Consider the following 115,343-nt stretch of genomic DNA (forward strand, 5'->3'; position numbering starts at 1 on the left):
TCGTTGTGGTGGTAGCGGCGGTGGACCGGCTCGTGCTGGATGTAGTCCAGGGAGTCGTGCATCCAGCCCATGTTCCACTTCAGGCCGAAGCCCAGACCGCCGTGCTCGGTGGCACGGGTCACCCCCGGCCAGGCGGTGGACTCCTCGGCCACCGTCACCACCCCCGGACAGCGCCGGTAGACCGTCGCGTTCATCTCCTGCAGGAACCGCACCGCATCCCAGTTCTCCCGCCCGCCCTGCGCATTGGGACTCCATGCCCCGTGCTCACGCGAGTAGTCCAGGTACAGCATCGAGGCCACCGCATCCACCCGCAGCCCGTCCACATGGAACTCCTGGCACCAGAACACCGCATTGGCCACCAGGAAGTTGCGCACCTCGGTACGCCCGTAGTCGAACTCCAGGGTGCCCCAGTCCGGATGCTCGGCCCGCAACGGATCCCCCGGCTCGTACAACGGCCCCCCGTCGAAGCCGGCCAACGCGAACCCGTCCTTGGGGAAATGCGCCGGCACCCAGTCCACGATCACCCCGATCCCCGCCTGGTGCAGCGCATCGACCAGGAACCGGAAATCATCCGGCGACCCCAACCGGGCCGTGGGTGCATAGAACCCGGACACCTGGTAGCCCCACGAGCCCCCGAACGGATGCTCCATCACCGGCATCAGCTCCACATGCGTGAACCCCAGATCCCGCACATACCCCGGCAACTGTTCGGCCAACTGCCGGTAGCTGAGCCCCGGCCGCCACGAACCCAGGTGCACCTCGTACACCGACACCGCCCGCTCGTGATGACCGCCCGCACCCCGCGCCGCCATCCACTGCTGGTCTTGCCACACGTGGCTGGAGGTGTGCACCACCGACGCGGTGGCCGGCGGCGCCTCGGTCGCCCGCGCCAGCGGATCGGCCTTCTGCAGCATCCGCCCGTCCCGGGTGGCGATCTCGAACTTGTACCGCGCCCCCGGCCCCACCCCGGGCACAAACAACTCCCACACCCCACTGCCACCCAACGACCGCATCGGATGCGCGGTCCCGTTCCACGCATTGAAATCCCCGATCAACCGCACCCCCGACGCATTGGGCGCCCACACCGCGAACCCCGTCCCCGCCACGCCGTCCACCGTGCGCACCTGCGCACCCAGCGCCGTCCACAACTCCTCGTGCCGCCCCTCCGCGATCAGATGCAGATCCACCTCACCCACCGTCGGCAGCATCCGGTAGCCGTCGTCCTGCACCACCTCAACACCCTGGTAGACCACCCGCAGCCGGTACGCAGGCAGCACAGCGTCGCCGTCGCCGGGAATCAAGGCGGTGAACAAGCCGTCCTGCTGGTGCGTCAACTCGAACCGGGCACTACCGGTGTCCACCACCACCCGCTCGGCCAGCGGGCGCAGCACCCGCACCGCGGTACCCCGCGGCACCGGGTGCGCACCCAGCACACCGTGCGGGTCGTGATGCCAACCGCCGACCAGCCGGGCCACCTCCCCCGGGGGCAACGGAGCATCTCCCACCTTCAGGGCGGTGGCGGGCGCGGCGCCGGAAGCAGTGGCCCCGGTGGGCCGGGGCTCGCTGCGGCGCGTGGCCACACGGGGCCGGTCTGCCAGGGAGGTGTTCGGCACGCGGGTGCTTCCGGTGCTGCCGGTGCCTTCGATGCCGCCGGTGTCCTCTGTGGCGACGATGGGGCGGGGCGGGTCGAACTGGTTCACGGCCGGTGCCTCCCTGGCGTTGGTACGGCGAGTAGGGGTCGGGGTGGACGGGTACGGCGGGTCAGTCCGGATGGGGGCTCATGGGGCGGCCTGGGCAAGGCGGGCGATGGCGGAAAGGGGGATGGGCAGCCATTCCGGGCGGTTGCGCGCTTCGTAGACCACCTCGTAGATCGCCTTGTCGGTCTCCATCGCGTGCAGGAGCACCGGGTCTGCCGTGGGGTCCTCCGCACCCGCCGCCGCGTAGCCGGCGCAGAACGCCGCGCGGTTGCGCAGTGCCCAGGTCGCGGCGAGCGCGCCCAGGCGCGGGCGGTCGGGATCGGTCGGAGCCAGCTCGGTGAGGAGGTGGGCGGCTGCGTAGTCGAAGGAGCGGAGCATAGCCGCGACGTCGCGGACGGCCGGCTGCGGGCGCCGGCGTTCCTCCAGGGACTTCGCTGGTTCGCCTTCGAAGTCGAGCAGGGCCCAGCCGCGCCTGGTCCGCATGGCCTGGCCGAGGTGCAGGTCGCCGTGGATCCGCTGGGCACGCAGCAGCCGTCCGTCGCGAGCGGACTCGGCCAGGTCACGGAAGATCCGGCGCAGCGGGGTGCGGTACGGGACCAGCGCCGGGACGGCGACGGCTGCGGCGTCCAGACGCAGCGCCATGGCGTTGGCCAGGGACTCGATCTCCTGCCGGTCGAGGACGGTGACGGGCAGCGCACGGGCCAGGGCGAGGTGTACCTCGGCGGTGGCGCGTCCGAGCAGAAACGACTCTGCGGAGAAGTTGCCTGAGATGTGGTCGCTGGGCACGCCGTCCCGGATGCTCTGCCACTCGGGGTCGGTGCGCAGCCGGCCGACGTGGGTGAGGGCGAACTCCCAGCCGTCCTTCGCGGAGTCGAGGTACCGCTGGAGCAGCCCGAGCGTGGCCGGTTGCCCGGTGGGGTCGGGGAGGTCGCCCTCGTACCAGGCCAGCGGCTCGGGGACGCGGGTGGAGCCCGCGCGCCCCAGGGCGAGGGAGAGCTCGAGGTCCGGGTTGAGCCCGGCGCCGATGCGTCGGAACAGCTTGAGGATGGCGGCGTCGCCGAAGATGATCGAGGTGTTGCTCTGCTCCGCGGTGCCGACTCGCGCGGGGCTGTCCGGTTCGCAGAGCTCACCGAGGTCGAGGCCGGCACCGGAGTCCGGGAGTGAGAAGAACCGGATCGGTCCGATCCGGTTGCCCTGGCGGCCGCCGCCGGCGAGATGGCGCAGCAGTCGGTGTGTCAGTACCGGGTCGTAGGCTCCGTCGTAGGTCAGCAGGCCGTCATGGGGGCCGCCTTTGATCCGCCCGATGACTCCTGCCCTGAGCCGGTCCGCGTCCGGCCAGGAGAGGTGCTGCGGCCGGACGCCGAGCAGGAGTTGGTACAGGTCGCTGCTGCTCGTGCCGTCGGGTGAGCGCTGCTCGACCTTCAGCAGCAGGTGGAGCAGCAGCGGCCCCCCGGCAAGCGGCTCGGGGAGAAGGGTGACGGTGACCGGGGCGAGGGCGGTGATCGGACGTCCCTTGCCGGAGAACCAGCGCTGGCGCGGCAACCAGTCGCGAAGCAGCGGCAGCGTGTCCTGGACGAGCGAGCCGGGATCCGTCCCGCGCTTGAGGGTCGCGGGCGCGGCGGCTGCGGCAGCCGTGGCGGATGTGGTGAGGGTGGCGGGTCTGGCTGCGACGGTGCGAGGTCGGGAGGTGTCGGACATTTCTCCCTTTCCCCGGGGACGCGGCAGCCCCGGCAGCGGGTGGAACATGCGGGTGGTGACCCGAGGGCGGGCTGCCGGGTGTGCCAGTCTTCCGGATTCTGGTGACGTGAGGGTTTCGGCACGCGGTCATTGACCGCGTGTCACGCCAAGGGGGTACCCCCGGCCTGGGCCGGGGGAGGGTCTGTGGTCTGCGCTGCTCCTGGGTGACGGACGGTCGGGTGGGGTGGTCAGGGGAGCATCGGCCGAGCGGCTGCCTGCTCCGAGCGGCGGAGCCGGAACCAGTAGAAGCCGTGGCCCGCCAGCGTGAGCAGGTACGGCAGTTCGCCGATCGCGGGGAAGCGGACCCCACCGATCAGCTCGACCGGGTGCCGCCCCTGGTACTCGCGCAGGTCCAGTTCGGTGGGCTGAGCGAAGCGCGAGAAGTTGTTGACGCACATGACCAGGTCGTCCCCGCCGTCGGGCAGGGACAGCGTGCGGACGAAGGCCAGCACGGCGGGGTTGCTGGACGGCAGCTCCGCGTACGAGCCGAGCCCGAACGCCGGATTGAGTTTGCGGATCTCGATCATGCGGCGGGTCCAGTGGAGCAGCGAGCTGGTACTGCTCATCTGCGCCTCGACGTTGGTCACCTGGTAGCCGTAGACCGGGTCCATGATGGTCGGCAGGTTGAGCCTGCCCGGGTCTGCGGAGGAGAAACCGGCATTGCGGTCCGGGGTCCACTGCATCGGGGTACGAACCCCGTCGCGGTCGCCCAGCCAGATGTTGTCTCCCATCCCGATCTCGTCGCCGTAGTAGAGCACGGGCGACCCCGGAAGGGAGAGCAGCAGCGCCGTGAACAGCTCGATCTGGTTGCGGTCGTTGTCGAGGAGCGGGGCGAGCCGGCGGCGGATGCCCACGTTGGCCCGCATCCGCGGGTCCTTGGCGTACTCCGCGTACATGTAGTCGCGTTCCTCGTCGGTGACCATCTCCAGGGTCAGCTCGTCGTGGTTGCGCAGGAAGATGCCCCACTGGCAGCCGGAGGGGATCTTCGGGGTCTTCGCCAGGATCTCCGCGACCGGGTAGCGGGACTCGCGGCGCACCGCCATGAAGATGCGCGGCATGACCGGGAAGTGGAACGCCATGTGGCACTCGTCGCCGCCCTTGGCGAAGTCGCCGAAGTAGTCGACCACGTCCTCGGGCCATTGGTTGGCCTCGGCGAGCAGCACGGTGTCCGGATAGCTCGCGTCGATCTCGGCCCGGACCCGCTTCAGGAAGGTGTGCGTGGCCGGCAGGTTCTCGCAGTTGGTCCCCTCCTCCGCGTAGAGGTAGGGCACTGCGTCCAGCCGGAAGCCGTCGATGCCGAGGTCCAGCCAGAACCGCAGCGCGGCCAGGACCTCCTCCTGGACCGCCGGGTTCTCGAAGTTCAGGTCGGGCTGGTGCGAGAAGAAGCGGTGCCAGTAGTACTGCTTGCGGACCGGGTCGAAGGTCCAGTTGGAGGTCTCCGTGTCGACGAAGATGATCCGGGCGTCCTGGTATTGCTTGTCGTCGTCGGCCCACATGTAGTAGTCGCCGTACGGACCCTCAGGGTCGTTGCGGGAGGCCTGGAACCAGGGGTGCTGGTCGCTGGTGTGGTTCATCACGAAGTCGATGACCACGCGCATCCCGCGCTGGTGGGCGGAGTCCACGAACTCCACGAAGTCGGCCAGGTCGCCGAACTCGGGCAGCACCGCGGTGTAGTCGGCCACGTCGTATCCGCCGTCACGGAGCGGGGACGCGAAGAAGGGCGGCAGCCACAGGCAGTCCACGCCGAGCCACTGGAGGTAGTCCAGCTTGGAGGTGAGGCCGCGCAGGTCGCCGACCCCGTCCCCGTTGCTGTCCTGGAAGGAGCGGACGAGCACCTCGTAGAAGACGGCGCGCTTGAACCAGTCGGGGTCGCGGTCCTTCTGCGGCGTGTCGGTGAAGGTGTCGGGAACGGGTTCGTTGACGATCACTGGTCGGCCCTCCGGACCGTGAGGATGTGAGCCGGCTGCAGGGCGGGGTCGAGCCGGACGTAGTTGTGGCGGCCCCAGCGGTAGCGCACGCCGCTGAGCTCGTCGTGGACGTCGAGGCTGTCCTGCCAGTCGAGTCCGAGAGCGGGGAGGTCGAGGGAGACCGTGGTCTCGTGTGTGTGGTGCGGGTCCAGGTTGACGATCACCAGCACGGTGTCGTCGTCCTGCCGCTTGGAGTAGGCCAGGATCTGGTCGCTGTCCGTGTCGTGGAAGCTCAGGTTGCGCAGCAGTTGGAGCGAGCGGTGCTCGCGGCGCAGCAGGTTGAGGGTGGTGAGCAGCGGGGCGAGGGTGTCGGTGCGGCTCCAGTCGCGCGGCCGGAGCTGGTACTTCTCCGAGTCGAGGTACTCCTCGGAGCCGGGCCGGACGGCCGCGTTCTCGTACAGCTCGTAGCCGGCGTAGACGCCGATGCTCGGCGAGAGGGTGGCGGCCAGGATCGCGCGGACGGCGAAGGCGGGGCGGCCGCCGTGCTGCAGATAGGCGTGCAGGATGTCGGGGGTGTTGGGGAAGAAGTTGGGCCGCATGTAGGCGGCGGCCTTCCCGGTGAGCTCGGTCAGGTACTCGGTGAGCTCCTGCTTGCCGGTGCGCCAGGTGAAGTACGTGTAGGACTGGTGGAAGCCGATCTTCGCCAGGGTGTGCATCATCGCCGGGCGGGTGAACGCCTCGGCCAGGAACAGCACGTCGGGGTCGGTGCGGGCGATCTCGCCGAGGACCTTCTCCCAGAACATCACCGGCTTGGTGTGCGGGTTGTCCACCCGGAAGATGCGGACGCCGTGTGCCATCCAGTGGCGCAGCAGCCGGAGGGTCTCCTTGACCAGGCCGTCGAGGTCCTGGTCGAAGTTGACGGGGTAGATGTCCTGGTACTTCTTCGGCGGGTTCTCGGCGTAGGCGATGGAGCCGTCGGCGCGGTGGGTGAACCACTCGGGGTGCTTCTCCACCCAGGGGTGGTCCGGCGAGCACTGCAACGCGAAGTCCAGGGCCACTTCCAGGTCGAGCTCCCGGGCGCGGGCGACGAACGCGTCGAAGTCGTCCATGGTGCCCAGGTCGGGGTGGACCGCGTCGTGACCGCCCTCGGGGGAGCCGATCGCCCAGGGTGAGCCGACGTCGAAGCGGTCGGCCTCCAGGGTGTTGTTCGGGCCCTTGCGGTAGGCCCGCCCGATCGGGTGCACCGGCGGCAGGTAGACCACGTCGAAGCCCATGTCGGCGACGGCGGGCAGCCGCTCGGCGGCCGTGCGCAGGGTGCCGGAGACGGGGGCGTGGCGCCCGTCAGGTGCGACAATCGCACCCTCGGAACGGGGGAAGAACTCGTACCAGGAGCCGTACAGCGCGCGGGGGCGGTCCACCTGCAGCGTGGACGGGCGGGAGGCGGACACCAGTTCCCTCAGCGGGTGGCGGGTGAGGGCCCGGGTCACCTGCTCGCCGATCGCGGCCTCGAGCCGGACCTCGGGCGGCAGCTCGTCCTGACGGAGCGTCGCGGCGGCGGCCAGCACGGCCGGACGTCCCTCCCGCTTGGGCACTCCGGCCGCGGCACGCTCCAGCAGCAGCGCGCCCTCCTCCAGTACCAGCGCGGTGTCGATCCCGGCCGGGATCTTGATCTCCGCGTGGTGCCGCCAGGTGGCGTACGGATCGCTCCAGGCCTCCACGGTGTAGGTCCAGCGGCCCGCTGCGTTCGCCACGACCTCCGCGCCCCAACGGTCGGTGCCCGGCGCGAGTTCGCGCATCGGCGTCCACGGGCCGCTGCGGCCCCTGGGGTCGCGCAGCACTACATTGGCTCCGACGGCGTCGTGGCCTTCCCGGAAGAGGGTGGCGCTGACCTCGAAGGGCTCGCCGACGACGGACTTGGCCGGACGCCCGCCGCAGTCCACGCGGGGGCTCACGTCCAGGACGGGGATACGGCCGATCATGAACTGCTGCTCGCCCTCTGCTGTCTGCGCGGTCCGTGCTGTGCGGGTCTTCGCGGTGCTGCGCGGCTTGGGAGGCGCCGGAGACGCCAGAGAGGCCGCCGGCTCTGATGGCACCGGGGGCTCTGATGGCACCGCCGGCACCGGTGGCACCTGTGGTGCCGCCGCTTTCCTGGCCGCGGGCTTGCGGGTCGCGGGTTTGCGAGTGGCTTCCTGGGCCGGGGCGCCGTCCAATCGTTGCTCCTCGTGCATTTCCCGCTCCTGACCACGATCGGCGGCGACTCTCCGGGGGCGCGCCCGAACCTGCGTCGGCAGGGCGCGTCCGGACAGCGCCGGAGGACTCTTGAGCGTCGGAAGGACCGGATGCCGGCAGCGCCCGCGACCCAGCCCCGAACGAGTGACTCGGAGAGCCTTCCCCGGCCTTCCCGGTCGTCAACCCGTCCGTCGTCCACCCGGCCGCACAGCCGGTTCCCGCCGCACCACGCGCGCTGGAGCGCGCACCGGCGTGCGCGCGCTCTGTTCGAGGAGGTGGAGCGTTGGCCCGCTGCGTACAACGAGCACGCGGGGAGGGGAGACACGCGGGACAACAGATCGGATTGTGCGTCAGGCTGTGTTTATGGCTGGGCTGCTGAAAGCTGGGACCGGAATGCTCCGACATCACTTGAGTGACTCTGGGTGACAGGCATGACTGCACGACGCCGGGCTGCGTCGCCCCGTCGCACGGAAGTCCTCTCGACCTGCCTCGATCCTCGCACCGTCGTGGTGTCCTACGCACGGGTATCCGCACGTTTCGGCCACAAGGAACTACAGTTCGGCGCACGTGGCGGACAGCGCGGGCCCCTGGTGCAACGACCGCGCGACGGCTGGATTTCGTCCATGTGAACACACGCCCCCGTGCGCCGGTGTGCGCCGTGCCGCCGTCCGGGTGAACCAGATCGCCGCTGGTCGCGCCAATGCGCCGAACGTATGGCGCAGCACTCGGGAGCACCTTCGCACGCACCCTCAGTCACGCTATCTTCGCTTGGGTGAAGGCAATCCGACGTTTCACGGTTCGCACCGTCCTGCCCGAACCCCTCCAAGCCCTTGGCGAATTGGCGCTCAACCTGCGCTGGTCCTGGCATCCGGAGACCCGCGACCTGTTTCGTGAGGTCGATCCGGAGATCTGGGAGGCCGCAGGCCGCGACCCGGTCCGCCTGCTGGGCGAGGTCGCCCCACAGCGCCTCGCCGCCCTCGCCAATGACCGGCGCTTCCTGCGCCGCCTCGACAACACCGCCGACGACCTGCGCGACTATCTCAGCGGCCCCCGCTGGTACCAGGACCAGCAGGGGCTGCACGACGCCCCCGACCTTCCCGCCGCCATCGCCTACTTCTCACCCGAGTTCGGAATCACCGCCACCCTGCCGCAGTACTCGGGCGGCCTCGGCATCCTCGCCGGGGACCACCTCAAGGCCGCCAGCGACCTGGGCGTGCCCATCATCGGTGTCGGCCTGCTCTACCGTCACGGCTATTTCCGGCAGTCCCTCTCCCGGGATGGCTGGCAGCAGGAGCGCTACCCCCTGCTCGACCCCAACGAGCTCGCCGTCAGCCAACTGCGCGAGAGCGACGGCAGCCCCTGCACGGTCTCCCTCTCCCTGCCCGGCGGCAGGCAGCTCCACGCCCGCATCTGGAAGGCCCAGGTGGGGCGGGTGCCGCTGCTGATGCTCGACTCGGACATCGAGGACAACGCCGCCAACGAACGCGACGTCACCGACCGCCTCTACGGTGGCGGCAGCGAGCACCGGCTGCTGCAGGAGATGCTGCTCGGCATCGGCGGCGTCCGGGCCGTGCGTACCTTCTGCCGGTTGACCGGGCACGCCGAGCCCGAGGTCTTCCACACCAACGAGGGTCACGCCGGATTCCTCGGCGTCGAGCGCATCCGCGAGCTCGTCGCCGGGGACGGCGTGTCGGAGAAGTCGGAGCCGGTGGACTTCGACGTCGCGCTCGAGGCGGTCCGCTCCGGCACCGTCTTCACCACCCACACCCCGGTCCCCGCCGGTATCGACCGTTTCGATCGCCAGCTGGTCTTCCGTCACTTCACCGCCGACGCCCAGCTCGACGGCGTACCGGTGGACCGGGTGCTGGCGCTGGGCGCCGAGAGCTGGCCCGGCGGCGACCCGGCGCTGTTCAACATGGCCGCGATGGGCCTGCGCCTGGCCCAGCGCGCCAACGGTGTGAGCACCCTGCACGGCAAGGTCAGCCGGGGCATGTTCAACGGCCTGTGGCCCGGCTTCGACGCCGACGAGGTGCCGATCACCTCCATCACCAACGGCGTGCACGCGCCCACCTGGATCGATCCCGAGGTGGTCCGCCTCGGGGCGCGGGAGATCGGCGCCGAGCGCGCAGAGGAAGCCATGATGGTCGGCGAGTCCCGCCGCTGGCACGGTATCGAGTCCATCCCCGACCAGGAGATCTGGGAGCTGCGCCGCAGGCTGCGGGCCCAACTGGTGGAGGAGGCCAGGGAGCGGGTCCGCGCCTCCTGGCGCCAGCGCGGCGCCTCGGACGCCGAGCTCGGGTGGGTCGCCGAGGTCCTCGACCCGGACGTGCTGACCATCGGCTTCGCCCGCCGGGTGCCTTCGTACAAGCGGCTGACGCTGATGCTGCGTGACCCCCAGCGGCTGCGCGGCCTGCTGCTGCACCCGACCAGGCCGATCCAGATCGTCGTGGCGGGCAAGGCCCATCCGGCGGACGACGGCGGCAAGCGGCTGATCCAGGAGATGGTGAAGTTCGCGGACGATCCCGCGGTGCGGCACCGGATCGTCTTCCTGCCCGACTACGACATGGACATGGCCGCCGCACTGTATCCGGGTTGTGACGTCTGGCTGAACAACCCGCTGCGCCCGCTCGAGGCCTGCGGCACCTCGGGTATGAAGTCGGCGCTCAACGGTGGCTTGAACCTGTCGGTGCTCGACGGCTGGTGGGACGAGTGGTTCGACGGCAGCAATGGCTGGGCCATCCCCACCGCTGAGGGCGTCAGCGCCGGCGGCCCCGAGGGCTCCGGTCTGGAGGGCCCCGAGGCCGATCACCGGGACGACCTGGAGGCGGCCGCACTGTACGACCTGATCGAGCACCAGGTCGCGCAGCGCTTCTACGACCGGGGCGGTGACGGCCTGCCGCCGCGCTGGATCGAGATGGTCCGGCACACCCTGGTCACCCTCGGCCCCAAGGTCCTGGCCGGTCGCATGGTCCGCGAGTACGTCGACCGGCTCTACACCCCGGCGGCCGAGGCGCACCGCCTGCTCGCCCATGACGGCGGTTACGACGGCGCACGCGAGCTCGCCGCCTGGAAGGCGCGGGTCAGGGCCGCCTGGCCGGCCGTGCAGGTGGACCACGGCGAGACCGCCGACGGCACCGACAGCGCCGAACTGGGCAGCACGCTCGCGCTGCGGGTGCACGTCTCGCTGGACGGCCTCGACCCCGCCGACGTGGACGTGCAGGTCGTCTCCGGGCGGGTCGACGACGCCGACCGGATCACCGACGCCACGGCGGTGTCGCTCAAGGCCGCCGACCGTGCCGACCTGGACGGCCGCTGGCGCTACGAGGGACCGTTGGAGCTCGGTATGACCGGCCCCTTCGGCTACACCGTCCGCATCCTCCCCGCCCACCGGCTGCTGGCCTCCGGGGCGGAGCTCGGACTGATCGCCGTTCCTGCGGAGACCGCCGGAATGGACTCGGGTCTGCTGCGCTGACGCAGTGGCAGAAAAGCAGTGGAGGAAAGATCGTGGCGCGGACTCCGGTCCGCGCCACGATCTTCTTCTTTCCTGGCCTTTTCCTGGCCATAGACCGACCGGCAAATGGGGGCGGCGTCGCGGGCAGGGGGCACCTCCCGCCCGAAGGGTGGGGGAGGCTCTCGCCCGGCCGGGTTGTCGTCGGTCGCCAGTGCTCCGCAATGGCTCCTTCCTCCGCCCCGCCCAGACTCTCCCCCAAACTTCGTCCGGGGGTGCCCCCTCCCTCGCCCCGCTCCTTCACCCACCCCCCATTTGTCGGTCGGTCTTACCGACTCTTGTTACGGTTCTCGGGTAAGCACGCTCCGGATCCTGGGACCAGGTGTGACCTCCGACACAACCGCTGCCGCACGCCAGTCGGCAGGCAGGCACCGGCGGAAGCCGCGCCCCGATGCCGTACGAATACGCCGCAGGACGGCCGCCGCACTGGCGTTCGCCCTGCTCTCCCTGATCGGCTACCTGCTCGGCCGGAACGTCTTCGGCACCCACGGCATGATCGACGCCCTCGTGTACCAGGCCGAGGGCGCGGCCGTCGTCTCGGGTCACAGCCTCTACGACCTGACCGCGACCTCGCAGAACCTCGCCGCGACCTATCCCCCGTTCGCGGCTCTGGTCTTCGTGCCCAGCAGTCGGCTCAGCGCGTCGTTGCTCGCGATTGCCGTCACGGCGGGAAACGCCGCCCTGCTCGGCGTCGTCGCCTGGCTCTCCTGCAAGCTGGCCGACTGGCCCGCCCGGCGCTGGCGGCTCGCCGCGGCGGGCACCGTCGCGGGTCTCGCGCTGTGGACCGAACCCGTCAGCACCACCTTCCGCTACGGGCAGATCAACCTGCTCGTCGCCGCCCTGGTGCTGTGGGACCTCACCCGTGGCGACGACAGCCGGCTCACCGGCCTGGGCAGCGGCATCGCGGCCGGGATCAAGCTCACCCCCGGGATCTTCGCGCTCCACCTGCTCCTCACCGGCCGCGTCAGGGTCGGACTGGCCGCCGGCACCACCTTCCTCGGCACCGTCGCCCTCGGCTGGCTGCTGCTGCCGCGCGACTCGCTGCGCTACTGGACCCAGGCGTTGTTCGACACCACCCGCGTAGGCGCCACCCAGGACATCGCCAACCAGTCCCTCGACGGCCTCCTCGCCCGCTCGTTGCACACCGCCACGCCTGGGCTGATCGGCACCGGCCTCGGACTGGCGGTCGGCGCGGCCGGGCTCACCGTCGCCGGGTACGTCTGGCGCTCCTATCCCTCGCTCGCCCGCGCCCGCGCCTGGAGCGGCGTCTGCGTCGCGGTCACCGCGCTGCTGGTCTCGCCGATCAGCTGGTCGCACCACTGGGTCTGGTGCGTCCCCATGCTGGTGCTGCTCGCCGCCGAGACCATGGACCGGCTGCGCTACCAGCGCCCGGACCGGTGGACCTGGACGCTCGGCGGCGCGCTGCTGCTGGGCGCGGCGGTCTTCCTCAGCCATGCCTTCCGGCTGCTGCCGATCACCAATACCCAGGCGCTGCACCTGACCTGGTACCAGCAGCTCCTCGCCGGGGCCTACCCGCTGTACGGCCTGCTCTTCCTGGGGCTGGCGCCGGCCTGGGCCCGGAGCCGCCGCCGCCACTGGGCCCGCGAGCTCAGGCCCCAGACCGTGGCCCGCTCCCGGGAGCGGGAGTTGGCCACGGTCGGGAGCTGCTGAGCCGCTTGAGCCGCTGAGCCGTCCGGCCAGGACCGGCCGGCGGAGGGTTCGACGCGTCAGACCAGGCTGTCGCGCCACGCCTCGTGCAGCCGACTGAAGCGTCCCGTGCCGGCGATGAGGTCGGCGGGGGAGCCGTCCTCGACCACCCGGCCCTGCTCCATCACCAGCACCCGGTCGGCGATCTCCACCGTCGACAGCCGATGGGCGATGATCACCGCGGTACGCCCGGCCAGAACGGTGCGCATCGCCTCCTGGACGGCCTGCTCGCCGGGAACGTCCAGCGAGGAGGTTGCCTCGTCCAGGATCAGCACGGCGGGGTCTGCCAGCAGGGCGCGGGCGAACGCGACCAGCTGCCGCTGACCTGCCGAGATCCGACCGCCGCGCTTGCGCACGTCGGTGTCGTAGCCCTCCGGCAGCGCGTTGATGAAGGCATGTGCGCCGATGGCCTTGGCCGCCGCCTCGACCTCCTCGCGGCTCGCGCCGGGGCGGCCGACCGCGATGTTGTCGGCGACCGTCCCGGAGAACAGGAAGGACTCCTGAGTCACCATCACCACCCCCCGGCGGAGCTCGGCGGTGGCCAGTTCACGCAGGTCCACGCCGTCCAGCAGCACCCGGCCACCGGTCGGGTCGTAGAACCGGGCCAGCAGCTTGGCCAGCGTCGACTTGCCGGCGCCGGTGGCTCCGACGACGGCGACGCTCTCACCTGCGGGAATCCGCAGCGAGAAGGTCGGCAGCACCTGCTTGCCGGTGCGGTAGGCGAACCCGACCTCCTCGAACACGATCTCCCGACCGGCGGGCGAACCCTCGGGCCGGGCCGGCAGCACCGTCGCCTCGACCGGTTCCGGCACGGAGGGCTCGTGCGCGAGCAGGCCCGCGATCTTCTCCAGTGCGGCCGCGGCCGACTGGTAGCTGTTCAGGAACATCGCCAGCTGGTCGATCGGGTCGAACAGTCGCCGCAGGTACAGCACGAACGCCGCGAGCACGCCGAGCTGCAGCGAGTTGTCCGTCACCAGGTAGGCGCCCCAGAGCACCACCCCGGTGATCCACACATTGGCCGTGGCCCGGGAGACCGCGACGAAGCGCGCCATGGAGAGCAGGCTGTCCGCGTTGGACTTGGCGTAGTCGGCGTTGGCGACGCCGAACGCGACCTCGTTGGCGGCCTCACGGCGGAACGCCTGGACCGGCCGGATGCCGTTCATGGTCTCGGTGAAGCGCACGATGACCGTGGCCACTGCTGTCCGCGAACGCCGGTAGATCCGCTGCGACCGGCGCCGGTACGAGCGGGTCAGCAGGTACACCGGTACGAAGGAGGCCAGCGAGACCAGGCCCAGTCGCCAGTCCAGGAACAGCAGCAGTCCGGAGATGTACACCACCGAGAGACCGACGGACAGCAGCTCCTGCAACCCCTCAGACAGCAGTTCGCGGACCGCGTCCACGTCGCTGGTGGCGCGGGAGATGATCCGGCCGGACGTGTAGCGCTCGTGGAAGTCCAGGCTGAGCCGCTGGGCGTGACGGAAGATCCGCTGGCGCATATCCAGCAGGATGTCCTGGTTGATCACTCCGGAGAGCCGGATGAAGGCGCGCTGGAGCAGGGTCGCCAGCGTCGCGCAGGCGAGGTATCCGACGGTGACGGCGATCAGCGGCCCGGCGTCGTTCGCCCGCAGCGCCGGGATGCCCCGGTCGATGGCGAGCGACACCAGCAGCGGGCCGACCTGGAGGGCGGCCTGCTGCACCACGATCATCACCATGGCGAGGACGATCCGCCCCCGGTGCGGGCCCATCAGCGAACGCAGCAGCGCGCGGGGCGCGCCCGGAGGGACGGGGATGTCCTCCGCGTCCTCGGCCGCCGCGCCCACGAGCGGCCCGGGCCCGGGTGCGGATCCAGGTCCTGACTCGGTTCCGGGCTCCGGCTCGTGCGGCTGTGCGGGCTCGACCTGCCACTGCTCGGCGTCAGCGCCGGCCTCGGCGGTCGTGGTCAAACCCGGCGCTTCCGCTTCCACGTCAATCTCCGTATCGCTCGGGTGTCGGTCCGTCAGGGTGTCGGCGGTCAGACCGGTGCTGGTCATGCGCGGCTCCCCTCGGATGCGGAGCCCGCCGCCGCGAGCTCACCGGACATCAGCTCGCGGTACTCAGGGCAGCTCTCGAGCAGGTCGTGGTGCGTGCCCACGGCCGTGATCCGCCCGTCCGACAGCAGCGCGACCCGGTCGGCGAGCAGCACGGTGCTCGGCCGGTGGGCCACCACCAGCGCGGTCGTCTCGGCGAGCACGCGCCGCAGCGCCTTCTCGACCAGCGCCTCGGTGTGCACGTCCAGTGCGGACAGCGGGTCGTCCAGGACCAGGAACTCCGGGCCGCCGACGACCGCGCGGGCCAGCGCCAACCGCTGCCGCTGGCCGCCGGACAGGCTCAGCCCCTGCTCTCCGACCTGCGTGTCCGGCCCCTGCGGCAGGGCCCGGACGAACTGGGCCTGTGCCGTGTCCAGCGCCCGCTGGAGCGCGTTCTCATCGGCGCCGGGGGCGCCCATCAGCACGTTCTCCTTCACGGAGGCCGAGAACAGGGTCGGCTCCTCGAAGGCCACCGAGACCAGCCGGCGCAGCGTGGGCCTGGGCAGCTCGGTGATGTCGACGCCGTCCAGGGTGATCCGGCCCGAGGTGCTGTCGTACAGCCGCGGCAGCAGCGCGGTCAGCGTGGTCTTGCCGCTGCCGGTGGTGCCGACCAGGGCCAGCGTCTCGCCGGTACGGACGTGCAGGTCCACACCCTGCAGCAGGTCCGGGGTCTCGGCGGGGGCGTCCGGGTAGCGGAAGCGCACACCCTCGAAGCGGATGCCGTCACGCGGTCCGGCGGGCTGCGGCGCGTCCACGGTCGGCTGGTCGTCCTCCTCGGCGAGGGGCGTGTCGAGCACCTCGAAGAAGCGGTCGGTCGCCGTCGCAGCCTCGTTGCTGTACGCCAGCAGCCAGCCCAGCGACTCGACCGGCCAGCGCAGCGCGAGCGCCGTCGAGAGGAAGGCCACCAGCGTCCCCGCGGTGCTGGAACCGTGGGCGACCTGGACCACGCCGACCGCCAGCGAGCAGGCCAGGGCCAGCTCCGGCAGGCCGACGATGACCGCCCACAGGTTGGCCAGCAGCCGGGCCTTGTGCAGCTCGGTGCCGCGCAGCTCGCGGGCCTGCTCGCGGAAGCGCTGCGCCATCGTGCGGTGCCGCCCGAACGCCTTGAGGATGCGGATGCCGAGCACCGACTCCTCGATGATCGTGGCGAGGTCGCCGGTCTGGTCCTGAGCGAGCCGGGCCGCGGCCGAGTAGCGGCGCTCGAAGTACGAGCACAGCACGATCAGCGGTGCGGCCGGGAGCACCGCTATCAGGCCCAACTGCCAGTCCAGGCTGAACATGATCCCGATGCCGATCAGGAAGACCATCGAGTTGACGATCAGGAAGACCAGCGGGAAGGCCAGGAACAGCCGGATGGTGAACATGTCCGAGGTGGCGCGGGAGAGCAGCTGCCCGGACGCCCAGCGGTCGTGGAAGGACACCGGCAGGCGCTGCAGCCGCGCGTACAGGTCCGCGCGCATGGTCTGCTCCACCCGCGAGAGCGGGCGGGCCACCATCCAGCGCCGCACGCCGAACAGCAGGGCCTCGGCGACGCCGAGGACCAGCAGCAGCGCGGCGGGCCACCACAGCCCTGCGGTGTGCCGGTGCGCCACGGGGCCGTCCACGATCTGCTTCAGCACCAGCGGGATCAGCAGTCCGGCGAGGGAGGCGATCATCGCGGCGCTGGTCGAGCCGACCAGGAACCAGCGGATCGGGCGGGCGTAGGGCCAGATCCGGAGCAGCGAGCGTACGGTGGAGCGCTTCCGCGCCGGCACGGCGGCGGCGTCGGTCGGGTTGTCGACTGGTGAGTGGGCGGGCGTGGGCGGCTCGGTCATGGCAGGTACGTCCGGTCTGTCGGCTTCCGGGGTGTCCGGAGCTGTTGATTCCGGTAGGGACGGCGTTTGTGGCGCGTGGGCTGGCGTTTTGGGGGATGGGGTGGGATCAGACATCGTCTGTGAGCGTACGGCGGACCACTGACAATGCTCATCTGGTTTTCCGCCGAAACCCCTCCGGGGGCCCCGGCCGTCGTTCCAGTCGCCGTCAGTCTCCGTTCACACCACGGGAGTCGGAAGCCCCACGATGGGCGCAGCGCCGCTGACCCCGTGCGAGACCGCGATGAGTGACGAAACCGGCAATTCATTCTCAATCGATCGGAACGGCAACCCGACCCGGCAACCCGACCCGGCGCACCGCTCTGCGCCTGGTCGGAGTCGGCGATGCGCTGGGCGTCGTTGCCCCGCCCTCCTCGGCGACGCCCCGGCGCGCCGCCGCGCCCCCGCGCAGCCGGGCTCGCCGCTGCCGCTCACCAGCCCTGAGGCAAGCTGGGTGCGCCGGCCGTCCAGGGGCCGCACCCGCGCAGCGACACGCGCTGAGGGACGAGCGTTCAGTGAAACGGCCGGGCCCAGACCGGTCGGTCTCAGACCGACCGGCAAATGGAGGGCGGCGTCGCGGGCCGATGGCTCTCGCCTGACCGGGTTGTCGTCAGTCGCCAATGCTCCGCAGTGGCTCCTTCCTCCGCCCCGCCCAGACTCGGCCCTCGACCCGCTCCTCCTTCCACCCTCCATTTGCCGGTCGGTCTCAGTCACTTCGCCGGCAGTCTGACCAGCAACGTCCCCGAACCGTCCACGATGTCCAGCGTGCTGATCTGCGCTGGGCTGATCGAGGTGGAGGCGGGCACCGAGGCGCTCGACGCGTACCCCGAGCCCCAGGTTCCCGCCGTCTCGCTGTTCCCGTTCCGATCGTGCACCACCAGATGGCAGGTGATGCCGGACGGCAGCCCGCCCAGCTTCAGCTGGAACTGCGTCCCCCACGCCTCGGGCATGAGCGCGGCGATCGCCGAGACGTGGGTGGACGGATCGGTGGCGGTCCAGGTCGCAGCCGCTGCCGCTTGCGCCTGGGCGGGCGTCGGCGCCGCGCCGTTGCGGGACACCCCGGCGTAGACCACCACTCCGGCCACGGCAGCCGCCAGCCCCAGGCCGGCCGCGGTCAGCACCCGGCCTCGGTTCCGCCTGCGGTGCTGCGCCGCCGCTGCGGGCGGTGACTGCTCCCGCACCGGGCTCAGCGACTCGGCCGCCGGCGCGGACTCCTCCAACTCGTCGAACGGCGTGTGCCGCAGCAGCCCCGGCAACGGGGCCAGTTCCACCAGCTCCGCGCGGCAGAGCGGGCAGCCGGCGATGTGCGACTCCAGCGCCCTGCGCTCCTCGGGATCGAGGGCCCCGAGCAGATAGGCGCCGAGCGAGACGCTCTCCTGACACGGCGTCATCGGGATGTCACCCCTCTCTCCTCCAGTACGTTGCGCAGCGCCCGCAGGCCGTAGTAGCAGCGCGACTTCACGGTGCCCAGCGGCACCCCCAGGTGCTCCGCCGTCTCGGCGACGGTGCGGCGCAGGTAGTAGACCTCGATCAGCACCGCCCGGTGCTCCGGTCGCAGTCCGCGCATGGCCTCGAGCATCTGCCAGCGTTCCAGCATCCGGTCGAGCTCCTGGTCCCCGTCGCCGCGGGCCCAGTCGCCGGCCTCCTCGTCCGGTAAGGGCGACTCGGCGGGCCGAGCCTTCACCTTTCGGTACGCGGACACCACCAGGTTGTGGGAGACGGTGTGCAGCCACGGCCCGGCCCGGTCGAGGTCGAGCGAGTCCTGGTGCTGCCAGGCGCGCAGGAAGGTCTCCTGCACGATGTCCTCGGCCCGCTGGTAGTCCCCGTGGACAAGCCCCAGTACCCGGGTCAGGACGGATCGTCCGTACCGGGAGTAGAGGGAGCGCACGAACTCGGAGTCGCGCGCAGACGCATGGTCCACACCCCAAGTACGCACCAGCAGGGCGAAGGGTTCAAGCCGTTTCGGCGGTTCATCCCCATCCGTCACCCGTGTCCCTTGCCGCCACCGACATCCGCGTCCGTCATCCGCCCGCAGGCGCGGAGCAGCAGCAGGGAGCGGCCCGGGACGGTGATCGCCGCGCCCGCCTCGCAGCGGGTGGCCGGGGCATCGGCCTGGTCCTCCAGGGAAGTGTCGACGACGGTCTCGTACGCCTCGGCCCAGGGCGCGCCGGGGAGCAGGAAGCGGGTCGGGCGGTGGTGGGCGTGGAGGATCAGCAGGAAGCTGTCGTCAGTGAGCTCCCGCCCGAGCGGGTCGCGTTCCGACATCTCGTCCCCGGACAGGAACATGCCCAGGGTGGCGCCGGGGGCGTACCAGTCGGCCTCGGTCATCTCCCGTCCACGGGGGGTGAACCAGGCCAGGTCGCGCAGGCCGCCGGGATGGGCGGGGCGTCCGGAGAAGAAGGCGCGCTGGCGCAGCACCGGGTGGCTGCGGCGCAGCCGGATCAGCCGCGCGGTGAGGTCGAACAGGGCCTGCCAGCCGCCCCCGCCGCCTGCTCGGGCCGCCTCGTCATCCCCCTCACCCCCCTCACCCCTGTCATTCCCGTCATCCTGGTCATTCTGCAATAGCGACCAGTCGATCCACCCGGTGGGGTTGTCCTGGCAGTAGGCGTTGTTGTTGCCGCCCTGGGTGCGTCCCATCTCGTCGCCGGCCACCAGCATCGGCACGCCGGTGGAGAGCAGCAGGGTCGCCGTCAGGTTGCGCAGTTGCCGTCGCCGCAGCGCGTTCACGGAGACCGACTCGGTCTCGCCCTCCGCGCCGCAGTTCCACGAGTGGTTGTCATTGGTGCCGTCCCGGTTGTCCTCGCCATTGGCCTCGTTGTGCTTGCTGTTGTAGGAGACCAGGTCACGCAGGGTGAAACCGTCGTGCGCGGTGACGAAGTTGAGCGAGGCGTACGGCCGCCGTCCGCCCTGCTGGTACAGGTCGGACGATCCGGCCAGCCGGTAGCCGAGCTCCCGCACGTCCGGGCGCGCCCCGCGCCAGTAGTCGCGGACGGTGTCCCGGTAGCGGTCGTTCCACTCGGTCCACAGCGGCGGGAAACCGCCGACCTGGTACCCGCCAAGGCCGACGTCCCAGGGCTCGGCGATCAGCTTCACCCGGCTCAGCACCGGGTCCTGCGACACCGTGGACAGGAACGGCGCGAGCATGGACACCTCGAACGGCGACCGCGCCAGCGCCGCCGCGAGGTCGAACCGGAAGCCGTCCACGCCCATCTCGGTGACCCAGTACCGCAGCGAGTCGGTGACCAGCCGCAGCACCTGCGGTTGGTTGGTGTCCAGAGTGTTGCCGCAGCCGGTGAAGTCGGCGTAGGCGCGACGGTTGTGGGGCTGCAGCCGGTAGTACCCCGCGTTGTCGATGCCGCGCAGCGACAGGGTCGGGCCGCCCTCGCCGCCCTCGGCGGTGTGGTTGTAGACCACGTCGAGGATCACCTCGATCCCGGCGGCGTGCAGGGCCCGCACCATCTGCTTGAACTCGGTGACCTGCTGGCCGCGCGTCCCGGAGGCGGAGTAGGCGCCGTGCGGCGCGAAGTAGGCGATGGTGTTGTAGCCCCAGAAGTTGCCGAGCCCGCGCCGCTGCAGATGCTCCTCGTCGGCGAACTGGTGCACCGGAAGCAGTTCCACGGCGGTGACGCCCAGCCGTGTCAGGTGCTCGATCGCGGCCGGGTGCGCCAGGCCCGCGTAGGTACCGCGCAGCTCCTCGGGGATGCCGGGATGCCGCTGGGTGAAGCCCTTGACGTGCAGCTCGTAGAGGACGGTGTCGGCCCACGGGATCTTCGGCCGGCGATCGTCGGACCAGTCGTCGTCGTCGCTGACCACCACGGCCTTGGGCACGTGCCGGGCCGAGTCGCGGTTGTCCCTGACCGTGTCGGCGACGTCGCGCTCCGGCCAGCCGCGGACGTGACCGTACAGCGCGTCGTGCAGCCGGAACGAACCGTCCAGGGCTCGGGCGTACGGGTCGAGCAGCAGCTTCGCCGGGTTCCAGCGCGCCCCCGTCCACGGGTCCCAGCGGCCGTGCACCCGGAACCCGTAGCGTTGGCCCGCCACGATGCCGGGCAGATGGCCGTGCCAGATCTGGAAGGTCTGCTCCTGCAGCTGGTACCGGGTCTCCTGGTCCTCCTGGTCGAACAGGCACAGCTCGACCGCCTCCGCGCCGGCGGCCCACAGCGCGAAGTTGGTTCCGGGCCTGCCGTCGGGCCCGATGTGGACCCGGGCGCCGAGCGGCTGCCAGCTGCCGGGCCAGACCGGGGCGTGCACCGGGGCGGTCTCCGCGCCGGGCAGCGGCAGCTCCGTGGGTACCAGCTGGAGCCCGCCGCGATCGCGAGCGGTTCGCGGACGGTCGGCCCGACCGCCGTCCGCGTCGCCGTCCGTACGGTCGCCCGCCCCCTGCCATGCCGCCATGACGCGTACCTCCCCGCTGCGGGGAGTCCCGTTCCCCGGCTGGAATGTACGTTCCCTCCCAGCCTGCAGATGTCACGTGCCAGCGCTGATGTATCCGTCGGCGGCCGTGACCCGGCTCCTCGGATGATCGTTGATCCTTCCGGGCCAAAGAAGGAGCGGCGACGGTGAGTCAGCAGTGCGGGACAGGACGGCGTGCGGCGCGGAGCCGGACCGGACGGGCGCTGGCGCTCGGCACAGCCGCCGTGTTCAGCACGATCGTGCTGCTCGCGGGATGCGGAAGCAGCCAGCACGGTTCCGGTTCCTCGGCCGATGCCGCGGCAGCGGTGTCGTCGGCCGTCGTCATCGTCACTCCCGGCGACGGGGCGGCCGAGGTTCCGGCGGAGGGCGGCGTCGGAGTCAGCGTCAGTTCCGGGCGGCTCAGCCAGGTCCAGCTGAAGGACGACAAAGGCATGCCCGTCCCCGGCGCCGTGGCGGCCGACGGGACGTCCTGGAAGCCGACCACCACGCTGATGCCGGCGACCCGGTACACCCTGGACGCGATCGCCACCGACAGCGGAGGGCTGCAGGCGGCCAAGCACGTCACCTTCACCACCTTCGTGCCCAGGAACACCTTCATCGCCTTCTACACGCCCGAGGACGGGAGCACCGTAGGCGTCGGCATGGAGGTGTCGCTGCACTTCAACCGCGACATCGCGGACCGGGCCACCGTGCAGCGTGCCGTCCAGGTCACCGCGAAGCCGTCGGTCACGATCGCCGGGCACTGGTTCGGGGCGAAGCGGCTCGACTTCCGCCCCGAGCACTACTGGAAGCCGGGCACCAGGGTGCTCCTCTCGCTCAGGTTCAAGGGGGTCGAGGGCGCACCGGGCGTCTACGGAACCCAGGACAAGCAGGTCTCGTTCACCGTCGGCCGGGAGCAGACCAGCACCGCCGACGCAGCGGCGGACACCCTCACCGTCCGCCGCGGCGGGCAGGTGCTGCGTACCCTGCTGATCTCCGCGGGCGGCCCGGGGCACGACAGCTACAACGGGATCATGGTGATCTCCGAGATGTACCGGGTGACCCGGATGAACTCGCGCAGCGTCGGCCTGGGCAGCGAGTACGACATCCCCGCGGTCCCGCACGCGATGCGGCTCACCGACTCGGGAACCTTTGTCCACGGCGTGTTCTGGCGGCCTGCCTCGGCCTTCGGCTCCCAGAACACCTCGCACGGCTGCATCGGCCTGTACGACACCAAGGGCGGTGGCGACAGCACTCCGGCCGGCTGGTTCTTCGACCACTCCATGCCCGGCGACGTCGTCGTGGTGATCGGCTCGCACGGCGACGCGGTGGCTCCCGACAATGGCATGAGTGGCTGGAACCTGCCCTGGGCCCGGTGGTTGGCGGGCAGCGCCCACCACTAGGTCCTCGAGTCGTATCCGCCGGTCAGGCAGGGTACGTAAACACCCAAGCAACGATCCGGTACCGGAACCGCACGATCGGGCGTTTGGGACACCCTTGCGCAGAGATCTCCCAGCTACGCCGGTTAAGCTCACCCGCGACCGCTTGGTGACGTGAAAAAGCTCCACCCTCAGGTGCAACTGAGAAGAGCGGTAGCGCGTTCATAGAGGTTGAACATCCGGGAGGGGAGAGTCGGTTGAATTCGGCACGGGCGGTTGACGCCACCAAGGACAAGCGCGACGGCGGACGGCGCCGCAGGAACGCACGCCGCGGTCTGCTCGCGGTCGCCGTCGGCTCGGTGCTGCTGGTCGCCACGGCCTGCAGCAGCAACGGCGGCAATCTGCACGCTGCGCCGGTCGGCAACGGCGGCTCGGCAACGCCCGGCGCGGGGGCCAGCGCCACCACACCGCAGAACTCCGCTGCGGTGGTCACGATCCTGCCCAAGAACGGTTCCACGGACGTGGACACCACGGGCGCGCTGAAGATCACCGCGGCCTCCGGCAAGCTGACCCAGGTGCAGGTGGCGTCCTCGGACGGCACCGCCGTGGCCGGCGCCATCGCCGCCGACGGCAGCAGTTGGGCCCCGGCCGGGGCGCTGCGCACGGGTACCAAGTACAGCGTGGCGACGACCGCTGTCGACAGCGCCGGGCTGAAAGTGTCCGACCAGTCCTCGTTCACCACGCTGACGCCGAGTGGCACCAACATCGGCAACTTCAACGTGGACCCGGGCGCGACCTACGGCGTGGGCATGGAGGTCTCGATCACCTTCACCCACTCCGTGTCCAGCGCCTACCAGGCCGCGGTGAAGAAGGCGATCACCATCACTGCCTCGCCCGCCGTCGACGTCGAGGGCCACTGGTTCGGCAGCGACCGGATCGACTACCGCCCGCAGAGCTACTGGGCCCCCGGCACCAAGGTCACCCTGCACATGAACCTCGACGGGGTGCAGACCGCGTCCGGCGTGTACGGCAAGCAATACAAGGACGTCAGCTTCACCATCGGCCGCAGCCAGACCAGCGTCGCCGACAACAACGCGCACACGCTGAAGATCTACCACGACGGCGTGCTCTACAAGACGCTGCCGGCCAGCCTCGGCGACTCCACGCACACTACGTACGACGGCAAGATGGTGATCACCGAGAAGGACCCGGTGGTCAACATGAACTCGCAGACCGTCGGCCTCGGCAACGCGTACGAGATCAAGGACGTGCCGCACGCCATGCGGCTCACCACCTCGGGCACCTTCGTGCACGGCAACTACTGGCGGCCGATCTCGACCTTCGGCAGCCAGAACACCAGCCACGGCTGCGTGGGACTGCACGACGTCCAGGGCGGCGGCGACCCGTCGACCCCCGCGGCCTGGTTCTACAACAACTCGATGATCGGCGACGTGGTCGAGGTCATCAACTCGCCCGACAAGATCGTCGCTGCGGACAACGGGCTCAACGGCTGGAACATGGCCTGGGCGGCCTGGACCGCCTGACCCGCTCGGTTCCTCTCGGTTCCGATCGGTTCCACCTCCGGTTCCTCTTCTCGACACGGCCCGGTCCCCACTGCGGGGGCCGGGCCGTGTCACGTGGCGGTCCCTCCCGTTAACATCGGTTCACCGCATCCCTCAGGGCCGCTCAGGAGGCACCCATGACCGCGTTCGTCACCCTCGAAGTCGAGGACGCCGTCGGTACGATCCGGCTGTCCCGCCCGCCGATGAACGCCCTCGACGTGGCCATGCAGGACCAGCTCAAGCAGGTCGCGGAGGAGGCCGCCGCGCGCGCGGACGTGCGGGCCGTGGTGATCTGGGGCGGCGAGCGGGTGTTCGCGGCCGGCGCGGACATCAAGGAGATGCAGCGCATGTCGTACACCGACATGGTCGAGCGCGGCGGCGCACTGCAGGACTCCTTCACCGCGGTGGCCCGTATCCCCAAGCCGGTGGTCGCCGCGGTGACCGGTTACGCCCTGGGCGGCGGCTGCGAGCTGGCGCTGTGTGCGGACATCCGGATCGCCGCGGACAACGCCAAGTTCGGGCAGCCGGAGATCCTGCTCGGCCTGATCCCCGGCGCCGGCGGCACCCAGCGCCTCTCCCGTCTGGTCGGACCGGCCAAGGCCAAGGAGCTGATCTTCTCGGGTCGGCAGGTCCGCGCCGACGAGGCGCTGCGGATCGGCCTGGCGGACCAGGTGGTGCCGGCGGAGGAGGTCTACGCGACGGCCCACGCCTGGGCGTCGAAGCTGGCCGCCGGCCCCGCGTACGCGCTGCGCGCGGCAAAGGAGGCCGTGGACCGCGGCCTGGAGACGGATCTCGACACCGGTCTCTCCATCGAGCGCCACCTCTTCGCCGGACTGTTCGCCACGGAGGATCGGGAGATCGGGATGCGCAGTTTCGTCGAGGAGGGTCCGGGGAAGGCCAAGTTCCGCTGAACTCTGCCGACCTCCGGCGGTTCTTCGAACTAATCCGCTCACCAGTGCGATGACGCGGCATATGCCAGATGCAATGATGATTCTTTACGCATTGTGCTCCCCAAGTCACCTCAGAGTGGCGATGATAGGGACATGGCGGCACGGGGCGAGACGGAACGACACCACTCGGAAGCGAGCGGCGGTGCCGTAGGCACAGTGTGCTCCGACGACTGGCCCGGGCTCTGGCCCGACACGCTCGCCGAGTCGGCCACCACCTCGGAGGAACTGGAACTCGCACTCTTCGGTCAGCTCACCGACCCGCTCACCGACGAGGTGCGTTTACCTTCCGGGCCGGAGTCCTCGGCGCGGGCCCGTCGCCTCACCCGGTCCGCCTTGGAGTCCTGGGGGCTCGACGGCCTGGGTGAGGTGGCGGAGCAGCTCGTCGCGGAACTCGTCGCCAACGTGGTCAGGCACACCGGCGGGCGTTCGTTCGGCCTGCGGTTCGTCCGCCGCCAGGGTTGCGTGCGCTTCGAGGTCCGAGACCCCTCGCGCGCGCTGCCCTGCCTGATCATGGGCGAGACGGAGGACGACGCGGGCAGGGGACTGCAGCTGGTCAACGTGCTCTCCGACCGCTGGGGCGCGGATCTTCTCTCGCGCGGCAAGTCGGTCTGGTTCGAGCTGCGGGCCCGTGAGGTCTCCCTCGGCTGACCTTCTCCCCGGTGCCTCCGCCTTCCGGAATAGCCGGGCGGACGGCTGAGGTTGGCGTACTCGCCGATCTGCTGACACTGGGGGAGAAGACCATGACCATCCGACCCACGTCGAGTGACCGCGTGTCGGCACTGCCCCTGTTCCCCTCGCTTCCGGCGCTTCCGGCGTCCCCGTTCAGCCTCGCCGGTGCCGGACTGGTCCTGCGCGACTGGACCGACGACGACCTCCCGGCGATGGTGGAGCTGTTCGACGAGGCGGAGGTCGCCCGCTGGACGCCGCTGCCCTCCCCCTTCGACCTGGAAGCGGCCAGGCGCTACCTTGCCAGGGCGCGCGACGCCCGGGGGGAGGGCCGCCGCATCCAACTCGCCGTCACCACCGACGGCGGCGCGCCGTTGGGCGAGGTCCTCGCGATGCCAAGGGGCGACGGCCGGGAGGTCGAGCTCGGCTATGCGATCGGTGCGGCCCATCGCCGCCGGGGCCTGTCCAGCCGTACCGTGCGACTGGTCACCGGGTTCGCCTACGACGTTCTCGGCTCGCGCCGTATCCTGCTGCGCATCGCGCCGGACAACGAGGCCAGCTGCGCCGTCGCCCGCTCCGCGGGCTTCCAGGTCACCGACGCGCCGCCCGACGTCGTCGAGACCCCGGACGGCAGTCGCCAGACTCTGCGCTTCTGGGAGCACCGCCGCGGCGGCGCGGCGCCGCGACCCCGACGAGGCTGAGCCGCCGCAGGGCAGCAGGTCACGACCCGTCGAGGCCGCCGTCCGTTTCCGGAACGGGCGCCATCGCCGCCAGCGAACGGGCGGCGATGCGGTCGAGGTTGGCTGCGAAGACGCTGCGCGCGTCCGGATTGACCCGGGTGAGGGCGACCATGGCGGTGACGATGACGTCGCAGAGTTCGTTCTGGACGTCCTCCCAGGTGTGGGAGTAACCCTTGCGCGGGTTCTGCCCGGTGGCGCCGATGACGGCCTCGGCGACCTCCCCCGCCTCCTCGGTGATCTTGAGGATCTGCAGCAGGGTCTTTGTCTCCTCGGGCAGCTCGCTGCCCCGGTCGAGCCAGTCGACAAGTCGGCCGATGGTGTTCCAGGCGGGATCTTCCATGGCACTCCTCGTGTTGGTCGGTGGCCGGCCCAAGCCTGCCCCGCACCGTAGCGGACGGCACTGACAGCGGAACTGACGCTGTACCAGGTATTGACCCGGATCTGCCCTGGGCTCCAGTCTGAACGTATGTTCAGAACCCTTGTTCAGAACGTACCCGCAGTCGCCGACACCTCTGACACCTCTGACACCTCCGACACCGCTGACGTGGCGGTGATCGGCGGCGGCATGTCCGGCATGGCGACGGCGCTGCGCCTGCAGTCCGCGGGCCTGTCCACCGTGGTGCTCGAGGCGCACGGCCACGCCGGCGGGTGCGCGGGCTACTACCGCAAACGGGGCTTCTCCTTCGACGTCGGGGCGACGACGCTGGTCGACTTCGCGCCCGGCGGGGTCGGCGCGGAACTCCTGGACAGCGTCGGCATCGCGCCGCTGAACGCGCAGGAGCTGACCGGCTATCGGGCCCACCTGCCCGACCGCGAGGTCGTGCTGCACCGCGATCAGTCGGCCTGGCACGCCGAGCGGCTGCGGATGCTCGGCGACAGCGAACGGCACCGCCGGTTCTGGGCCCTGCTGGACCGGTTGGCGCAGACCTTCTGGCAGGCCAGCCGGGCGGGCGTGCGCCTGCCGGTGCGCGGCCCGGCCGACGCGCTGCACGATCTGCGCGCGGTCGGCCTGTCCGGCGTACCGCTCGCCCGCCACCTGAACCGGACCCTCGGGGACGCGCTGCGCAGTCACTCCCTGCGTGACGACGCGGCGCTGGTCGGGCTGCTCGGCATGCTGGTCGAGGACACCGTGCACACAGGAGTCGACGACGCTCCGCTGATCAACGCCGCGCTCGGGGTGACCATCCGGGGCGCGGGCCTGAGCCGGCACGTCGGCGGGATGCACGGCTTCTGGCGCGCGCTGGTCACGCACTACCGGGGCCTCGGCGGTCGGCTCCGCGTCGGCTGCCAGGTGTCGCAGGTCGTCGGCGGGCCGGGGCACTACCGGTTGACCACCCGTCACAGCACCCTCCACGCCAGGCGCGTCGTCTGCGCCCTACCAGCGGCCAGGACGGCTGCGATCTGCGCCGGACTTCCGGTCGCCACCAGGCTGCAGACCTTCCTGGAGCGTGATGCGCAGGCCCTGGGCGGCGCCTGCGTGGTCTTTCTCGGGGTGCCCGAGGAAGAGGTGGCAGCCCAGGAGCTGACGCATCATCAATTGCTGCAGGCCTACGACCGGCCGCTGGGCGAGGGAAACAACATGTTCGTCTCGGTGTCGGCGTCTGGGGATACGCTCAGCGCACCACCGGGACACCGGGCGGTGATGATCTCCACGCACACCGAGCTGTCCGGCTGGGCCGGGCTCGATCCGGCCGCGTACGAGCAGCGCAAGAAGGAGATCGGCGAACGGCTCGTGGGCTACGCCCGGCGGGCCTACCCCGCCCTGGGCGAGCGGGCCGTGATCGCGCAGACCGGAACCCCGCGCAGCTACCAGCGGTTCGGTTTCCGTCCGGACGGCGCCGTCGGCGGTCCGCGACAGCGGCTGGGCAACACCAACCAGCACGCCGTGCCGCACGATCTCGGTGGCCCCGGACTGTGGCTCGTCGGCGACTCGACCTGGCCGGGACTGGGGACCGTGGCCTGCGTGCTCGGCAGCCGCATCGTCGCCGAAGGGATGCTGCGCGAGAAGGGATTCGCCCGATGACCCCGACCCACCCGCCGGCCGGGTCCGACCTGCCCGGCGGCTGCTGCCCGCCCGCACCGGCCGCCGGCTCGACCCTCCCCACCCTCGCCGCTCTCGGCGCCGACCGTTTCGTCACCACGCGCCGGCAACGGCTGACCGCGCTCGGCCGCCCGGGCGCGGGCATGCTCTGCTTCGCCGTCGCGGCCTGGCTGCAGTGGTGGTGGCTGACCCCGGTGATCGTCTTCGCCACCTTCGTCGCGGTCGTCACGGTCACCCACGACGTGGTGCACCACACGCTCGGTCTGTCGGCGCGGGCCACCGACTGGGGGCTGTTCGCGATGGGCCTGGTGCTGCTGGAGAGCGGGCACGCGTACCGGGCCACGCACACCCAGCACCACCGGCTGTTCCCCCATCCCGACGACCCCGAGGGCTACCCGGCCGAGCTGACCCTGCTCGGCGCGGTCTGCTACGGCCCGGTCTTCCTGGCGCGGTTGTGGTGCTGGTCGTACCGGCGCGGAGCGGACCGCGGGTGGCTCCTGGCCGAGGCGGCGGCCCCGTTCGCCTTGCTCGGCGTCGGAGTTCTCGCCTGGCCCTACACTGCTGGGGTGTTGGTCTACGCGGTGATGGCGATCGTCGGAAGCTGGGTGTACCCCCTCCTGACGGTGTATCTGCCGCACCACGGCTACGGGGACACGCCGTTGACGCAGACCCGCACGCTGCGCGGGAGGATCATCCCGGCGATCTTCCTGGAGCTCACCTACCACCTCGAACACCACCTCTACCCGCAGGTGCCGAGCCATCATCTGCCGGAGCTGGCACGCCGACTCGACAGCTACCTCGCCGCCAACGGCGTCCGGCCGGTCCGCGTTGTCTGACACGCGCGGCCGCGTGCTCGACGCCGCCCTGGCCTGCCTGGTGAGCCATGGCTACGGCGGCACCACCGCGCGGGCGATCGCGCAGCTCGGCGGCTTCGCGCCCGGGGTGATCTACTACCACTTCACCGATCTGGACGAGGTGCTGGTGGCTGCGCTGGCGCGGACCTGCGAGTCGCGCGTCCAGCGGTACCGGGCCGAGCTCTCCGGAGTCGACCGGGCCGGGCGGGCGGTCGAACTGCTCCGCGAGCTCTACCGCGAGGACACCGAGGTCGGGCACATCGCCGCGGTCCAGGAGATCTACGCCGGGGCCAGGCCGGGGTCGCGGCTGGCCGCCCAGCTCGCCCTGGAGACCCGGCGCTGGGAGGAGTTGGCCGAGGAACTGCTCACCACGCTGTTGCGCGGCAAGCCCCTCGCGTCCGCGGTGCGGGTACCCGTGCTCGCAAGCGCGGCGGTGGCCTTCTACCTCGGCACGGAGACCCTCACCCATCTCGACGGTGACCGCTCGCGGCCGGCGGAGTTCTTCGACCAGGCGGCCAGACTCGCCGCCGTATTCGACCGGATCCCGCGACTGCGCAGGCGCACGAACCAGCCGTCCTGAGCTGAGGCATCGTCACGGGCGTTGCGCCCCCTCTCGACTTCTGGGTTCGGGTTGCGTACGTTCGCAAGCGGCATGCGCGGTCAGGTCCCTGTCACAACCCCCGACAGGGCAGTTCGGGCATGCCGTCAAGGAGCACCGCCGCACGGCAGGGTCGCCGGGTCGGCGCGCTACTCGCGCGCGCCGCAGACGGATCGGAGGAGCTCGTGGGTTCACCAAGGGTCAGCAGAAAGGTCTTCGTCGCGCTCGCGGCGCTGGCGACGTTCGCGGTCGCGCCGATCGCCGCGGCGTCCTCATCGGCGGCTCAACCTGGAGCCGCGCCCCGGTTAGGCGCAGCAGGGTCGGTTTCGCAAGGGTCGGTTTCGCAAGGGTCAGCGGCGCAGCTCAAACGCGGTGACTGTGCCAGGAGCAGCAACTGGTGCACCGAGGTCGACGACAGCGAACTGGTCTTCGGCGAGGGCAAGTACGTCGGGCACGACGAGCCCTCGGTGCTCTACTACAGCAACAAGCCGGGTGCGGGGAACGACAACACCTACTACCTGCGGCTGCCGAAGGATCCACCGGCCCAGCCCAAGCAGGACGGGTCCGGGTCCACCTGGAACTTCCAGCTCCACCCGGCGTTCTGGTTCGGCATGGCGATGTGCGACGACCAGTCCGCGCCCGGTCCCGCCAGCGGCAACGCCGCCTGCAAGGCGGACTCCGACAGCAACATCTACAACGACTCCAACCCGGCCTCGCCGCACTACATCGGCAAGCACCCGGGCTCGGCCTTCATGGAGATGCAGTTCTACCCGCCGGGGTGGACCGCGTGGCCCGCGGGCAACAGCTGCGACGCGACCAAGTGGTGTGCCGCGCTCAACATCGACAGCTTGTCGATCGACTACAACAAGGGCCTGCAGAACAACGCCGCGTGCCTCAACAGCGCCGGCACCGAACCGGTCAACTTCGCCTACATCACCAAGAACGGCAGGTCGACCGCGCCGGCCGACCCGACTGACAACAACCGGTTCAACCTGGACCCGAAGCGCGACCTGTTCATGAGCTCCGGCGACGTGCTGAGAGTCCACCTCTTCGACACCAAGGCGGGCTTCAAGGTCGAGATCACCGATGTCAGCGCGGGTTCGCGCGGCTCGATGACGGCGTCCGTGCCCAACGGCTTCGCGCAGGTCACGTTCGACCCGGCGGCGACGAGTTGCCAGACCGTACCGTCGGCCTACCACCCCATGTACTCGACGTCGAGCGAGCAGACCCGCGTGCCGTGGGCCGCGCACTCGTACAACACCGCCTACTCCGACGAGACCGGACACTTCGAGTACTGCGCGGCGGCCGACCCGACGACCGGGAACTGCGCCCAGTCGGCCGGCACCGAGCCACTCGACCTGGACGACAACGGCTGCTTCAACCCGAGCGACTCGTCGCTGGTGCGGATCGGCGGCTGCCTCGGCAACGTGCCGACCGACGACGACTACGACGGAGTGCCCTACCAGAAGGTCTGGCCCGGCACCGGTAGCCCGTCCGTCGACCGAGCGACCAAGCCGCAGCCGATCCTGTTCACCAGCCCGCTCATCAAGGGTTCCCAGCAGTTCGACCGGGTGGCCTTCGAGACCGACCTGCCGCGCATCGAGGACAACGGCACGCAGGCGAACCCGTGCAACCGGACCACCGGTGCCAACTGCGTCAACCCGCCGCCCGGAGCCAACTTCTACCCGATGTTCACGACCACCGGAGCCGGCGGAGCGTGCGTCTGGCAGGAGGGCGGAGCGAACATCCCCGGCACCCGCAACACCTTCGGTGGCAGCTCGGCGACCGAGTTCGGCGGCCTGCTGACGAACGTCTACCCGGGCCTCAACAACAACCCGAGGTTCGTCATCAACGACTTCCGGCAGGTCCTGCCGAACAACCCCTGCACCCTCCTCGGCAGCAACAACGCCAGTGCCCTGAACAGCGCGGCCCACTAGCCCGACCGACCAGCAGCCGGTGTCCCACCCCGGGGCACCGGCTCTGCCGCGTCGTCAGACCCGGCCAGGCGTGGGTGGCACCCCGGTGATGATCTCCTCGACGCTGCCGACCAGTTCACGTACCCGCGCCTGGGCGCCCTCCTGGTCGTCCCGGTCCCAGACGAGAGGGGTGCAGGCGTAGGCGTCCAGGTCCTGCGCCGCGGCGCCGTACGCCCGCCGTACCGCCTCCGGACGGCGCGCGGCGAGGGAGGTGGCACGGCCGGTCAGGAAGGTGGAGACGACGCCGAGGAAGCCGATGTCCACGCTGCGGTGCAGCATGCTGATCGCGGCGAAGAGCACGCCCAGCAGGTAGAGCAGGACCAGCAGCATCCTGAGCCGGGAGGCGATCCGGCGGGCGCGTTCGGCGGCGTGACGGAACTGTTGCCGTTCGGTGCGCAGACGAGTGAGCTGATACGCCTCCCATCGCTCCCGAGGGGGCATCCGGACCAGGGCGTACATACCCCGGGTGGGCCCGGGTTCTGCGGCAGGGAGCTCGACGAGGTCGACTCGGGAACGGTTCACCAACTGGTTCGCGGCCTCGACGTATCGGGCGGCGTAGTCCTGTGGCGACGCGGCGGCGGGGAGCGTCTCGACGGCCATCGCCCACCGCCAGGAGCAGGAACTCAGGGCGATGCTGAGTTCGGCGGCGGCCCGCCAGCGTTCGTCGGGGCGGGCCAGCAGGCAGAAGAGCTCCAGCATCGCGCCGAGAACGAAGAGCAGCAGGATCGCGATGCGCGCGACCTCGTCGGCGCCGGTGGCATGCGCGACGGTGAGACACCCGACGAGCGGGGAGCATTCCCGCGAGCGGATCTGGGCGGTCCACGCGGCGAACAACACGCCCAGGACGCCGAGCATCGAACGGCCGAACCCGCTCCACGCGTACTGCCACCACAACCGGGTGGCCGTCGTGTTCGTCGCCACTAGCAGGCTGCTGCGATCCAGCCCGATCAGCACCTCGGCCGGTATCCGCGGCACGAGGGCCGCTCTCCCGTCAGTGGGGCCGCCCACTTCCGTGCCGCTCTGCGATAACGGACCCCTCCGGGCATCCGCCGATTCTGGTCTCAAGGCGCCTCCCCCGGACGCGACAGTGCACAGGCCGACCGGCACGATTCAGCGCGACGGAACCACGTCGGCTGCGAACGCTGTCAGCAACCCGATGATTGCGCGCGACAGAGATCGACCTCAGCCGAATTCCCAAGTTCTGCGGTCCAGGACTCGATGGAGTTGACCGCCAAGCCGCCGCGGGAGGTCTCCTTGTACGCGACCCGCAAGGAGACGGCAGATGATCAAGGCTATGACCAGGGCTTTTGCTGTCTTATCGGCGCTGGCGCTGATCTCAGGGACTGAAGTCGTCGGGGTTGGTGGTGAACGGAGGGAGGTCCTCGGCGATGGCTATTGCGGCGATCATCAGGTCGGCCACGCGCCTTCGCGGTTTCCGCCCAGCGCCGATCACGGCGGCACAGATCCGGCCGTGAATGCGTGCGGCCTCAGTGTCGAAGGGGATGGGGGGTCGAACTCGTTCTCGGCACGTTGGAGGACGTCGAGTCGGCGGGCTCGCTCCGCGTAGTCGTCGTAGTCGGCCTGTTCCTCGTTCTGTCGGACCTCGTGCGGTCCGGCGGACAGCTCAGCCAAGGTGATCGCGCTGATGGCCATCTCGACCGGGAGCTCGGCCGGGTTCACCCAGCGACGCAGGATCATGATGTCGGTGTCGAGCAGACCCCGCTCGTGCTCAACGGGTATAGGGATCGTCCGTCTCCTGTGCGGCCGTGGCGTCCTGATCCGCCCGGAAGGCATCCAGGGAGATGTCGGGTGCGCTTCGCGACATGGCGGCGAACTCTGCCCGGGGAACGAAGCGCCTGCGGCGCTTCAGCGGGATCAGCTCCCCGATCCGGTGGCCGTCGCGGGTGACGGTGAACGACTGGCCGACCTCGACGGCGTCCATGATCTCTCTCGACCTGCTGCTCGCTGTGCCAGGCCGGGCACTTCCCACGTGACTCGGTTCTGAACTACTTCCAGTGTCTGCCAAAGCGGTCAGGGTCCACGTCCCAGAGGGGTGCCCGTTGCGGGCGTCAGTAGCCCGTCCCTTTCTTGACCCGGGCCCGCTCGACCTCGCTGGTCGCACCCTTGTGGTCCAAGGTGGCACACGCGTCGGCGATGTCCTGGGTCAGGCGATCGATCTGCCCGCGGCTCAGGGTCTCCTTGACGAGGGCACGCAGGATTTTCACCCGATCGGCATTGGGCGGAAGCGTGTACGCCGGCACCATCCAGCCGCGCTCGGCCGAGAGCTGCCAGGCGATGTCGGACTCGTCGTAGGCGTGCTTGCCGGTGAGGCGGAAAGCGACCAGCGGTAGTTGCTCGAGGTCGCTGCCGATCACTTCGAAGCGGCCGCTGCTACGCAGGTTGTCCGCCAATGCGCGGGCGTTCGACTGCATCGTCTCCATGACGTAGGTGTAGCCCTGGCGACCCAGCCGTACGAAGTTGTAGTACTGCGCGAGCACCATTGACGCGCCGGTGGAGAAGTTCAGCGTGAACGTCGCGTCGGTCTTGCCCAGGTAGTTCTCGTAGAACACGAGCTTCTCGGCCAGGTCGGACTCATCGCGGAAGACCAGCCACCCGATGCCGGGGTAGACCAGGCCGTACTTGTGTCCCGAGACGTTGATCGAGCGGACCCGCTCGAGCCGGAAGTCCCATTTCGAGTCCGGGTAGAGGAAGGGCCACACGAAGCCGCCGCTGGCGGCGTCGACGTGGATCGGGATGTCGAGGTCCCGTTCCTTGTGGACGTCCCGTAGAAGCTTGTCGATCCCGACGACGTCGTCCTTGTGGCCGGTGAACGTGGTGCCGAGGACGGCGACGACGCCGATCGTGTTCTCGTCGAGGTGGGGTTCCACGTCCTCAGGACCGATCGTGTACTTGTTTTCGGCGAGCGGCACGATCCGCGGCTCGACGTCGAAGTAGCGGCAGAACTTCTCCCACACGACGTGGACGTCGCCGCCGAAGACCAGGTTGGGTCGGTCGACCGACAGGTTGGCCGCCTGGCGGCGTTCCTGCCACTTCCACTTCAGCGACAGCGCGCCGAGCATGATTGCCTCGGACGAGCCCTGGGTCCGACATCCGGTGGTCTTGCCCGGAGCGTGGAAGAGGTCCGCGAGCATGCGCACGCAGCGCTGCTCGATCTCGGCGGAGATTGGGTACTCCGCGTGGTCGATGAAGTTGCGGTGGAGGTTCTCGGCGATGATCCGTTGTGCCTCCGGCTCCATCCACGTGGTGACAAACGTGGCGAGGTTGCGCTGCGGGTCGCCCTCCATGACGAGGTCCTCGTCCAGCAGCCTCATAGCGTCCGTCGCGGTCATGCCCTCCTCGGGAAACGTCTCCGAAGGAGTGGGTGCGGTGAGGAAGCGGTTACCGAACAGGGACGCGGCGTCACTCTTGGTCATGCCGAGATTCAATCCCCTCCGGCGCGGGCGCCATGCCCGAGACCCGTGGATCGGGCTCGGAATACATCCGGATGAGTGCAGATCTGCTGAGCTGGGGGCTCCATTTGGATCAGGTCGCGAGTATGAGCGACGCTGCTTGATCAGGTGTCGGCGCCTGAACAGCACGTCGGAGTCTTACGACCTGGGGAGCGATAGGGCTCGGGCGCCCACCGCCCGGCACCTCCGCTTGCCGCGTTGCCGGCCCCCATCATCAGCGGCTGGCGGGCCCAAGTAGCTCCGCTACAAGGGCGTCCCTGGGCGCTTTTCAGTCGAAGGCACCAGACGGCGTGGTGCCCGAGCCCTATCGCTCCCCAGGTCGCTAGCCTGATCACCCGGAGCCGGGTCGGAGCAGCGGGAGGCAATGGTGCCTGGCGAGCGTGTCGGCCCCGTACGGGAGACCGGGTTCGGGCGCTTCGTGACGTTGCGGGAGAGGGGCCGCTCCGACGGGAGCCTAGTGCGCTGGGAGTCGCGCTGGCATCGCAAACACGCGCCTCGGCCGTCCGGCCGCAGTGTCTGGTGGGCTCCGCGCGAGCGCGGGTGGTGGATAGGGGTCCTGTTCGCGATCGGCTCCTTGCTCTTCGCTCTCGGCGTGGTACCGGTCTACGCCGCCGCCGTGGGTGTCCGGGCCGACGGGCTGACGTTCTTCATCGGTTCGATCTTCTTCACTGCGGCCGGTTTCCTGCAGTACCGGGAGGCGGTCGACGCCGCGCCCGCCGCCGCGCGGCCCCACGGGCGCCGCGTGCTGGTGTACCTGCCGCATCAGATCGACTGGTGGGCGACGGCGTGGCAGTTCGTCGGGACGCTGGCGTTCAACATCAGCACCGCGGTGGCGGTTGGGGCGGCGATCGGTTCCACGCAGTACCGCGGCCACGTCTGGCGGCCCGACATCGTCGGGTCCGTGTGCTTTCTGGTCGCGAGCGTGCTCGCCTGGTTCGAGGTCTGCCACGGCTGGGCGGCCTGGCGTATCCGGTCGGTCGCCTGGTGGATCACCGCCGTGAACCTGACTGGCTCGATCGCGTTCGGGGTGTCGGCCGTGGCCGCGTTCGTCGAGCCGGGAACGACCGATCTGCTGAGCGCGCCGGTGTCGAACCTGGGCACCCTGATCGGCGCTGTGCTGTTCTTCGCGGGCGCCGCGTTGCTCCTGGTCGAGCGTATGGAGCCAGAGCCCACAGGGTAGTGGGCCTATCAGGAAGGTGGTGGCAGGCCGACTCGAAGGAGACCAAGCCGCGGATCATCGTGCGTTCCGTCAGCACTCGATGACGTTGACCGCGAGGCCGCCGCGCGAGGTCTCCTTGTACTTGACCTTCATGTCGGCGCCGGTCTCCTTCATGGTCTTGATCGCCTTGTCGAGGGAGACGTGGTGGCGTCCGTCGCCGCGGAGGGACATGCGGGCGGCGGTGACCGCCTTCACCGCGGCCATGCCGTTGCGCTCGATGCAGGGGATCTGGACCAGGCCGCCGACCGGGTCGCAAGTGAGGCCGAGGTTGTGCTCGATGCCGATCTCGGCGGCGTTCTCGACTTGCTCGGGGGTGCCGCCCAGCACCTCCGCGAGGCCGCCCGCGGCCATCGAGCAGGCCGAGCCGACCTCGCCCTGGCAGCCGACCTCGGCGCCGGAGATGGAAGCGTTCTCCTTGAAGAGCATCCCGATGGCACCGGCGGTCAGCATGAAACGGACGATGCCGTCGTCGTCCGCGCCCGGGATGAAGTTCAGGTAGTAGTGCAGGACAGCGGGGATGATCCCCGCCGCGCCGTTGGTGGGCGCGGTGACGACCCGGCCGCCCGCGGCGTTCTCCTCGTTCACCGCCATCGCGTAGAGGGTCACCCACTCCATCGCGTTCGCCGGACTGATGCCCTCGACCCGCAGCGCGCGGGAGGCCGGGGCGGCGCGGCGGCGGACCTTGAGCCCGCCGGGCAGGATGCCCTCGTGGTTCATGCCGTTGCGCACGCACTCCTGCATGACGTGCCAGATGTCGAGCAGTCCGGAGCGGATCTCCGCCTCGCTGCGCCAGGCCTTCTCGTTCTCCAGCATCAGCGAGGACACGGAGAGCCCGGTCTCGGACGCGTGCCGCAGCAGTTCCGCGCCGCTGCGGAAGGGGAAGCGCAGGACGGTGTCGTCGGGCTTGACCCGGTCCGCGCCGATGGCGTCCTCGTCCACGACGAAGCCGCCGCCGACCGAGTAGTAGGTCTTCTCCAGGACCGGAACCCCGGCGGCGTCGTAGGCGCAGAGCGTCATGCCGTTCGCGTGGTACGGCAGTGACCTACGGCGGTGCAGGATCAGCTGGGTGTCGGGGTCGAAGTCGATCTCCTGCGCCCCGAGCAGCCGTAGCCGTCGGGTCGACTTGATCCGCTCCACGTCCACGTCCGCCTGGACGATGTCGACGGTCCGGGGCGAGTTGCCCTCCAGGCCGAGCAGGACCGCCTTGGGGGTGCCATGGCCGTGCCCGGTGGCGCCGAGCGAGCCGAAGAGCTCGGCCCGTATCGAGGCGGTCTGCGCCAGTGCGCCCTCGGATTTGAGCCGCCGCGCGAACATCCGGGCAGCGCGCATCGGTCCGACGGTGTGCGAGCTGGAGGGCCCGATGCCGATGGAGAAGAGGTCGAACACGCTGATGGCCACGGGAGACGCCCTTGTCTGCTGGTGGGACGGGTGGTGTTGGTGCACGTGCGGATGTGCGCAGGTGATGGTGCACGTGCGCCGGGGCACCGGCCCACTGACCAGTGTGCGCGGTGCCCCGGCGTAAGGAGCGGTGTCGGCGGGTGACGTCACTCACCGCGTCCTCGGGCTGGTTACAGGTCGGGGTAGAGGGGGTGTTTGTCGGCCAGGGCGGTGACGCGGGCCGCCAGTGCGGTGCGGGTGGTGTCGTCGAAGGTGGGTTTGAGGGTTTCGGCGATGATGTCGGCGACTTCGGTGAAGTCGGTGGGGCCGAAGCCGCGGGTGGCCAGGGCGGGGGCGCCGATGCGTAGGCCGGAGGTGACCATGGGGGGTCGGGGGTCGAAGGGGACGGCGTTGCGGTTGACGGTGATGCCGACCGAGTGGAGGCGGTCTTCGGCCTGTTGGCCGTCGAGTTCGGAGTGGCGCAGGTCGACCAGGACCAGGTGGACGTCGGTGCCGCCGGTCAGGACGGAGATGCCGGCGGCGGTGGCGTCGGGTTGGGTGAGGCGGTCGGCCAGGATGCGGGCGCCGTGAAGGGTGCGCTGCTGGCGGTCCTTGAACTCGTCGGTGGCGGCGACCTTGAAGGCGACGGCCTTGGCGGCGATGACGTGTTCGAGGGGGCCGCCCTGTTGGCCGGGGAAGACCGCGGAGTTGATCTTCTTGGCCCATTCCTGGGTGGACAGGATGACGCCGCCGCGTGGTCCGCCGAGGGTTTTGTGGGTGGTGGTGGTGACTACGTCGGCGTAGGGGACGGGGTTGGGGTGCAGGCCGGCGGCGACCAGGCCGGCGAAGTGGGCCATGTCGACCATGAGCAGGGCGCCGACGCTGTCGGCGATGCGGCGGAAGGCGGGGAAGTCGAGTTGGCGGGGGTAGGCGGACCAGCCGGCGATGATGAGTTGGGGTTGGTGTTCCTTGGCGAGGCGTTCGACCTCGTCCATGTCGACCAGGTTGGTCTGGGGGTCGACGTGGTAGGCGGCGACGTTGTAGAGCTTGCCGGAGAAGTTGATGCGCATGCCGTGGGTCAGGTGGCCGCCGTGGGCCAGGTCCAGTCCCAGGATGGTGTCGCCGGGTTTGATCATGGCGAACATGGCGGCGGCGTTGGCGGAGGCGCCGGAGTGGGGTTGGACGTTGGCGGCCTCGGCGCCGAACAGTGCCTTGACCCGGTCGATGGCGAGTTGTTCGACGACGTCGACGTGCTCGCAGCCGCCGTAGTAGCGCCGGCCGGGGTAGCCCTCGGCGTACTTGTTGGTCAGTACCGAGCCCTGTGCTTCCAGGACCGCCACCGGGGCGAAGTTCTCGGAGGCGATCATCTCCAGGGTGGACTGCTGGCGGTGCAGCTCGGCGTCCACAGCCGCCGCGACCTCCGGGTCGAGCGAATGCAGGGACTGGTTCAGAACCGTCATGGTGTGTGTTCCCTCACAAGGCCGGGCGCGAAGCGCCACGGAAGGGGGTGGTGGTCGGGCGACAGAAAGGGGAGGGCGCGAAGCGCCACGGAAGGGGGTGGTGGTCGGGCGACAGAAAGGGGAGGGCGCGAAGCGCCACGGAAGGGGGTGGTGGTCGGGCGACGGGAGGGGGCTAGGCGCCGGTGTGGGCGGAGTACTCGTCGGCGGACAGTAGGCCCTCGGGAGTGCCGTCGAGGCGGATCTTGAACAGCCAGCCCTCGGTGAAGGGGGCGGAGTTCACCAGCGCGGGGTCGTCCACCACGGCCTGGTTGGCCTCGACGATCTCGCCGCTCGCGGGGGAGTAGAGGTCGCTGACCGACTTGGTCGACTCCAGTTCGCCGCAGGTCTCGCCCGCGGTCACGGTCTGGCCGACCTCGGGGAGCTGCACATAGACGACGTCGCCGAGCGCGTCGGCGGCGAAGGCGGTGATGCCCACGGTCGCCACGCCGTCCTCGACGGCCGTCAGCCACTCGTGTTCCTTGCTGTACGTGAGGTGCTGGGGGTTGCTCATGACGGTGATTCTCCAGGATGAGATGGGGGTACGGCGAAACCACCCCGTGGCGGGGCGGGGCGATCGACGGAGCAGGTTCAGCGGGCGCGCTTGTAGAACGGCAGGGCCACGACCTCGACCGGCTCGTGCGTGCCGCGCACGTCCACGGCGACGGTCGTGCCCGGCGCGGCGTGCGCGGCGTCGACGTAGGCCATCGCGATCGGCTTGCCCAGGGTGGGGGAGGGTGCGCCGGAGGTGATCGAGCCGATGATGGTGCCGGCACCGTCCGCGGTGACCACGTTCATCTCGGCCCGGGGCACCCGGCGCCCGGGGGAGACCAGGCCGACCAAAACCCGCGGGGGAGTGGCGGCGGCCTGCTCGGCGGCCTTCTCCAGCGCGGCGCGGCCGACGAAGTCACCGTCGTTGGTCGTCTTGTCGAAGCGGACGACCCGGCCCAGGCCGGCGTCGAAGGGGGTGAGCGCGGTGGTGAGCTCGTGGCCGTACAGCGGCATGCCGGCTTCCAGCCGCAGTGTGTCGCGGCAGGACAGGCCGCAGGGAACCAGGCCGCGATCGGCCCCGGCAGCGGTCAGCTCGGCCCAGAGGTGCTCCGCGTCGGCCGGGGCGACGAAGAGCTCGAAGCCGTCCTCGCCGGTGTAGCCGGTACGGGCCAGCAGTGCCGGCCGGCCGGCCACCGTGGCCGGCAGCGAGGTGTAGTACTTCAGGGCGGGCAGGTCGGAGTCCGTGAGCGGGCTCAGGATCGCGGTGGCCTCGGGGCCCTGGATCGCGATCAGCGCGTAGGCGTCGCGGTCGTCGCGGACGGCGGCGTCGAAGGAGCCGGCCCGGGCGGTGATCTCGTCCAGGACCAGTTGGGCGTTGGACGCGTTCGCGACGACCAGGAACTCGGTCTCGCCGGTGCGGTAGACGATCAGGTCGTCGAGGATGCCGCCGTCAGCCGCGCAGATCATGGTGTAGCGGGCGCGGTTCAGGCCCAGCGCCGAGACGAAGCCGACCAGCGCGTGGTCCAGCAGTTCCCCGGCCTGCGGGCCGGTCACGGTGATCTCGCCCATGTGGGAGAGGTCGAACAGGCCGGCCCGGGTGCGCACGGCGTTGTGCTCCTCGCGCTCGCTGCCGTACCGCAGCGGCATGTCCCAGCCCGCGAAGTCGGTCATGGTCGCGCCGAGGGAGCGATGGACGGAGTCCAGCGCGGTGAGTCGGAGATCGGACATAGGGGGCTCCTAGAGCTCTCAGGACGTGCTCACGACCTGCGGGGGAACGCAGGGCATGCTGCGGCAGGGCCTCCCCCTCTGTCGTCGCAACCTGAGAGCTTCACCGCGTCCTCCACCCGAAGCAGGGGGCATGAACGCGGCTTGCACCGTGGGTGGGGCATGGCTGCGGACTAACCGCGGCCTGACCGCTTTCCAGATGTGCCTCGCCCGTGCGGTAGCTGTGCCTGAGAGATTCCGGGGAGGGCTTGCTCCTTCGGCGCCGACTGCGACCTCTGTCCGCTGGAACTCCTGGGAACAGGGGTCGGCCTGGCTCTCCCGCGCGGGTTTGAACGGCCGGTGTGGAGTTGTTGGTCGCGCTCATCATGGCATGGAGTACTGGCGGCGCGCAGCACGCCCTTGCCCGGGCGCGCCCCTCGACTCACCCGGGCTCGATATCCTGCGGCGAACCAGTCTGCGGCGGACCAGTGCGGAGAACGGCGGTAGCAGCGATGCAGCACCCGGTGGACAGCGTGGGCATCCCGGCCCAGCCCGGTACGGACAGCGGGGTCGGCGAAGGCCTCGGCGGCTGGCCGGCGAACGAGCTGGAGCGCGTGCTCGTCGCCGCCATCGGCGACCCGGGCGCGACTCCCCGCGTGGTGGAGGTGCTGCGACGCAGCCAGGTCTGGGTCCCGCTGCCCGGCGGCGGGGGCTACGACGGGACAACCCTGGAACTGCCCACGACCGAGCTCGCCGGGCAGCCCTTCGTGCCGGTATTCAGCTCCGAGGACCAGTTCCGCCGGATTGCCGGGAACATGCCGTTCACGGTCGCTCCGGTGCGGGAACTCGCGCAGGGGATGCCGCTGGGCGTGGGCATCGTGGTGAATCCCGAAGGCGCGGTGGGGGTGCCGATCCCGGCGGCGGGAGTCGCCGAGCTGTGCGGGGGCGGCGGCGAGGCGCGCGCGCACCAAGGGGCGACGGGCGCGCGGGTGGGTCTGCGCCTGCCGGAACCGCACGAGGACCCGCTGGACTTCCTGACCGTGGCCGTGGGTGAACTCGCCTACACGCCCGTCGTGCTGACGGCGCGTCGAGCCCTGGTGCAGGTCGAGGGCGAGCGCGAGAAGCTCTTCGTCGGCGTCGAACTGGACCGCTGGCAGCCCGCCGACCAGGAGGCCGTGACGCAGGCCCTGGGACGGGCCCTGGGCGCCGTGCCGCTGCCCTGGGAGCTGGGGATCGTCCTGCTGGACATCGCCCAGGACCCGGTCGGGGACTGGATGCTCACCGCCGCCGCACCGTTCTTCGAACGGAACCCCGCAGGGCACTAGGCTGGCCGCTCGGGCACGCAGGGGGCGTCCGGCAGAGCAGGGCAAGGCAGGGCAGGGCACGGCAGAGTCGGGGTCGGCAGGCAGGGAGAGGGTGGCAGTGGTCCAGTCAGGCGGCGGGGGCGCCATCGAGCAGGCGCTGCGGGAGGTGGCTCCGGGGCGCTACGACGCCTACGAGCGGCTGCTGCGCGCCGTCGGCGAGGGCCAGGTGGTGATGCTGCTCTGGCACGGCGAGCCCGGACGCCCCGACGCGCAGTACGGGAACATGGAGGTCGGCGGGTTCGGCTACGCGCCCTGCGTGACCTCCGCCGAGCAGATCTCCGCCAGCGGCTGGTCCCGGGCGTACCAGGTGATGAGCGGTCGCGAGATCGCGGCCTCGCTCTACCGCGAGCGCTGGGGACTGTGGCTGAACCCCCATCAGCCGGGTGGCGGGGTCGGCCTGCCCTGGGCCGACCTGCGCCGTATCGCCGGCGGCCTGGACCGGCTGCCGGCCGGGCCGCTCCGGATCAGCGAGCCCCAGGTCGCGGCCGACCAGTTCTATGCCCTGCTCACCCAGGCCGCCTCGGGGACGCCGGCGGTCCGCTCGCTGCGCCGGGCGTGGGTCCAACCCGCCTGGGGGGACCCGTATCTGGTGATCGGTCTGGATCTGTACGACTCCAGCCCGCCCGCGGTCGAGTCGGTGCGGCTGATGATGCAGCACGCCCTCCCCGGGGTTCCGCAGGGAGTCGCGGTATCGACCGTCGCGATGTCCGATCCGTACGACCCGGTGGCGCAGTGGCTCCAGGTGCGCATGGCGCCGTTCTTCCAGCGCACCCTCGCCGCCCCGGGCGGGTACGGCTATCCCTACACCGGCCGGTAACGCCCCGGCCCGGACCGAGTCGAACCGAGTCGGACCGGGCGGGACCAAGTCGGACCGAGTCGGACCGGGTGACGCCGGGCATGACGAAGGGGGCGCACCGTCTGAGGGATGCGCCCCCTTCGTCTCACCGGCAGGCCGGTCGCACCGGGGTCACTCCGGCGCGACCACCTGCTTGACCTCGGGGAAGTGGCAGGCGGCCTGGTGGCCCTCGGCCGAGCCCAGCAGCTGCACCAGCGGCGGCTCCTGGGCGGCGCAGATCTCCTGCGCCTTCCAGCAGCGGGTGCGGAAGCGGCATCCGGACGGCGGGTTGATCGGGCTGGGCACGTCGCCGGTGAGGCGGATGCGCTCACGCCGCTGGACGCTGTCCGGGTCGGCCTCGGGGACGGCCGACAGCAGCGCGTGGGTGTACGGGTGCTGCGGGCGCAGGTAGAGCGTCTCGCGGTCGGCGATCTCGACGATCTTGCCCAGGTACATCACCGCGACCCGCTCGGAGAAGTGGCGGACCACCGCGAGGTCGTGGGCGATGAAGACGAACGCGAGGTTGAACTCCCGCTGGAGGTCTTGGAGCAGGTTGACGACCTGCGCCTGGATGGAGACGTCCAGGGCGGAGACCGGCTCGTCGGCGACGATGAGCTTCGGCTTCAGGGCCAGGGCCCGGGCGATGCCGATGCGCTGGCGCTGCCCGCCGGAGAACTCGTTCGGATACCGGTTGTAGTGCTCCGGGCTGAGGCCGACGATCTCCAGCAGCTCCTGGGCGCGCTTCTTGTGCCCCTGCTCCGGGTTGATGCCGTTGAGCTTCATCGGGGTCTCGATGATCGTCCCGATGGTGTGCCTCGGGTTGAGCGAGGAGTACGGGTCCTGGAAGATCATCTGGAGGTTCTGCCGGGCCTCGCGCATGGTCGACACACGCTTGTGGGTGATGTCCTCACCGTCGAAGCGAATGGTGCCGGCCGTGGGCTCGAGCAGCCTGGTGACCAGGCGTCCGGTGGTGGACTTGCCGCAACCGGACTCGCCGACCAGACCCAGGGACTCGCCCGAGCGGACCGAGAAGTCGATGCCGTCGACCGCGCGGACCGCGCCGACCTGCCGCTGCCAGACGATGCCCTGACGGATCGGGAAGTGCATCTGCAGGCCCTTGACCTGCAGCAGCTCGTCGCCGCCGGTAGCGGGGACGGTGGCCTCCTCGCGGGGCCCCGGCACGGTGTCGGTGGTGCTCACGCCATACTCCTGTTCGTCCGCCGCGGTCACTTGGCGAGCCGCTCGGCTGCGCTGCGGATCTCGATCTTGTTGTCCCCGGTGAGGTGGCAGGCCGCGATGTGCTTGTCGGTGCCGGGAACCGGCAGCAGTTCGGGCCGTTCGGTGACGCAGCGGTCGTCGGCGACGCGGTCCTTGTAGTCGCACCGGGGGTGGAAGGCACAGCCGGTCGGCAGGTTGATCAGGCTCGGCGGAGCGCCCTGGATCGGGTTGAGCCTGGTGTTGACGTCACCGCCGAGGTGCGGCATGGACTGCAGCAGGCCCCATGCGTACGGGTGCTCGGGGGCCTTCAGCACATCCCTGACGCTGCCGTACTCGATCCGGCGCCCGCCGTACATCACCAGGATGTCGTCGGCGATCTCGGCGACCACGCCGAGGTCGTGGGTGATGATGATGACGGCGGAGCCGAACTCCTCCTGCAGGTCCCGGATCAGGTCGAGAATCTGCGCCTGGACGGTCACGTCCAGGGCTGTGGTCGGCTCGTCCGCGATGAGCAGCTCGGGGTCGCAGACCAGCGACATGGCGATCATGGCGCGCTGGCGCATACCGCCGGAGAACTCGTGCGGGTAGCTCTTCGCCCTGCGCTCCGGCTGCGGGATGCCGACACGCTTGAGCATGTCCACGGCCCGGACGAGGGCCTCCTTCTTGGACACCTTGTGGTGCACCTGGTACGCCTCGGCGATCTGCGAACCCACCGTGAAGAAGGGGTGCAGCGCCGACAGCGGGTCCTGGAAGATCATGGAGACCTTGTTGCCGCGCAGCGAGCGCATCTCGGCCTCGGGCAGCGCGACGAGTTCGTCCCCGTCCACCCAGATCTCTCCGGAGACCTGGGCCCGCGAGCCCTTGTGCAGGCCGAGTAGGGCCAGGCTGGTGACGGACTTCCCGGAGCCGGACTCGCCGACGATGCCGAGCGTCTTGCCCTTCTCCAGGGAGAAGGACACCCCGTCCACCGACTTGACGAGGCCGTCCTCGGTGGGGAAGTGCACGCGCAGGTCCCGGACCTCCAGGAAGGAGGACGGCGGATTGACGGGCACGGTCTGCGTCGAGAGTTCGAAGGCCACTGGTACTTCCTAAGTCGACGGGGGGTCGGGATCGCCGACCCGCGCCGGTTGGTTCAGGCTCGGCTGGTCAGGCGAGGCGGACGCGAGGGTCGATGATGCCGTAGACGACGTCCACGACGACGTTGGCGAGCACGACGGCGGTGGCGGCGAAGAGCGTGGTGGCCATGATCACCGGCAGGTCGGAGTCCTGGACCGACTGTACGGCGAGCAGGCCGAGGCCGGGGATGCCGAAGGCGGACTCGGTGATGATCGCCGCGCCGCCGATCAGGTATCCGAAGTCCATGCCGAAGATGGTGACCACCGGGGTGATCGCAGCGCGCAGGGCGTGCTTGAAGATCACCTTGCGCTGGGACAGACCCTTCGCCCGGGCGGTGCGCACGAAGTCCTCACCCATGGTCTCCAGCATCGTGGAGCGGGTCAGCCGGGTGTAGAAGGCCAGGAAGCCGATCACCAGCGAGGCCCAGGGGAGGATCAGTCCGGTGAACCACTGCACCGGGTCCTGGGTGATGGGGGTGTAGTTCGGCGCAGGCAGCAGCTGCCACTTGTCGACGAAGAAGAACTGCAGCACCAGGGCGGTGAAGTAGATCGGCAGCGAGATGCCGAAGAGGGCGAATCCGACCGCCGCCTTGTCGGCCAGCCCGCCCTTGCGGACCGCCGCCACGATGCCCAGGCCGACGCCGGTGACCAGGAAGACCAGGGCCGCGCCGGTGGCCAGCGAGATGTCCGCGGGGACGCGACCCATCAAGGTGGACCACACGTTGGAGTCGTCGTGGAAGGAGATGCCCATGCAGGGGGCCGGGCACTTGACCGCGAGCGGGCCGTCCCCGAACGTCCGCCCGGCGAAGAAGCCCTTCACGTACTCGCCGTACTGGATCAGGATGCTCTTGTCCAGGCCCAGCGAGTGCCTGATCTGCAGGATGCGGTCGGGCGTGCAGGTCTTGCCGCACGCCAGCACGGCAGGGTCGGAAGGCACGGCGAAGAAGATGAGGAAGGTAATGAAGCTGATCACCACGATGATGGTGAATGCGCTCAGCAAGCGTCGAATCAGATAACGAGTCATGTGGTGCTGGGACCTGGCGGGGAGCCTGGTCCGCCTCCCTCTCGCTGTGGGCCGGCGGGGTGTGACCTGCGCGCGGGGTGACGATACGGACGGGGTGCCGGTGTGGCGACCCCGGTCGGCGGCGAGGTTGCCGCCGCCGACCGGGGGAACTGCTGGTTACTTCTTGACGTAGACGTGGGCCAGGTTCATCTCGGCCAGCACGGTGTCGTCGGTGAGCCCGCCGACCTTCGAGCCCTGGAGCTCGTTGAAGGTCATGTAGACGAGCGGCACGACGGCGGCGTCGTTCTGCAGCATCTGGACGTCCAGCGCGCCCCAGGCGGCGTTGGCCTGGGCCGGGTCGGCCATGGCCGAGATCTTGTCCATCTGCGCCTCAGCGGCCGGGTCCTTCAGCTGCGAGAAGACCTGGTTGCCGGTGGGGATGATCTGACGGCCGTCGAACAGCGGCGGCAGGATGGTGCTGGCGTTGGGCCAGTCAGCGATCCAGTCGCCCCAGATCAGGTCGTAGTTGTTGGCGATCTTGCCGACGGTGTTGAAGTAGCTGCCGCGGTCGATCGGCTTGATGTTGACGGTGATGCCGACGTTGGCCAGCGCGTCCTTGATCGCCGTGGCGACCTTGCCCTGGGTCGGGGTGGCCTCGACAGCCAGCGACAGGGTCAGGTTGCTGACGCCCGCAGCCTGGAGCAGCGCCTTCGCCTTGGCCGGGTCACCGGCGGGGTCGGTGCCGTACGGGGCGGTGTCGACGCGGCCGTCGGTGCCCTTGGGCAGGAAGGTGGTGGCGTAGTCGCCGTACGCCGAACCACCGAACGCGCCACGGACGGTCTGCTTGTTGATCGCCCACTCGATCGCCTGGCGGACCTTGAGGTCCTTGATCGTGGTGACGTTCATCGCCAGGTAGTTGGTACCGGGGGCGGCGATGGAGTGCCAGCGCGACTTGAGGGTCGGGTCGCTGGAGAAGGAGCTGAGGTCGGTGCCGGCGACCGGGTCCTCGATGATGGCGTGCTGGGCGTCGGGGCCGTCCGCCTTCATCAGCTGGTCGGTGGCGGCCTGGTCCTGGCCCATCTTGACGTCGATGGAGTCGACGTTCTGGTCGCGCAGCGGGTCGACTGCCTTGGTCCACTGCTTGTTGCGAGTGAGGACCAGTTCCTTGTTCTTGGTGTAGCTCTGGATCTGGTACGGACCGTCCGACCACACCGTGGTGTCGTAGGTGGCGCCGGTGTCGTGGGCCTTCGGCACGGCGGAGAAGGTCTCCATCGCCGTCGCCTCGTTGAAGTCCGAGACCGGGGTGCTCAGCTCGAAGACGATGGTGCTGGCGTCAGGGGTCTCGATGGAGGCAAGGTCGCCGCTCTTGGTCGGGCCCTTGTAGTTCTTGTCGTTGGCCAGCCACTGCGAGGCGTACTGCGGGCCACCGGAGAGGTCCGGGTCGAAGGAGCGCTCGACGCCGTACTTGACGTCCTGCGCCGTGACGACGGTGCCGTCCTGCCACTTCACGTTCGGGCGGATGTGGAAGGTCCAGGTCTTCGCGCCATTGCTCGAGGTGCCGGTGTCCGTCGCAAGGTCGCCGACGAGCTTCGGGGCGGCGCTGGGCGCGGAGGCGTCCTGCGTCCAGCCGGTCAGCGAGCGGTATATCTCACGCCCGATGTTCTGGCCCTGCGTGGTGTACGTACGCTGCGGGTCGATGTGGTCGAAGTCGCTCGGCGTGTAGTAGAGCAGGGTTCCACCCTGGGTCACCCCGCCCGTGGTCCCGCCGGCACTGCTGCCCTTGGAACCGCCACAGGCAGTGGCTCCCAAGGCGACGGTAATCGCGATCGCGGTCATGGTGACCGTGCGCTTGTTGCGCATCATGATGATGGGTCTCCTTGTAGTCTTCTTGGTTACCCCGCCCGGAGCCGACCGGACCGGCCGACTGGTGCGGAAGATCAGTTGCGGTTCGCCCTGGGGTCCAGAGCGTCGCGCACACCGTCGCCGAAGAGGTTCAGCGACAGAATGACGAGCAACAGCGTCATACCTGGAAGGACCATGTAGGTCGGGTCATACAGGTAGTACTGGGTTGCAGATTCGAGCATCGAACCCAGGTCCGGGTTCGGAGGGACAACCCCGACGCCCAGGAAGGACAGGGCCGCCTCGGTGGCGATGTTGGTGGGGACCGCCAGCGCGAAGGAGATCAGGATGGGCGCCCACAGGTTCGGCAGCAGCTGCTTGAACAGGATGTGACCCGGGCCACCACCCATGATTCGCGCGGCGTCCACGAACTCCCGCTCGCGGAGCGAGAGCACCTGCCCACGAACAAGTCGGGCGGTGTAGGCCCAGGCGAAGGCGGAGATGATCACGACGATCGAGCCCAGCTGGAGCGTCTCGCTGGTCCCGCCGTGGGCGTCCGTCTGGAAGGCGTTGGTGATCACAGGGGTCAACGCGATGATGAACAGCAGCTGCGGGAAGGCCAGCACCACGTTCATGATCCAGTTGAGGAATGAGTCGACCTTGCCGCCGAAGTAGCCCGCAGCGAGGCCCATCACTACGCCGAGTGCCGTGGAGATGGTGGCCGCGAGCAGCGAGACGATCAGAGACGTCCGCAGGCCGTAGACCAGGCGCGAGAACACGTCGTAGCCGGTTCCCGGCTCGACGCCGAGCCAGTGCTTGCCGCTGACGCCGCCGAGTGCGCCCAGCGGGAAATTCCCCTTGTCCGGGTTGATTCCCTTCAGGTCAGGGGAAACCGGTCCCCATCCCTCCAAAGCGGACAGCAGCGGAGAGGCTACGGCGGCCAGGATGAATATGAGGGCCACGACGAAGGCGATCATCGAAGCACGGTCGCGCTTCAGACGCGTCCAGGCCATTCGGGCTGGCGAGCGGCCGGCGATGACAGGCGTGGCGGGGGGCTTGGGGCCCTGCGATGAATCCGACTCGGCCACCAGGACAGTTGCATCCCCGGTGGGCTCGGTCGGCTCGGTTGGAATGGTCATCGTTCGGACATCCCCGGATCTCAGTTCAGATGTTCGTGGCGCGGCGCGGTGAGGGGACTCTACGCAAGTAGTTTTTCGCGACTCAAGGCCTCAAGCAGTGCTGAGACCAGAATGAGATCATGCGAGATCGTGGCGTTATGATCCAATGTCCGAAATATCCGGTAATGGGGGGTCGTGACGGGAAGCGTCAAGACGCTGGAACCCCGCTTTATGTCCCTTTTGAACCTATTTGTGTGGGCACCCCGAGAAGTGGTGTATTTTGCTCGCTCTTTGCCTACTCGTCTGGGATGTGAGACTGCCAGTGTTTCTGGCGTGTGAACCGGTGACGTCTGAGGCGTCCTGAATTGATCCATTCAGCCCCAGGGGCGGCGCCCCCCGGCCGCCCGGTCCGCCGCCCCGCCGACCCGGTAGAACTGGTGTCGTGACCTCGCATCTCTTCTCGCCCGACGTCCAGCAGGCGCTCGACCTCGTCGGGATCTTCGTCTTCGCGCTCTCCGGCGGCCTGCTCGCCGTCCGCAAGAACCTGGACATCTTCGGCATCGCCGTCCTCGCCGAGGTCACCGCTCTGGGCGGCGGGGTGTTCCGCGACCTGATCATCGGGGCGGTGCCGCCCGCGGCGTTCCAGAACATGGGGTACTTCCTCACCCCGCTGCTGGCCTCACTGGTCGTGATCTTCCTGCACCCCGAGGTGCAGCGGATCAACGGCACGATCCAGGTCCTGGACGCCGCTGGGCTCGGCCTGTTCTGCGTCGCCGGCACCGTCAAGGCCCATGACTACGGCCTGGGCGCGGTCGCCGACATCGCACTGGGCATGATCACCGCGGCCGGCGGCGGCGTCGCCCGCGACGTGCTCGTCAACGAGTTGCCCTCGCTGCTGCGCTGGGACCGCGCCCTGTACGCCGTGCCCGCGCTGGTCGGCTCCGGGATCGTGGCGGTGCTGATCTCTGTGCAGCACCTGACCGCGGTCACCGGGACCGCTGCCGCGCTGGTCGCCTTCACCCTGCGGATGCTGGCGCTGCGCTACGACTGGCGGGCGCCGCGCGCCTGGCACCGGGGGAGCTCCAGCGCCCTCGGGGAGAGCGGCGACTGATCGGAGGTCAGCGCTCCCCACCAGGCCGTCAGGCGTCGGCTCGGCCGCCGTACTCCTGCGACACCGCCTCGGCGGTGCGCAGCAGCTCGGGGATCAGCCGCCGCAGCGTGCTGAGCGGCGCGACCACCGTCGGCGTGGAGATCGAACAGGCCGCGATCACCCGGCCGTCGATGCCCCGGATCGGCACGGCCACGCAGTTGACCGTCTCCTCGTACTCGCTGCGGTCCACCGCCCATCCCTGCTCGCGAACCGTCGCCAGTTCCGCCAGCAGTGCGGCCGGGGTGCGCAGCGAGCGCGCCGTGTACGCCGGGTACTCGAGGTTCTCGGCGACCTCGCGGCGCCGCGCCTCGGGAAGGTCGGCGAGCAGCACCTTGCCCACGGCCGAGGCGGTCAGCGGCGCCCGCTTGCCGATGCGCGAGTACATCCGGACCGGGTAGCGGCTCTCCAGTTTGTCGACATAGGTGACCTCGTCGTCCTCGTAGACCGCGAGGTGCACGGTGTGCCCGCAGCGCTCGTTGAGGGCGGCGAGGTGCGGCGCGGCAACGACCCGGACGTCGATGCTCTCCAGGGCCAGCTGCGCCAGTGAGAACAGCTTGCCGCCGAGGCGGTAGCGGTAGTCCGGCTGGCGGTGGACGAAGCCGTGCTGCTCCAGGGTGCGCAGCAGGCGCAGCGCGGTGGACTTGTGGACTCCGATCCGGTTCGCGGCCTGTTCGAGGGAGGCTGGGCCCTCGGCCAGCGAGGCGAGGATCACCAGCGCCCGGTCCACCGTCTGTGTCATAGGTTCCGCCCAGCCTGCCCCGTTGGTCCCGCGCGACGCCGTCGTACGCGTGTGCTGGGATCCTAGAGAGCCGTTGCAGGGGATGCAACGACCGTGGCAGCGGAGGGTGGCAGCGGGGCGTGCGCGATCACCCCTACACTTGATCCCGCCATGCCCTATCTCGACCATGCGGCGACCACCCCGATGCTCCCCGAAGCGGTCCACGCCATGACCGCCCATCTCGGCAGCACCGGCAACGCCTCCTCCCTGCACGCCGCCGGCCGCCGTGCCCGCCGCGTCGTCGAGGAGTCCCGCGAGACCCTGGCCCTGGCCCTGGGCGCCCGCCCGAGCGAGGTCGTGCTCACCGGGGGCGGCACCGAGTCCGACAACCTCGCCGTCAAGGGCCTCTACTGGGCCCGGCGCGACGCCGACCCGGCACGGGTCCGGGTCCTCTGCAGCCCGGTCGAGCACCATGCGGTGCTGGACGCCGTGGAGTGGCTGGAGCGGCACGAGGGCGCGCGGGTCGAGTGGCTCCCGGTGGACGGCTTCGGCCGGGTCCACCCCGAATCCCTGCGCGCGGCCATCGCCTCGAATCCGGCCGACGTCGCCCTGGTCACCGTGATGTGGGCGAACAACGAGGTCGGCACCATCCAGCCGGTACGCGAACTCGCAGCCATAGCACGCGAGTTCGGTATTCCGATGCATGCCGACGCGGTGCAGGCGTTCGGCCAGCTGCCGGTCTCGTTCGCCGACTCCGGTCTCGACGCGCTCACCGTCACCGGCCACAAGATCGGCGGCCCGTACGGCATCGGCGCGCTGCTGATCGGCCGCAACGTGAACCCCGTGCCGCTGCTGCACGGCGGCGGCCAGGAGCGGGACGTCCGCTCCGGCACCCTCGACGTACCGGCGGCGGCCGGCTTCGCGGCAGCGGCCGCGATCGCCGCCGAGCGGCAGCCGCAGCACGCCCGCGAGCTCTCGGTGCTACGGGACGAGTTGGTCGCTGCCGTGCTGTCGGCCGTCCCGGACGCCGTCCTCAACGGCGATCCGAGCCCGGAGGGGCGGCTGCCCGCGAGCGCGCACTTCTCCTTCCCCGGCTGCGAGGGCGACGCGCTGCTGATGCTGCTCGACGCCCGCGGCATCGAGTGCTCGACCGGATCCGCCTGCTCGGCCGGGGTACCGCAGCCCAGCCACGTGCTGCTGGCGATGGGCGTGGAGCCGGCGCCGGCCCGGGCCTCGCTGCGGTTCTCGCTCGGCCACACCTCGACCCCGGCCGATGTCGCCGCGCTGGCCTCCGCGATCGGCCCGGTCGTGGAGCGGGCCCGGATGGCGGGCGCGGCAGCGCGGCGGTAACGGCCGCTCCCCGGGCCGTAAGGCGCGGGGCCGGGACATCGACGCGGGGACCCCGTCTGCGCGGACCGTACCCTGGTTACATCATGAATGACTTTCCTGGGGCTCCTGACGATTCCGGTTCGCTCGGTGGGGGGCGGCTGCGCGTCCTCGCCGCGATGTCCGGCGGGGTGGACTCCGCCGTCGCGGCGGCGCGGGTCGCCGCGGCAGGGCACGAGGTGACCGGCGTCCACCTGGCGCTGTCGAGCAACCCGCAGTCCTTCCGTACCGGCGCGCGCGGCTGCTGCACGCTGGAGGACTCCCGCGACGCCCGCCGGGCCGCCGACGTGATCGGCATCCCCTTCTACGTGTGGGACCTGGCCGAGCGCTTCCGCGAGGACGTGATCGACGACTTCGTCGCCGAGTACGCCGCCGGACGGACCCCCAACCCGTGCCTGCGCTGCAACGAGAAGATCAAGTTCTCGGCGCTGCTGGACAAGGCCGTCGCCCTGGGCTTCGACGCGGTCTGCACCGGCCACTACGCGCAGATCCTCACCGGCCCGGACGGCGCCCGCGAGCTGCACCGCGCCGTCGACCCGGCCAAGGACCAGTCGTACGTCCTCGGCGTCCTCGACGCGGACCAGCTGGCCCACGCGCTGTTCCCGCTCGGCGACACCCCCAAGGAGCTGGTCCGCGAGGAGGCGGAGCGGCGCGGCCTGGCCGTCGCCAAGAAGCCGGACAGCCATGACATCTGCTTCATCGCCGACGGCGACACCCAGGGCTTCCTGGAGCAGCGCCTCGGCGCCGCCCCCGGCGAGATCGTCGACGTGGACGGCACCAGGCTCGGCGAGCACAGCGGCGCGTACGGCTTCACCATCGGCCAGCGCAAGGGCCTGCGGATCGGCCACCCGGCGGCGGACGGCAAGCCCCGCTACGTCCTGGACATCTCGCCGGTCGACAACCGGGTCACGGTCGGCCCGGTCGAGGCCCTGGACGTGGCCGCGCTCACCGGGATCAAGCCGCGCTGGTGCGGCGAGGCGGCCTTCACGCCGGGCGCGTACACGGTGCAGCTGCGCGCCCACGGCGAGCCGGTGCCCGCGTCCGCCGAGCTGGTGGACGGCGAGCTGCGGGTCGTCCTGGACCAGCCCGCGCGCGGTATCGCGCCCGGTCAGGCCGTCGTCCTGTACCAAGGGACCCGGGTCGTCGGCTCGGCGACGATCGCGACGACCTCGCGCGGGGTCCTCTCCGGCTGAGCCGGCCACTCGCACTCGACCACCGCCGCCCACCACGGGGAACCCATGAACATCACCGTCTTCTGCTCCGCCAACGAGCTGGCCGAGCGCTACACCAAGCCCGCCCGCGACTTCGCCCGCCTGCTCGGCGAGCACGGCCACACCCTGGTCTGGGGCGGCTCCGACGCGGGGCTGATGGGCGTCGTCGCCGACGAGGTGAAGGCGGCCGGGGGCAGGCTCGTCGGCGTCAACGTCGGGATGCTCTCGCACAAGACCTACCAGGGCGCCGACGAGCTGGTGATGACCGCCGACCTGGCGGAGCGCAAGGCCGTGCTGCTCGCCCGCGCCGACGCGGTCGTGGTCCTGGTCGGCGGTCTCGGCACACTGGACGAGGTCACCGAGGTCGTGGAGCTGAAGAAGCACGGGCTGCACGTCAAGCCGGTCGTGCTGCTCGACACCGAGGGCTTCTACGACGGCATGCGCACGCAGCTCCAGCGGATGGCGGCCGACGGCTTCCTGCCCCGGCCGCTCGACGAGCTGGTCCGCTTCGCCGAAGACGGCGCCGAGGCGCTCGCCTATCTGGAAGGCCCCTCGGCCTGACCGGTGTGGCCGGCCTGACCGGCGTGGCCCTCCGGTTCCTGCGCGGGCGGGTACGGCGGACTCGGCTGAGCCCGGGGCAGGTGCGGCAGCGGGGAGGTGGCGCTCTCGTCCGGACGGCGCCGGAAGCGCGGAACGGCGGAGTGCCCCTGCGCGGGGACGCCGGCCAGCGGCACGGCTCCGGGGGCCTCGCGTGGACCGGTCGGCGCCGGCGGCTCCTCGGCCGGTGAGGGTGCTTCGATCAGGCTCGCTCCGCGACGCCGCTGCAGCAGCAGTCCCAGCCCCTCGCGGGTGGCGACCACCACCACCCGGTCCTCGGCGGTCAGCACCCGCCCCTGATCCGGGTTCCAGGCCACATGGCCCTGGTCCGACTGCAGTCCGACGACGCGCCAGCCACCGGGCCGGAACGCCTCGCCGACGCTCTGACCCACCAGGGCCAGACGGCCCCGCACACCCACCGTCGCGATCAGCAGCATCTGGCGTTCCACCGGGATCGCCGCCACGACCTGAGGCCCCATCATGGCGGCGGCGAAGGCTGGCGCCGCCAGGTAGGACACGCTGCGGCTGCGAATCCGCGCGGTCGGGTAGGAGGCGCGCAGCGCCCGGTAGACCGTGCTGGCGAAGGCGTCGTCGAACAGCCGGAGCACGACGCGGAGGTCGGGCCGCTCCTCCCTCGCGTACAGCACCGCTTCGAGGTTGACGCTGTCGTTGCTGGTCAGTGCCATCAGCGTCTGGCTCCGGCTGATCCGGGCACGCTTGTAGACGTCCGGCTGGGAGATGTCGCCGACCACGACGGGGACGTTCCGCTGTCGGGCCAGGGCGATGCCGGGCGCGTCGGGGTTGCGTTCCACCGCGACGACGGGGATCCGCATGTCGGCGAGCCGTTCCAGCACCCTGGTCCCGACCTTGCCGAGGCCGATGATCACGATGTGGTCGGTGATGGTCCGCCGTGGCCGGTCGAGCGTGCTGACATTGCGCAGCGCTCCCAGGTTCTCCAGCACCAGTGCCAGCACCAGCGGCATGATCAGCATCCCGGTGAAGGCGGCCAGCAGTTGCAGCAGCTGCCGGGCCAACGGTTGACCCAGGGCCGGATTGCCCATCGCGGCCACATCCATGAGCACCAGGTACAGCGACAGTGGGAGCGAGTCCCCCGTAGCCAGCCAGGTCGACAGGGTCAGCACCGCGACGAGCACCGCGAGCCCCAGCGCTGCGAGGCGCAGCCGGCGGGAGAACAGCGCGCCCAGCCGGAGGCGCGGGAAGCGGGGCCCCGGTTCCGGCGGGGGGTTGGGGTCGTGTCGAAGGTGCAGCACGGCGCGGGTGGTGGGCTCGGTCGCGGCGGCGGTCTGGGCGGCGGAGGGAAGCAGCGTGTGCAGGGGCGTCGTCCCCGAGCCCACCTGGTCGTCGACGCGCTGCGCGAGCAGCGCCAGCGGGACGGTCGTGCCGTCCGGCGGTTGCGGGGGCGGGTCCTCGAGCAGGGAGAACTCCACGACGGAGAACGTCCCGCCGTCCATGGGTATGACCTGGTTCCGGTCGGTCACGGCCGAGGACACCAGCGCCGGGGTGGCGGTGTCCGAGGCGGACAGCACCGCCGTCGAGCCCCCGGAACGGTCCGTCGTCCGGTCGAGCAGGTGTTGCAGGCGCTGGCCGAGGGTGTTGTTGAAGATCCGGATCACCAGCCGTAACCCCGGGTTGAGTCCCCGGGCGAGCAGCGCGGCCTGGGTGACGGACGGGTCGTCGTCCATGGTGAGCGCGAGTGCGGTGGCGTGCCTGACGCCGGCGGCGAGCAGGGTGGGCTCGTCCGGACTGCGGCCGGCGATGACGGTGACCGCCCCGTCCTCGGTGGCGAGCGCCGCGAGTTGGGGGCCGTGGCCCTGCTCCGGGTCGGGAATGACCAGGACGACCCGCTCCCGGTAGAGATGGATCAGGTCCAGGGCGAGGCGGTGGGTCAGCGCGTCCCCACCGCAGACGATCATGTGCCCGGTCGGCTGAGCCTCGGTCACGTCCGTGTCCCCCTGTTGATCCTCTTTCCACCCATGGTGACGGATCATCGGCCCCGATGACCGTGATACGAATGAACATATGGGTACGCATCTGATCACTGGGGCTGGTTCCGGCATCGGCGCGGCGGTCGCTACGCGACTCGCGGAGCGCGGCGACGAGCTCTGGCTGCTGGCCCGCGACGCCAACCGCGCGGCGGTGCTGCGGCACCTGTTCCCCGGCAGCCACACCCTGATCGGAGACCTGGCCGCGCCCGACCGGCTCTCCTGGGCCCTTGGCCAGCAGCCGCAGCCGGTCCGGCTGGACTCCCTGCTGCACATCGCGGGCGTGGTCGAGCTCGGCACGATCGGTGACCTCGGGACCAAGGTCTGGAACCAGACCCTGGCCGTCAATCTGGTCGCCCCCGCCGAACTGACCCGGTTGTTCCTGCCCACCCTGCGGGTCTCACGTGGCCATGTCGTCTTCGTCAACTCCAGCGCGGGGCTCACCGCGCACCCCGACTGGGGCGTGTACGCCGCGTCCAAGTCCGGTCTGCGCGCCGTCGCGGACGCGCTGCGCGGCGAGGAGCACGCCAACGGCGTCCGGGTGACCACCGTCTATCCCGGTCGCACGGCGACGCCGATGCAGCAGAAGGTCCGCGCACAGGAGGGCCTCCCCTACGACGCGGACGCCTGGATCGCCCCGGACTCGGTCGCCACCGCGATCATCACCGCGCTCGACCTGCCTCGGGACGCCGAGATCACCGACCTGACGGTCCGCCCGGGGCACTGACGGCCGGCCTTCCCGTACCCTGCCAGCGTGAGCGCTGAGAGCACGTTTCCGCAGTTGACCGGTCCAGGGGCGACGGGTGTCGGGTCGATGCCGGGGACAGACGCGCGGGAGGCCGCGAAGACCGTCACCGGGTCCCTGGAGGCACTGCCGCACCTTGTCGAGCTGCCCGCCCGGGGCCCCGGCGCGGACATGGTCGGGCGCAGCCTCGGGCTGCTGGTCGAGCTGTTCGCGCGGGTGGAGCCCTCCGGCTGGCGCTTCGGCGACCACCCGGGGCGGGACACCCGCCGGGCGCGCTCGTGGCTCGGCGAGGACTTGGACGCACTGGAGGAGCACACCCAGGGCTGGACCGGCCCGCTCAAGATCCAGGCCGTCGGACCGTGGACGCTCGCGGCCGGCGTCGAACTCCACCGGGGCGAGAAGGCCCTGGCCGATCCCGGCGCGGTGCGCGACATCGCCGGGTCGCTGGCGGAGGGCCTGCGGCTGCATCTGGCGGACCTGCGCAGGCGGGTGCCCGGCGCCCAGCTGGTGCTGCAGTTGGACGAGCCGTCACTGCCGGCCGTCCTGGCCGCGCAGGTACCGACCGCCAGCGGCTGGCAGCGGCTGCGCGCGGTGGACCGCCAGGTCGCCGAGGAGACGCTGCGCACATTGATCCGGACCCTGGACGTGCCTGTGGCCGTCCACTGCTGTGCGCCGGGCGTCCCGCTGGAGCTGCTGCGGCGTGCGGGCGCGTCGGCGGTGTCGCTGGACATGGCTCTGCTGACGGAGCGTGACGACGATGCGATCGGCGAGGCGGTGGAGGGCGGCACGGTGCTGCTCGCCGGTGTTGTGCCCGCTGTCGGACCGCCTGCCTCTGAAAACGGTCGAGTGTCAGACCCTGCCGGTAGTGTCGGCGTTGTCAGGACGTTGTGGCGCAGGCTCGGGCTCGACCCGGCTCTGCTGGCACGACGCGTCGTGGTGACCCCCCGCTGCGGTCTGGCTGGGGCCTCCCCGGCGTATGCGCGTCGCGCGCTGTCACACAGCGTGATTGCGGCGCAGAGCCTGGCGGACAATCCGGAGTAGGCCGGGCAGCGACGAGGGGGTTGTCGATGGAGGAGCAGCAGGTGTCGGCAGAGGAGATCACGGACGTACCGGCCGCGGACCGGGCGCGGCACGTGGAGCTGGCGCAGGAGCTCGAGGAGCACCGATTCCGCTACTACCTGCAGGACGCCCCCACCATCAGCGACGCCGAGTTCGACATCCTGATGCGGGAGTTGGAGGCGCTGGAGGAGCGGTACCCGGTGCTGCGCACCCCCGACTCGCCGACCCAGAAGGTCGGCGGCTCCTACTCCAACGAGTTCGCCCCGGTGGAGCACCTGGAGCGGCTGCTCAGCCTTGACAACGCCTTCACCGACGAGGAACTCGACGCCTGGGGCGAGCGGGTGGAGAAGGAGCTCGCCGGGCAGGACTACCACTTCCTCTGCGAGCTCAAGATCGACGGCCTGGCCGTCAACCTGACCTACGAGAACGGCCGCCTGGTCCGGGCCGCGACCCGTGGCGACGGCCGTACCGGCGAGGACATCACCCCCAACGTCCGCACCATCGCCGAGATCCCGGACCTGCTGCGCGACGGTGGCGGCCACCCCGTGCCCGAGCTCGTGGAGATCCGGGGCGAGATCTACTTCCCGATCGAGGAGTTCGCCGAACTCAACGCCACCCGGGTGGCGGCCGGTGAGACCCCGTACGCCAATCCGCGCAACTCGGCCTCGGGATCGCTGCGGCAGAAGGACCCGAGGGTCACCGCTTCGCGCCCGCTGCACATGATCGTGCACGGCATCGGCGCCCGCCGGGGCTTCGACATCGACTGCCAGTCCCACGCCTACGACCTGCTCCGGGCCTGGGGTCTGCCGACGGCCCGTCACAACGCCGTGGTGGGCTCCCTCGCCGAGGTCAAGGAGTTCATCGCCCGCTACGGCGAGCAGCGCCACTCCGTCGAGCACGAGATCGACGGCGTGGTCGTCAAGGTCGACGAGATCCCGTTGCAGGGGCGGCTCGGCTCGACCTCCCGCGCGCCGCGCTGGGCGATCGCCTGGAAGTACCCGCCCGAGGAGGTCAACACCAAGCTCCTCGACATCCGGATCGGTGTCGGCCGCACCGGCCGCTGCACCCCGTACGCCGTGATGGAGCCCGTGCAGGTCTCGGGTTCGGTGGTCGAGTACGCGACCCTGCACAACCAGGACGTGGTCAAGGCCAAGGGCGTGCTCATCGGCGACACCGTGGTGGTGCGCAAAGCCGGCGAGATCATCCCGGAGATCCTGGGCCCGGTGGTGGACCTGCGGGACGGCAGCGAGCGGGAGTTCGTCATGCCGTCCCACTGCCCCGAGTGCGGCAGCGAGCTGCGGCCGATGTCGGAGGGGGACGTCGACCTGCGCTGCCCCAACGCCCGCTACTGCCCTGCGCAGTTGCGTGAGCGGGTCTTCTATCTCGCCGGGCGCAAGTGCCTGGACGTCGAGGCCCTGGGCTATGTCGCGGCCACCGCGCTCACCCAGCCGCTGGAGCCGTCGGAGCCGCCGCTGGTCAACGAGGGCGACCTGTTCAGTCTGACGATCGAACAGCTGCTCCCCATCAAGGTCGTCGTGCGTGACCCCGGCACCGGACTGCCCAAGCGCGATCCCGAGACCGGTGAGGAAAAGGTTGTCTCCTTTTTCGCCAATCTGGAGGGCGAGCCGAAGAAGACCGCGACCGCGCTCCTGGAGAACCTTGAGGCCGCGAAGCAGCGCCCGCTGGCCCGGATCCTGGCCGGTCTGTCGATCCGTCGGGTGGGTCCCGTGGCTGCTCAGGCGCTCGCCCGGGAGTTCCGCGACCTGGACCGGATCGCCGCCGCGAGCGAGGAGGAGCTGGCCGCGACCGAGGGCGTCGGCCCCGGCATCGCCGCCGCGATCACCCAGTGGTTCGCCGAGGACTGGCACCGCGAGATCATCGAGAAGTGGCGCGCCGCCGGTGTCCGCTTCGTCGAGGAGGGCGGAACGGAGCAGGGCCCGCGCCCGCTGGACGGCCTGACCGTCGTGGTCACCGGCACCCTCGCGTCGCACACCCGCGACGGCGCCAAGGACGCGCTGCAGCAGCGCGGCGCCAAGGTCACCGGCTCGGTGTCCAAGAAGACCGACTTCGTCGTCGTCGGCGACAATCCGGGATCCAAGTACGACAAGGCCATGCAGTTGAAGCTGCCTGTGCTGGACGACGAGGGCTTCGCCGTGCTGCTCGCCGAGGGTCCGGAAGCGGCCCGCGCGGCGGCGCTGCCCCAGTCCCCGGCCGAGCCTTCCGCAGAGCCTCCCGTGGACTCTTCCGCGACCGAACTGGGCGGCTGATGGCTGGTCAAGTTACTTAACGCAAAGGCAAATCGGATCAGGAGGTGCATATCGCAGGACCGACCCGCCGGTAACGACACCGCTCGGTCACGGCACGTCCAATTCCCTGCCCCTCCCCAAGTCCCAGCTTTACGCTTGAACACAACTCGCTCTACAGCGAGCGAACGGGGAACCAGAGGAACACTTCATGGAGTGCACGTCGAGACTCGGCCGTGCCGGCCATTCGGACTGGGCCGGGCAGCCGGTCAGGGCGGCGGTGTTCATCGGCGTACTGGCGGCCGGGGCAGCACCGCTGTTGCCGCTGGTCCTGCTCACCACCCAACACGCGCCGCAGCTTCTCCCCCTCTTCGCGGTTCCGCTCGCGGTCCTCTTCGCGGCCTGGCGGATCGCCCGGGAGCGGATCCGTGACCAGGCGACGGACCCGCTCACCGGCCTGGCCAACCGCGACTCGCTGCTGCGCGCCGCCCGCGAGGCGATCGGCCGTGCCTCCACCGCCCATGCCTCCGGGACCTTCGACGGCGGCCGCGTCGCGCTGATCCTGTTCGACCTCGACCGCTTCCGCTCGCTCAACGACACCCTCGGGCACGCCGTCGGCGACCGCCTCCTGGTCCAGGTCGGCGCGCGGCTCCGCCGAGCCGTGCGCACGCCCGAGACCTTCGGCGCGCTCGTCGCCCGCCTCAGCGGCGACGAGTTCGCCGTGCTGCTCCCCGACGCCGGCGACAATCCCGTGGCCACGGCCCGCGGCCTGGTGGCCGAGCTCGCCGCGCCGATCTACCTGGACGGCATGCAGCTGGTGCTCGAGTCGAGCGCGGGCATCGCCGTCACCCCTGAACACGCGGCCGACGCCGAGACGTTGCTGCGCCGCGCCGACATCGCCATGGCCCATGCCCAGCGCAGCCGCAGCGGAGTCGAGACCTACCGGCCCGAGCAGGACGCCGACACGCCGCAGCGCCTCGGCCTGCTGGGCGACCTGCGCCGCGCGCTCGACACCGGCGACGTGGAGATCCACTACCAGCCCAAGGTCGCCTTCGACGGCCATGTCGTCGGACTCGAGGCACTGGTCCGCTGGGACCGGGTCGGACACGGCCCGGTCAGCCCGGACGAGTTCGTCGGACTCGCCGAGTCCAGCGGGCTGATGCCCCGCCTCACCGACTACGTCCTGGAGGCTGCCGTCACCCAGCTCGCCGCCTGGCGGGCCGAGGGCATGGCCGTTCAGGTCGCCGTCAACGTCTCGCCGCGTGACGTGCTGCGCCCCGGCTTCGCCCGTTCCATCGCGGACCGGCTCGCCCGGCACGACGTCCCGGCCGGGGCCCTCCAGCTGGAGATCACCGAACGCCTGCTGCTTGAGGACGGCCAGCTCGCCGCCGACACCCTGGAGGAGCTGCGCCGCCACGGCGTGGGCATGTCGCTCGACGACTTCGGCACCGGCTACTCCTCGCTGGTACGGCTGCGCCGCCTGCCCGTCGGCGAGCTCAAGATCGACCGGTCGTTCGTCAGTCGCATGGTCGCCGACGACCACGACGCCGCGGTGGTCCGCTGCTCGGTGCAGCTCGCGCACTCCCTCGGCCTGACCGTCGTCGCCGAGGGCGTCGAGGACGACGAGACCTGGGAGCAACTGGAGAGCATGGGCTGCGACGCCGTCCAGGGCTGGCTGGTCTCCGCCGCCCTCCCCGCAGAACAGGCCACCGCCTGGCTGCGGATCCGCAACGCGGCCTGGCCGCCCACCGCGGAGCAGGTGGCCGGACAGGCGGCCGGGCAGGGCGCCGCGCCGCGCGGCCTCCGCTCCGCCACTCCCGCCCCAGCCCTGCCCGGCCCTGCCGCGCAGGGCCGTCCCGCCCCTGCCACAGGCGAAACGTGGCTGCAGCCCCACCCGCACCGTCCGTAGGATGGGGGTCGCCCCGTTGTCAATAGACTGGGGTTGGTAACCCAGAACTCACCCCGAAGGGGATCGCTGCATGCCAGGCATTACGCGCGAGGAGGTCGCCCACCTCGCCCGGCTGTCGCGGCTGGAGCTGAAGGCCGAAGAGCTGGACCACTTCGCCGAGCAGCTCAACGACATCGTCGACGCGGTCGCCCGCGTCAGCGAGATCGCCGCCGATGACGTACCGCCGACCTCGCACCCGCTGCCGCTGACCAACGTCATGCGTCCGGATGTGGTCCGCCCGTCGCTCACGCCCGCCGAGGCCCTCGCCGGCGCGCCCGCCGTGGAGGAGCAGCGTTTCCGCGTGCCCCAGATCCTCGGGGAGGACTGACCAGCCAATGACTGACCTGATTCGCAGTACCGCAGCCGAGACGGCCGCGGCCATCGCCTCCGGCGCAGTGTCCGCAGTCGAGGTCGCGCAGGCGCACCTGGACCGGATCGGCGCGGTCGACGAGAAGGTGCACGCGTTCCTGCACGTCGACACCGAGGGCGCGCTCAGCGCCGCCCGCGCCGTCGACGCCAAGCGCGCCAGGGGTGAGGAACTCGGCCCGCTGGCCGGGGTCCCGCTCGCGCTCAAGGACGTGTTCACCACCAAGGGCGTGCCCACCACCGCCGGATCCAAGATCCTCCAGGGCTGGGTGCCGCCGTACGACGCCACGCTCACCAGGCGGCTGAAGGACGCGGGCGTGGTGATCCTGGGCAAGACCAACATGGACGAGTTCGCGATGGGGTCCTCCACCGAGAACTCCGCCTACGGCCCCACCGGCAACCCCTGGGACCTCTCTCGCATCCCCGGCGGCTCCGGCGGCGGCTCGGCCGCGGCCCTGGCCGCGTACCAAGCGCCGCTGGCGATCGGCACCGACACCGGCGGCTCGATCCGCCAGCCCGGCGCGGTCACCGGCACCGTCGGCGTGAAGCCGACCTATGGCACGGTCTCGCGCTACGGGCTGATCGCGTTCTCGTCCTCGCTGGACCAGGGCGGGCCGTGCGCGCGTACCGTCCTGGACGCGGCGCTGCTGCACGAGACCATCGCCGGGCACGACCCGATGGACTCGACGTCCATCGACGCCCCCGTCCCGCCGGTCGTGCAGGCCGCCCGCGAAGGCGCCGGCGGCGACCTGAGGGGTGTGCGGGTGGGCGTGGTCAAGGAGTTCGGCGGCGAGGGGTACCAGGCCGGCGTGATGCAGCGGTTCCACGAGTCCGTGGAGATCCTGCGCGCCCTGGGCGCCGAGGTCGTCGAGGTCTCCTGCCCGTCGTTCACCTACGCGCTGCCGGCGTATTACCTGATCGCGCCGTCCGAGGCCAGCTCCAACCTGGCCCGGTTCGATGCCATGCGGTACGGGCTGCGGGTGGGCGACGACGGCACCCGCTCGGCCGAGGAGGTCACCGCGCTGACCCGCGAGGCGGGGTTCGGCGCCGAGGTCAAGCGCCGGATCATCCTGGGCACCTACGCGCTGTCCTCGGGGTACTACGACGCGTACTACGGCTCGGCGCAGAAGGTCCGCACCCTGATCACCCAGGACTTCGCCCGCTCCTTCGCCGACGTGGACGTGCTGGTCTCGCCGACCACCCCGACCACTGCCTTCCCGATCGGCGAGCGCGCCGACGACCCGATGGCGATGTACCTGGCGGACCTGTGCACCATTCCGTCGAACCTGGCCGGAAACGCGGCCATGTCGGTGCCCTGCGGCCTCGCCCCGGAGGACAATCTCCCGGTCGGCCTGCAGATCATCGCCCCCGCCATGGCCGACGACCGGCTGTACCGCGTTGGCGCGGCGGTCGAGGCGGCACTCAACGACACGTGGGGACACCCCCTGCTGGAGGAGGCACCGGCGCTATGACGTCCACCATCGAGAAGGTCGACCCGTCGTCAGGCAAGGGCAGCAAGGCCAAGCAGCTGAAAGCCACTCAGCAGATGAAGGGGTGGAAGCACAGCAGGACCGGTCTGCTGGTCAGTATCGGCGGTGGCGCCTTCGGTGCCTTCGGCGTCGTGAAGGACATCCGCAAGGCCCGCAGCGAAGGTGACACGCTCAAGCTCGTCAACGCCGGCATCGCCGCGCTCGCCCTGGTCACCAGCACCGCGCTGCTGGTCCGTGAGCTGCGCCGGCTCGGCAGCGACGACGTCCTTGCTCCCTGAGACTGGGGTCCTTTCCGTGAACGTGAGTGAAGAGGGGACGCAGTGAGCGTCATGAACCTGGTGCCGTACGAGGAAGCTCTGGCTTCGTACGACCCGGTGATGGGCCTGGAGGTCCATGTCGAGCTGGGCACCGCCACCAAGATGTTCTGCGGGTGTTCGACCGAGCTGGGCGCGGAGCCCAACTCGCAGGTCTGCCCGACGTGCCTGGGCCTTCCGGGGTCGCTTCCGGTGGTCAACGCGACCGGGGTGGAGTCCGCGGTCAAGATCGGTCTCGCGCTGAACTGCGAGATCGCCGAGTGGTGCCGCTTCGCCCGGAAGAACTACTTCTACCCGGACATGCCGAAGAACTTCCAGACCTCCCAGTACGACGAGCCGATCGCCTTCAACGGCTACCTGGACGTCACGCTGGAGGACGGCGAGGTCTTCCGGGTGCAGATCGAGCGCGCCCACATGGAGGAGGACACCGGCAAGTCCTCTCACATCGGCGGCGCGACCGGCCGTATCCACGGCGCGTCGCACTCGCTGCTGGACTACAACCGGGCCGGCATCCCGCTGATCGAGATCGTCACCAAGCCGATCGAGGGCGCGGGCAAACGCGCACCCGAGGTCGCCAAGGCGTACGTGGCCGAGCTGCGCGAGGTCATCAAGGCGCTGGGTGTGTCCGAGGCCCGGATGGACAAGGGCCAGATGCGCTGCGACGTCAACCTGTCGCTGCGTCCGCACGGGCGCGAGGAGTTCGGCACCCGCTCGGAGACCAAGAACGTCAACTCGCTGCGCTCGGTCGAGCGGGCCGCGCGCTTCGAGATCCAGCGGCACGCCGCGGTGCTCAACAGCGGCGGCAGCATCGTCCAGGAGACCCGCCACTTCCACGAGGAGGACGGCAGCACCACCGCCGGGCGGATCAAGGACAACGCCGAGGACTACCGCTACTTCCCCGAGCCCGACCTGGTGCCGGTCGCCCCGGCCCGCGAGTGGGTCGAGGAACTGCGCGCCGCACTGCCGGAGATGCCGCGGGTGCGGCGGGAGCGGTTGCAGCGCGAGTGGGGCCTGAGCGACCTCGACATGCAGTCGGTGCTGAACGCCGGCGCGATCGAGCCGATCCTGGAGACCATCGCCGCCGGCGCCCCTGCCGACCAGGCCCGCAAGTGGTGGATGGGGGAGCTGGCCCGCCGTGCCAACGAGAACGGCACGGACCTCGCCGCCCAGCCGATCACCCCGGCGCAGGTCGCCCGGGTGTGCGCGCTGGTCGCGGACGGTTCGCTGAACGACAAGCTGGCCCGCCAGGTCATCGAGGCAGTCCTCGACGGCGAGGGCGCCCCGGACGAGGTCATTGCCAAGCGCGGCCTGGCGGTGGTCTCCGACGACTCGGCGCTGGGCGCGGCCGTGGACGAGGCCATCGCGGCCAACCCGGCCGTCGCCGACAAGATCCGCGACGGCAAGCTCGCCGCAGCCGGCGCGCTGGTCGGCGCGGTCATGAAGGCCACCCGTGGCCAGGCCGACGCCGCCCGCGTCAAGGAGCTCATCCTGGAACGGCTCAGCTGACCGATCAGCTGACGGATATTCAACTGCTGATGCCCTACCTGGCTCTGCCCAGGTAGGGCATCAGCATGTCCGGCGGCAGCTCTCTAAGGCACCGAGGCCCCCGCCGCGCCGCTGTCTAAGGCCCCTCCGAGCTGGAAGATCGGGCAGCGTCCCGATGCCCGGCACCCCCCTGGGAGAGGAGTCTTTCTCTCAGAAGGAAACGGAAACAACACCGTCACCAGGGGAGCACCAGATGTCCAGCAACTTCCTGTTCCAGTCGTTCCAGTACCGCGAGACCGAGCTGCGCCGCGCCGCCGAGCAGCACCGCATGGTCAAGGAGGCCCACGACGCGGCCAAGGCCGCCAAGTCCGCCAGGGCCGAGTCGGTGAGCGGCGACAGGAGGGAGGGAGGTGCGACCCGTTCGCACTTCCGGGGGGTACGCCGCGCACGCAGGGCGTCCAGCCCGAGTGCCTGCTGACCCGGCTCCCTGTCGGAGGCATGTGCGATGCTCACTGATGTGGAGCGGATATCGGTAAGTCCCGTGTTCGTCGGCCGCTCCGCCGAACTGGCGGAGCTCACGGCGGCGCTGAAGCGGGCGGGGGAGGGGCAGCCGCAGGCGCTGCTCATCGCGGGGGACGCCGGGGTCGGTAAGACCCGGCTGCTCGAGGAGTTCGTCTGTGCGGCCACGGCACGCGGTGCCGTGGTCGCCGTCGGCGGTTGCGTGGAGATCGGCGCGGATGGGCTGCCGTACGCGCCGCTCGTCTCCGTCCTGCGCGCGCTGCACAGAGAGCTGGGCGACGAGGTCGAGCTGGCCGCGGCCGGGAGCGAGGGCCGGCTCGCCCAACTCCTGCCCGAGCTCGGGCAGGCGGTGCCGGAGGCGCACGACGAGTTCGGCCGGGCCCGGCTGTTCGAGCACACCGCCCAGCTGTTCGAGCGCCTCTCCGCCGATCGCGTCGTCGTCCTCGCTCTGGAGGACCTGCACTGGTCCGACCGCTCCACCCGCGAACTGCTCGTCTACCTGCTCCGCTCGCTGCGCAACTCGCGCGTCGTGATCGTCGGCACCTACCGCAGCGACGACCTGCACCGCCGCCACCCGCTGCGCCCCTTCCTGGCCGAGCTGGAGCGGTTGCGCACCGTCCAGCGCCTGGAGCTTCCGCGGCTCGGCCGCGGAGAGGTCGCCGACCAGCTCACCGGCATCCTCGACAGCGCCCCCGCACCACAGCTGATCACCAAGATTTTCCTCCGCTCCGAGGGCATCCCGTTCTTCGTGGAGGAGCTCGCCGCGAGCTACCAGGAGGGCTGCTCCACCGGCCTCACGGACTCGCTCCGCGACCTGCTGCTGGTTCGCGTCGAAGCGCTGCCGGAGCCGGTGCAGCCGATCCTGCGCACCATCGCCCAGGGCGGTTCCGCCGTGGAGTACGGCCTGCTGCGGGCCGTACTTGAGCTCCCCGAGGACGAGCTGATCGCCGCGCTGCGGCTCGCCGTGGACGCCAACATCCTGCGCCCGACCCAGGCCGGCGACGGCTACCGCTTCCGCCACGCGCTGGTCCGCGAGGCCGTCGCCGACGATCTGCTGCCAGGCGAGGGCAGCCGGATCAAGCGCCGCTACGCCACCGTCCTCGGCGACCAGCCGCAGCTGGTACCCGCGGAGGAGCGCACCACCCGCCTCGCCAACTACTGGTACAGCGCCGGTGATCCCGCCCGTGCCCTGCCCGCCGTGCTCGACGCCGGTCGCGAGGCGCGCCGCCGTAACGCCTTCGCCGAGCAGTTGCAGATGCTGGAACGCGCACTTGAGCTGTGGGAGCGGGTCCCCGAGGAGACCCTCGCCGAGCTGCGACCCGCCGACTACGCCGAGTCCTACCCGGCCTGCAGCTGCGACGACGACCCGGGCCAGGAGTGCTGCGGCCGACTGCGCTACCTCGACGTCATCGCCGAGGCCGCGGTCGCGGCCCGCCTGTGCGGCGAGCGCGAGCGCTGCCTGAGCCTCTGCAAGCAGGCCCTGCGCATGATCGACGAGTCGGTGGACCCGGCCCGTGCTGCCTGGTTCTGGGCGATGCGTTCCCGGGTGAAGAGCAACACCGGGATGGTGCGCGACGCCGGTCGCGACGAGTTGGCGCACGCCCGGCAGCTGGTCGAGAACCGTCCCCCGAGCGCCGTCCAGGCCGAGGTGTTCAGCCGTCTCGCCGCCTGCGACATGGTCGACTGGCCGGAGCCCGACGACATCGCGCTCGCCGAGCGCGCGGTGCGGATCGCCCGCCAGGTCGGCGCGGAGACGGTCGAGCTGCACGCCCGCTGCACCCTGGGCACCCTGCTGGTGATCCTGGGCCGCGAGGCGGAGGGGCTGACCGAGCTGAAGGAGGTCCTGAGCCGGGCGCGCGAGCTCCAGGAGCCGGATCTGATGTCCCGCGCCTACGTCAACCTCTCCGACGTGTACGAGGGGCTCGGCCGCTCCGCGGAAGCCGCCGAGGCTGCGCGCTCGGGTTGCGAGATGGCGCGCCGCAACGGGCTGTTGGGGGCTGCGGGCCCGGTCCTGCGCGGCAACCTGATCGAGTCGCTGTTCTCCCTCGGCCGTCTGGACGAGGGCGCCGAGCTCCTCGACGCCGCGGCCCCGGACCTCGGTTCGGAGGCCGATCGCAGTTTCCTGTCCCGGCTCCGCGCCGCCCTCGCCCTGCTCCGCGACGAGCTGCCCGATGCCGCCGCTCATCTCGCGCTCGCCGTCGAGACGTTGAACCTGGGCAACGCACAGAACTGGCTGCCGCTCTCGGAACTGGCGATCCGCCTCCCCGCCGCCGAGGGACGGTTCGCGGACGCCCGGGCCGAGCTGCTGCGGGTCCTCGACGTGGGCTTCCCCAAGGGCAAGTCCCGCTATGTGTGGCCGCTACTCGTGCACGGCGTCGCCGCCGAGGCGGACTCGCGCGGCCTCCCCGGCGCCGACCCCGGCCGCGCCCAGGTGCTGGAGCGGGTCCGCGCCGCCACCGCGGACCTGGAAGACTCGTGGCCACTGGCCAGGGGCTGGGCGCTGCTGCTCGACGCGGAACTCGCGCGGGCCGAGGGCGCGCTGGACCCGAAGGCGTACCTGCGCGCCGTCGAGGCGCTGGAACCGGTCGCCCTGCCGTACCCGCTGGACCTGGCGCTGTTCCGCGCGGCCGAGGGCGAGGCCGTTCGCGGCGACCGTACCGCCGCCTCGGCGCTGCTGCGCCGGGCCGAGGCGGCGGCGGAGCGGCACGGGGACGTACGGCTCCTTCGCGAGGCCGCTCGCCTCGCCGACCGGGCCCGGCTCAACGCCGCGTCCGCCGTCCACGCGGAGGGCCGGGCGGGAGCTCAGCCGGGGGTCCAGGCCGGGGCCCGGACGGGGGCGGCGGCGCCGGTCGCCACCGCCGACCCGACTGCCGCCGCCTTCGGCCTCACCCCGCGCGAGCAGGGGGTGCTCCAACTGGTGGCGCTGGGGCGGACGAACCGTCAGATAGCGCAGGAGTTGTACATCTCGCCCAAGACCGCCAGCGTGCACGTCTCCAACATCCTGGCCAAGCTGGAGGTCGCCGGTCGCGGCGAGGCCGCCGCGATGGCCCACCGGCTGCGGCTGGTCGGTGACCTCGCCGTTGGCGCCGACTCGGTTGCCGTCCCCGCCACGGGCGCCGCCACGCCCGCCGCCACGCCCGCCGTCCGTACGCGTGCCTGAGCCCGGGTACCGGATAGCCTCGCGCACATGCCTCGCTATCTCCTGCCCTACCCGCCCGACCGGATCGGAGGTCTCCCCTCCGACCTGGACGTCATCGTCTGGGACGGCGAGGCGCCGCCGCCGGCGCAGGGCATGCTCGACCAGGTCACCTTCTTCTGCCTCCCCTACATGCGGCACGCCGCCGCGGTGCCGCTGCTCCAGCGCCTCCCCGCGCTGCGAACCCTGCAGACGCTCACCGCAGGCATGGACGACGTGCTCCCGTACCTCCCCGCCGGCGTCGCCGCCTGCAACGCGCGCGGCCTGCACGACGCCAGCACCGCCGAACTCGCGGCCGCGCTGATCCTCGCCTCGCTGCGCGGCATCCCCGCCTTCGTCCGCAACCAGGCCGCCGGCCACTGGGACCAGACCTTCCAGTCCGCCCTGGCCGACCGCACCGTGCTGATCGTCGGCTACGGCTCCATCGGCGCCGCCCTGGAGGAGCGCCTGCGCCCGTTCGAGTGCGACGTCGTCCGGGTGGCCAGGACCGCCCGCGAGGCGCCACGCGGCCCGGTGCACGCCATCGCCGACCTCCCCGCGCTCCTTCCCGCGGCGGACGTCGTCGTGCTCCTCGTCCCCCTGGACCCGCGGACCCGTCATCTCGCGGACGCGACCTTCCTGGCCCTGTTGAAGGACGACGCTCTGCTCGTCAACGTCGCGCGTGGCCCCGTCGTCGAGACCGAGGCCCTCCTCGCCGAGCTGGAATCCGGTCGACTGCGCGCCGCCCTCGACGTCACCGACCCGGAGCCACTGCCCCCGAACCACCCGCTCTGGCACGCACCGAACGTCCTGATCACCCCTCATGTCGGTGGACCCAGCTCGGCGTTCCTCCCTCGGGCGCTGCGCCTGCTGCGGGCCCAGGTGCTGCGTGACCACGCGGGCGAACCCCTGGTCAACGTCGTCGCACCGGGCTGACCTCCAGGCCCCCGGCCGGCCGCGCTCACCGCGGCCCGAGCCTTCACCACCCCCGCGCAGAGCTCCCACCCCACGCCCCCGTCCTGAGCCCTCGCGCCCGGCCATTCGGCCGGTTCCGCACGCCAGGCCCAACGTTTTCGACCAAAAGCCGTACAGCGGCCACACTCCGCTCCATTACTCTGAGTTGAGTGTGGATGTCGCAGAGTGACGAGAGTGGTGTAAGGTCCCGACCGGGAGAGCCGGTACGGAGCGATCCGCATCGCTGCTCCGCCCGCACCCGGGGCCGGAGGGGGAGTTGCCGGTGTTGAGTACCGAGACCGTGCTGCCCGGCCCGCCCTGGGCCGAGGAGCACTCCTTGCAGAAATCCAGCGTGCAGAAGGCCGGTGTGCAGAAGGCCGGTGGGCAGGGTTCGCGGGTGCGCGGTTCCGGCGCGCCCAGATCCAGCTTCGAGGGCCTCCGGGTGAGCCTGTTGCAGGGTCGCGGCGATCCGCGGTCCGCCCTGTACGCCGACCAGATCGACGAAGCGGACGAGACGGACGAGGTTGAGACCGCGCCTCCCCATCCGGCTGCCCGGCTGCCGAGGCTGCTGATCTTCCTGGTCTGCCTCGGCTACCTGGTCGGGGCTGCCTCGGGGTGGGGTTCCCAGAACCTCGCCGACTTCATGGGCGACTTCGGACTGGCCGCGGCCGCCCTCACCGCGTCCCTCTCCTGCCTGGTCCACGCCTGCACCGCGGCCGGCCGGCACCGCCCGGCCTGGCTCTGCTTCGGCGTCTCCTCGCTGATGGTGGCGCTCGGCAACGGCGCCTGGGGTTGGTACGAGGTGGTGCTGCGGGCACCCGTGCCGGTCCCCTCCATCGCGGACTACGCCTTCCTGCTGTTCGCGCCGCCGGCGATCCTCGGCCTGCTGCTGCTGGCCAACCGTCCGCGCAATGCCGCCGGCTGGTTCTGCCTGGCCCTGGACGGCTGGCTCATCGCCGGCTCCCTGCTGACGCTCAGCTGGAGTCTCGCCCTGGGCCGCACCGCGCACGGTGACGCGGGCAGTCCGCTGCGCCTCTCCATGGCGCTGGCCTATCCGGTGCTGGACATCCTCCTGGTCAGCATGGTCCTCGGCCTGCGCTTCCGAAGTCGGGACAGCAACCGCGCGGCCGTGCACACCGCCATAGTGGCGCTCGCGCTGACCGTGCTCTGCGACGCCCTCTTCACCAGCCAGGCGCTCAAGGACGCGTACCAGTCGGGGCAGCTCCTCGATGCCGGCTGGTTCACCGGCAGCATGCTGCTGGCCTGGGCGCCCTGGGCCCGCCCCGGGAGTGGCGCCGCCCGCGCCAGCCGCCCCCGGGTCGCCTCGACGTTCAGCGCGCTGACCCCGTACGCCGCTGCCGCGGTCTGCACCGTAGGGCTGCTCTACAACGCCTTCGGGCAGCGCCAGCTCGACCGCTTCGTGCTCATCATCGCCTGCACCGTGGTGTTCGCTCTGATCCTCCGTCAGGGGATCATGCTGCTGGACAACCTGTCGCTGGCCCAGAAGCTGTCCCATCAGGAGAACCACTTCCGCTCCCTGGTCCAGGGCTCCAGCGACGTGATCATGATCGCCGACCCGGACGGCATCCTGCGCTACGTCAGTCCCGCCGCCACCGGTGTCTACGGCAGGCCGGCCGACGAGCTCGTCGGCACCCGACTGCCGGAGATGGTCCATCCCGACGACCTCGGCCACGTGCTCTGGGAGGTGCAGCGCTACCTCGCGCAGAGTCCGGAGAAGGAGCCCACCGCCCGGATCGAGTGCCGCATCCGCTCCGGGGCGGGGGAGTGGCTGGACGTCGAGTCGACGGTCAACCGCTACCGCGACGGCCTGATCTTCAACTGCCGGGACGTCTCGGAACGGGTGCGGCTGCAGGCCCAGTTGGAGCACAACGCGTTCCACGACGCGCTCACCGACCTGCCCAACCGGGCCCTCTTCCTGGACCGGGGGCGCACCGCGCTCAGCGACCCGCCGTCGGCGGAGTCCGCGACCAGGCCGGGGACCAGGACCAGGACCGGGGCCGGAGCAGGCGCCGGTGTCGCCGTGCTCTTCCTGGACCTCGACGGCTTCAAGGCCGTCAACGACACCGCCGGGCACCAGGTCGGCGACGAGTTGCTGATCCAGGCCGCCCGCAGGCTCCAGGAGACGGTCCGCACCGGCGACACCGTCGCCCGCCTCGGCGGGGACGAGTTCGCCGTGCTGCTCACCGGCCTGGACCAGGACCAGGCCCATGAGGTCGCCGAACGCCTGCGCTCCGCACTCTCCGCGCCGTACTGGATCGGCGGCGAGGAACTGGGCGTCGCCGCCAGCATCGGCATCGCCTTCGCCGAACCCGGGATCACCCCGGCCAGGCTGCTGCGCAACGCGGACCTGGCGATGTACCAGGCCAAGAAGAACGGCAAGGGGCGGGTGGCCGCCTACGACCCGCAACTGCGCACCGACCTGCACCGGCGCACCGAACTGGAGCAGCGACTGCGGATGGCGGTCCGCGAAGGCCAGTTCGCCCTGCTGCACCAGCCGGTCGTGGACCTGGAGACCGGCGCCGTCGCCGCCCTCACCGCCCACGCCCGCTGGCGCTCCGCCAAGGGGCTGTTGCTCACTCCCGCCGAGTTCCTGCGCGCCAACGAGGGCGGCGACCGGGCGTCCCGCTTTGCCCGCTGGATGGTGGAACAGGCGGTGCTGCAGGCCGTGGAGCGCCGGGACCGGGTCGGTGCCCCTGCGGCCGGGATCCCGGTCGCGGTTCGGCTCTCCGCCCGCCGCCTCGCCGTCCCCGGACTGTGCGAGTCCATCGAGGCCCTGCTCAGCCGCTCCGGGCTGCCCGCAGCGTCGTTGATCCTGGAGATCACCGAAGGCGATGCCGCCGACGGTCACACCCTCCAGCTGGACGAACTCGTGCACCGGCTGACCGCGCTCCGCCGACTCGGGATCGGGTTGACCCTGGACGGGCTCGGTGGGCCCTCCGCACCGCTCAGCGGGCTCCGTCGGCTGCCGGTGGACATGATCAAGATGGAGCGCGGACTGGTCGACGGGCTGGTGGAGTCGGCCTTCCTGCGCACCCTGGCGACCTCGGTGCTCCGGCTGGGACGCGAACTGGACCTGACCACCATCGCCGAGGGTGTGGACCACGCGTCCCAGGCGGCGCTGCTGCGCGAGCTCGGCTGCGACCGCGGCCAGGGCCTGTTCTTCTCAGGGCCGGTCGACGAGGACCGTCTGGACGCGGTCCTGCGCGGCCCCGGCTTCCCGCTGCCCCGTCCGGCCGCACCTGAACTGCCGAGGCTGGTACACCCTTCGGGTGAGTTCCGCGGGGACCTGCGGAGCCTGCCGGGGCACCATCGGCCCGCGCACCCCCGCACCGGCCCTGACCAGCTAGGACGCCCTTTCACTCCGCCCCTGGGACAGCCTCAGGGAGGTCACCAGGGCGGTCATCAGGGAGGCCATCTCGGGGGTGGTCCGCATGATGAGACGTCCATTCCGCCAGCTTGACACCCCCTGGGGTGCCGGAGGAAGGTCGTGCCCATGCGCACCCGAATCCTCGTACTTGACGGGCGCGTCGGCTGATCCGGAGACATGTTCCCGGAATCACTTCCGCCGACGCGCCACCCCTCGCATGCCCTAGGCACGAGGGGTTTTTTGTTGCCGACTTGCACGCGAAAACGCCGTGCTGCGACGTTTGACATGCAGGACCCCTCCGAGAAGGAATCAGCAGATGACTGAGCAGGCACCCGCCGCCCCTCAACGCGGTGAGACCCCCGTCGCCGAGCCCATGACCGGGGCCCAGTCGCTCATCCGCTCGCTCGAAGCGGTCGGCGCGGAGACTGTCTTCGGAATCCCGGGCGGTGCGATCCTCCCGGCCTACGACCCGCTGATGGACTCCACCAAGGTCCGTCACATCCTGGTCCGCCACGAGCAGGGCGCCGGCCACGCCGCCACCGGCTACGCCCAGGCCACCGGCAAGGTTGGCGTGTGCATGGCCACCTCGGGCCCGGGGGCGACCAACCTGGTCACCCCGATCGCCGACGCCTATATGGACTCGGTGCCGATCGTCGCCATCACCGGCCAGGTCGCCAGCAAGGCCATCGGCACGGACGCCTTCCAGGAGGCGGACATCTGCGGCATCACCATGCCGATCACCAAGCACAACTACCTGGTGACCGACGCGGCGGAGATCCCCCGGGTGATCGCCGAGGCCTTCCACATCGCCGCGACCGGCCGTCCGGGACCTGTCCTGGTCGACATCGCCAAGGACGCGCTGCAGGCGCGGACGGTGTTCCGCTGGCCGGTGGAGATGCAGCTGCCCGGCTACCGCCCGGTCACCAAGCCGCACGCCAAGCAGATCCGTGAGGCCGCGCGGCTGCTGACCTCCGCGAAGCGACCGGTGCTGTACGTCGGCGGCGGCGTGATCAAGGCGGGCGCGACCGCCGAGTTGCGCATCCTGGCCGAGCTGACCGGTGCCCCCGTGGTCGCCACGCTGATGGCCCTCGGCGCCTTCCCGGACACCCACGAGCAGCACCTGGGCATGCCCGGGATGCACGGCTCGGTCGCGGCGGTGACGGCGCTGCAGAAGGCGGACCTGCTGTTCGCCATCGGTACCCGCTTCGACGACCGGGTGACCGGACGCCTGGACACCTTCGCCCCGCACGCGAAGATCGTCCACGCGGACATCGACCCGGCCGAGATCGGCAAGAACCGCACCGCGGACGTTCCGATCGTCGGCGACGCCCGTGAGATCCTGGCCGACCTGATCCAGGCGGTCCAGGCCGAGTTCGCCGCCGGCGCGACCGCCGAGTACGGCGACTGGTGGCAGCAGCTCAACAGCTGGCGCAAGACCTACCCGCTGGGCTACGAGGCGGCCCCCGAGGGGACACTGAGCCCCCAGCAGGTGATCGAGCGGATCGGCCAGCTGGTGGGTACGGACGCGATCTACGCGGCGGGCGTGGGCCAGCACCAGATGTGGGCCTCCCAGTTCCTGACCTTCGAGAAGCCGGCCACCTGGCTGAACTCCGGCGGCGCGGGCACCATGGGCTACGCGGTCCCGGCCGCGATGGGCGCCAAGGCCGGCATGCCGGACGCCCAGGTCTGGGCGATCGACGGCGACGGCTGCTTCCAGATGACCAACCAGGAACTGGTCACCTGCGCGCTGAACAACATCCCGATCAAGGTCGCGGTCATCAACAACGGCTCGCTTGGCATGGTCCGCCAGTGGCAGACCCTGTTCTACGACCAGCGCTACAGCAACACCGTGCTGCACAGCGGCCCCGAGCACGACGGCATCGCGGAGCCCGCGCAGGGCACCCGTATCCCGGACTTCGTCAAGCTGTCGGAGGCGATGGGCTGCTACGGCCTGCGCTGCGAGCGCCCAGAGGACCTGGACTCGGTGATCCAGCAGGCGATGGCGATCAACGACGCCCCGGTCGTGATCGACTTCATCGTGCACCAGGACGCCATGGTCTGGCCGATGGTCGCCGCCGGCACCAGCAACGACGAGATCCTGGCGGCCCGCGACGTCCGCCCGGACTTCGGCGACGAAAACGACTGACAGCCCCACCCGTCGCCCACCACCACCCTTCTGACGAGGCGCTTCGCGCCGCGCCCCTCTAGGATCGGAATCAAGGGATCAGAATCATGTCCAAGCACACCCTCTCCGTCCTGGTCGAGAACAAGCCCGGCGTGCTCGCCCGCATCGCCGCCCTGTTCTCCCGCCGGGGTTTCAACATCGACTCGCTCGCGGTCGGACCGACCGAGCACCCCGACATCTCCCGGATGACCATCGTCGTCAACGTGGAGGACCTGCCGCTGGAGCAGGTCACCAAGCAGCTCAACAAGCTGGTCAACGTCATAAAGATCGTCGAGCTGGACCCGGCCGCGGCGGTGCGTCGCGAGCTGGTCCTGGTCAAGGTGCGCGCGGACAGCGAGACCCGCTCCCAGATCACCGAGATCGTCCAGCTGTTCCGCGCCAAGACCGTGGACGTCTCCCCGGACGCCGTGACCATCGAGGCCACCGGCGGGTCGGACAAGCTGGAGGCGATGCTGAAGATGCTGGAGCCGTACGGCATCAAGGAGCTGGTGCAGTCGGGCATGGTGGCCGTCGGCCGCGGCGCCCGGTCCATCACCGACCGCTCACTGCGCGCGCTGGACCGCAGCGCCTGAGACTCGCGTCTCACCATACGAGAACGAACTCCCCGTCGCCCCCACCGGCGTACGGTGTCCCATAACCGAGTAATCCCCCCGCGAGGAGAAGCCAGCGATGGCCGAGCTGTTCTACGACGACGACGCCGATCTGTCCATCATCCAGGGCCGCAAGGTCGCGATCCTCGGCTACGGCAGCCAGGGTCACGCCCACGCGCTCTCCCTGCGCGACTCCGGTGTCGACGTCCGCGTCGGCCTGCTGCCGGAGTCCAAGTCCCGTGCCAAGGCCGAGGAGCAGGGCCTGCGCGTGGTCACCCCGGCCCAGGCCGCCGCCGAGGCCGACGTCATCATGATCCTGGTGCCGGACCCCATCCAGGGCGACGTCTACAAGGAGGTCGTCGAGCCCAACCTCAAGGCTGGCGACGCGCTCTTCTTCGGCCACGGCCTGAACATCCGCTTCGGCTTCATCAAGCCCCCGGCGGACGTCGACGTCTGCATGGTCGCCCCGAAGGGCCCGGGCCACCTGGTCCGCCGCCAGTACGAGGAGGGTCGCGGCGTCCCCTGCATCGTGGCCGTCGAGCAGGACGCCACCGGCAAGGGCCTGGAGCTCGCGCTCTCGTACGCCAAGGGCATCGGCGGCACCCGCGCGGGTGTCATCAAGACCACCTTCACCGAGGAGACCGAGACCGACCTGTTCGGTGAGCAGGCCGTCCTCTGCGGTGGCGCGTCCGCGCTGGTCAAGGCGGGCTTCGAGACCCTGGTCGAGGCCGGCTACCAGCCGGAGATCGCCTACTTCGAGTGCCTGCACGAGCTGAAGCTCATCGTCGACCTGATGTACGAGGGCGGCCTGGAGAAGATGCGCTGGTCGGTCTCCGAGACCGCCGAGTGGGGCGACTACATCACCGGCCCCCGCATCATCACCGCCGACACCAAGGCCGCGATGAAGCAGGTCCTGGCCGAGATCCAGGACGGCAGCTTCGCCAACACCTGGATCGCCGAGTACAAGGCCGGTCTGCCGAAGTACAACGAGTACAAGAAGGCCGACAGCGAGCACCTGCTGGAGACCACCGGCAAGAAGCTCCGCAAGCTGATGAGCTGGGTGGACGAGGAGGCGTAAGCCTCCGGAGTCTCCGCTGCGGAGGCGTCCGCGCCAGGACGCCTCCGCATCTTTGTACGGTTCGTAAGGTCCCGTGCGGGTGATTCCGCCGCAGGGGCGCGAGGCTCGACCTCATCCCTCGCTAGACTCCCGATTGCGCGTCAGGCCCACAGCGTCGTGCGTCTCCAACGCGGCATGCCACCGTTCCCACCATGCCGTCTGTTCAGGGTGCCACCCACATCCATGCGGCAGGGGAGATCCGGACAGTAAGGACAACTGTCGTGAGCGCTGCTACCCCTCAAAAGCCTGTCGTTCTCATCGCGGAAGAGCTCTCCCCCGCGACCGTGGACGCGCTGGGCCCCGACTTCGAGATCCGCCATTGCGACGGCGCCAACCGGGCCGAGCTGCTGCCCGCCATCGCCGACGTGGACGCGATCCTGATCCGCTCCGCCACCAAGGTCGACGCGGAGGCCATCGCTGCCGCCCGCAGGCTCAAGGTCGTCGCCCGCGCCGGCGTCGGTCTCGACAACGTGGACGTACCGGCCGCCACCAAGGCCGGTGTCATGGTCGTCAACGCACCGACGTCCAACATCGTCACCGCCGCCGAGCTCGCCTGCGGCCTGCTGATCTCCACTGCGCGCCACATCCCGGCCGCCAACGCCGCCCTGAAGGACGGCAAGTGGGCCCGTAGCAAGTACACCGGCGTCGAGCTCGCCGAGAAGACCCTCGGCGTCGTCGGCCTCGGCCGCATCGGCGTGCTGGTCGCGCAGCGCATGTCCGCCTTCGGGATGAAGATCGTCGCGTACGACCCGTACATCCAGGCTGCCCGCGCCGCCCAGATGGGCGTCAAGCTGATGCCGCTGGACGAGCTGCTGGAGGTCGCCGACTTCATCACGGTCCACCTCCCCAAGACCCCGGAGACCGTGGGCCTGATCGGTCACGAGGCGCTGCACAAGGTCAAGCCGACCGTGCGCATCGTCAACGCCGCGCGCGGCGGGATCGTGGACGAGGAGGCGCTCGCCGCCGCCCTCAAGGAGGGCCGGGTCGCGGGTGCGGGCCTCGACGTCTACGCGAAGGAGCCGTGCACCGACTCCCCGCTGTTCGGCTTCGACAACGTCGTGGCCACCCCGCACCTGGGCGCGTCCACCGACGAGGCGCAGGAGAAGGCCGGCATCGCGGTCGCCCGCTCGGTCCGCCTCGCGCTGGCCGGCGAGCTGGTCCCCGACGCGGTCAACGTCCAGGGCGGCGTCATCGCCGAGGACGTGCGCCCCGGTCTGCCGCTCGCCGAGAAGCTCGGCCGGATCTTCACCGCGCTCGCGGGCGAGGTCGCGGCCCGCCTGGACGTCGAGGTACGGGGCGAGATCACCCAGCACGACGTCAAGGTGCTGGAACTGTCGGCCCTCAAGGGCGTCTTCGAGGACGTCGTCGCCGAGACGGTCTCCTACGTCAATGCGCCGCTGTTCGCCCAGGAGCGGGGCCTCGAGGTACGTCTGACGACCACCAGCGAGAGCCCGGAGTACCGCAACGTCATCACCGTGCGCGGCACGCTCACGGACGGCCGCGAGGTCGCGGTGTCCGGCACCCTCACGGGTCCCAAGCGCATCCAGAAGATCGTCGGCGTCGACACCTTCGACGTGGACCTGGTGCTCACCAACCACATGGCCTTCTTCCGCTACGACGACCGTCCGGGCGTCGTCGGCACCCTCGGCCGGTTGCTCGGCGAGGCCGGGATCAACATCGCCGGTATGCAGGTCTCCCGTGACGACGAGGCCGGCGACGCTCTGGTGTCGCTCACCGTCGACAGCGAGATCCCGCAGCCGGTGCTGGCCGAGATCGCGGTCGAGATCGGTGCGAAGTTCGCCCGCTCGGTGAACCTCACGTCCTGACACCCGGAGCCTGACACCCGCTCAACCCAGCGCCCCGCAGCCCGTCCAGGACGGCCTGCGGGGCGCTGTGCGTTTCCTGCGTCCGGGTGAGGCCCGTCTCAGATAGTAGGAAATCCAAGTAGTTCTGCAGACAGTTCCGATCCACTGTCGTACCGTGAAGTTGTCAGACGATCCGCTGTATCCACAGCCAGTGCTGACCGGCCTTGTCGCGGGCGACCCCTGCGCGGCCCACAAACCCCCACCCTGCGCGTGACGCGCTCCCCGCGCGTGAGCCGTGTGAACGGAGTCCCCTCATGGACCAGCTGAGTCAGCAGACCGCCCGTCGTCCCGCCCCCCGCCGCCCGCAGAGCAGTGACCGCGCCAACGCCGCCGCCGCGCTGCAGCGGGCGCTCGACCGCCGCGACAACGGCGGCGTGACCGGCCACGACCACTGACACCGACCCGTCGAGGGCCGGCGACGCGTTCCACATGACGGACAGTCGCCGCCCACCCACTGGAACCAGGAGTAAAGTCCCGGGCATGTCTCGCACTCTCCGCCTCGCAGTGATCCCCGGTGACGGCATCGGCCAGGAAGTCGTCGCCGAAGGGCTCAAGGTCCTCGACGCCGCCCTCCCCGCCGACACCAAGGTGGAGAGCACCGAGTACGACCTGGGCGCTCGCCGCTACCACGCCACCGGCGAAACCCTGCCGGACAGCGTGCTCGACGAGCTCAAGGGCCACGACGCGATCCTGCTGGGCGCCGTCGGCGATCCCTCCGTCCCCTCCGGCGTGCTGGAGCGCGGCCTGCTGCTCAAGCTGCGCTTCGCCTTCGACCACCACGTCAACCTGCGTCCCGGCAAGCTCTTCCCGGGCGTCAGCTCCCCGCTCGCGGGCGAGCCACAGATCGACTTCGTGGTCGTCCGCGAGGGCACCGAGGGCCCGTACGTCGGCAACGGCGGCACCCTGCGCACCGGTACCCCGCAGGAGATCGCCACCGAGGTCAGCCTGAACACGGCCTTCGGCATCGAGCGCGTCGTCCGCGATGCCTTTGCCCGGGCCCAGGCGCGCCCCCGCAAGAAGCTCACGCTGGTCCACAAGAACAACGTGCTGGTCCACGCCGGTCACCTGTGGACCCGGATCTTCCAGCAGGTCGCCACCGAGTTTCCCGAGGTCAGCACCGACTACCTGCACGTCGACGCCGCGACGATCTTCTTCGTCACCCAGCCCGAGCGCTTCGACGTCATCGTCACCGACAACCTCTTCGGTGACATCCTCACCGACCTGGCGGCCGCCGTCACCGGCGGCATCGGCCTCGCCGCCAGCGGGAACATCAACCCCAGCGGCGAGTTCCCGTCGATGTTCGAGCCGGTCCACGGCTCGGCTCCGGACATCGCCGGCCAGGGCAAGGCCGACCCGACCGCCACCGTGCTGTCCGTCGCCATGCTGCTGCAGCACCTCGGCCTGAACGCCGAGGCGGCCAGGATCGAGGCGGCCGTCGCGGCGGACCTCGCCGAGCGCGTCGGCAAGCCCGCCCGCTCCACTTCCGAGGTCGGCGACGCACTCGCTGCCCGAGTAGCTGGCTGACCGGCCGGTCACCTGAAGTCCAGGACCGCAAGCGGTCCGGAGGACAGCGAGCCGAAACCGGCTGGTCAGCAACTATCTGTGACCCCGGCACCACCGGTACGCACCCTCCGGGCCGCTTTGTCGTGCTTCGGCGCCCGTGGCTGTCCCAGTGGCCGGGGAAAGTGCGACCATCGACCCTGGGCCTCCACGACCGTTCGGGCGGCCCGCCATGACGACACGGTGAAGGACGTATCCGCCATGACCTCCCCCATCGAGATCGAGCTCAAGCCCTCGGCTCACCCGCTGGCCGCAGAAGAGCGCGAGGCCCGGTTGGCCAATCCCGGCTTCGGCCGCTACTTCACCGACAACATGGTGACCATCCGCTGGACCGAGGGCAGGGGCTGGCACGACGCCCAGCTTGTCCCCTACGGTCCGCTGGAGATCGACCCGGCCAACGCGATCCTTCACTACGGCCAGTCGATCTTCGAGGGACTGAAGGCGTACCGCACCGCAGACGGCAGCGTCCAGACCTTCCGTCCGTACGCCAACGCGGAGCGCTTCCAGTCCTCCGCGCGCCGCCTGGCCATGCCGGAGCTGCCGCAGGAGACATTCGTCGCCGCCGTCGAGGCGCTGGTCCACCAGGACCAGGCGTGGGTCCCCACCCAGGACGAGGCCAGCCTCTACCTGCGCCCCTTCATGATCGCGACCGAGGTCGGCCTGGGCGTGCGCCCCGCCAACGAGTATCTGTTCATGATCATCGCCTCCCCGGCCGGGGCCTACTTCCCCGGCGGCATCAAGCCGGTCTCGGTCTGGCTCTCCGAGGAGTACGTCCGCGCGGCGCCCGGCGGCACCGGTGCCGCCAAGTGCGGCGGCAACTACGCCGCCTCGCTGATCGCCCAGGCCCAGGCCGCGGAGAAGGGCTGCGACCAGGTCGTCTGGCTGGACGCGATCGAGCGGCGCTGGATCGAGGAGATGGGCGGCATGAATCTCTACTTCGTCTTCGGCGAAGGCGAGAACGCCCGCATCGTCACCCCCGAGCTTTCCGGCTCGCTCCTGCCGGGCATCACCCGCGACTCCCTCCTCTCCATCGCCGCCGACCTCGGCTACCCCACCGAGGAGCGGAAGATCTCCACCGACGAGTGGCGCGACGGCAACGCCGACGGCACCCTCACCGAGGTCTTCGCGTGCGGCACTGCCGCCGTGATCACCCCGGTCGGCTCGGTCAAGTCCGCCCGCGGCGACTGGACGGTCGGCGACGGCACCCCCGGACCGGTCACCCTGAAGCTCCGGGAGACCCTGCTCGCGCTGCAGACCGGCCGCCGCGAGGACACCCACGGCTGGATGCACCCGATCGTCTGATCGGGGGGTGCGCGGGGCGCGGACCGTTGGCGATTCGTCCGAATGGCGAGACCGACTGTCCGCGCCACGTGCGCTGTGCCAGACTGCTGCCGTGTCCTCGCTCGCGCTCATTATTGGCAGCAGGCGCGCCGGTCCGCAGTGACCGCTCCGCACGATCGACCCGTCGCGGAACGGACACCGTGTCCTCAGACCCGCGCGCAGACCTCTCGCATCCGCGAGGGGTCTTTTTCGTTGCCCGGCGCGTTCCCACAAGGAACCGCCCGACGACCAAGGCGCGCGCGGCGAAGGTGGACAGTGGAGTCGGAGCCCCCCGGTAGGCACCCCAGCCTTCCGGGGGCCCACGAGCCTGTCCCTGGACAAGCTCCCCGCCCCGGACAGGAGACCCCCAGGCAATGACCCTCAACGACGACTTCCACGTCTTCGACACGACCCTGCGCGACGGTGCGCAGCGCGAGGGCATCAACCTCACCGTCGCCGACAAGCTCACCATCGCCCGGCATCTGGACGACTTCGGCGTCGGCTTCATCGAAGGCGGCTGGCCCGGCGCCAACCCCCGTGACACCGAGTTCTTCGCCCGCGCCGCGGACGAGCTGGAGTTCAGGAACGCGAAGCTGGTCGCCTTCGGGGCGACCCGGCGGGCCGGTGGGGAGGCCGCGACCGACGCGCAGCTCGCCGCGCTGGTCGCGTCCGGCGCCCCGGTGGTGACCCTGGTCGCCAAGTCGCACGACCGCCACGTCGAGCTCGCCCTGCGCACCACGCTGGACGAGAACCTCGCCATGGTCGCCGACAGCGTGCGCTTCCTGCGCTCGCAGGGCCGCCGGGTGTTCATCGACTGCGAGCACTTCTTCGACGGCTACAAGGCCAACCGCGACTACGCCCTCGCCGTGGTCCGCACCGCCCACGAGGCAGGCGCGGACGTGGTCGTGCTCTGCGACACCAACGGCGGGATGCTCCCGGCCGGTGTCACCGCGATCGTCGCCGAGGTCCTGAAGGAGACCGGAGCCCGTCTCGGCATCCACGCCCAGGACGACACCGGCTGCGCCGTCGCCAACACCCTGGCCGCGGTCGACGCCGGGGCCACCCACGTCCAGTGCACCGCCAACGGCTACGGCGAGCGCGTCGGCAACGCCAACCTGTTCCCGGTCACCGCGGCACTGGAGCTCAAGCACGACCGCCGGGTGCTCCCCGAGGGCTCGTTGCGGGAGATGACCCGGATCTCGCACGCCATCGCCGAGGTGGTCAACCTGACTCCCTCGACCCACCAGCCCTACGTCGGTGTCTCCGCGTTCGCCCACAAGGCCGGGCTGCACGCCTCCGCCATCAAGGTCGACCCGGACCTCTACCAGCACACCGACCCGGCCCTGGTCGGCAACAGCATGCGGATGCTGGTCTCGGACATGGCCGGCCGCGCCTCCGTCGAGCTCAAGGCCAAGGAGTTGGGGTACGACCTGTCCACCGATCGGGACACCATCGGCCGCATCGTCGCCACAGTCAAGGAGCGCGAGAACGTCGGCTACACCTACGAGGCCGCCGACGCCTCCTTCGAACTGCTGCTGCGCGACGAGGTCAACGGGAACCACAGGCGCTTCTTCGAGCTCGAGTCCTGGCGGACCATCAGCGAGCAGCGCGCGGACGGCAGTCAGGCCAACGAGGCGACGGTGAAGCTGCACGTCCAGGGTGAGCGCATCATCGCCACCGGCGAGGGCAACGGACCGGTCAACGCCCCGGACATGGCGCTGCGGGCGGCCCTGGCCCGGTTCTACCCGCAGATCGCCGCGATGGAACTGGTGGACTACAAGGTCCGGATCCTGGAGGGCCAGCACGGGACGACCTCGCGGACCCGGGTGCTGATCACCACCAGCGACGGCAAGGACGAGTGGGCCACGGTCGGGGTGGGCGAGAACGTGATCGCCGCGTCCTGGCAGGCGCTCGACGACGCCTACACCTACGGGCTGATCCAGGCCGGCCTGGAGCCGTAGAGAGAACCCCCAGTGCCGGTAAGCCTGAAGCCGGTCTGAGCCTCCGTCAGATGCCAAGGGGCCGCCGCGCGGTGTGCGCGGCAGCCCCTTGGCATCTGCTCGTCAGCGCAGTCGCGCCAGCAGCGCGTGCTCCACCAGGGTGATCAGAGCAGACTTGGCGCTGTCCCGGCGTCGGGCGTCGGTGGTGATGACGGGTGTGTCGGGGCCGAGTTGGAGTGCTTCGCGGACTTCTTCGGGGTTGTGGGTCTGGTTGCCGTCGAAGGCGTTGAGGGCGACGACGAAGGGGAGTCCGCTGTTTTCGAAGTAGTCGATTGCGGGGAAGCAGTCGGCGAGGCGGCGGGTGTCGACCAGGACGACGGCGCCGATGGCGCCGCGGACGAGGTCGTCCCACATGAACCAGAAGCGGTCCTGTCCGGGGGTGCCGAACAGGTAGAGGATCAGGTCCTCGTCGAGCGTGATGCGGCCGAAGTCCATGGCCACCGTGGTGGTGGTCTTGTCGGCGACATGGCTGAGGTCGTCGATGCCCGCGGACGCGGAGGTCATCACGGCTTCGGTGCGCAGCGGGTTGATCTCGGAGACGGCCCCGACCAGGGTCGTCTTGCCCACGCCGAAGCCTCCCGCGACGACGATCTTCGCGGAGGTGGTTGTGCGGGCTCCGGTGGCGGCCGGTGGCGCGGGCCTAGAGCTTGCGAAGTCCACTGAGCACCCTTTCGAGCAGTGTCACGTCTGGCGTGCCACCGGATTCGCCTCCGGCGGCGGGTTGGTGGATCGCGACCAGGCCGGACTCGGCCAGGTCGGCGACGAGGATGCGGGCCACGCCGAGCGGCATGGACAGCAGCGCCGAGATCTCGGCCACGGACTTGATGTCCCGGCAGAGGTTGCAGATCCGCTGGTGTTCGGGGAGGAGCGAGCCGATCCGTTCCTGGGCCGCCGTGGTGGAGACGAGAGCCTCGATCGCGAGCTGGTACCGGGGCCGGGTCCGGCCGCCGGTCATCGCGTACGGGCGGATCAGCGGTTCCTCGTCGGGCTCGGGCTCCTGCGGCGGCTGGTGCTTCCAGTCGTCCGCGTGCTCGGGGCGCCCCTCGTAGGGGTTGAAGCCGCCGTTGGAGCCGGGTCCGGCGCTGCCCGGGTACGGGTTCTCCTGGTAGGGGGAGCCGCTGTAACCGGTCCGCTGGTCCTGATCGTATCCGGGGTAGCCCGGGGCGTAGCCGCCGCCGGGACCGCCGAACGCGTCATGGCCTGTACCGGGATAGCCGGTGCCGTACTGGCCGTTCTGGTCCTCGGGCGGTGTCACGGTTCCTCCTCACAGTGGAGCGACAGGGGCATTGCGGCTCTTGCTGATCGTGCGGTGGTGCCGGTTCTGCGGACGTTCAGTGGAGCAGGCTGCCCTGGAGCTCCGCGCGAAGCGCCGGGGTGAGTACCGTACCGGCGCGGTCGACGAGGAGGGCCATCTCGTAGCCGACCAGGCCGATGTCGCTGTCGGGGGAGGCGAGGACGGCGAGTGAGGATCCGTCGGACACAGCCATGATGAAGAGGAAACCGCGTTCCATCTCGACGACGGTCTGGGTGACCCGGCCGCCTTCGAAGATCCGGGAGGCTCCCTGGGTGAGGGAGGTCAGCCCGGAGGCCACGGCGGCGAGCTGGTCGGCGCGGTCGCGAGGGAAGCCCTCGGACATCGCGAGCAGGAGACCGTCGGCGGAGACCACCACCGTGTGCGACACCCCGGGGGTGTTGTCCACGAAGTTGGTGATCAGCCAGTTGAGGTTCTGTGCCGCCTGGGACATCTGACTCACTGCTAACGCTCCGGGTGGTTCGGGCCGCCGAAGAGATCGGCGCCGCCGTGCTGGTCGGGGGAGGGGGTGTCGCCTGCGCTGTGTCCCTGCTGGATGCCGCGGCGCAGGTTGGTGAGTCGCCCGCGGACCTCCTCGGGGGAACGGGACAGCTGCGGTGCGGTGGCCTGCGAGGCGGTGCTGGGCTCCTGGACGTTGCCCGGGAGCAGGTTCTGCCGGGGCACGCGGCGGGGGAGACCGGCGGGGGTGGTGCCCCCGGTGCTGGGCTCGGCCGCAGCGGGCGGCGCGAACGAGGCGGCCGACGACAGGCTGGGGGTCTGCTCGTCCTCCTCCTCGCGGGCACCGGTGAACCAGTTGGGGCGCTCGCCGACCTCGCGGTCGCCGATGGCCCGGCCGCCCAGTGCCTGGCCGGGACGGCGCGTGGGGAGCGAGCCGTTGGCTGTCGCAGCGGGCGCGGGGGACGGCCGCTGCGGCAGAGCGGGCGGGGAGGAGGGGAGTCTGGAAGCGGATGGCGGGGGTGCCATGGGCGTCTCTGGTGCGGGTGCGGGGGCGGTGTGGGCGTTCTCCGAGTAGTACGGGTGACCGTACTGGGGCTCGGGCTGGTACGGGTCCTGCGGGCCGTACTGCTCGTGGCCGTACTGCTCGTTCGCCTGGTACCCCTGGGCGGCGTACGGCTCCTCGGCCCGGAACGGGTCACGGGCGAACGGGTCCTGAGCGCCGGCGGACTCGAAGTCCGCGGCGGTGTAGCGGCCGGCCTCGTACGTGGCGTCCGGAGCCGGGTAGGACGGCGCGGGGAAGTCGCCGAAATCGTCGTAGCCGGCCGAGGCAGAAGCCGGTTCCGGCGCAGGGGCGCCGTACTGTCCCGGGTACCGGTCGGCCTGCTGCGGGCCGCCGAACTCCGGAGCGAAGGCGTTGCCGTAGTCCTGGTAGCCGTCGGCGCCGAACCCCTGCGGAACGCCCTGGGACGGGGGCTGCGTCGGGGACTGGGGCGCTGCCTGGGGCGCGGACTCCAGCGCCGCCTGGTCGCGCCGCTGGCCGGGGCGCAGCGGGCGCGGCGCGGGCACGCCGTTGGCGGTGCTCCCGGCCTGCGACTGCCGCTCGTAGCGGCTGTCGTCGAAGCCGTACTCGCTCGCGGTGCGGGTGTCGGGGACCGCGAACGCCTTCGGGTCCTCGCCGTAGATCCGGGAGACGGTGAACTGCTCCTCGGGCTCGGCCGCGCGGGGCAGCTGGGTGAGGTGGTCGGGGACCATCACCAGCGAGGTGGTTCCGGCGGACTCGCCGGAGGGGCGCAGCTGGACCCGGATCCCGTGGCGCTCGGCCAGGCGGCCGACCACGAACAGACCCATCTGCCGGGAGACGGAGGCGTCCACGGTCGGCGGTTCGGCGAGCTTGCTGTTGATCTCGGCGAAGTCCTCGGCGGTGAGGCCGATGCCCTTGTCGTGGATCTCGACCAGCACCCGCTGGTCGGGCAGCCGGGTCGCGGTGACCCTGACCCGGGTCTGCGGGCTGGAGAAGGTGGTGGCGTTCTCCAGCAGCTCGGCGAGCAGGTGCACCATGTCGGTGACCGCGGGGCCGATCACGTCGGTCTCGGGGATGCCGCTGAGCTCGATGCGTTCGTACTGCTCCACCTCGGAGGCGGCGGCACGGAGCACGTCGACCAGCGGGATCGGGTCGCTCCACTCGCGTCCTGCGGATTCGCCCGCGAGGACGAGCAGGTTCTCTCCATTGCGCCGCATACGGGTGGCCAGGTGGTCCAGCTTGAACAGGCTCTCCAGCTGGTCCGGGTCGGCTTCGTTGTTCTCCAGGTCGGTGATCAGGCCGAGTTGGCGCTCGATCAGGCCCTGGCTGCGGCGTGACAGGTTGGTGAAGATCGCGTTGACGTTGCCCCGGAGCAGGGCCTGCTCGGAGGCCAGCCGGATCGCCTCGCGGTGGACGTCGTCGAAGGCGCGGGCGACCTCGCCGATCTCGTCCCTCCCGGTGAGCGGGATGGGCTTGACGGTGGTGTCGACGCGCTCGGGGTCGGTCTTGGAGAGCTTCTGGACCAGGTCGGGCAGCCGCACCGAGGCGATGTCCTGGGCGCTGTCGCGCAGGGTGCGCATACCGCGCACCATGGAGCGGCCCATCAGGTAGGCGAGCACCCCGGCGAACAGGATCAGCGCCAGTGCCTCGGCGGCGACCGAGATCGCCTGCTGGGTGGCGTCGCTCTGGGCCTTGTGCGCGTCAGCGACGATCTGGTCGGTGATCGCCTGCTCGACCGTGCGCTGCTGGTCGATCCGGGTGGTGGCCAGCTGGAACCAGGAGTCGAAGGTGACCCCGGACGGCTTGAGTGACGGCTTGTTCATCAGGCCGATGAGCGTCAGCTCGGCCGGATCGAGGTTCTGCCCGATCACCGTCTTGTTGTACAGGGCCAGGTCCGAGGGGATCCCGGCGAGGAGGAACTGGCCCAGCGAGGTCGAGGTCAGCTTGTTCGCCACCTGCACGCCCATGCCCAGCGCGGCCGGCATCTTGTCGCTGACCAGCGCGATGGTCATCAGGTTGCGCTCGGTGGACGTGGACGCCTTGGCCAGGCTCAGCGCGTAGAGCTCGCGACCGCGGCTGTTGACGTTGTTGTTGCCGAACGTCAGTTCGTTGTCGAGGCCCATCAGCGGGAAGAACAGGCTCGAGTACCCCTGCTGGGTGTCGATCGGGTTCTTCGTCCGGGAGTTGCCGTTGCCGCGCAGATCACCGAGACCGCCGACCGGCTTGTTGGCCGCCGTGTTGAAGGTGCCGAGCTCGGTGCTGATCCGGTCGTCGCTCTTCACCGACTTGGCGTCGGCGTTCATCGTCACGATGTCGGCATTGGTCTTCTGCCTGGCGGCGGCGACCTTGGGGTCGTTCTGTATACCGGCCAGTTGCGGAGCCACCGCGAGGTCGCGCTCGTTCTCCAGGTCGTCGACCACCGTGGAGGAGTCGCGGACCAGGACGGCGATCTTCTCGTTCTGGCTGGCCGCCGTGGCGAGGTCCAGCTGGTCCTTGACGCGTAGTCCGGCGAAGGTCAACCCGGTGAGCACCGGGACGAGCACGATGGCTGTCAGCCGGGTGGGGACGCGCCAGTGGCGGAAGCTCCAAGAGGAGCCACCGCCGTCCACGGGGAAGGAATCGGCCTGCCGCGGTCCGGGGTCTGCCTGCTTCTGCCTCACTCGACAACAACCTCTCGGCCAGGGCGGCCATGTTCTTACAGATCTGCGCGGATCGCAGGAATTTCAGCACGTAAGTGGTGTACGGGCCAAACACCTGGGCCAGCTCCGCGTCCTGACGATAAATGGGACATAAGGTCCCAGGTGCCGCGAATGCGCTCCCAATAATGGGCGCTGCGTGCGCATGTGCTCACCGATGGTGATTCCCGTGAAGGAATTGTGTGCCGAACCGTTATGCAAAGTTCGGCACCGGATGGCTCCGGCCTACCTCAGCCGGGCCAGAAGTGCGTGTTCGACGAGCGTGATGAGTGCTGACTTGGCGCTGTCCCGGCGTCGGGCGTCGGTGGTGATGACGGGTGTGTCGGGGCCGAGTTGGAGTGCTTCGCGGACTTCTTCGGGGTTGTGGGTCTGGTTGCCGTCGAAGGCGTTGAGGGCGACGACGAAGGGGAGTCCGCTGTTTTCGAAGTAGTCGATTGCGGGGAAGCAGTCGGCGAGGCGGCGGGTGTCGACCAGGACGACGGCGCCGATGGCGCCGCGGACGAGGTCGTCCCACATGAACCAGAAGCGGTCCTGTCCGGGGGTGCCGAACAGGTAGAGGATCAGGTCCTCGTCCAGCGTGATGCGGCCGAAGTCCATGGCCACCGTGGTGGTGGTCTTTCCGCTGACGTGCGTCAGATCGTCGATCCCGGCGCTGGCCGAGGTCATCACGGCTTCGGTGCGCAGCGGGTTGATCTCGGAGACGGCCCCGACCAGGGTCGTCTTGCCCACGCCGAAGCCTCCCGCGACGACGATCTTCGCGGAGGTCGTGGCTCGGGTCGGCGCGGGCGCGAAGGGCGCCGCGGGCCTAGAGCTTGCGTAGTCCACTGAGCACCCTTTCGAGCAGTGTGACGGCCGGGGTGCCGCCGGATTCGGAGGCGGCGGCGGGTTGGTGGATCGCGACCAGGCCGGCTTCGGCCAGGTCGGCGACGAGGATACGGGCCACACCGAGCGGCATGGGCACCAGCGCGGAGACCTCCGCGACGGACTTGACCTCACGGCACAGCTGCACGATCCGAGCGTGCTCGGGAAGCAGTGACCCTGCCCGGTCGGCCTGCGCCGTGGTGGATATCAGCGCCTCGATGGCCAGCTGGTACCGGGGCCGGGTCCGTCCGCCGGTCATCGCGTACGGACGCACCAGCGGCTGTTGGGCGCCGCTGTAGCCGCTGCCGTACGAACCGGTGGAGCCTTGGGGCGGGGTCATCTGTCCTCCTTGAGCTGCAGCGGTCCGTCGTGCCTCTCCGCGGCGGGGTGGTGATGTGAGGGGAAGCCGTTCAGTGGAGCAGGCTGCCCTGGAGCTCCGTGCGGAGCGCCGGGGTGAGTACGTCGCCGGTGCGGTCGACGAGGAGGGCCATCTCGTAGCCGACCAGGCCGATGTCGCTGTCGGGGGAGGCGAGGACGGCGAGTGAGGATCCGTCGGACACAGCCATGATGAAGAGGAAACCGCGTTCCATCTCGACGACGGTCTGGGTGACCCGGCCGCCTTCGAAGATCCGGGAGGCTCCCTGGGTGAGGGAGGTCAGCCCGGAGGCCACGGCGGCGAGCTGGTCGGCGCGGTCGCGGGGGAAACCCTCGGACATCGCGAGCAGGAGACCGTCGGCGGAGACCACCACCGTGTGCGACACCCCGGGGGTGTTGTCCACGAAGTTGGTGATCAACCAGTTCAGATTGTGTGCCGCTTGGCTCATCTGGCTCATCTGAATCAACGCTCCTGGGGGTTGGTGCCGTACGGGCCGTTGTTCTGGTTGCCCTGGTTCGGGGCGCCCGTTCCTGCCTGGCGACCCTGTTGGATGCCGCGACGCAGGTTGGTGAGTCGCCCGCGGACCTCCTCGGGGGAGCGGGAGACCTGGGGGCCCTCGGCAGGGGCGGACTCCGCCGTCCCGGGCACGAGGTTGGCCTTGGGCACCCGGCGGGGGAGACCGGAGGGAAGGACGCCGCCCGCGCTGGGCTCGCGGACCTGCTCGGCCCGGCGCCACACCTCGTCGTTGGCGGAGGCCCGCCACGGGCTGGCCGCGGGCGAGCCCTCGGCCACGCCGCGCTGCGGCTGCGGGCGCTGCGGCGGGGCGCCGAACGGCGCCTGCTCCGCGGGGGCCTGCTGCGGCATCTGCTGCGTTACCTCCGGCCTTCCCAACGGGCGCTGCTGCGGCCGCTGCTGGGGCGCCTGGCCCGGCTGCGGCTGGGCCTGCGGCGCCTGTCCGGCGGACGCGGAGTCGCCGTACACCTGGACCGCGCGCATCCGGTCGGCCCGGCCGCTGCGGAACCAGTTGGACTCCATCGCCTCAAAGATCGGCGAACTGCCCGCGCCGGCCTCGGCCGGCGGCAGGGCCCGGGTCAGCGGGTGGTTGGCCGGGTCCTGCGGCGAGGCGGGCGGGAGTGCCATCGACTGCTGCTGCTGGGCCTGGGTGGGCTGCTGCTGGAACTGCCCCGGCTGCTGCTGGAACTGCTGCGGCTGCGGGGCGACCGGGCGGGGCGGCATCGGCTGCGAGGGCACCGGACGTGCCGGCGGGTCCTCGTCGAAGTGCGGACGGGCGAACTGCAGGGTGCCGTCCTGGGCCTCGACGGGCTGCGGGCGACCGCCGGCGGGGGAACCGTGCTGCGGCTGCTCGGCCCAGAGGCTGGGCTCGTTCAGGGCAGCGGGCGGCATCTGCGGCTGCTGCGGCGCGGACTGCTGCTGTGCCTGTGCGGGCTGCGGCTGCTGCGGCTCGCGACGTGACTGCGGCCCGGTCGGGGCGCCGCCCATGGGCGAAGTGCCCTGCGGGAGCGGCGCGTTGTCGCGGCGCGGCAGTCCGGGCTGCTGCGGAGCCTGCGGGGGCAGCGACGGACGGGCCGTCGGGCCACCTGCGGAGCCGCCCAGCGGGGTGCGGTTGGGAGCCGACGGCATCGCGTTGCGCTGCTGCTGTCCGCGGAGCTGGGGACCGCCCTGAGGGCCGCCCTGCATCGCGCCCTGCGGGCGCTGCTGGCCGGGGCCCTGCGCACCGCCGCGGCGCTCGGCCGCGTTGGTGACGTCCACCGGCAGCATGACCAGCGCGGTGGTGCCGCCGGAGTCGCTGGGGCGCAGCTGGATCCGGATGCCGTGACGCAGCGAGAGTCGACCGACCACGAAGAGGCCCATCCGGCGGGAGACGGAGACGTCCACCACGGGCGGGTTGGCCAGGCGCTCGTTGATCTCGGCGAGGTCGTCGGGGGAGAGGCCGATGCCGGTGTCGTGGATCTCGACCAGCACCCGACCGTCGGGCAGGGCGTGACCGGTGACCCGGACCCGGGTCTGCGGGCTGGAGAACGAGGTCGCGTTCTCCAGCAGCTCGGCGAGCAGGTGGACGAGGTCGTTGACGACTCGTCCGGCCACGTCGGCGGTGGGCACCGAGGCGAGCTCGATGCGCTCGTACTGCTCCACCTCGGAGGCGGCGGCACGGAGCACGTCGACCAGGGGAACGGGGCGGGTCCAGCGGCGGCCCGGGTCCTCGCCCGCGAGGACCAGGAGGTTCTCGCCGTTACGGCGCATACGGGTCGCCAGGTGGTCCAGCTTGAAGAGGCTGGCCAGCTGGTCCGGGTCCGCCTCGCGGCTCTCCAGCTCGGAGATCATCGACAGCTGGCGCTGGATCAGACCCTGGGAGCGGCGCGAGAGGTTGGTGAACATCGCGTTGATGTTGCCTCGCAGCAGGGCCTGCTCGGCGGCCAGTCGGACCGCCTGGGCGTGCACCTGGTCGAACGCCCGGGCCACGTGCCCGATCTCGTCGGTGGTGTTGATACCGATGGGGGCGACCGAGGTGTCGACGTCCTGCGGGTCCGACTCGGACAGGGTGCGGACGAGTTCCGGCAGCCGGTGCTCGGCGACGTCCTCGGCGGCTTCCTGCAGCTTGCTCAGGGTGCGCACCATCGAGCGCGCCACGAGAGCCGCGCCGGCCACGGCGAAGAGCAGGACCAGGGCGATCAGCACGGCGTTGATGATCGCGTCGGTCTGGGCCTGGTTGCGCAGCTGGGTCGTCTGCACGTTCAGCTGGGTGACCAGGATGCTCTCGTCCGCGGTCATCGAGTTGAACTGAGCGGTGGCCTCCGCGTCCCAGTCGGAGAAGCTGGGGAGGGTGGCGATGGACGCGAAGTCGTCGGGCGTGTTCAGCGCGGCGTTGGAGAACTGGTCCGTACGCACGACGTTGATGTTGTTCGTCCAGCTGCCGTAGAGCACCGTCGCGGCGGCGGTTCCGTACAGGCGGGTGAACGCGTCCTTGGCGCTGCCGGCGTTGGTGTACGCGGAGGCCGCGTACGCCTTGTCACCCGCGCTCAGCCGGTTCTTGCCGGAGGCCAGTCCCGCGCTGATGACGGCGCGGACGATGGACTGGTCCTCCTTCCACTTGGAGAACTCCTGCAGCGAGCGGGTCGCCTGGATCAGCTGGGTGTTGCTGGAGGCCAGCGCGACGTCCTGGCTGAGCGCCAGCAGCGGCTGGATCAGCGTGTCGTACTGGGAGACGGACTGCAGGCTGCTGGTGCCGCCCTTGGGGAAGGCGTTGGTGCGGATGGCCTGCAGGGTCCCGAGGTTCTTGTCGATGTCAAGGATGTCGACGCCGTTGCCGGGCAGGTCGGCCTGGTTGAGCGCGTTGGTCAGTGTGGTGAAGCGAGTCCGCTTGGTGTCACTGATCCGCTGGGCCGACACGATCGCGTCGTCCGTCTGGTCGTGCACGGCGGTCAGGCGCCCGGCCATGGTGTCGCGCTCGGTCTCCAGCGCGGTGGCGAGCTCGGTAGCGGCCGCGGCCACACCACCGAGCTGGGCGACCTTGGAGAGCTGCTGCTGGTTCTGCAGCGAGGTCTGGATGCGCAGGCCACCGAGGACGATGGCCGCGATCACGGGCAGCACCAGCAGAGCCGTCAGACGGGTCCGGATGCGCCAGTTGCTGAGGGCGTACCGCCTCATTCCGGTGACCCTCGCCGGGGCGAGGCGCCCTATTCGGGCCTTGGCGGCGTCGGCCGTCTTCTGGCGGCCGCCCGGCGCGCCCTTGTCGCGACCCGCACCGTCCCGACCGGCGTCGGCTGGCAGCTCCGACGGCGACGGCTGCTGACGTGCGGCTGCTTCGCGGTCCGCCGGGTCGCCCGGGCCTCCGCCACCCCTCTTGATACGTCCCTGCACTAGCGTCGCAACCTCTGGACCAGGCGTCCCCCGCGAGAACGCGGACAGGACGGTGTCGAGTTTCGGGCGGGCGTAGGTCTGATGGTCAGACCCTGGTGAGTGCCCGTGTGCCGCCGTTGAGTGGGCCCCGGCGCTGGCTGTGGCGCAGTGGAGGGGCGGCCTCCGGCGGTCCGTGGAATTTCAGCACAGTGCCGGACCTGCAACAAGGGGCGACACTGGGTAGTCGCTCTGACTACTCCCTGCACCGTTCTCCTCACTGTGTGTACCCCAGCACCCTTGGAATACTGCACCTTTCGGACAGCCGATCTTCAGGAGCACGCTTTCCGGGGTCACGGCCTGTGATTAATTTGTCCGGTCTGTTCCATATGTCTGGTTGCCAATCCAGGGCACAATGTCGTAACTGTCGGACCTGGATGTCATAAAAGTGACCAAAATCACAGGACTTCAGGTAGTGCGAGTAGGCCACTGTGTGGAATGAGATCCTGTCGGTGCACATTTAACTGCCTGCAACTGACCGTCCGACCTTCTGCCCCTGTGAGGTAGTCCGCGTGTCCACCAAGACGACGATGAGCTTCCGCCCGACGGCCAATCCCCGCCGGACGACTCTCGCCTCCCTGCCCGTCGACGGCGCTCCGGCGCTCCGTGCCTCCGCCGTCGAGCAGGCAGTGCTGCCCCAGCAGACCGCCAACCCGCGACGCACCAACCTTATGGTCGCCCCGGCTCCGAAGCCGGTCCCCGAGACGGTCTGACCCGCACGCTCCTCCGGCCGAAGGCCCTGCTGGACGCAATCCAGCAGGGCCTTCGCCGTGCCTGCCGATAGGCTGGCCACGGATCCGCCCACCGGCCGGTCCACCGTTCCATCCGCGAGTCCGAGGGGACAGCAGCCACCGTGCGTATCGCCAGGTTTTCCAGCGAGGGGACCGTTTCCTTCGGCGTCGTCGAGGGTGACGCCGCCCAACCCGAGACGCTCACCCTGCACGTCCTCTCCGGCCACCCCTTCGGCGAGCTCCAGCCCACCGGCCAGGTCCTCCCGGTCGCCGACGTGCGGCTGCTGCCGCCGATGCTGCCCAACAAGATCGTCGCGGTGGGCCGCAACTACGCCGCCCACGCCGCCGAACTGGGCAACGAGGTCCCCGAGGTCCCGCTGACCTTCTTCAAGCCCTCCACCGCGGTCGTCGGCCCCACCGAGAACATCGCCTACCCGCCGTTCTCCTCCGACGTCCAGCACGAGGCCGAGCTCGCCGTGGTCATCGGCCGGATGTGCCGCGAGGTCCCGCGTGAGCGCGTGCCCGAGGTGATCTTCGGCTACACCTGCGCCAATGACGTCACCGCCCGCGATGTGCAGCAGCGCGAGGGCCAGTGGGCCCGGGCCAAGGGCTTCGACACCTCCTGCCCGCTCGGCCCGTGGATCGAGACCGACCTCGACCCGGGCGACCTCGCGATCACCTGCACCGTCAACGGCGAGCTGCGGCAGGCCGGGCGCACCTCGCAGATGGTCCGCTCCGTCGCCGACCTGATCGTGCACATCTCCGAGGCGATGACGCTGCTTCCCGGCGACGTGATCCTCACCGGCACCCCTGCGGGCGTCGGACCCCTGAACGTCGGCGACGAGGTCGCCGTCTCCATCGAAGGCATCGGCACTCTCACCAACAAGGTGATCAAGCGTGGCTAACACTCCTGCGGACTCCCTCGACCCGACGGTCCGGGTCCGCTTCTGTCCGTCCCCGACCGGGAACCCGCACGTCGGTCTGGTCCGGACCGCCCTGTTCAACTGGGCGTTCGCGCGCCACCACGGCGGCAAGCTGGTCTTCCGGATCGAGGACACCGACGCCGCCCGGGACTCCGAGGACTCCTACAACCAGCTTCTCGACGCCATGCGCTGGCTCGGCTTCGACTGGGACGAGGGCCCCGAGGTCGGCGGCCCGCACGAGCCCTACCGGCAGTCGCAGCGGATGGACATCTACGCCGACGTCGCCGCCAGGCTCCTCGACGCGGGCCACGCCTATCGCTGCTACTGCTCCACCGAGGAACTGGACGCCCGCCGCGACGCCGCCCGCGCCGCCGGCCGGCCCTCGGGCTACGACGGTCACTGCCGTGCGCTGACCGCCGAGCAGGTCGCCGGCTACGAGGCGGAGGGGCGGCAGCCGATCGTCCGCTTCCGGATGCCCGACCAGGCCATCACCTTCACCGACCTGGTGCGCGGCGAGCTGACGTTCACCCCGGAGAACGTGCCGGACTACGGCATCGTCCGGGCCAACGGCGCTCCGCTCTACACCCTGGTCAACCCGGTGGACGACGCGCTGATGGGCATCACCCACGTGCTGCGCGGCGAGGACCTGCTCTCCTCCACGCCCCGCCAGATCGCCCTGTACCAGGCCCTCGCCGCGATCGGCGTCGGCACCGGCGTCACCCCGAAGTTCGGCCATCTGCCCTATGTCATGGGCGAGGGCAACAAGAAGCTGTCCAAGCGCGACCCGCAGGCCTCGCTCAACCTCTACCGTGAGCGCGGATTCCTCCCCGAGGGGCTGCTCAACTACCTGGCGCTGCTGGGCTGGTCGCTCACGGACGACCGGGACATCTTCTCGATGGACGAGCTGGTCGCGGCGTTCGACATCGACCGGGTGAACGCCAACCCTGCGCGCTTTGACCTCAAGAAGGCCGAGCACATCAACGCGGAGCACCTGCGAAGGCTCGCCCCCGCCGAGTTCGTCCGCCGCCTGGTCCCCTATCTGACGGCCGCCGGGCTGTTCGCGGCCGAGGGCCCGACGGACGCCCAGCTGGACCTGCTCATCGCGGCCGCGCCGCTGACGCAGGAGCGCATGGTCGTGCTCGGTGAGGTCGTCGCGATGCTCGGCTTCCTCTTCGTCGCCCCCGAGGACTTCACCCTCGATCCGACGGACGCCGAGAAGGTCCTCACCGCCGACGCTCGCCCCGTCCTCGAGGCCAGCATCAAGGCGCTGGACGAGCTGGAGGGCTTTGACCCGGACGAGATCCAGGCCAAGCTGCGCGAGGCGCTGGTCGACGGGCTGGGCATCAAGCCCAAGTTCGCCTTCACCCCGCTGCGGGTCGCCGTCACCGGCCGCCGGGTCTCTCCGCCGCTCTTCGAGTCCATGGAGCTGCTGGGCCGCGACGAGACTCTCCGCCGCCTCAACGCGGCGCTGGCGCAGGTGCGGAGCTGACCCGAACGCCGGGAGCAGGCCCGCGACGCCCGGCGCGCGGGCCTGCTGAGCTGCCCGGAGTGCTCCATTCAATCGATTTTGGAGCGATGCCCCCCATCGGGTAATGTTCTTCTTGTTGCGCCGCCCGGGAGGGACTAGGGGGATCCGAGAGGGTCTTACCAAGATCGCCTGGACAGCCAATGGGGTATGGTGTAATTGGCAGCACGAGTGATTCTGGTTCATTTAGTCTAGGTTCGAGTCCTGGTACCCCAGCGTAAGTCCTTGCCAGAACAAGGCTTGCACATATCGAGATTCGTCTTGATGCCCCCGTTGTGTAGCGGCCTAGCACGCTGCCCTCTCACGGCAGTAGCGCCGGTTCGAATCCGGTCGGGGGTACGCAGTACCAGTAGAGATACAAGACCAGCAGAGATCAAGCCCCCGTTGTGTAGCGGCCTAGCACGCTGCCCTCTCACGGCAGTAGCGCCGGTTCGAATCCGGTCGGGGGTACCAGATCCTTCACCCTCTCCATCGGATCGAGACGTTCTCCGAGGCGAAGAAGCAGGATCACCAAGCTTGCCCCCGTTGTGTAGCGGCCTAGCACGCTGCCCTCTCACGGCAGTAGCGCCGGTTCGAATCCGGTCGGGGGTACCAGCAGCAGGAACAGCAGGCCCCCGGCTCCGGTCGGGGGCCTGCTGCGTTCGGCGATCCTGCGCCGCGGATCGTCCGCGCGCCGGTTTGGATCATGCCGCTGGTCAGGTAGTGTTCTCCCCGGAGCGTTCAGCGGGCGACCGTGGAACCCCCTTGGGGTATGGTGTAATTGGCAGCACGGCTGATTCTGGTTCAGTTAGTCTAGGTTCGAGTCCTGGTACCCCAGCCCGGCGAGACCCCGCGAGACCCGCAGTACGGAGACCCGCAGTACTCCGAAGGCCCGCAAGGGCCTTTTCGTGTTTTGAGACGTGGTGAGAGGCCGGCAGCGCGCATGGCTAAGGTCAAGAAGGCCGCACGTCCACCCCTGCTGGCGCTGCACCAGGTCAGCCGACGCTATGGCGGCCGGATGGCACTGGCGTCGATCAGCCTCAACCTCGCGGCGGGCGAGTGCGTCGCGCTGGTCGGTCACAACGGCTCGGGCAAGTCGACCATGCTCCGGCTCGCCGCCGGGCGGGACACCCCCACCAGCGGGAGCGTCCGCCTCGACGGCGTCCCCATCGACGAGAACGACCCCAAGGTCCGTGCGCGGCTCGCCGTCGTCGCCGACCTCTCCGCCTACTATCCGGATCTGACGGTACGTGAGCACCTGGCGCTCGTCGCCGTCGCCCACGGCGTGGAGGAGCCGCTGCACTGGGTCGACAAGGCCCTTGCCGACCGCGGCCTCTCCGAGCACGCCGAGGCGCTGCCCGACTCGCTCTCCTCCGGCCAGCTCCAGTCGCTGCTGCTGGCCTGCGCGCTGGTCCGTCCGCGCGACCTGCTGATCCTGGACGAGCCGGAGCAGCGCCTCGACCCGGGCGCGCGCCAGCGCCTCGCCGACCTGCTCAAGGCCGAACTCGCGGACGGCGTCGCGGTCCTGCTGGCAACGCACCACCCCGACCTGGCGATGGCCGTGGCCGACCGGGTGGTGCTGCTGGAGGACGGCGTGGTGCTGGCCCAGGGCGCGCCGCAGGACGTCCTGCCCACGGCCTTCCCGGGTACCGGGAGCGGCAGCGGAGCGGGGAACTCCCGGTGAGCGTGGCTGACGAGGAGATCGTCCCCGGCGAGGACCCGGCCGACCGCACCGCCCAGGCCCTCGCGGCCGACTCCGTGGTCGGCTCCGTGGGCGGCTCTGCGGCAGGTTCCGCAGCCGGCGCCGCGGACTGGACCGACTGGACCGACGACACCCTCGAGCTGCTCCGCGCCCTGCGCGCACCGCATCGCCGCTCGCGGGCCGGACAGATCGGCTACACCGTCTACGTCGGCGTGATGGTCGTCATGGCCTGGGGCGGCATGTTCTCCCTCGGCGTCTTCGCCAACGCCTCGATGGGTGCCGACTACAGCGCCCACGACGCCCAACTGCTGGCCGCGCTGCCCTCCGGCGTGTGCGCGCTCGGCCTCGGCCTGATCCTGGTCGTCGCCAGGGACGCGCTCTGGCGCGGCCCGGTCGTCGCGCCCCGCGCCACCGTCGACTGGCTGCTGGCACAGCCGGTGCGGCCCGGGCCGCTGCTGCGCCCGTGGTTCTGGGTGTCCTGCGCCATGGCACTGGTGCCCGGGCTGCTCGCGGCAGCGGCGGCCGGGGTCGCCGTCGGCCTGATGGACAAGGCGGGCTTTCTGCCGGCCTTCGGCTGGGCCCTCGCGGGCGGCGTGTGCCTGCCGCTGCTGGCGACCGCCTGCGGTGTGGCCGTGGAGCGGTACGAGCGGGTCGCGCGCTCGGTACGGCGGGCGTCGCCCGTCGTCGCCCTGCTGGTACTGCTGCTGGCGGTGCAGAGCGCCTTCGCCGTGGCGGGGCACCGCAGTGTGCTGCTGGAGCGCGTCGAGATGTGGTCGGGGCCGTGGGGCTGGTCCGCGCTCGCGGGTCTCAGCCCGACCTCGGCCGCGGTGTCCGGCGGCCGGCTCGCCGCGATTCCGCTGATCCTGCTCACGGTCGTCGCCGTGGTGCTGGCCTTCCGCGCGGCGGCCGGCATCCCGCTCGGCAGCCTGCGCCGGCGGGCGCGTGCCGCCGCCGGCGTCGCGGCCGCGCTGCGCACCGCCGAACTGCGCTCGGCGCGCCTGGTACTGGCGCAGTCCGAGCAGCGTGCGCGGCGGGTGCGGCTGCGGATTCCGCCGCCGACGCGTGCCTGGCTCGCGGTGCCCTGGCGGGATCTCACCGCCCTTCTGCGCGCGCCCTCCCGAACCGGCCGGGCAGTCTTCTTCACCGCACCGGCGCTGCTGCTGGCGGGCCCCGCCGCGCAGGCGACCGGCGTGGACCGGGTGCTGCTCACCGCGCTCGCGGCGGCCCTGGGCTACCTCGGGGCGGCGCAACTCGCCGAACCCGCCAGGGTGGAGGCCGACGACCCGCGCCGCGCGGGCTGGTCGCCCCATCCGTACGGGCAACTGATGCTGCGCCATGCCGTCGTGCCGGCCTTCGCGAGCGTCCTGCTCGCAGCGGCCGGCGCGGGCATCGCCGTCCTGCTGGGCGCCGGTCCCGCGGTCTGGCTGGCCCCGGTGGCGGCCCTCCCGCTGACGGCGGCGGCGATGGTCAACGCCTGCCGTGGGCCGTCGCGCCAGGAGTTGATGTACAGCCCGTCGGGAATGGGCAGCATGGGGCCGTTCATCTTCCTTGCCTGGTACGGCGCGGGTCCGATCACCCTCGTCCCCGCGCTGGCGTTCGCCCTGGGCACGGGCCCGTCCCTGGCCGTCGCCTGGTGCCTGGTCCTCGGCGCCACCCTGCTCTACTGGGCCTACCAGCGCGCACTGACGCTGTCGGGTAGGCATCGTCCCAAGGACTGAGTTCCATGGCCTATCTTCTTGTCGTGTGATAGACGCAGCCCCACCGGGGGGCCGAATGGCCGCTCCCGGCCGCACCGCACCCCGCCTGGCGTTCTCCCGCCCGCGCTCCGCTCTGCGGGACGCGGCACCGGCCCTGCTCGGCTATTCCGCTGCACGGGTCGTCGGGCTGCTGATGGCTTGGGTGTACGGGCAGTCGCACGACCGTTCCACGCTCCAACGGCTGGGTACGTTCTGGGACGCCGGCTGGTACGTCCGGATAGTCGAGCACGGCTACAGCGTGACGGACGGGTTCATCGGCGCCCACGGGATCCCCTACTCCCCGCGTGCCTTCTTCCCGCTGTTCCCCTGGCTGGCCAAGGGGTTGCGGACGGTACTGCCGGTCAGCCCGGGCACCGCGCTCGTGCTCGTCTCCAGCGTGGCGGGTCTCGTCGCCGCCTGGGGCGTCTACGCCGTGTGCAGGCTGTGCCACGGCAGGAGGGCGGGGGTCCTCGCCGCCGTACTCTGGGGAACGCTCCCGCTGGCGCTGCTGGAGAACACGGCCTACTCGGAGGCGCTGTTCACCGCCGTCGCGGCCTGGACGCTGTACGCGGTGCTGAGCCGGCGCTGGATCCTGGCCGGGATTATGTGCGTGGTCGCCGGCCTGATCCGGCCGACGGCGATGGCCCTCACCGCCGCCGTGGGTGTCGCGGCTGTGGTCGAGATCTACCGCTGCCTGCACGGCCGCGGCCGGATCCACTGGTCCAGGCCGCTGGTCGGCGGCATGCTCTCGCCGGTCGGCTGGGTCGGCTACATGCTCTATGTCGGCTGGGTCGAGGGCTCCTGGGGCGCCTACTTCCACATCCAGCAGGCGTGGGCCTCGGGCTTCGACGGCGGCTGGTCGACGCTGAAGTGGTTCGGCAGGCTCCTGTTCGACCAGCAGTCCTCCACCGGGATCCCGCTGTCGGACGCGGTGATGGCGATGACACTGGCCGGCTACCTGGTGCTCTTCGCGATCACCCTGGTGCACCGCCAGCCGCCGGTGCTGATGGTCTACAGCGCGGCCCTGCTGGTCATAGACCTGGGCAACGCCTCGCCCTACCCCCCGCTGGCGCGCTTCCTGATGCCGGCCTTCACGCTGCTCCTCCCGCTCGCGGCATCGCTGGCCAGGCTGCGTTCCCGGGGCACGCTCGCGGTGATCCTCGGCGCGGCGGCGCTGCTGTCCGGGCTGTACGGGGTCTTCGTGCTGTTCCTCGGCAGCGCGCCCTCCTGAGCCCGCGGGCCGGTCCCTGGTCGGACCCGCCCGCAGAGCTCGTTCCGGCCTGGATCTCCAGCACCCTCCTAGGCGCGCCGCAGCGCCTCGGTGAGGCGCCCTGCGGCCTCGATGATGGCCTGGGCGTGTAGCCGGCCGGGGTGGCGGGAGAGGCGCTCGATCGGTCCGGAGACCGAGACGGCGGCGACCACGCGGTTGGAGGGGCCGCGCACCGGCGCGGACACCGAGGCGACCCCGGGCTCGCGCTCGCCGATGGACTGCGCCCATCCGCGCCGCCGGACGCCGGAGAGCGCCGTCGCGGTGAACCGCGCTCCCTGCAGGCCCCGGTGCAGCCGCTCGGGCTCCTCCCAGGCCAGCAGCACCTGCGCGGCCGAACCCGCCTTCATCGGCAGGGTGCTGCCGACCGGCACGGTGTCGCGCAGGCCGGACAGCCGCTCGGCGGCCGCGACGCATATCCGCAGGTCGCCCTGGCGGCGGTAGAGCTGGGCGCTCTCGCCGGTGACGTCCCGCAGGTGCGTGAGCACCGGTCCTGCGGTGGCCAGGAGCCGGTCCTCACCCGCTGCGGCGGAGAGTTCGGAGAGTCGGGGGCCGAGGATGAACCGGCCCTGCATGTCACGTGTCACGAGTCGGTGGTGTTCCAACGCAACGGCCAGCCGGTGCGCGGTGGGCCGCGCCAGTCCGGTGGCGGCCACCAGGCCGGCCAGGGTTGCGGGGCCTGACTCCAGCGCGCTCAGCACCAGAGCAGCCTTGTCGAGAACGCCGACGCCACTAGAGTTGTCCATGCGCTGATATTGCAGTCTCAGATCGCGAGACGCAAGTTCAATCTTCTGGGATCTGCGCCACTCTTGAGATCAGCAGCCCTGGGACGCCGCCCGAAGGCAGCACATACGAGACGTAGACCGACAACGCAGCCGGTCGGAGGGATATTGATGGGACGCACACTCGCGGAGAAGGTCTGGGACGACCATGTCGTCCGGCACGCCGAGGGCGAGCCTGACCTGCTCTTCATCGATCTGCACCTGCTGCACGAGGTGACCAGCCCGCAGGCGTTCGACGGCCTGCGCCTGGCCGGCCGCAAGGTCCGCCGCACCGATCTCACGATCGCCACCGAGGACCACAACACCCCGACGCTGGACATCGACAAGCCCATCGCCGACCCGGTGTCCCGGGTCCAGTTGGAGACGCTGCGCGCCAACTGCGCCGAGTTCGGCGTACGGCTGCACTCGCTGGGCGACGTCGAGCAGGGCGTCGTCCACGTGGTGGGACCGCAGCTGGGACTGACCCAGCCCGGCACCACGGTCGTCTGTGGCGATTCCCACACCTCCACCCACGGCGCGTTCGGCGCGCTGGCGTTCGGCATCGGCACCAGCCAGGTCGAGCACGTCCTGGCGACCCAGACGCTGCCGCTGGCACCGTTCAGGACCATGGCTATCACGGTCGAGGGCGAGCTGCCCGACGGAGTCACCGCGAAGGACCTGATCCTGGCGGTCATCACCAGGATCGGTACCGGCGGTGGCCAGGGCTACGTGCTGGAGTACCGCGGATCGGCGATCCGCGGCCTCTCCATGGAGGCCCGGATGACCATCTGCAACATGTCCATCGAGGCCGGCGCCCGTGCGGGCATGATCGCCCCCGACGAGACCACCTTCGCCTACCTGGAGGGCCGCGACCACGCGCCGAAGGGCGAGGACTGGGACGCCGCCGTCGCGTACTGGAAGACCCTGGCCACCGACGAGGACGCGGTGTTCGACGCCGAGGTCTTCATCGACGCCACCGAGCTCTCCCCGTTCGTCACCTGGGGCACCAACCCCGGCCAGGGCGCGCCGCTGGGCGCCAACGTGCCCGACCCGGCCTCGTTCGAGGACCCGCAGGAGCGCACCGCGGCCGAGAACGCCCTGACCTACATGGGCCTCACCGCCGGTACGCCGCTGCGCGAGGTACCGGTGGACGCGGTCTTCGTCGGCTCCTGCACCAACGGCCGGATCGAGGACCTGCGCGCAGCCGCCGCGATCGTCGAGGGCCGCACGATCGCCGACGGTGTGCGGATGCTGGTCGTCCCCGGCTCCGTCCGGGTCGCCCTGCAGGCGATCGACGAGGGGCTGGACAAGGTGTTCACCGCCGCCGGCGCCGAATGGCGGCACGCGGGCTGCTCGATGTGCCTGGGCATGAACCCGGACCAACTCGCCCCCGGCGAGCGCTGCGCCTCGACGTCCAACCGCAACTTCGAGGGGCGCCAGGGCAAGGGCGGACGCACCCACCTGGTCTCCCCGCAGGTGGCCGCCGCCACCGCGGTGCTGGGCCACTTGGCCTCGCCTGCCGACCTGTCCGACGTACGCGCCACCGTGGAGGTCTGATCGCATGGACAAGTTCACCACCCACACCGGCCGCGCTGTTCCGCTGCGCCGCAGCAACGTCGACACCGACCAGATCATCCCGGCGCACTGGCTGAAGAAGGTCACCCGCACCGGTTTTGAGGACGGCCTCTTCGAAGCCTGGCGCAAGGACTCGTCCTTCGTCCTCAACCAGCCGCAGTACGCGGGCGCCTCGGTCCTGGTCGCAGGCCCCGAGTTCGGGACCGGATCGTCCCGCGAGCACGCCGTCTGGGCGCTGCAGAACTACGGCTTCCAGGCCGTGATCTCCTCCCGCTTCGCCGACATCTTCCGGGGCAACTCGCTGAAGAACGGCCTGCTCACGGTCATCCTGCCGCAGGAGACCGTGGAACAGCTGTGGGTCCTGGTCGAGGCGGACCCCAACACGGAGATCACCGTGGACCTGGTTGCCCGCGAGGTCCGCGCCGAGGGTGTCACCGCACCGTTCGACCTGGACGAGAACGTGCGCTGGCGACTGCTCAACGGCCTGGACGACATCAGCATCACGCTCCAGCAGGAGGCGGACATCGCCGCCTACGAGGCGACCCGTCCCAGCTTCAAGCCGAGCACGCTGCCCGTCGGCTGAAGAACGACTGCGGCACGTCCGGGACACGCTGGAGTTGGACGCCTGAGCGTCCGTCACCAACGTCCCCGACTGAGGCCCTCTGATCCGGTCCGAGACCGATCAGGGGGCCTTTGTCGCGCCTGCGGTGACTCTGGGTGAGGTCGAACTGGGGCTGCTGGGGGGCGGAACTCGCCGCAAGTGGCACAATCAAGCCATGAGCCCGTCTGTCCCTCCCTCCCACGATCCCCTTCGCGGGGGACCGGGAGCGACCTCGGAGGTCGAGCTCTACGCACTTGTGGCTGCGCGGCTGAAGGAAGCGCACGCCCGGGTGCGTGCGCTGGACGTGTCGGATGGCACTCGGGCGTCGCTGACCCGTTCGTTGCTCCTGGTAACCGAGGCGGCGAAGCGCGATCTCCCGGAAGCGGCACGGAGGTTGGCTCGTTTCATGGACGACCTCGACAGCGGTGCGAACCCGCTGCCGCCCACGCCCTGAAAGCCGAATCCATTGCGACACAAGGGTGATTCGCCCGTTTGGTAATTGAAATGCCGTATATACATGCCTAACGTGCGAAAAGCCCGGATCGAAACAGAATCATCCGGGCACTGGGTTTCCGAAGGGGAAGACGTGAACAAGGCGCAGCTTGTTGAAGCGGTGGCCGAGCAGCTGGGTGGCCGTCGGGCCGCCGCAGAAGCAGTGGACGCTGTGCTCGACACCATCGTCCGCGCGGTGACTGCGGGAGACCGCGTATCGGTCACCGGGTTCGGCACTTTCGAGAAGGTCGACCGCTCCGCGCGGTTCGCCCGCAACCCGCAGACCGGTGAGCGGGTCAAGGTCAAGAAGACCGCAGTACCGCGCTTCCGCCCCGGCCAGGGCTTCAAGGACCTGGTCAGCGGCTCGAAGAAGCTCCCGAAGACCGGCCCGTCGGTGAAGAAGGCTCCCAAGGGATCGCTCACGCCGGGCAAGAGCGGCATGGCGCCGCCCGCCGGTTCCCCGGCGGCGAAGAAGGCGGCGGCGAAGAAGACCACCGTCAAGAAGGCCACGGCCACGGTGAAGAAGGCAGCCGCGGTCAAGAAGACCGCAGCGGTGAAGGCGACGGCCGCGAAGAAGACGACCGCCGCGAAGACGGCGGCCGCCAAGACCACGGCGGCGAAGAAGACCACGGCGAAGAAGGCTCCGGCCACCAAGGCCACCGCCAAGAAGACCTCCGCCGCGGTCAAGGCCCCCGCGAAGAAGACGGTCACCGCCTCGGCGACCCGTCCGGCCGTGAAGAAGGCCACCACGGCGAAGAAGGCCGTGGCCGCGAAGAAGGCCACGACTGCCACGGCGGCGAAGACCACCGCCGCCAAGAAGGCCCCGGCGAAGCGGGTCACCAAGCAGGGCTGAACCACCGCAGGGCGCTGGCATGCGGGCCGGAACCGGGAGGACTCCCGGTTCCGGCCCGCAGCGTTCAGAAGGTCTGCAGGGTCAGGAACACCACGCGGCGGGCGTCGCCCTCGCCCTCGGTCTCGATCCGGACGCGCTGCCCGGGCCGCAGCAGCCGCAGCCCGCCCGCGTCGAACGCGGCGGCGTCGAAGGGCAGCGGGGTGCCGTCGTCGAGCAGCACGGAGCCGCTCCGGGTGTCGGCGGAGTACGTGAACGCGGTGGCCTGCATGTGCCCAGGTTAGTGGTCCCCCGCGGAAGTCCTGCGAGCTCGCGGCGTCTGGCACGGCACACCACTAGAGCCTCACCAGGGGTGCCAGCGCAGCGGTCTGCGGCCCGGTGCCGAGGCGCAGCGCGGCCCGCAGGTCGTCCGGGGTGTCCACGTCCCGCCGTATCGAGGGGACGTCGCGCAGCGTCAGCTCGTACGCCCCCGAGGCTGCGTGGCGCAGTCGTGAGGTGCCGCCGAAGTCCGGCGCCAGCGCCGTGCCCGACGCGGCGGTGAGCACCGTGGTGCCCACCAGCTGGGTGTCCGCGAGAAATGCCCTGGGGTATGCGGCGGCGGCGGTCAGCACCTGGTCCAGTTCCTGCGGCCGCAGTGCGGGCAGGTCCGCCGACATCGCGGCCACCGAACCCGCCCCGTGCGCCGAGCGGGCCACCTCCACGCCGTGCGCCAGGGCGGCGTTGAGCCCGGCGGCGGGGAAGTCAGCGACGACCAGCGCTCCGAGCGCCGCGAGTTGCGCGGCCGCGAGCGGATCGTCCGTCACCACCAGTGCGCGGGCCACGGTACGGGAGCGCAGCGCGGCGGCGACCGTGTCCAGCGCGAAGGCGAGGGCGAGCTCCGGGCGCAGTGGCCCGGTGGCCTCGGCCAGGCGGCTCTTCGCGAGCGCCAGCGGCTTCAACGGGAGGACCAGGGTCCAGGCTGCGCGCTGACCCGCCGCGGGCACGCTCGGGAAGCGGCGCACGGAGTGCTCCGGCAAAGGATGGTGGCGAGCAGTCATCGTCGCCATTCTGCACGGTGGGGGAGGGGTGCCTCGACAGCCCGTCCGGGCGGGGGAGACACTTGTACGGTCAGGAACCAGCGATTGTGCAAGGAGGAGTGCGCGTGCCCGGCAGCAGCACGAAGGCGGCCCGCCGCAGATACGGCTTCTGGTACCGCCTCGCGGCGGCCATCGGCAAGCCTCCGCTGTTCCTGCTGACCAAGCGCGACTGGCGCGGGCTGGAGAACTTCCCGGCGACGGGCGGCTTCATCACCGTGGTCAACCACAACTCCTACCTGGACCCGCTGGTGTACGGCCACTACCAGTACGACTCGGGTCGCCCCGCGCGCTTCCTGGGCAAGGCGGGCCTGTTCAAGGTCCCGGTCATCGGCCGAATCCTGCACGGCGCCGGCCAGATCCCGGTCTACCGCGGCTCGGCCGACGCCGCGCACGCCTTCCGCGCCGCCGTCGCCGCCGTCAACGCCGGCGAGTGCGTCGCCTTCTATCCCGAGGGCACGCTCACCCGGGACCCCGACCTGTGGCCGATGACCGCCAAGACCGGTGCCGCGCGCGTCGCGCTGATGACCGGCGCTCCGGTCATCCCGGTCGCGCAGTGGGGCGCGCACGAGATCATCCCCCGCTACGCCAAGGGCGGGAAGGGCGACCGCCGCCTCCAGCCCTTCCCCCGGCACACCGTGAAGGTCATGGCGGGACCGCCGGTCGACCTCAGCGCGTTCCAGGGCAAGCCCCTCACCGGCCCCGTGCTCCGCGAGGCCACTGAGGTGATCATGGACGGGATCACCGCGCTGCTGGAGGAGTTGCGCGGGGAGAAGGCGCCGCCCGTACGCTACGACGTGCAACGCGCTGCGACCGAGCAGCGCCAGGAAAGGGAGGCCGGTCGGTGACGACCCGTTGTGCCGTCTACGGGACCGGGTCCTGGGGCACCCCGTTCGCCATGATCCTCGCCGACGCGGGCTGCGAGGTCTCGCTGTGGGGACGGCGCCCCGAACTCGTCGCCGCCATCAACAAGAACCGGCGCAACCCCGACTACTTCCCGGACCTCGAACTCCCCCCGGGCATCACCGCGACCAGCGATCCGGCCGAGGCAGCGGAGGGCGCGGAGTTCGCGGTGCTGGCTGTGCCCTCGCAGACGCTGCGCGCCAACCTGGCCGCCTGGTCCGGGGTGATCGGCCCGGACACGGTGCTGGTCAGCCTGATGAAGGGGGTCGAGCTCGGCACGGCGAAGCTGATGAGCGAGGTGATCGCCGAGGTGCTCGGCGCGGGCCCGGAGCGCATCGCCGTCGTGTCAGGCCCCAACCTGGCCGGGGAGATCGTCCGCCGGCAGCCCGCCGCGAGCGTCGTCGCCTGCAAGGACGAGGACGTCGCCAAGCGGTTGCAGGCGGCTTGCCACACCGCGTACTTCCGCCCGTACACCGTCACCGACGTGGTCGGCTGCGAGCTGGGCGGCGCGGTCAAGAACGTCATCGCGCTCGCGGTCGGCATCGCCGACGGGATGGGTCTGGGCGACAACACCAAAGCGTCGCTGATCACCCGCGGGCTGGCCGAGACGACCAGGCTGGGCCTGGCGATGGGCGCCGACCCGTACACCTTCGCCGGCCTCGCGGGCATGGGCGACCTGGTCGCCACCTGCTCCTCGCCGCTGTCGCGCAACCACACCTTCGGTACCAACCTCGGCCGGGGAATGACTCTGCAGGAGACCATCGCGGCGACCAAGCAGACCGCGGAGGGCGTCAAGTCCTGCGAGTCGGTGCTGGATCTCGCTCGGCGGCACGGCGTCGACATGCCCATCACCGAGACGGTGGTGGAGATCGTGCACGGCGGTAAGCCCCCGCTGGTGGCGGTCAAGGAGCTGATGTCGCGTTCGGCGAAGCCGGAGCGCCGCTGACGCCTCGGCAGGCGGCCGGGGAGGAGCGCAGGTCAGGCCACCGAACGGGTGCCACGGCGGTACCGGTGTGCCCGAAGGGGCAACCGTAACCTCCAAACGGTAGTCTCCATCAGGATATGAGCACTGAGTCCTCCTCCCCAGTCCCCGCTGCCGCCCCTGCCGCCGAGGCCGCCGGCGCAGCCCGTAAGCCGCGAGTCGCGATCGTCTTCGGCGGACGCAGCTCCGAGCACGCCATCTCCGTGTCCACGGCCGGAAGCGTCCTGCGTGCCATCGACCGCGCGGCGTACGAGGTGCTGCCGATCGGCATCACCACGGACGGCCGCTGGGCGCTGACCGCGGACGAGCCCGCCCGGATGGCGATCACCGACGGCAGGCTCCCCAGCGTCGAACAGATCGCTGAGTCCGCGGACGGCCAGGTCAACCTGCCGGTCAACCCGGCGGCACGCGGTGAGGTCTTCTACAGCGAGCCGGGGTCCGTCCCCAAGGCGCTGGGCGAGGTCGACGTCGTGCTGCCGCTGCTGCACGGCCCCTGGGGCGAGGACGGCACCATCCAGGGCATGCTGGAGCTCTCCGGCGTGCCCTACGTCGGCCCGGGCGTGCTGTCCAGCGCGGTCGGCATGGACAAGGAGTACACCAAGCGGGTGCTCGCCTCCTTCGGTCTTCCGGTCGGCCCCTACACCGTGGTGCGACCGCGCGAGTGGGCCGACGAGGCCAAGCGTCCCGCCGTCCGCGCGCGCATCGCCGAACTGGGCTTCCCGGTCTTCGTGAAGCCGGCCCGGGCCGGTTCCAGCATGGGCATCACCAAGGTGTCCAACCTGGACCAGCTGGACGCCGCGATCGAGGAGGCCCGCCGCCACGACCCCAAGCTGGTGGTCGAGGCCGGTCTGGTCGGGCGTGAACTGGAGTGCGGCGTCCTGGAGTTCGAGGACGGCCCGCGCGCGAGCCTGCCGGCCGAGGTGCTGGTCGGCGACGGCTTCGACTTCTACGACTTCGAGGCCAAGTACATCGACTCCAGCGACGTGCAGATTCCCGCCGCGCTCACCGAGGACGAGACCGCGCGGCTGCGCACCCTCGCCGTCGAGGTGTTCGAGGCGCTGGCGTGCGAGGGCCTGGCGCGGGTGGACGTCTTCCTGCTCGAGGACGGCTCCTACGTGGTCAACGAGATCAACACCATGCCCGGCTTCACGCCCATCTCCGCCTACCCGCGGATGTGGGAGGCCACGGGCGTGCCGTACCCGGAGCTGATCGACCGTCTGATCCAGGCGGCGCTCCGGCGCTCCACCGGCCTCCGCTAGGAGGGTGCTGAAGATCTAGGCCGGATCAGGGAGCGGCGTCATGCGGCTTCGATTGCAAGGCGGAGGAGGGAGCCAACCGTGGTTGGTTGGCGACCGACGACAACGCGGCAAGCGGAGTCGCAGGGCGTCGCGAGCCCGGCCTAGATCATCAGCACCCTCCTAGAGCCCTCGCGGCCCCGGCGTCCGGGGCGGAGCGTCAGGAGCAGTCGAAGCGGCGGGACTCGTCGGCCGGGTCGGTCCTCAGGACCGGCCCGGTGAACGCGGGGAGCGGCGACTCCTGGCCGTGGTAGGCGCCGGGCACGTCCACTTCGACGTACGCCTGCTGCTTGACCGTGGTGAAGCGGTAGCCGCCGCCCTTGGTGTCCTCGGAGACCCAGCACAGCCCGTTGACGTCCAGCGCGTGGGACTTGGTGCTGAGCGGGTCGTAGGACGGGGAGGTCGGGTCCATCACGCCGGGCTCGGCGACCCCGCAGCGCAGGGTGATCGCCGGGTTCCCCCAGGCGGCGGCGTTCGCGGAGGCGGGTGAGACGGTCCTGCGCTGCTTCCCCTGGAGTGCCTGCGGGAGCGCTGCCTGGAGTGCCGCGCACTGCGTGGCCGTGGTCCCGGTGGGCGCCGGCGCGGCGACGTGCACGCTGCCGCTGCCGTCGTCGGAGCAGGCGGACAACAGCAGGGCAGCCAGCAGGGTGGTGGCGGGCAGAGCGAGGCGTCGCGTGGGGAGAGTGCTCACCACGTGATGCTAGAGGGTGGTCAGAGGTGGACCACCGGGCAGGTCAGGGTCCGGGTGATGCCTTCGACCTGCTGGATCTGCGCGACGACCAGTCGGCCCAGGTCGTCCATGGTCTCGGCCTCGGCGCGGACGATCACGTCATAGGGGCCCGTGACGTCCTCGGCCTGAAGCACTCCGGGGATGTCCGAAATCACTCCGGCGACTGCGGACGCTTTCCCGACTTCGGTCTGGATGAGGATGTAGGCCTGTACCACGGTGGACCTCCCGGCGGCTCGGTGCGGAGATCGTGCGAGGGCTGTGTTTCCCCGGTAGGCCCTGCTCGAACCCCCGGATCGAAAAGAACCCCACGGATCGGAGAGAAGGGGTGCGCAACGCTATCGCGGCTCGGGCCGCGAGGGGGAGGCCTGCGGCGGCGCCGGAGGGCGTACGCTGCGCGCGGGGACTCCTCTCATGGACCAGCGGCAGCAGTGGACCAGTGGAAAGTCGGAAGGACACAGATGCAGGGCACCGTCGGTGAGCTCGGTGAGTTCGGACTGATCCGGGAGCTGACCTCCAGGCTGCCACGGACCCCGGCCGTCGAGCTGGGCCCGGGCGACGACGCGGCGGTGGTCGCCGCGCCGGACGGGCGGGTGGTCGCCACCACCGACGTCCTGCTCGAGGGACGGCACTTCCGGCGCGACTGGTCCACCGCGTACGACGTGGGCCGCAAGTCCGCCGCGCAGAACCTCGCCGACATCGCGGCCATGGGGGCCGCGCCGACCGCGCTGCTGCTCGGCCTGGTGGCCCCGGCCGAGCTCCCGGCGACCTGGGCGCTCGAGCTGATGGACGGGATCAGGGACGAGTGCAAGGTCGCGGGTGCGGCGGTGGTCGGCGGCGACGTGGTCAGGGGTGACGTGATCACCGTGGCGATCACCGCACTCGGCGACCTGCAGGGGCGCGCGCCGGTGACGCGCTCCGGCGCGCGGCCGGGAGACGTGGTCGCGGTGACGGGATGGCTCGGCTGGTCCGCCGCCGGTTTCACGGTGCTGTCGCGAGGGTTCCGGTCCCCCCGGGCCTTCGTGGAGGCGCACCGCCGCCCCGAGCCGCCGTACCACGCCGGCCCTGCCGCGGCGCAGCTCGGTGCGACGTCGATGATCGACGTCAGCGACGGGCTGGTGGCGGATCTGGGGCATGTGGCCGAGGCCAGCGCGGTGCACATCGACCTGCGCGCGACGGACTTCGACATCCCCGCGCAGATGGCCGACATCGGCCAGGCGGTCGGGGTGGACCCGTTGACCTGGGTGCTGTCGGGCGGTGAGGACCACGCCCTGGTCGCCACCTTCCCGCCGGACACCCATCTGCCCTCGCGCTGGCGGATCGTGGGCGAGGTCACCCGGCCCGCGGGCCTGTCCAGGACCGGCACGGTGACGGTGGACGGCGCCCCCTGGGACCGGGTCGGCGGCTGGGACCACTTCGGCGGCGGCTGAGGCCTGTCCGGCAGCCGGCTCGCTGCCCCTGCTCTGAGTCTCTGCTCTCAGGCTCCGGGCCCTCGGGCTCCGGGCTCTCGGGCCCTGGCGCGCATCGGGCAAGGGGACGTAACACATCAAACCGGTGGTTTCTGCATAGGCTTCGTGCATGCGAATCGGCGTGCTGACGAGTGGTGGCGACTGTCCCGGACTGAACGCGGTGATCCGCTCGGTGGTGCACCGGGCAGTCGCCGACCACGGCGACACCGTCGTCGGCATCGAGGACGGCTTCCTCGGGCTGATCGAGGGCCGGGGACGGCCGCTCGGTCTTGAGGACGTGCACGGGCTGCTGACCCGCGGCGGTACCGTCCTGGGCTCCGCCCGCGTCGCCAGGGACCGGCTGCTGGAGGGAGTGGCCCGGGCCGGCGAGCTGCGTGCGGCACTCGGCATCGACGCGCTGGTCGCCATCGGCGGCGAGGGCACCCTCACCGCGGCGCAGCTGTTCGGCGAGGCGGGCATGCATGTCGTCGCCGTGCCCAAGACCATCGACAACGATATCGACGCCACCGACGTCACCTTCGGCCACGACACCGCCGTGCACGTGGCGACCGAGGCCATCGACCGGCTGAAGAGCACCGCCGAGTCGCACCAGCGGGTGATGGTCGTCGAGCTCATGGGCCGCCACACCGGCTGGATCACGCTGCACGCGGGGATGGCCGGAGGCGCGCACGGGATCCTCATCCCGGAGCGGCCCTTCGACGTCGAGGAGGTGTGCCGGATGGTGGAGGAGCGCTTCTCCCGGGGTAAGAAGTTCGCCATCGTCGCGGTTGCCGAAGGCGCCTCCCCGCAACCGGGGACGATGCGCTTCGAGCACGGCACCACCGACGTCTACGGGCACCAGCGCTTCAACGGCATCGGCACCCGGCTGGCCGGGGAGGTCGCCCAGTGGCTCGGCAAGGAGTCCAAGCCGGTCATCCTGGGCCACATCCAGCGTGGCGGCACCCCGACCGCCGCGGACAGGGTGCTGGCGACGCGCTTCGGCTGGCACGCGGTCGAGGCCGTCCACAAGGGCGCCTACGGGTACATGACGGCGCTGCGCGGCACCGATATCCGCCTGGTGCCCATCGTGGAGGCGGTGGCCAGGCTGAAGACCGTCCCCGAGGACCGCTGGACCGAGGCGGAGGCCATGCTGTAGGGCCGCGATAGGTTGGCTGTTATGTCGACAACCACGAGCGCACCACCACGGGTCCTCACCGTCGCCGGTTCCGACTCCGGCGGCGGGGCGGGCATCCAGGCCGACCTGAAGACCATGCTCGCCCTCGGCGTCCACGGGATGAGCGTGATCGCCGCCGTCACCGCGCAGAACTCGGTCGGCGTCCAGGGCTACTGGGAGCTCCCGGCGGAGGCGGTGCGCGCCCAGTTCCGGAGCGTGGTCGACGACATCGGCGTGCAGGCCGTGAAGACCGGGATGCTGGCGTCCGCCGAGCTGGTCGAGACCGTCGCCGAGTTGCTGGCGGATGTCGAGGCTCCGGTCGTGGTCGACCCGGTCGGAGTGTCCAAGCACGGCGACGCGCTGCTCGCCGCCTCCGCGGTGTCGGTGCTCAGGGACCGGCTGCTGCCCGTCGCGACGGTCGCCACGCCCAACCTGCACGAGGTGGCGCAGCTCACCGGCATCGTCGTGACCCGCGAGGACGAGAT

General features: G+C 70.6%; 90 protein-coding genes, 5 tRNA genes, 2 pseudogenes and 1 riboswitch (1 of these 98 running past the window's edge). Of the genes and pseudogenes, 59 read left to right on the forward strand and 38 right to left on the reverse strand.

Annotation, left to right across the window (positions count from 1 at the left end):
• The 4 genes from glgB to ABIA33_RS21460 all read right to left on the reverse strand — a co-directional run.
• Window positions 1-1,700 (reverse strand): 1,4-alpha-glucan branching enzyme (gene glgB, locus ABIA33_RS21445; protein ID WP_370083977.1); only part of this gene is annotated, 1,700 nt, incomplete at its 3' end.
• A 78-nt stretch (window positions 1,701-1,778) separates the two neighbouring features.
• Window positions 1,779-3,395 carry a maltokinase gene (locus ABIA33_RS21450; protein WP_370083978.1) on the reverse strand — a complete coding sequence of 539 codons (1,617 nt, stop codon included), beginning with the start codon at window positions 3,393-3,395 and terminating at the stop codon, window positions 1,779-1,781.
• Between the two features lie 227 nt (window positions 3,396-3,622).
• Complete coding sequence (gene treS, locus ABIA33_RS21455; protein ID WP_370083979.1) at window positions 3,623-5,362, reverse strand: maltose alpha-D-glucosyltransferase; 1,740 nt, start codon at window positions 5,360-5,362, stop codon at window positions 3,623-3,625.
• Window positions 5,359-7,320: an alpha-1,4-glucan--maltose-1-phosphate maltosyltransferase gene (locus tag ABIA33_RS21460; protein WP_370083980.1), complete on the reverse strand. Its 1,962-nt coding sequence runs from the start codon at window positions 7,318-7,320 to the stop codon at window positions 5,359-5,361. The genes treS and ABIA33_RS21460 overlap by 4 nt, the downstream gene beginning before the upstream one ends.
• 1,022 nt (window positions 7,321-8,342) lie before the next feature.
• On the opposite strand from ABIA33_RS21460, the gene glgP reads away from it, so the two are divergent.
• Window positions 8,343-11,042, forward strand: coding sequence for an alpha-glucan family phosphorylase (gene glgP, locus ABIA33_RS21465; RefSeq protein ID WP_370083981.1), 2,700 nt, complete (start codon window positions 8,343-8,345; stop codon window positions 11,040-11,042).
• A gap of 360 nt (window positions 11,043-11,402) precedes the next feature.
• Entirely contained in the window at window positions 11,403-12,749 is a 1,347-nt protein-coding gene (locus ABIA33_RS21470; protein ID WP_370083982.1) for a glycosyltransferase 87 family protein, read from the forward strand.
• Window positions 12,750-12,805: 56 nt separating this feature from the next.
• On the opposite strand, the gene ABIA33_RS21475 is transcribed toward ABIA33_RS21470, so the two are convergent.
• The 5 genes from ABIA33_RS21475 to glgX form a co-directional block, all read right to left on the reverse strand.
• Complete coding sequence (locus ABIA33_RS21475; protein WP_370083983.1) at window positions 12,806-14,815, reverse strand: ABC transporter ATP-binding protein; 2,010 nt, start codon at window positions 14,813-14,815, stop codon at window positions 12,806-12,808.
• Complete coding sequence (locus ABIA33_RS21480) at window positions 14,812-16,665, reverse strand: ABC transporter ATP-binding protein (protein WP_370083984.1); 1,854 nt, start codon at window positions 16,663-16,665, stop codon at window positions 14,812-14,814. Before ABIA33_RS21480 ends, ABIA33_RS21475 begins: the two co-directional genes overlap by 4 nt.
• Window positions 16,666-17,411: 746 nt before the next feature.
• The gene (locus ABIA33_RS21485) at window positions 17,412-18,092 is read right to left on the reverse strand and encodes an anti-sigma factor (RefSeq protein ID WP_370083985.1); all 681 of its coding nucleotides are present in this window, start codon (window positions 18,090-18,092) and stop codon (window positions 17,412-17,414) included.
• The gene (locus ABIA33_RS21490) at window positions 18,089-18,622 is read right to left on the reverse strand and encodes a sigma-70 family RNA polymerase sigma factor (protein WP_370083986.1); all 534 of its coding nucleotides are present in this window, start codon (window positions 18,620-18,622) and stop codon (window positions 18,089-18,091) included. Before ABIA33_RS21490 ends, ABIA33_RS21485 begins: the two co-directional genes overlap by 4 nt.
• A 62-nt stretch (window positions 18,623-18,684) precedes the next feature.
• Window positions 18,685-21,096, reverse strand: coding sequence for a glycogen debranching protein GlgX (gene glgX, locus ABIA33_RS21495; protein ID WP_370083987.1), 2,412 nt, complete (start codon window positions 21,094-21,096; stop codon window positions 18,685-18,687).
• A gap of 164 nt (window positions 21,097-21,260) precedes the next feature.
• On the opposite strand from glgX, the gene ABIA33_RS21500 reads away from it, so the two are divergent.
• The 5 genes from ABIA33_RS21500 (at window position 21,261) to ABIA33_RS21520 (ending at window position 26,351) form a co-directional block, all read left to right on the forward strand.
• Window positions 21,261-22,496: an Ig-like domain-containing protein gene (locus ABIA33_RS21500; protein WP_370083988.1), complete on the forward strand. Its 1,236-nt coding sequence runs from the start codon at window positions 21,261-21,263 to the stop codon at window positions 22,494-22,496.
• A gap of 233 nt (window positions 22,497-22,729) precedes the next feature.
• Window positions 22,730-24,016: an Ig-like domain-containing protein gene (locus ABIA33_RS21505; RefSeq protein ID WP_370083989.1), complete on the forward strand. Its 1,287-nt coding sequence runs from the start codon at window positions 22,730-22,732 to the stop codon at window positions 24,014-24,016.
• 155 nt (window positions 24,017-24,171) lie between these two features.
• Window positions 24,172-24,945 (forward strand): enoyl-CoA hydratase/isomerase family protein, encoded by a 774-nt coding sequence (locus ABIA33_RS21510; protein ID WP_370083990.1) that lies wholly within the window; start codon window positions 24,172-24,174, stop codon window positions 24,943-24,945.
• A gap of 132 nt (window positions 24,946-25,077) precedes the next feature.
• Window positions 25,078-25,632 carry an ATP-binding protein gene (locus tag ABIA33_RS21515; RefSeq protein WP_370083991.1) on the forward strand — a complete coding sequence of 185 codons (555 nt, stop codon included), beginning with the start codon at window positions 25,078-25,080 and terminating at the stop codon, window positions 25,630-25,632.
• A 92-nt stretch (window positions 25,633-25,724) separates the two neighbouring features.
• Window positions 25,725-26,351 carry a GNAT family N-acetyltransferase gene (locus tag ABIA33_RS21520; RefSeq protein ID WP_370083992.1) on the forward strand — a complete coding sequence of 209 codons (627 nt, stop codon included), beginning with the start codon at window positions 25,725-25,727 and terminating at the stop codon, window positions 26,349-26,351.
• A gap of 19 nt (window positions 26,352-26,370) precedes the next feature.
• On the opposite strand, the gene ABIA33_RS21525 is transcribed toward ABIA33_RS21520, so the two are convergent.
• Window positions 26,371-26,730, reverse strand: coding sequence for a MazG-like family protein (locus ABIA33_RS21525; RefSeq protein ID WP_370083993.1), 360 nt, complete (start codon window positions 26,728-26,730; stop codon window positions 26,371-26,373).
• Between the two features lie 126 nt (window positions 26,731-26,856).
• Between ABIA33_RS21525 and ABIA33_RS21530 the strand changes: the two genes are divergently transcribed.
• The 4 genes from ABIA33_RS21530 to ABIA33_RS21545 all read left to right on the forward strand — a co-directional run bounded on the left by ABIA33_RS21530 (window position 26,857) and on the right by ABIA33_RS21545 (window position 31,820).
• Window positions 26,857-28,413: a phytoene desaturase family protein gene (locus ABIA33_RS21530; protein ID WP_370083994.1), complete on the forward strand. Its 1,557-nt coding sequence runs from the start codon at window positions 26,857-26,859 to the stop codon at window positions 28,411-28,413.
• Window positions 28,410-29,267: a TMEM128 family protein gene (locus tag ABIA33_RS21535; RefSeq protein WP_370083995.1), complete on the forward strand. Its 858-nt coding sequence runs from the start codon at window positions 28,410-28,412 to the stop codon at window positions 29,265-29,267. Before ABIA33_RS21530 ends, ABIA33_RS21535 begins: the two co-directional genes overlap by 4 nt.
• Window positions 29,260-29,865: a TetR/AcrR family transcriptional regulator gene (locus ABIA33_RS21540; protein WP_370083996.1), complete on the forward strand. Its 606-nt coding sequence runs from the start codon at window positions 29,260-29,262 to the stop codon at window positions 29,863-29,865. The genes ABIA33_RS21535 and ABIA33_RS21540 overlap by 8 nt, the downstream gene beginning before the upstream one ends.
• A 203-nt stretch (window positions 29,866-30,068) precedes the next feature.
• A complete protein-coding gene (locus tag ABIA33_RS21545; RefSeq protein WP_370083997.1) occupies window positions 30,069-31,820 on the forward strand; it encodes a hypothetical protein in 1,752 nt (583 codons plus the stop codon).
• Between the two features lie 54 nt (window positions 31,821-31,874).
• Here the strand turns inward: ABIA33_RS21545 and ABIA33_RS21550 are convergent, their stop codons facing one another.
• From ABIA33_RS21550 to ABIA33_RS21565, 4 genes and pseudogenes are all read right to left on the reverse strand, one after another.
• Window positions 31,875-32,834: a hypothetical protein gene (locus tag ABIA33_RS21550; RefSeq protein WP_370083998.1), complete on the reverse strand. Its 960-nt coding sequence runs from the start codon at window positions 32,832-32,834 to the stop codon at window positions 31,875-31,877.
• A 370-nt stretch (window positions 32,835-33,204) separates the two neighbouring features.
• A pseudogene (locus ABIA33_RS21555) lies at window positions 33,205-33,599 on the reverse strand (type II toxin-antitoxin system VapC family toxin); the annotation flags it as partial.
• Entirely contained in the window at window positions 33,589-33,801 is a 213-nt protein-coding gene (locus tag ABIA33_RS21560; protein ID WP_370083999.1) for a prevent-host-death protein, read from the reverse strand. The gene ABIA33_RS21560 and the pseudogene ABIA33_RS21555, both read right to left, overlap by 11 nt.
• Window positions 33,802-33,928: 127 nt before the next feature.
• Window positions 33,929-35,293, reverse strand: coding sequence for a glutamate decarboxylase (locus ABIA33_RS21565; RefSeq protein WP_370084000.1), 1,365 nt, complete (start codon window positions 35,291-35,293; stop codon window positions 33,929-33,931).
• A 652-nt stretch (window positions 35,294-35,945) separates the two neighbouring features.
• Here ABIA33_RS21565 and ABIA33_RS21570 point away from each other — a divergent pair.
• A complete protein-coding gene (locus ABIA33_RS21570) occupies window positions 35,946-36,509 on the forward strand; it encodes a hypothetical protein (protein WP_370084001.1) in 564 nt (187 codons plus the stop codon).
• 69 nt (window positions 36,510-36,578) lie between these two features.
• Here the strand turns inward: ABIA33_RS21570 and ABIA33_RS21575 are convergent, their stop codons facing one another.
• The 4 genes from ABIA33_RS21575 to gcvT form a co-directional block, all read right to left on the reverse strand.
• The gene (locus tag ABIA33_RS21575; protein WP_370084002.1) at window positions 36,579-37,946 is read right to left on the reverse strand and encodes an L-serine ammonia-lyase; all 1,368 of its coding nucleotides are present in this window, start codon (window positions 37,944-37,946) and stop codon (window positions 36,579-36,581) included.
• 170 nt (window positions 37,947-38,116) lie between these two features.
• A complete protein-coding gene (glyA, locus tag ABIA33_RS21580) occupies window positions 38,117-39,385 on the reverse strand; it encodes a serine hydroxymethyltransferase (protein ID WP_370084003.1) in 1,269 nt (422 codons plus the stop codon).
• Between the two features lie 172 nt (window positions 39,386-39,557).
• Complete coding sequence (gene gcvH / locus ABIA33_RS21585) at window positions 39,558-39,935, reverse strand: glycine cleavage system protein GcvH (protein WP_370084004.1); 378 nt, start codon at window positions 39,933-39,935, stop codon at window positions 39,558-39,560.
• 77 nt (window positions 39,936-40,012) lie between these two features.
• Window positions 40,013-41,140 (reverse strand): glycine cleavage system aminomethyltransferase GcvT, encoded by a 1,128-nt coding sequence (gene gcvT, locus ABIA33_RS21590; RefSeq protein ID WP_370084005.1) that lies wholly within the window; start codon window positions 41,138-41,140, stop codon window positions 40,013-40,015.
• Window positions 41,141-41,342: 202 nt separating this feature from the next.
• A riboswitch (glycine riboswitch) is annotated at window positions 41,343-41,468 on the reverse strand.
• A gap of 160 nt (window positions 41,469-41,628) precedes the next feature.
• Here gcvT and ABIA33_RS21595 point away from each other — a divergent pair.
• Entirely contained in the window at window positions 41,629-42,441 is an 813-nt protein-coding gene (locus tag ABIA33_RS21595; protein WP_370084006.1) for an enhanced serine sensitivity protein SseB, read from the forward strand.
• A gap of 91 nt (window positions 42,442-42,532) precedes the next feature.
• The gene (locus tag ABIA33_RS21600; protein WP_370084007.1) at window positions 42,533-43,297 is read left to right on the forward strand and encodes an enhanced serine sensitivity protein SseB C-terminal domain-containing protein; all 765 of its coding nucleotides are present in this window, start codon (window positions 42,533-42,535) and stop codon (window positions 43,295-43,297) included.
• Window positions 43,298-43,447: 150 nt separating this feature from the next.
• Here the strand turns inward: ABIA33_RS21600 and ABIA33_RS21605 are convergent, their stop codons facing one another.
• From ABIA33_RS21605 to ABIA33_RS21625, 5 genes are all read right to left on the reverse strand, one after another.
• Complete coding sequence (locus ABIA33_RS21605) at window positions 43,448-44,515, reverse strand: ABC transporter ATP-binding protein (RefSeq protein ID WP_370084008.1); 1,068 nt, start codon at window positions 44,513-44,515, stop codon at window positions 43,448-43,450.
• A 26-nt stretch (window positions 44,516-44,541) separates the two neighbouring features.
• Window positions 44,542-45,612, reverse strand: coding sequence for an ABC transporter ATP-binding protein (locus tag ABIA33_RS21610; RefSeq protein WP_370084009.1), 1,071 nt, complete (start codon window positions 45,610-45,612; stop codon window positions 44,542-44,544).
• 67 nt (window positions 45,613-45,679) lie between these two features.
• A complete protein-coding gene (locus tag ABIA33_RS21615) occupies window positions 45,680-46,672 on the reverse strand; it encodes an ABC transporter permease (protein WP_370084010.1) in 993 nt (330 codons plus the stop codon).
• 156 nt (window positions 46,673-46,828) lie between these two features.
• Window positions 46,829-48,514 (reverse strand): ABC transporter substrate-binding protein, encoded by a 1,686-nt coding sequence (locus ABIA33_RS21620; RefSeq protein WP_370084011.1) that lies wholly within the window; start codon window positions 48,512-48,514, stop codon window positions 46,829-46,831.
• 74 nt (window positions 48,515-48,588) lie between these two features.
• Entirely contained in the window at window positions 48,589-49,629 is a 1,041-nt protein-coding gene (locus tag ABIA33_RS21625; RefSeq protein ID WP_370084012.1) for an ABC transporter permease, read from the reverse strand.
• A 421-nt stretch (window positions 49,630-50,050) separates the two neighbouring features.
• Here ABIA33_RS21625 and ABIA33_RS21630 point away from each other — a divergent pair, with 421 nt between their 5' ends.
• Window positions 50,051-50,719 (forward strand): trimeric intracellular cation channel family protein, encoded by a 669-nt coding sequence (locus ABIA33_RS21630; protein ID WP_370084013.1) that lies wholly within the window; start codon window positions 50,051-50,053, stop codon window positions 50,717-50,719.
• Window positions 50,720-50,747: 28 nt separating this feature from the next.
• On the opposite strand, the gene ABIA33_RS21635 is transcribed toward ABIA33_RS21630, so the two are convergent.
• Entirely contained in the window at window positions 50,748-51,497 is a 750-nt protein-coding gene (locus ABIA33_RS21635) for an IclR family transcriptional regulator (protein WP_370084014.1), read from the reverse strand.
• Window positions 51,498-51,647: 150 nt separating this feature from the next.
• Here ABIA33_RS21635 and ABIA33_RS21640 point away from each other — a divergent pair, with 150 nt between their 5' ends.
• The 3 genes from ABIA33_RS21640 to ABIA33_RS21650 all read left to right on the forward strand — a co-directional run bounded on the left by ABIA33_RS21640 (window position 51,648) and on the right by ABIA33_RS21650 (window position 54,634).
• Window positions 51,648-52,826 carry a cysteine desulfurase family protein gene (locus tag ABIA33_RS21640; protein WP_370084015.1) on the forward strand — a complete coding sequence of 393 codons (1,179 nt, stop codon included), beginning with the start codon at window positions 51,648-51,650 and terminating at the stop codon, window positions 52,824-52,826.
• Window positions 52,827-52,909: 83 nt separating this feature from the next.
• Complete coding sequence (gene mnmA, locus ABIA33_RS21645; protein ID WP_370084016.1) at window positions 52,910-54,055, forward strand: tRNA 2-thiouridine(34) synthase MnmA; 1,146 nt, start codon at window positions 52,910-52,912, stop codon at window positions 54,053-54,055.
• 45 nt (window positions 54,056-54,100) lie between these two features.
• Entirely contained in the window at window positions 54,101-54,634 is a 534-nt protein-coding gene (locus tag ABIA33_RS21650; protein WP_370084017.1) for a TIGR00730 family Rossman fold protein, read from the forward strand.
• Here the strand turns inward: ABIA33_RS21650 and ABIA33_RS21655 are convergent.
• Entirely contained in the window at window positions 54,610-56,631 is a 2,022-nt protein-coding gene (locus tag ABIA33_RS21655) for an NAD-binding protein (RefSeq protein WP_370084018.1), read from the reverse strand. The two genes, ABIA33_RS21650 and ABIA33_RS21655, sit on opposite strands and share 25 nt — an antisense overlap.
• A 79-nt stretch (window positions 56,632-56,710) precedes the next feature.
• On the opposite strand from ABIA33_RS21655, the gene ABIA33_RS21660 reads away from it, so the two are divergent.
• The 20 genes and pseudogenes from ABIA33_RS21660 to cimA all read left to right on the forward strand — a co-directional run bounded on the left by ABIA33_RS21660 (window position 56,711) and on the right by cimA (window position 84,957).
• Entirely contained in the window at window positions 56,711-57,400 is a 690-nt protein-coding gene (locus ABIA33_RS21660; protein WP_370084019.1) for an SDR family oxidoreductase, read from the forward strand.
• Window positions 57,401-57,427: 27 nt separating this feature from the next.
• Window positions 57,428-58,459 carry a methionine synthase gene (locus ABIA33_RS21665; protein ID WP_370084020.1) on the forward strand — a complete coding sequence of 344 codons (1,032 nt, stop codon included), beginning with the start codon at window positions 57,428-57,430 and terminating at the stop codon, window positions 58,457-58,459.
• 26 nt (window positions 58,460-58,485) lie between these two features.
• Window positions 58,486-60,744, forward strand: coding sequence for an NAD-dependent DNA ligase LigA (gene ligA / locus ABIA33_RS21670; protein ID WP_370084021.1), 2,259 nt, complete (start codon window positions 58,486-58,488; stop codon window positions 60,742-60,744).
• Between the two features lie 262 nt (window positions 60,745-61,006).
• Window positions 61,007-62,629 (forward strand): annotated as a pseudogene (locus ABIA33_RS21675) (putative bifunctional diguanylate cyclase/phosphodiesterase); the annotation flags it as partial.
• Window positions 62,630-62,699: 70 nt separating this feature from the next.
• Complete coding sequence (gene gatC, locus ABIA33_RS21680) at window positions 62,700-62,996, forward strand: Asp-tRNA(Asn)/Glu-tRNA(Gln) amidotransferase subunit GatC (RefSeq protein WP_370084022.1); 297 nt, start codon at window positions 62,700-62,702, stop codon at window positions 62,994-62,996.
• Between the two features lie 7 nt (window positions 62,997-63,003).
• Complete coding sequence (gatA, locus tag ABIA33_RS21685; RefSeq protein ID WP_370084023.1) at window positions 63,004-64,506, forward strand: Asp-tRNA(Asn)/Glu-tRNA(Gln) amidotransferase subunit GatA; 1,503 nt, start codon at window positions 63,004-63,006, stop codon at window positions 64,504-64,506.
• Window positions 64,507-64,562: 56 nt separating this feature from the next.
• Window positions 64,563-64,802 (forward strand): hypothetical protein, encoded by a 240-nt coding sequence (locus ABIA33_RS21690; protein WP_370084114.1) that lies wholly within the window; start codon window positions 64,563-64,565, stop codon window positions 64,800-64,802.
• A gap of 42 nt (window positions 64,803-64,844) precedes the next feature.
• The gene (gene gatB, locus ABIA33_RS21695; RefSeq protein ID WP_370084024.1) at window positions 64,845-66,344 is read left to right on the forward strand and encodes an Asp-tRNA(Asn)/Glu-tRNA(Gln) amidotransferase subunit GatB; all 1,500 of its coding nucleotides are present in this window, start codon (window positions 64,845-64,847) and stop codon (window positions 66,342-66,344) included.
• A 232-nt stretch (window positions 66,345-66,576) separates the two neighbouring features.
• Window positions 66,577-66,801, forward strand: coding sequence for a hypothetical protein (locus tag ABIA33_RS21700; protein ID WP_370084025.1), 225 nt, complete (start codon window positions 66,577-66,579; stop codon window positions 66,799-66,801).
• Window positions 66,802-66,828: 27 nt separating this feature from the next.
• The gene (locus ABIA33_RS21705; protein ID WP_370084026.1) at window positions 66,829-70,002 is read left to right on the forward strand and encodes an AAA family ATPase; all 3,174 of its coding nucleotides are present in this window, start codon (window positions 66,829-66,831) and stop codon (window positions 70,000-70,002) included.
• Window positions 70,003-70,029: 27 nt separating this feature from the next.
• Window positions 70,030-70,953, forward strand: a complete 924-nt coding sequence (locus ABIA33_RS21710; protein WP_370084027.1) for a 2-hydroxyacid dehydrogenase — start codon at window positions 70,030-70,032, stop codon at window positions 70,951-70,953.
• Window positions 70,954-71,527: 574 nt separating this feature from the next.
• Window positions 71,528-74,452 carry a putative bifunctional diguanylate cyclase/phosphodiesterase gene (locus tag ABIA33_RS21715; protein ID WP_370084115.1) on the forward strand — a complete coding sequence of 975 codons (2,925 nt, stop codon included), beginning with the start codon at window positions 71,528-71,530 and terminating at the stop codon, window positions 74,450-74,452.
• Between the two features lie 223 nt (window positions 74,453-74,675).
• Entirely contained in the window at window positions 74,676-76,505 is a 1,830-nt protein-coding gene (locus ABIA33_RS21720; RefSeq protein ID WP_370084028.1) for an acetolactate synthase large subunit, read from the forward strand.
• A gap of 86 nt (window positions 76,506-76,591) precedes the next feature.
• Window positions 76,592-77,116 carry an acetolactate synthase small subunit gene (ilvN, locus tag ABIA33_RS21725; protein WP_370084029.1) on the forward strand — a complete coding sequence of 175 codons (525 nt, stop codon included), beginning with the start codon at window positions 76,592-76,594 and terminating at the stop codon, window positions 77,114-77,116.
• 97 nt (window positions 77,117-77,213) lie between these two features.
• Complete coding sequence (gene ilvC, locus ABIA33_RS21730; RefSeq protein WP_370084030.1) at window positions 77,214-78,212, forward strand: ketol-acid reductoisomerase; 999 nt, start codon at window positions 77,214-77,216, stop codon at window positions 78,210-78,212.
• A 260-nt stretch (window positions 78,213-78,472) separates the two neighbouring features.
• On the forward strand, window positions 78,473-80,077 hold the full coding sequence (serA, locus tag ABIA33_RS21735; protein ID WP_370084031.1) for a phosphoglycerate dehydrogenase: 1,605 nt from the start codon (window positions 78,473-78,475) through the stop codon (window positions 80,075-80,077).
• A 293-nt stretch (window positions 80,078-80,370) separates the two neighbouring features.
• Window positions 80,371-80,511: a hypothetical protein gene (locus ABIA33_RS21740; RefSeq protein WP_370084122.1), complete on the forward strand. Its 141-nt coding sequence runs from the start codon at window positions 80,371-80,373 to the stop codon at window positions 80,509-80,511.
• An 85-nt stretch (window positions 80,512-80,596) separates the two neighbouring features.
• Window positions 80,597-81,640 carry a 3-isopropylmalate dehydrogenase gene (locus ABIA33_RS21745; RefSeq protein ID WP_370084032.1) on the forward strand — a complete coding sequence of 348 codons (1,044 nt, stop codon included), beginning with the start codon at window positions 80,597-80,599 and terminating at the stop codon, window positions 81,638-81,640.
• A 237-nt stretch (window positions 81,641-81,877) separates the two neighbouring features.
• Window positions 81,878-82,978 carry a branched-chain amino acid aminotransferase gene (locus ABIA33_RS21750; protein WP_370084033.1) on the forward strand — a complete coding sequence of 367 codons (1,101 nt, stop codon included), beginning with the start codon at window positions 81,878-81,880 and terminating at the stop codon, window positions 82,976-82,978.
• Between the two features lie 392 nt (window positions 82,979-83,370).
• Window positions 83,371-84,957 (forward strand): citramalate synthase, encoded by a 1,587-nt coding sequence (gene cimA / locus ABIA33_RS21755; protein ID WP_370084034.1) that lies wholly within the window; start codon window positions 83,371-83,373, stop codon window positions 84,955-84,957.
• A 102-nt stretch (window positions 84,958-85,059) separates the two neighbouring features.
• Here cimA and ABIA33_RS21760 read toward each other — a convergent pair whose 3' ends face one another.
• The 8 genes from ABIA33_RS21760 to ABIA33_RS21795 all read right to left on the reverse strand — a co-directional run bounded on the left by ABIA33_RS21760 (window position 85,060) and on the right by ABIA33_RS21795 (window position 95,078).
• Window positions 85,060-85,656, reverse strand: a complete 597-nt coding sequence (locus tag ABIA33_RS21760; protein WP_370084035.1) for an ATP/GTP-binding protein — start codon at window positions 85,654-85,656, stop codon at window positions 85,060-85,062.
• A complete protein-coding gene (locus tag ABIA33_RS21765) occupies window positions 85,637-86,251 on the reverse strand; it encodes a DUF742 domain-containing protein (RefSeq protein WP_370084036.1) in 615 nt (204 codons plus the stop codon). The genes ABIA33_RS21760 and ABIA33_RS21765 overlap by 20 nt, the downstream gene beginning before the upstream one ends.
• A 76-nt stretch (window positions 86,252-86,327) precedes the next feature.
• Window positions 86,328-86,741, reverse strand: a complete 414-nt coding sequence (locus ABIA33_RS21770) for a roadblock/LC7 domain-containing protein (RefSeq protein WP_370084116.1) — start codon at window positions 86,739-86,741, stop codon at window positions 86,328-86,330.
• An 11-nt stretch (window positions 86,742-86,752) separates the two neighbouring features.
• A complete protein-coding gene (locus ABIA33_RS21775; protein ID WP_370084037.1) occupies window positions 86,753-89,926 on the reverse strand; it encodes a nitrate- and nitrite sensing domain-containing protein in 3,174 nt (1,057 codons plus the stop codon).
• A gap of 261 nt (window positions 89,927-90,187) precedes the next feature.
• The gene (locus ABIA33_RS21780; protein WP_370084038.1) at window positions 90,188-90,787 is read right to left on the reverse strand and encodes an ATP/GTP-binding protein; all 600 of its coding nucleotides are present in this window, start codon (window positions 90,785-90,787) and stop codon (window positions 90,188-90,190) included.
• Window positions 90,768-91,163: a DUF742 domain-containing protein gene (locus ABIA33_RS21785; RefSeq protein WP_370084039.1), complete on the reverse strand. Its 396-nt coding sequence runs from the start codon at window positions 91,161-91,163 to the stop codon at window positions 90,768-90,770. The genes ABIA33_RS21780 and ABIA33_RS21785 overlap by 20 nt, the downstream gene beginning before the upstream one ends.
• Window positions 91,164-91,233: 70 nt before the next feature.
• Window positions 91,234-91,656: a roadblock/LC7 domain-containing protein gene (locus ABIA33_RS21790; RefSeq protein WP_123500222.1), complete on the reverse strand. Its 423-nt coding sequence runs from the start codon at window positions 91,654-91,656 to the stop codon at window positions 91,234-91,236.
• 5 nt (window positions 91,657-91,661) lie between these two features.
• On the reverse strand, window positions 91,662-95,078 hold the full coding sequence (locus ABIA33_RS21795; protein ID WP_370084040.1) for a nitrate- and nitrite sensing domain-containing protein: 3,417 nt from the start codon (window positions 95,076-95,078) through the stop codon (window positions 91,662-91,664).
• 548 nt (window positions 95,079-95,626) lie between these two features.
• On the opposite strand from ABIA33_RS21795, the gene ABIA33_RS21800 reads away from it, so the two are divergent.
• The 11 genes from ABIA33_RS21800 (at window position 95,627) to ABIA33_RS21850 (ending at window position 102,941) form a co-directional block, all read left to right on the forward strand.
• Window positions 95,627-95,827 carry a hypothetical protein gene (locus ABIA33_RS21800; protein WP_370084041.1) on the forward strand — a complete coding sequence of 67 codons (201 nt, stop codon included), beginning with the start codon at window positions 95,627-95,629 and terminating at the stop codon, window positions 95,825-95,827.
• 140 nt (window positions 95,828-95,967) lie between these two features.
• On the forward strand, window positions 95,968-96,750 hold the full coding sequence (locus ABIA33_RS21805) for a fumarylacetoacetate hydrolase family protein (RefSeq protein ID WP_370084042.1): 783 nt from the start codon (window positions 95,968-95,970) through the stop codon (window positions 96,748-96,750).
• Window positions 96,743-98,257 (forward strand): glutamate--tRNA ligase, encoded by a 1,515-nt coding sequence (gene gltX, locus ABIA33_RS21810; RefSeq protein WP_370084043.1) that lies wholly within the window; start codon window positions 96,743-96,745, stop codon window positions 98,255-98,257. Before ABIA33_RS21805 ends, gltX begins: the two co-directional genes overlap by 8 nt.
• Window positions 98,258-98,437: 180 nt before the next feature.
• Window positions 98,438-98,509: transfer RNA gene (locus ABIA33_RS21815), tRNA-Gln, on the forward strand.
• Window positions 98,510-98,559: 50 nt separating this feature from the next.
• Window positions 98,560-98,632, forward strand: a tRNA-Glu gene (locus ABIA33_RS21820).
• A gap of 38 nt (window positions 98,633-98,670) precedes the next feature.
• Window positions 98,671-98,746, forward strand: a tRNA-Glu gene (locus ABIA33_RS21825).
• Between the two features lie 65 nt (window positions 98,747-98,811).
• Window positions 98,812-98,887 (forward strand) — tRNA-Glu (locus tag ABIA33_RS21830).
• A gap of 151 nt (window positions 98,888-99,038) precedes the next feature.
• Window positions 99,039-99,110, forward strand: a tRNA-Gln gene (locus ABIA33_RS21835).
• 105 nt (window positions 99,111-99,215) lie between these two features.
• On the forward strand, window positions 99,216-99,956 hold the full coding sequence (locus tag ABIA33_RS21840) for an ABC transporter ATP-binding protein (RefSeq protein ID WP_370084044.1): 741 nt from the start codon (window positions 99,216-99,218) through the stop codon (window positions 99,954-99,956).
• Entirely contained in the window at window positions 99,953-101,692 is a 1,740-nt protein-coding gene (locus tag ABIA33_RS21845; protein ID WP_370084045.1) for a hypothetical protein, read from the forward strand. Before ABIA33_RS21840 ends, ABIA33_RS21845 begins: the two co-directional genes overlap by 4 nt.
• A 55-nt stretch (window positions 101,693-101,747) precedes the next feature.
• Window positions 101,748-102,941 (forward strand): glycosyltransferase family 39 protein, encoded by a 1,194-nt coding sequence (locus ABIA33_RS21850; protein ID WP_370084046.1) that lies wholly within the window; start codon window positions 101,748-101,750, stop codon window positions 102,939-102,941.
• 68 nt (window positions 102,942-103,009) lie between these two features.
• Here the strand turns inward: ABIA33_RS21850 and ndgR are convergent, their stop codons facing one another.
• On the reverse strand, window positions 103,010-103,723 hold the full coding sequence (gene ndgR / locus ABIA33_RS21855) for an IclR family transcriptional regulator NdgR (RefSeq protein WP_030263993.1): 714 nt from the start codon (window positions 103,721-103,723) through the stop codon (window positions 103,010-103,012).
• A gap of 147 nt (window positions 103,724-103,870) precedes the next feature.
• On the opposite strand from ndgR, the gene leuC reads away from it, so the two are divergent.
• The 4 genes from leuC (at window position 103,871) to ABIA33_RS21875 (ending at window position 107,259) form a co-directional block, all read left to right on the forward strand.
• On the forward strand, window positions 103,871-105,295 hold the full coding sequence (leuC, locus tag ABIA33_RS21860; protein WP_370084047.1) for a 3-isopropylmalate dehydratase large subunit: 1,425 nt from the start codon (window positions 103,871-103,873) through the stop codon (window positions 105,293-105,295).
• Window positions 105,296-105,299: 4 nt separating this feature from the next.
• Window positions 105,300-105,896 (forward strand): 3-isopropylmalate dehydratase small subunit, encoded by a 597-nt coding sequence (gene leuD, locus ABIA33_RS21865; protein ID WP_370084048.1) that lies wholly within the window; start codon window positions 105,300-105,302, stop codon window positions 105,894-105,896.
• Between the two features lie 193 nt (window positions 105,897-106,089).
• Window positions 106,090-106,368 (forward strand): hypothetical protein, encoded by a 279-nt coding sequence (locus ABIA33_RS21870; protein ID WP_370084049.1) that lies wholly within the window; start codon window positions 106,090-106,092, stop codon window positions 106,366-106,368.
• 132 nt (window positions 106,369-106,500) lie between these two features.
• The gene (locus ABIA33_RS21875) at window positions 106,501-107,259 is read left to right on the forward strand and encodes an HU family DNA-binding protein (protein WP_370084050.1); all 759 of its coding nucleotides are present in this window, start codon (window positions 106,501-106,503) and stop codon (window positions 107,257-107,259) included.
• Between the two features lie 64 nt (window positions 107,260-107,323).
• On the opposite strand, the gene ABIA33_RS21880 is transcribed toward ABIA33_RS21875, so the two are convergent.
• Together ABIA33_RS21880 and cofC are read right to left on the reverse strand one after the other, a co-directional pair.
• The gene (locus tag ABIA33_RS21880) at window positions 107,324-107,527 is read right to left on the reverse strand and encodes a hypothetical protein (protein WP_370084051.1); all 204 of its coding nucleotides are present in this window, start codon (window positions 107,525-107,527) and stop codon (window positions 107,324-107,326) included.
• Window positions 107,528-107,591: 64 nt separating this feature from the next.
• Complete coding sequence (gene cofC / locus ABIA33_RS21885) at window positions 107,592-108,293, reverse strand: 2-phospho-L-lactate guanylyltransferase (protein WP_370084052.1); 702 nt, start codon at window positions 108,291-108,293, stop codon at window positions 107,592-107,594.
• A gap of 104 nt (window positions 108,294-108,397) precedes the next feature.
• Between cofC and ABIA33_RS21890 the strand changes: the two genes are divergently transcribed.
• From ABIA33_RS21890 to ABIA33_RS21900, 3 genes are all read left to right on the forward strand, one after another.
• Window positions 108,398-109,177 carry a lysophospholipid acyltransferase family protein gene (locus ABIA33_RS21890; protein ID WP_370084053.1) on the forward strand — a complete coding sequence of 260 codons (780 nt, stop codon included), beginning with the start codon at window positions 108,398-108,400 and terminating at the stop codon, window positions 109,175-109,177.
• The gene (locus ABIA33_RS21895) at window positions 109,174-110,178 is read left to right on the forward strand and encodes an NAD(P)H-dependent glycerol-3-phosphate dehydrogenase (RefSeq protein WP_370084054.1); all 1,005 of its coding nucleotides are present in this window, start codon (window positions 109,174-109,176) and stop codon (window positions 110,176-110,178) included. The genes ABIA33_RS21890 and ABIA33_RS21895 overlap by 4 nt, the downstream gene beginning before the upstream one ends.
• A 116-nt stretch (window positions 110,179-110,294) precedes the next feature.
• Window positions 110,295-111,473: a D-alanine--D-alanine ligase family protein gene (locus ABIA33_RS21900; protein ID WP_370084055.1), complete on the forward strand. Its 1,179-nt coding sequence runs from the start codon at window positions 110,295-110,297 to the stop codon at window positions 111,471-111,473.
• 196 nt (window positions 111,474-111,669) lie between these two features.
• Here the strand turns inward: ABIA33_RS21900 and ABIA33_RS21905 are convergent, their stop codons facing one another.
• Complete coding sequence (locus tag ABIA33_RS21905; protein ID WP_370084056.1) at window positions 111,670-112,200, reverse strand: DUF3515 family protein; 531 nt, start codon at window positions 112,198-112,200, stop codon at window positions 111,670-111,672.
• 20 nt (window positions 112,201-112,220) lie between these two features.
• The gene (locus tag ABIA33_RS21910; RefSeq protein ID WP_370084057.1) at window positions 112,221-112,454 is read right to left on the reverse strand and encodes an Lrp/AsnC family transcriptional regulator; all 234 of its coding nucleotides are present in this window, start codon (window positions 112,452-112,454) and stop codon (window positions 112,221-112,223) included.
• 243 nt (window positions 112,455-112,697) lie between these two features.
• Between ABIA33_RS21910 and ABIA33_RS21915 the strand changes: the two genes are divergently transcribed.
• The 3 genes from ABIA33_RS21915 to thiD all read left to right on the forward strand — a co-directional run.
• Complete coding sequence (locus tag ABIA33_RS21915) at window positions 112,698-113,666, forward strand: thiamine-phosphate kinase (protein ID WP_370084058.1); 969 nt, start codon at window positions 112,698-112,700, stop codon at window positions 113,664-113,666.
• A 148-nt stretch (window positions 113,667-113,814) separates the two neighbouring features.
• Window positions 113,815-114,840, forward strand: a complete 1,026-nt coding sequence (locus ABIA33_RS21920; RefSeq protein WP_370084059.1) for an ATP-dependent 6-phosphofructokinase — start codon at window positions 113,815-113,817, stop codon at window positions 114,838-114,840.
• A 21-nt stretch (window positions 114,841-114,861) separates the two neighbouring features.
• On the forward strand, window positions 114,862-115,343 hold the 5' portion of the coding sequence (gene thiD / locus ABIA33_RS21925; RefSeq protein WP_370084060.1) for a bifunctional hydroxymethylpyrimidine kinase/phosphomethylpyrimidine kinase. It continues 337 nt past the right edge of the window; the window shows 482 of its 819 coding nt (coding positions 1-482); the start codon lies at window positions 114,862-114,864; its stop codon lies off the right edge, out of view.

This window comes from Streptacidiphilus sp. MAP12-16 (genome assembly GCF_041262165.1).
GTDB lineage: Bacteria > Actinomycetota > Actinomycetes > Streptomycetales > Streptomycetaceae > Streptacidiphilus.

Coding starts and splice junctions, on each gene's coding strand:
- ABIA33_RS21450 (WP_370083978.1), bottom strand. CDS start 3,395: ATGTCCGACACCTCCCGACCTCGCACCGTCGCAGCCAGACCCGCCACC.
- ABIA33_RS21460 (WP_370083980.1), bottom strand. CDS start 7,320: ATGATCGGCCGTATCCCCGTCCTGGACGTGAGCCCCCGCGTGGACTGC.
- ABIA33_RS21475 (WP_370083983.1), bottom strand. CDS start 14,815: ATGACCAGCACCGGTCTGACCGCCGACACCCTGACGGACCGACACCCG.
- ABIA33_RS21480 (WP_370083984.1), bottom strand. CDS start 16,665: ATGACCGAGCCGCCCACGCCCGCCCACTCACCAGTCGACAACCCGACC.
- ABIA33_RS21485 (WP_370083985.1), bottom strand. CDS start 18,092: ATGACGCCGTGTCAGGAGAGCGTCTCGCTCGGCGCCTATCTGCTCGGG.
- glgX (WP_370083987.1), bottom strand. CDS start 21,096: ATGGCGGCATGGCAGGGGGCGGGCGACCGTACGGACGGCGACGCGGAC.
- ABIA33_RS21510 (WP_370083990.1), top strand. CDS start 24,172: ATGACCGCGTTCGTCACCCTCGAAGTCGAGGACGCCGTCGGTACGATC.
- ABIA33_RS21515 (WP_370083991.1), top strand. CDS start 25,078: ATGGCGGCACGGGGCGAGACGGAACGACACCACTCGGAAGCGAGCGGC.
- ABIA33_RS21520 (WP_370083992.1), top strand. CDS start 25,725: ATGACCATCCGACCCACGTCGAGTGACCGCGTGTCGGCACTGCCCCTG.
- ABIA33_RS21525 (WP_370083993.1), bottom strand. CDS start 26,730: ATGGAAGATCCCGCCTGGAACACCATCGGCCGACTTGTCGACTGGCTC.
- ABIA33_RS21530 (WP_370083994.1), top strand. CDS start 26,857: ATGTTCAGAACCCTTGTTCAGAACGTACCCGCAGTCGCCGACACCTCT.
- ABIA33_RS21535 (WP_370083995.1), top strand. CDS start 28,410: ATGACCCCGACCCACCCGCCGGCCGGGTCCGACCTGCCCGGCGGCTGC.
- ABIA33_RS21560 (WP_370083999.1), bottom strand. CDS start 33,801: ATGGACGCCGTCGAGGTCGGCCAGTCGTTCACCGTCACCCGCGACGGC.
- ABIA33_RS21565 (WP_370084000.1), bottom strand. CDS start 35,293: ATGACCAAGAGTGACGCCGCGTCCCTGTTCGGTAACCGCTTCCTCACC.
- glyA (WP_370084003.1), bottom strand. CDS start 39,385: ATGACGGTTCTGAACCAGTCCCTGCATTCGCTCGACCCGGAGGTCGCG.
- gcvH (WP_370084004.1), bottom strand. CDS start 39,935: ATGAGCAACCCCCAGCACCTCACGTACAGCAAGGAACACGAGTGGCTG.
- gcvT (WP_370084005.1), bottom strand. CDS start 41,140: ATGTCCGATCTCCGACTCACCGCGCTGGACTCCGTCCATCGCTCCCTC.
- ABIA33_RS21595 (WP_370084006.1), top strand. CDS start 41,629: ATGCAGCACCCGGTGGACAGCGTGGGCATCCCGGCCCAGCCCGGTACG.
- ABIA33_RS21615 (WP_370084010.1), bottom strand. CDS start 46,672: ATGACTCGTTATCTGATTCGACGCTTGCTGAGCGCATTCACCATCATC.
- ABIA33_RS21620 (WP_370084011.1), bottom strand. CDS start 48,514: ATGATGCGCAACAAGCGCACGGTCACCATGACCGCGATCGCGATTACC.
- ABIA33_RS21625 (WP_370084012.1), bottom strand. CDS start 49,629: ATGACCATTCCAACCGAGCCGACCGAGCCCACCGGGGATGCAACTGTC.
- ABIA33_RS21635 (WP_370084014.1), bottom strand. CDS start 51,497: ATGACACAGACGGTGGACCGGGCGCTGGTGATCCTCGCCTCGCTGGCC.
- ABIA33_RS21640 (WP_370084015.1), top strand. CDS start 51,648: ATGCCCTATCTCGACCATGCGGCGACCACCCCGATGCTCCCCGAAGCG.
- mnmA (WP_370084016.1), top strand. CDS start 52,910: ATGAATGACTTTCCTGGGGCTCCTGACGATTCCGGTTCGCTCGGTGGG.
- ABIA33_RS21650 (WP_370084017.1), top strand. CDS start 54,101: ATGAACATCACCGTCTTCTGCTCCGCCAACGAGCTGGCCGAGCGCTAC.
- ABIA33_RS21660 (WP_370084019.1), top strand. CDS start 56,711: ATGGGTACGCATCTGATCACTGGGGCTGGTTCCGGCATCGGCGCGGCG.
- ligA (WP_370084021.1), top strand. CDS start 58,486: ATGGAGGAGCAGCAGGTGTCGGCAGAGGAGATCACGGACGTACCGGCC.
- gatC (WP_370084022.1), top strand. CDS start 62,700: ATGCCAGGCATTACGCGCGAGGAGGTCGCCCACCTCGCCCGGCTGTCG.
- gatA (WP_370084023.1), top strand. CDS start 63,004: ATGACTGACCTGATTCGCAGTACCGCAGCCGAGACGGCCGCGGCCATC.
- ABIA33_RS21700 (WP_370084025.1), top strand. CDS start 66,577: ATGTCCAGCAACTTCCTGTTCCAGTCGTTCCAGTACCGCGAGACCGAG.
- ABIA33_RS21705 (WP_370084026.1), top strand. CDS start 66,829: ATGCTCACTGATGTGGAGCGGATATCGGTAAGTCCCGTGTTCGTCGGC.
- ABIA33_RS21710 (WP_370084027.1), top strand. CDS start 70,030: ATGCCTCGCTATCTCCTGCCCTACCCGCCCGACCGGATCGGAGGTCTC.
- ABIA33_RS21720 (WP_370084028.1), top strand. CDS start 74,676: ATGACTGAGCAGGCACCCGCCGCCCCTCAACGCGGTGAGACCCCCGTC.
- ilvN (WP_370084029.1), top strand. CDS start 76,592: ATGTCCAAGCACACCCTCTCCGTCCTGGTCGAGAACAAGCCCGGCGTG.
- ilvC (WP_370084030.1), top strand. CDS start 77,214: ATGGCCGAGCTGTTCTACGACGACGACGCCGATCTGTCCATCATCCAG.
- ABIA33_RS21740 (WP_370084122.1), top strand. CDS start 80,371: ATGGACCAGCTGAGTCAGCAGACCGCCCGTCGTCCCGCCCCCCGCCGC.
- ABIA33_RS21745 (WP_370084032.1), top strand. CDS start 80,597: ATGTCTCGCACTCTCCGCCTCGCAGTGATCCCCGGTGACGGCATCGGC.
- ABIA33_RS21750 (WP_370084033.1), top strand. CDS start 81,878: ATGACCTCCCCCATCGAGATCGAGCTCAAGCCCTCGGCTCACCCGCTG.
- cimA (WP_370084034.1), top strand. CDS start 83,371: ATGACCCTCAACGACGACTTCCACGTCTTCGACACGACCCTGCGCGAC.
- ABIA33_RS21770 (WP_370084116.1), bottom strand. CDS start 86,741: ATGTCCCAGGCGGCACAGAACCTCAACTGGCTGATCACCAACTTCGTG.
- ABIA33_RS21785 (WP_370084039.1), bottom strand. CDS start 91,163: ATGACCCCGCCCCAAGGCTCCACCGGTTCGTACGGCAGCGGCTACAGC.
- ABIA33_RS21790 (WP_123500222.1), bottom strand. CDS start 91,656: ATGAGCCAGATGAGCCAAGCGGCACACAATCTGAACTGGTTGATCACC.
- ABIA33_RS21840 (WP_370084044.1), top strand. CDS start 99,216: ATGGCTAAGGTCAAGAAGGCCGCACGTCCACCCCTGCTGGCGCTGCAC.
- ABIA33_RS21850 (WP_370084046.1), top strand. CDS start 101,748: ATGGCCGCTCCCGGCCGCACCGCACCCCGCCTGGCGTTCTCCCGCCCG.
- ndgR (WP_030263993.1), bottom strand. CDS start 103,723: ATGGACAACTCTAGTGGCGTCGGCGTTCTCGACAAGGCTGCTCTGGTG.
- leuC (WP_370084047.1), top strand. CDS start 103,871: ATGGGACGCACACTCGCGGAGAAGGTCTGGGACGACCATGTCGTCCGG.
- leuD (WP_370084048.1), top strand. CDS start 105,300: ATGGACAAGTTCACCACCCACACCGGCCGCGCTGTTCCGCTGCGCCGC.
- ABIA33_RS21870 (WP_370084049.1), top strand. CDS start 106,090: ATGAGCCCGTCTGTCCCTCCCTCCCACGATCCCCTTCGCGGGGGACCG.
- ABIA33_RS21880 (WP_370084051.1), bottom strand. CDS start 107,527: ATGCAGGCCACCGCGTTCACGTACTCCGCCGACACCCGGAGCGGCTCC.
- cofC (WP_370084052.1), bottom strand. CDS start 108,293: ATGACTGCTCGCCACCATCCTTTGCCGGAGCACTCCGTGCGCCGCTTC.
- ABIA33_RS21900 (WP_370084055.1), top strand. CDS start 110,295: ATGAGCACTGAGTCCTCCTCCCCAGTCCCCGCTGCCGCCCCTGCCGCC.
- ABIA33_RS21915 (WP_370084058.1), top strand. CDS start 112,698: ATGCAGGGCACCGTCGGTGAGCTCGGTGAGTTCGGACTGATCCGGGAG.
- ABIA33_RS21920 (WP_370084059.1), top strand. CDS start 113,815: ATGCGAATCGGCGTGCTGACGAGTGGTGGCGACTGTCCCGGACTGAAC.